Source organism: Microbacterium sp. UCD-TDU, from assembly GCF_000340625.1.
In the GTDB taxonomy this organism is placed as follows: domain Bacteria; phylum Actinomycetota; class Actinomycetes; order Actinomycetales; family Microbacteriaceae; genus Microbacterium; species Microbacterium maritypicum.
In genome coordinates, this window is sequence record NZ_KB454446.1 from 1,314,887 (window position 1) to 1,425,277 (window position 110,391).

115 protein-coding genes, 3 tRNA genes and 3 pseudogenes (1 of these 121 running past the window's edge) are annotated in these 110,391 nt (G+C 67.2%); 58 read left to right on the plus strand and 63 right to left on the minus strand.

Annotated features, from left to right (window positions below):
* The 3 genes from murJ to trxA all read left to right on the plus strand — a co-directional run.
* On the plus strand, positions 1-306 hold the 3' portion of the coding sequence (murJ, locus tag D514_RS29200; RefSeq protein ID WP_017829899.1) for a murein biosynthesis integral membrane protein MurJ. It extends 1,311 nt beyond the left edge of the window; the window shows 306 of its 1,617 coding nt (coding positions 1,312-1,617); the start codon falls outside the window, past its left edge; its stop codon occupies positions 304-306.
* 119 nt (positions 307-425) lie between these two features.
* Positions 426-1,406, plus strand: a complete 981-nt coding sequence (gene trxB / locus D514_RS29205; RefSeq protein ID WP_017829900.1) for a thioredoxin-disulfide reductase — start codon at positions 426-428, stop codon at positions 1,404-1,406.
* Positions 1,407-1,471: 65 nt separating this feature from the next.
* Positions 1,472-1,795, plus strand: coding sequence for a thioredoxin (gene trxA / locus D514_RS29210; protein ID WP_017829901.1), 324 nt, complete (start codon positions 1,472-1,474; stop codon positions 1,793-1,795).
* Between the two features lie 91 nt (positions 1,796-1,886).
* On the opposite strand, the gene D514_RS29215 is transcribed toward trxA, so the two are convergent.
* The 12 genes and pseudogenes from D514_RS29215 to rpmH form a co-directional block, all read right to left on the minus strand.
* Positions 1,887-2,471, minus strand: a complete 585-nt coding sequence (locus D514_RS29215; RefSeq protein ID WP_081603880.1) for a GrpB family protein — start codon at positions 2,469-2,471, stop codon at positions 1,887-1,889.
* Entirely contained in the window at positions 2,419-2,754 is a 336-nt protein-coding gene (locus D514_RS29220; RefSeq protein WP_017829903.1) for a hypothetical protein, read from the minus strand. The genes D514_RS29215 and D514_RS29220 overlap by 53 nt, the downstream gene beginning before the upstream one ends.
* Before the next feature lie 9 nt (positions 2,755-2,763).
* On the minus strand, positions 2,764-4,212 hold the full coding sequence (locus D514_RS29225) for a sugar porter family MFS transporter (RefSeq protein WP_201764749.1): 1,449 nt from the start codon (positions 4,210-4,212) through the stop codon (positions 2,764-2,766).
* Positions 4,213-4,272: 60 nt separating this feature from the next.
* On the minus strand, positions 4,273-5,244 hold the full coding sequence (locus D514_RS29230; RefSeq protein ID WP_017829905.1) for a ParB/RepB/Spo0J family partition protein: 972 nt from the start codon (positions 5,242-5,244) through the stop codon (positions 4,273-4,275).
* Positions 5,244-6,119: a ParA family protein gene (locus tag D514_RS29235; protein WP_236610933.1), complete on the minus strand. Its 876-nt coding sequence runs from the start codon at positions 6,117-6,119 to the stop codon at positions 5,244-5,246. The genes D514_RS29230 and D514_RS29235 overlap by 1 nt, the downstream gene beginning before the upstream one ends.
* Before the next feature lie 932 nt (positions 6,120-7,051).
* The gene (locus D514_RS39410) at positions 7,052-7,177 is read right to left on the minus strand and encodes a hypothetical protein (RefSeq protein ID WP_269078430.1); all 126 of its coding nucleotides are present in this window, start codon (positions 7,175-7,177) and stop codon (positions 7,052-7,054) included.
* A 620-nt stretch (positions 7,178-7,797) separates the two neighbouring features.
* Positions 7,798-8,492: pseudogene (gene rsmG / locus D514_RS29245) on the minus strand (16S rRNA (guanine(527)-N(7))-methyltransferase RsmG).
* Positions 8,458-8,949 (minus strand): R3H domain-containing nucleic acid-binding protein, encoded by a 492-nt coding sequence (locus D514_RS29250; protein ID WP_017829909.1) that lies wholly within the window; start codon positions 8,947-8,949, stop codon positions 8,458-8,460. Before D514_RS29250 ends, rsmG begins: the two are co-directional and overlap by 35 nt.
* Positions 8,946-10,016: a membrane protein insertase YidC gene (gene yidC / locus D514_RS29255; protein ID WP_017829910.1), complete on the minus strand. Its 1,071-nt coding sequence runs from the start codon at positions 10,014-10,016 to the stop codon at positions 8,946-8,948. Before yidC ends, D514_RS29250 begins: the two co-directional genes overlap by 4 nt.
* 3 nt (positions 10,017-10,019) lie before the next feature.
* Positions 10,020-10,370, minus strand: a complete 351-nt coding sequence (gene yidD, locus D514_RS29260; RefSeq protein WP_017829911.1) for a membrane protein insertion efficiency factor YidD — start codon at positions 10,368-10,370, stop codon at positions 10,020-10,022.
* Positions 10,367-10,723 carry a ribonuclease P protein component gene (gene rnpA / locus D514_RS29265; protein ID WP_031205843.1) on the minus strand — a complete coding sequence of 119 codons (357 nt, stop codon included), beginning with the start codon at positions 10,721-10,723 and terminating at the stop codon, positions 10,367-10,369. Before rnpA ends, yidD begins: the two co-directional genes overlap by 4 nt.
* A gap of 6 nt (positions 10,724-10,729) precedes the next feature.
* Positions 10,730-10,867 carry a 50S ribosomal protein L34 gene (gene rpmH / locus D514_RS29270; protein WP_013584598.1) on the minus strand — a complete coding sequence of 46 codons (138 nt, stop codon included), beginning with the start codon at positions 10,865-10,867 and terminating at the stop codon, positions 10,730-10,732.
* A 316-nt stretch (positions 10,868-11,183) separates the two neighbouring features.
* Here rpmH and dnaA point away from each other — a divergent pair, with 316 nt between their 5' ends.
* The 9 genes and pseudogenes from dnaA to D514_RS29310 all read left to right on the plus strand — a co-directional run bounded on the left by dnaA (position 11,184) and on the right by D514_RS29310 (position 22,255).
* Positions 11,184-12,575, plus strand: a complete 1,392-nt coding sequence (gene dnaA / locus D514_RS29275; RefSeq protein WP_017829913.1) for a chromosomal replication initiator protein DnaA — start codon at positions 11,184-11,186, stop codon at positions 12,573-12,575.
* A 496-nt stretch (positions 12,576-13,071) separates the two neighbouring features.
* Positions 13,072-14,436: a DNA polymerase III subunit beta gene (dnaN, locus tag D514_RS29280; RefSeq protein ID WP_017829914.1), complete on the plus strand. Its 1,365-nt coding sequence runs from the start codon at positions 13,072-13,074 to the stop codon at positions 14,434-14,436.
* Positions 14,437-14,550: 114 nt separating this feature from the next.
* Entirely contained in the window at positions 14,551-15,744 is a 1,194-nt protein-coding gene (gene recF / locus D514_RS29285; RefSeq protein ID WP_031205848.1) for a DNA replication/repair protein RecF, read from the plus strand.
* On the plus strand, positions 15,737-16,255 hold the full coding sequence (locus D514_RS29290) for a DUF721 domain-containing protein (RefSeq protein ID WP_017829916.1): 519 nt from the start codon (positions 15,737-15,739) through the stop codon (positions 16,253-16,255). Before recF ends, D514_RS29290 begins: the two co-directional genes overlap by 8 nt.
* A gap of 118 nt (positions 16,256-16,373) precedes the next feature.
* Positions 16,374-18,443 (plus strand): DNA topoisomerase (ATP-hydrolyzing) subunit B, encoded by a 2,070-nt coding sequence (gene gyrB, locus D514_RS29295; RefSeq protein WP_017829917.1) that lies wholly within the window; start codon positions 16,374-16,376, stop codon positions 18,441-18,443.
* A gap of 43 nt (positions 18,444-18,486) precedes the next feature.
* The gene (gyrA, locus tag D514_RS29300; RefSeq protein WP_017829918.1) at positions 18,487-21,042 is read left to right on the plus strand and encodes a DNA gyrase subunit A; all 2,556 of its coding nucleotides are present in this window, start codon (positions 18,487-18,489) and stop codon (positions 21,040-21,042) included.
* Positions 21,039-21,443 carry a DUF3566 domain-containing protein gene (locus tag D514_RS29305; protein WP_017829919.1) on the plus strand — a complete coding sequence of 135 codons (405 nt, stop codon included), beginning with the start codon at positions 21,039-21,041 and terminating at the stop codon, positions 21,441-21,443. Before gyrA ends, D514_RS29305 begins: the two co-directional genes overlap by 4 nt.
* Positions 21,444-21,614: 171 nt before the next feature.
* Positions 21,615-21,737: pseudogene (locus D514_RS38730) on the plus strand (IS481 family transposase); the annotation flags it as partial.
* A 68-nt stretch (positions 21,738-21,805) separates the two neighbouring features.
* Positions 21,806-22,255, plus strand: a complete 450-nt coding sequence (locus tag D514_RS29310; RefSeq protein WP_144052985.1) for a hypothetical protein — start codon at positions 21,806-21,808, stop codon at positions 22,253-22,255.
* Between the two features lie 2,393 nt (positions 22,256-24,648).
* On the opposite strand, the gene D514_RS29320 is transcribed toward D514_RS29310, so the two are convergent.
* From D514_RS29320 to D514_RS29330, 3 genes are all read right to left on the minus strand, one after another.
* Positions 24,649-24,984 carry a hypothetical protein gene (locus tag D514_RS29320; RefSeq protein WP_017829924.1) on the minus strand — a complete coding sequence of 112 codons (336 nt, stop codon included), beginning with the start codon at positions 24,982-24,984 and terminating at the stop codon, positions 24,649-24,651.
* Positions 24,985-25,131: 147 nt separating this feature from the next.
* Positions 25,132-25,368 carry a hypothetical protein gene (locus tag D514_RS29325; RefSeq protein ID WP_186004830.1) on the minus strand — a complete coding sequence of 79 codons (237 nt, stop codon included), beginning with the start codon at positions 25,366-25,368 and terminating at the stop codon, positions 25,132-25,134.
* 130 nt (positions 25,369-25,498) lie between these two features.
* Complete coding sequence (locus D514_RS29330; RefSeq protein ID WP_031205851.1) at positions 25,499-26,209, minus strand: VIT family protein; 711 nt, start codon at positions 26,207-26,209, stop codon at positions 25,499-25,501.
* Between the two features lie 125 nt (positions 26,210-26,334).
* Here D514_RS29330 and D514_RS29335 point away from each other — a divergent pair, with 125 nt between their 5' ends.
* The 5 genes from D514_RS29335 (at position 26,335) to D514_RS29355 (ending at position 29,458) form a co-directional block, all read left to right on the plus strand.
* Positions 26,335-27,603, plus strand: a complete 1,269-nt coding sequence (locus D514_RS29335) for a histidine kinase (RefSeq protein ID WP_017829927.1) — start codon at positions 26,335-26,337, stop codon at positions 27,601-27,603.
* Positions 27,591-28,280: a response regulator transcription factor gene (locus tag D514_RS29340; protein WP_017829928.1), complete on the plus strand. Its 690-nt coding sequence runs from the start codon at positions 27,591-27,593 to the stop codon at positions 28,278-28,280. Before D514_RS29335 ends, D514_RS29340 begins: the two co-directional genes overlap by 13 nt.
* Entirely contained in the window at positions 28,277-29,200 is a 924-nt protein-coding gene (locus D514_RS29345) for a hypothetical protein (protein ID WP_017829929.1), read from the plus strand. The genes D514_RS29340 and D514_RS29345 overlap by 4 nt, the downstream gene beginning before the upstream one ends.
* An 85-nt stretch (positions 29,201-29,285) precedes the next feature.
* Positions 29,286-29,359 (plus strand) — tRNA-Ile (locus D514_RS29350).
* A gap of 26 nt (positions 29,360-29,385) precedes the next feature.
* Positions 29,386-29,458, plus strand: a tRNA-Ala gene (locus D514_RS29355).
* Between the two features lie 53 nt (positions 29,459-29,511).
* Here D514_RS29355 and D514_RS29360 read toward each other — a convergent pair.
* The 4 genes from D514_RS29360 to D514_RS29375 all read right to left on the minus strand — a co-directional run bounded on the left by D514_RS29360 (position 29,512) and on the right by D514_RS29375 (position 32,030).
* Positions 29,512-29,958 carry a GNAT family N-acetyltransferase gene (locus tag D514_RS29360; protein WP_017829930.1) on the minus strand — a complete coding sequence of 149 codons (447 nt, stop codon included), beginning with the start codon at positions 29,956-29,958 and terminating at the stop codon, positions 29,512-29,514.
* Positions 29,959-29,989: 31 nt separating this feature from the next.
* Positions 29,990-30,364: an HNH endonuclease gene (locus D514_RS29365; protein WP_017829931.1), complete on the minus strand. Its 375-nt coding sequence runs from the start codon at positions 30,362-30,364 to the stop codon at positions 29,990-29,992.
* Positions 30,365-30,438: 74 nt separating this feature from the next.
* Positions 30,439-31,563 carry a Xaa-Pro peptidase family protein gene (locus tag D514_RS29370; protein ID WP_017829932.1) on the minus strand — a complete coding sequence of 375 codons (1,125 nt, stop codon included), beginning with the start codon at positions 31,561-31,563 and terminating at the stop codon, positions 30,439-30,441.
* A gap of 20 nt (positions 31,564-31,583) precedes the next feature.
* The gene (locus tag D514_RS29375; protein ID WP_017829933.1) at positions 31,584-32,030 is read right to left on the minus strand and encodes a DUF1801 domain-containing protein; all 447 of its coding nucleotides are present in this window, start codon (positions 32,028-32,030) and stop codon (positions 31,584-31,586) included.
* 120 nt (positions 32,031-32,150) lie between these two features.
* On the opposite strand from D514_RS29375, the gene D514_RS29380 reads away from it, so the two are divergent.
* Both D514_RS29380 and D514_RS29385 read left to right on the plus strand, forming a co-directional pair.
* A complete protein-coding gene (locus D514_RS29380; RefSeq protein ID WP_017829934.1) occupies positions 32,151-33,746 on the plus strand; it encodes an amidohydrolase in 1,596 nt (531 codons plus the stop codon).
* Positions 33,747-33,790: 44 nt separating this feature from the next.
* The gene (locus D514_RS29385; RefSeq protein WP_017829935.1) at positions 33,791-34,213 is read left to right on the plus strand and encodes an NUDIX hydrolase; all 423 of its coding nucleotides are present in this window, start codon (positions 33,791-33,793) and stop codon (positions 34,211-34,213) included.
* 49 nt (positions 34,214-34,262) lie between these two features.
* Here the strand turns inward: D514_RS29385 and D514_RS29390 are convergent, their stop codons facing one another.
* Positions 34,263-34,718: an aminoacyl-tRNA deacylase gene (locus tag D514_RS29390; RefSeq protein ID WP_017829936.1), complete on the minus strand. Its 456-nt coding sequence runs from the start codon at positions 34,716-34,718 to the stop codon at positions 34,263-34,265.
* 56 nt (positions 34,719-34,774) lie between these two features.
* The gene (locus tag D514_RS29395; RefSeq protein ID WP_031205855.1) at positions 34,775-35,275 is read right to left on the minus strand and encodes a hypothetical protein; all 501 of its coding nucleotides are present in this window, start codon (positions 35,273-35,275) and stop codon (positions 34,775-34,777) included.
* Between the two features lie 147 nt (positions 35,276-35,422).
* Here D514_RS29395 and D514_RS29400 point away from each other — a divergent pair, with 147 nt between their 5' ends.
* Both D514_RS29400 and D514_RS29405 read left to right on the plus strand, forming a co-directional pair.
* Positions 35,423-35,980 (plus strand): peptidylprolyl isomerase, encoded by a 558-nt coding sequence (locus D514_RS29400; protein WP_017829938.1) that lies wholly within the window; start codon positions 35,423-35,425, stop codon positions 35,978-35,980.
* A 21-nt stretch (positions 35,981-36,001) separates the two neighbouring features.
* The gene (locus D514_RS29405; RefSeq protein WP_017829939.1) at positions 36,002-36,892 is read left to right on the plus strand and encodes a rhomboid family intramembrane serine protease; all 891 of its coding nucleotides are present in this window, start codon (positions 36,002-36,004) and stop codon (positions 36,890-36,892) included.
* A 154-nt stretch (positions 36,893-37,046) separates the two neighbouring features.
* Here D514_RS29405 and D514_RS29410 read toward each other — a convergent pair whose 3' ends face one another.
* Positions 37,047-37,286 carry a cell division protein CrgA gene (locus D514_RS29410; protein WP_017829940.1) on the minus strand — a complete coding sequence of 80 codons (240 nt, stop codon included), beginning with the start codon at positions 37,284-37,286 and terminating at the stop codon, positions 37,047-37,049.
* Between the two features lie 103 nt (positions 37,287-37,389).
* Between D514_RS29410 and D514_RS29415 the strand changes: the two genes are divergently transcribed.
* The 3 genes from D514_RS29415 to D514_RS29425 are packed head-to-tail and all read left to right on the plus strand — an operon-like array spanning position 37,390 to position 38,997.
* Complete coding sequence (locus D514_RS29415) at positions 37,390-38,184, plus strand: class E sortase (protein WP_017829941.1); 795 nt, start codon at positions 37,390-37,392, stop codon at positions 38,182-38,184.
* Between the two features lie 28 nt (positions 38,185-38,212).
* Positions 38,213-38,368, plus strand: coding sequence for a hypothetical protein (locus D514_RS38965; RefSeq protein WP_017829942.1), 156 nt, complete (start codon positions 38,213-38,215; stop codon positions 38,366-38,368).
* Positions 38,365-38,997: an aminodeoxychorismate/anthranilate synthase component II gene (locus tag D514_RS29425; protein WP_017829943.1), complete on the plus strand. Its 633-nt coding sequence runs from the start codon at positions 38,365-38,367 to the stop codon at positions 38,995-38,997. Before D514_RS38965 ends, D514_RS29425 begins: the two co-directional genes overlap by 4 nt.
* Positions 38,998-39,028: 31 nt before the next feature.
* On the opposite strand, the gene pknB is transcribed toward D514_RS29425, so the two are convergent.
* From pknB to D514_RS29460, 7 genes are read right to left on the minus strand one after another with little or no spacing between them, the layout of a single operon-like run.
* Positions 39,029-40,717 (minus strand): Stk1 family PASTA domain-containing Ser/Thr kinase, encoded by a 1,689-nt coding sequence (pknB, locus tag D514_RS29430; protein ID WP_031205856.1) that lies wholly within the window; start codon positions 40,715-40,717, stop codon positions 39,029-39,031.
* 44 nt (positions 40,718-40,761) lie between these two features.
* Positions 40,762-42,495, minus strand: a complete 1,734-nt coding sequence (locus tag D514_RS29435; protein WP_081603883.1) for a protein kinase — start codon at positions 42,493-42,495, stop codon at positions 40,762-40,764.
* Positions 42,492-43,946, minus strand: a complete 1,455-nt coding sequence (locus D514_RS29440; protein ID WP_017829946.1) for a penicillin-binding protein 2 — start codon at positions 43,944-43,946, stop codon at positions 42,492-42,494. The genes D514_RS29435 and D514_RS29440 overlap by 4 nt, the downstream gene beginning before the upstream one ends.
* 1 nt (position 43,947) lies before the next feature.
* Positions 43,948-45,333 (minus strand): FtsW/RodA/SpoVE family cell cycle protein, encoded by a 1,386-nt coding sequence (locus tag D514_RS29445; protein ID WP_017829947.1) that lies wholly within the window; start codon positions 45,331-45,333, stop codon positions 43,948-43,950.
* Positions 45,330-46,631, minus strand: coding sequence for a PP2C family serine/threonine-protein phosphatase (locus tag D514_RS29450; RefSeq protein WP_017829948.1), 1,302 nt, complete (start codon positions 46,629-46,631; stop codon positions 45,330-45,332). Before D514_RS29450 ends, D514_RS29445 begins: the two co-directional genes overlap by 4 nt.
* Positions 46,632-46,638: 7 nt before the next feature.
* Positions 46,639-47,157 carry an FHA domain-containing protein gene (locus D514_RS29455; RefSeq protein ID WP_017829949.1) on the minus strand — a complete coding sequence of 173 codons (519 nt, stop codon included), beginning with the start codon at positions 47,155-47,157 and terminating at the stop codon, positions 46,639-46,641.
* Positions 47,154-47,879, minus strand: a complete 726-nt coding sequence (locus D514_RS29460) for a DUF3662 and FHA domain-containing protein (protein ID WP_031205859.1) — start codon at positions 47,877-47,879, stop codon at positions 47,154-47,156. The genes D514_RS29455 and D514_RS29460 overlap by 4 nt, the downstream gene beginning before the upstream one ends.
* 144 nt (positions 47,880-48,023) lie before the next feature.
* On the opposite strand from D514_RS29460, the gene D514_RS29465 reads away from it, so the two are divergent.
* A tRNA-Leu gene (locus D514_RS29465) sits at positions 48,024-48,106 on the plus strand.
* Between the two features lie 91 nt (positions 48,107-48,197).
* Here D514_RS29465 and D514_RS29470 read toward each other — a convergent pair.
* Positions 48,198-48,695: a MarR family winged helix-turn-helix transcriptional regulator gene (locus tag D514_RS29470; RefSeq protein WP_017829951.1), complete on the minus strand. Its 498-nt coding sequence runs from the start codon at positions 48,693-48,695 to the stop codon at positions 48,198-48,200.
* A gap of 79 nt (positions 48,696-48,774) precedes the next feature.
* Between D514_RS29470 and D514_RS29475 the strand changes: the two genes are divergently transcribed.
* The 3 genes from D514_RS29475 to D514_RS29485 all read left to right on the plus strand — a co-directional run bounded on the left by D514_RS29475 (position 48,775) and on the right by D514_RS29485 (position 52,482).
* A complete protein-coding gene (locus D514_RS29475) occupies positions 48,775-50,886 on the plus strand; it encodes an MMPL family transporter (RefSeq protein WP_017829952.1) in 2,112 nt (703 codons plus the stop codon).
* A gap of 335 nt (positions 50,887-51,221) precedes the next feature.
* Positions 51,222-51,698 carry a MarR family winged helix-turn-helix transcriptional regulator gene (locus D514_RS29480; RefSeq protein WP_031205865.1) on the plus strand — a complete coding sequence of 159 codons (477 nt, stop codon included), beginning with the start codon at positions 51,222-51,224 and terminating at the stop codon, positions 51,696-51,698.
* On the plus strand, positions 51,691-52,482 hold the full coding sequence (locus tag D514_RS29485) for a HEAT repeat domain-containing protein (protein ID WP_051056565.1): 792 nt from the start codon (positions 51,691-51,693) through the stop codon (positions 52,480-52,482). The genes D514_RS29480 and D514_RS29485 overlap by 8 nt, the downstream gene beginning before the upstream one ends.
* 80 nt (positions 52,483-52,562) lie before the next feature.
* Here the strand turns inward: D514_RS29485 and D514_RS29490 are convergent, their stop codons facing one another.
* Positions 52,563-53,756: an MFS transporter gene (locus D514_RS29490; protein ID WP_017829955.1), complete on the minus strand. Its 1,194-nt coding sequence runs from the start codon at positions 53,754-53,756 to the stop codon at positions 52,563-52,565.
* Positions 53,757-53,834: 78 nt separating this feature from the next.
* Between D514_RS29490 and D514_RS29495 the strand changes: the two genes are divergently transcribed.
* A complete protein-coding gene (locus D514_RS29495) occupies positions 53,835-54,278 on the plus strand; it encodes a helix-turn-helix domain-containing protein (RefSeq protein ID WP_017829956.1) in 444 nt (147 codons plus the stop codon).
* Positions 54,279-54,302: 24 nt separating this feature from the next.
* Here D514_RS29495 and D514_RS29500 read toward each other — a convergent pair whose 3' ends face one another.
* On the minus strand, positions 54,303-55,271 hold the full coding sequence (locus D514_RS29500) for a GNAT family N-acetyltransferase (RefSeq protein WP_017829957.1): 969 nt from the start codon (positions 55,269-55,271) through the stop codon (positions 54,303-54,305).
* A 195-nt stretch (positions 55,272-55,466) separates the two neighbouring features.
* On the opposite strand from D514_RS29500, the gene D514_RS29505 reads away from it, so the two are divergent.
* Positions 55,467-55,796, plus strand: a complete 330-nt coding sequence (locus tag D514_RS29505) for a hypothetical protein (protein WP_144052987.1) — start codon at positions 55,467-55,469, stop codon at positions 55,794-55,796.
* 29 nt (positions 55,797-55,825) lie between these two features.
* On the opposite strand, the gene D514_RS29510 is transcribed toward D514_RS29505, so the two are convergent.
* From D514_RS29510 to D514_RS29525, 4 genes are all read right to left on the minus strand, one after another.
* Positions 55,826-56,086, minus strand: a complete 261-nt coding sequence (locus D514_RS29510) for a hypothetical protein (RefSeq protein WP_017829959.1) — start codon at positions 56,084-56,086, stop codon at positions 55,826-55,828.
* A 301-nt stretch (positions 56,087-56,387) separates the two neighbouring features.
* Positions 56,388-57,191 (minus strand): SDR family oxidoreductase, encoded by an 804-nt coding sequence (locus D514_RS29515; RefSeq protein ID WP_017829960.1) that lies wholly within the window; start codon positions 57,189-57,191, stop codon positions 56,388-56,390.
* Positions 57,188-57,691, minus strand: coding sequence for a MarR family winged helix-turn-helix transcriptional regulator (locus tag D514_RS29520; RefSeq protein WP_017829961.1), 504 nt, complete (start codon positions 57,689-57,691; stop codon positions 57,188-57,190). Before D514_RS29520 ends, D514_RS29515 begins: the two co-directional genes overlap by 4 nt.
* A 54-nt stretch (positions 57,692-57,745) precedes the next feature.
* On the minus strand, positions 57,746-58,897 hold the full coding sequence (locus D514_RS29525; protein ID WP_017829962.1) for a calcium:proton antiporter: 1,152 nt from the start codon (positions 58,895-58,897) through the stop codon (positions 57,746-57,748).
* Between the two features lie 256 nt (positions 58,898-59,153).
* On the opposite strand from D514_RS29525, the gene D514_RS39415 reads away from it, so the two are divergent.
* Positions 59,154-59,288, plus strand: coding sequence for a hypothetical protein (locus tag D514_RS39415; RefSeq protein WP_017829963.1), 135 nt, complete (start codon positions 59,154-59,156; stop codon positions 59,286-59,288).
* Between the two features lie 39 nt (positions 59,289-59,327).
* Positions 59,328-59,390, plus strand: a pseudogene (locus D514_RS39420) (transcriptional regulator); the annotation flags it as partial.
* Positions 59,391-59,444: 54 nt separating this feature from the next.
* Here D514_RS39420 and D514_RS29530 read toward each other — a convergent pair.
* The 3 genes from D514_RS29530 to D514_RS29540 form a co-directional block, all read right to left on the minus strand.
* Positions 59,445-60,425, minus strand: a complete 981-nt coding sequence (locus tag D514_RS29530) for an SRPBCC domain-containing protein (RefSeq protein WP_017829964.1) — start codon at positions 60,423-60,425, stop codon at positions 59,445-59,447.
* Entirely contained in the window at positions 60,422-60,667 is a 246-nt protein-coding gene (locus tag D514_RS29535) for a hypothetical protein (RefSeq protein WP_017829965.1), read from the minus strand. The genes D514_RS29530 and D514_RS29535 overlap by 4 nt, the downstream gene beginning before the upstream one ends.
* Before the next feature lie 88 nt (positions 60,668-60,755).
* A complete protein-coding gene (locus D514_RS29540; protein WP_017829966.1) occupies positions 60,756-61,580 on the minus strand; it encodes a shikimate 5-dehydrogenase in 825 nt (274 codons plus the stop codon).
* 623 nt (positions 61,581-62,203) lie between these two features.
* On the opposite strand from D514_RS29540, the gene D514_RS29545 reads away from it, so the two are divergent.
* Positions 62,204-62,410: a cold-shock protein gene (locus D514_RS29545; RefSeq protein ID WP_017203899.1), complete on the plus strand. Its 207-nt coding sequence runs from the start codon at positions 62,204-62,206 to the stop codon at positions 62,408-62,410.
* 133 nt (positions 62,411-62,543) lie between these two features.
* Here the strand turns inward: D514_RS29545 and D514_RS29550 are convergent, their stop codons facing one another.
* A complete protein-coding gene (locus D514_RS29550) occupies positions 62,544-63,209 on the minus strand; it encodes an HAD hydrolase-like protein (RefSeq protein ID WP_031205867.1) in 666 nt (221 codons plus the stop codon).
* A gap of 144 nt (positions 63,210-63,353) precedes the next feature.
* Between D514_RS29550 and D514_RS29555 the strand changes: the two genes are divergently transcribed.
* On the plus strand, positions 63,354-63,680 hold the full coding sequence (locus D514_RS29555) for a hypothetical protein (protein WP_017829968.1): 327 nt from the start codon (positions 63,354-63,356) through the stop codon (positions 63,678-63,680).
* 11 nt (positions 63,681-63,691) lie between these two features.
* On the opposite strand, the gene nucS is transcribed toward D514_RS29555, so the two are convergent.
* Entirely contained in the window at positions 63,692-64,387 is a 696-nt protein-coding gene (gene nucS, locus D514_RS29560; RefSeq protein WP_017829969.1) for an endonuclease NucS, read from the minus strand.
* A gap of 56 nt (positions 64,388-64,443) precedes the next feature.
* The gene (locus D514_RS29565; protein WP_017829970.1) at positions 64,444-65,319 is read right to left on the minus strand and encodes a GAP family protein; all 876 of its coding nucleotides are present in this window, start codon (positions 65,317-65,319) and stop codon (positions 64,444-64,446) included.
* A 115-nt stretch (positions 65,320-65,434) separates the two neighbouring features.
* Here D514_RS29565 and D514_RS29570 point away from each other — a divergent pair, with 115 nt between their 5' ends.
* Positions 65,435-66,631: a sensor histidine kinase gene (locus tag D514_RS29570; RefSeq protein WP_017829971.1), complete on the plus strand. Its 1,197-nt coding sequence runs from the start codon at positions 65,435-65,437 to the stop codon at positions 66,629-66,631.
* The gene (locus D514_RS29575; protein WP_031205869.1) at positions 66,628-67,275 is read left to right on the plus strand and encodes a response regulator transcription factor; all 648 of its coding nucleotides are present in this window, start codon (positions 66,628-66,630) and stop codon (positions 67,273-67,275) included. Before D514_RS29570 ends, D514_RS29575 begins: the two co-directional genes overlap by 4 nt.
* 3 nt (positions 67,276-67,278) lie before the next feature.
* Here D514_RS29575 and D514_RS29580 read toward each other — a convergent pair whose 3' ends face one another.
* The gene (locus D514_RS29580) at positions 67,279-68,517 is read right to left on the minus strand and encodes an MFS transporter (protein WP_017829973.1); all 1,239 of its coding nucleotides are present in this window, start codon (positions 68,515-68,517) and stop codon (positions 67,279-67,281) included.
* A 60-nt stretch (positions 68,518-68,577) separates the two neighbouring features.
* On the opposite strand from D514_RS29580, the gene D514_RS29585 reads away from it, so the two are divergent.
* The gene (locus D514_RS29585; protein ID WP_017829974.1) at positions 68,578-69,639 is read left to right on the plus strand and encodes a LacI family DNA-binding transcriptional regulator; all 1,062 of its coding nucleotides are present in this window, start codon (positions 68,578-68,580) and stop codon (positions 69,637-69,639) included.
* A 21-nt stretch (positions 69,640-69,660) separates the two neighbouring features.
* On the opposite strand, the gene D514_RS29590 is transcribed toward D514_RS29585, so the two are convergent.
* Positions 69,661-71,160 carry a hypothetical protein gene (locus D514_RS29590; RefSeq protein WP_017829975.1) on the minus strand — a complete coding sequence of 500 codons (1,500 nt, stop codon included), beginning with the start codon at positions 71,158-71,160 and terminating at the stop codon, positions 69,661-69,663.
* A 119-nt stretch (positions 71,161-71,279) separates the two neighbouring features.
* Between D514_RS29590 and D514_RS29595 the strand changes: the two genes are divergently transcribed.
* Genes D514_RS29595 through mnhG form a run of 6 tightly spaced genes read left to right on the plus strand, consistent with a single transcriptional unit; the run spans position 71,280 to position 77,637 of the window.
* Entirely contained in the window at positions 71,280-74,249 is a 2,970-nt protein-coding gene (locus D514_RS29595; protein ID WP_017829976.1) for a Na+/H+ antiporter subunit A, read from the plus strand.
* A complete protein-coding gene (locus tag D514_RS29600; RefSeq protein WP_017829977.1) occupies positions 74,249-74,848 on the plus strand; it encodes a Na(+)/H(+) antiporter subunit C in 600 nt (199 codons plus the stop codon). The genes D514_RS29595 and D514_RS29600 overlap by 1 nt, the downstream gene beginning before the upstream one ends.
* Positions 74,845-76,395, plus strand: coding sequence for a Na+/H+ antiporter subunit D (locus D514_RS29605; RefSeq protein WP_017829978.1), 1,551 nt, complete (start codon positions 74,845-74,847; stop codon positions 76,393-76,395). The genes D514_RS29600 and D514_RS29605 overlap by 4 nt, the downstream gene beginning before the upstream one ends.
* Positions 76,395-76,985, plus strand: coding sequence for a Na+/H+ antiporter subunit E (locus D514_RS29610; protein WP_017829979.1), 591 nt, complete (start codon positions 76,395-76,397; stop codon positions 76,983-76,985). Before D514_RS29605 ends, D514_RS29610 begins: the two co-directional genes overlap by 1 nt.
* Positions 76,982-77,251: a monovalent cation/H+ antiporter complex subunit F gene (locus D514_RS29615; protein ID WP_017829980.1), complete on the plus strand. Its 270-nt coding sequence runs from the start codon at positions 76,982-76,984 to the stop codon at positions 77,249-77,251. Before D514_RS29610 ends, D514_RS29615 begins: the two co-directional genes overlap by 4 nt.
* Complete coding sequence (mnhG, locus tag D514_RS29620; RefSeq protein WP_017829981.1) at positions 77,248-77,637, plus strand: monovalent cation/H(+) antiporter subunit G; 390 nt, start codon at positions 77,248-77,250, stop codon at positions 77,635-77,637. Before D514_RS29615 ends, mnhG begins: the two co-directional genes overlap by 4 nt.
* Before the next feature lie 15 nt (positions 77,638-77,652).
* Here the strand turns inward: mnhG and D514_RS29625 are convergent, their stop codons facing one another.
* Positions 77,653-78,414, minus strand: a complete 762-nt coding sequence (locus tag D514_RS29625) for an alpha/beta fold hydrolase (protein ID WP_141385580.1) — start codon at positions 78,412-78,414, stop codon at positions 77,653-77,655.
* Between the two features lie 60 nt (positions 78,415-78,474).
* Positions 78,475-81,144 carry a penicillin acylase family protein gene (locus D514_RS29630; RefSeq protein WP_031205871.1) on the minus strand — a complete coding sequence of 890 codons (2,670 nt, stop codon included), beginning with the start codon at positions 81,142-81,144 and terminating at the stop codon, positions 78,475-78,477.
* A gap of 300 nt (positions 81,145-81,444) precedes the next feature.
* Between D514_RS29630 and D514_RS29635 the strand changes: the two genes are divergently transcribed.
* Positions 81,445-82,119, plus strand: coding sequence for a GntR family transcriptional regulator (locus tag D514_RS29635; RefSeq protein WP_255164178.1), 675 nt, complete (start codon positions 81,445-81,447; stop codon positions 82,117-82,119).
* 57 nt (positions 82,120-82,176) lie between these two features.
* Here D514_RS29635 and argG read toward each other — a convergent pair whose 3' ends face one another.
* The 3 genes from argG to D514_RS29650 form a co-directional block, all read right to left on the minus strand.
* Positions 82,177-83,622: an argininosuccinate synthase gene (gene argG, locus D514_RS29640; RefSeq protein WP_017829985.1), complete on the minus strand. Its 1,446-nt coding sequence runs from the start codon at positions 83,620-83,622 to the stop codon at positions 82,177-82,179.
* A gap of 62 nt (positions 83,623-83,684) precedes the next feature.
* The gene (locus D514_RS29645; RefSeq protein ID WP_017829986.1) at positions 83,685-84,101 is read right to left on the minus strand and encodes a PIN domain-containing protein; all 417 of its coding nucleotides are present in this window, start codon (positions 84,099-84,101) and stop codon (positions 83,685-83,687) included.
* Positions 84,085-84,315 (minus strand): hypothetical protein, encoded by a 231-nt coding sequence (locus tag D514_RS29650; protein WP_031205873.1) that lies wholly within the window; start codon positions 84,313-84,315, stop codon positions 84,085-84,087. Before D514_RS29650 ends, D514_RS29645 begins: the two co-directional genes overlap by 17 nt.
* 270 nt (positions 84,316-84,585) lie before the next feature.
* On the opposite strand from D514_RS29650, the gene D514_RS29655 reads away from it, so the two are divergent.
* Complete coding sequence (locus D514_RS29655; protein ID WP_017829988.1) at positions 84,586-85,293, plus strand: ZIP family metal transporter; 708 nt, start codon at positions 84,586-84,588, stop codon at positions 85,291-85,293.
* 33 nt (positions 85,294-85,326) lie between these two features.
* Here D514_RS29655 and D514_RS29660 read toward each other — a convergent pair whose 3' ends face one another.
* Entirely contained in the window at positions 85,327-85,734 is a 408-nt protein-coding gene (locus D514_RS29660) for a pyridoxamine 5'-phosphate oxidase family protein (protein ID WP_017829989.1), read from the minus strand.
* Between the two features lie 203 nt (positions 85,735-85,937).
* On the opposite strand from D514_RS29660, the gene D514_RS29665 reads away from it, so the two are divergent.
* Positions 85,938-86,909 (plus strand): alpha/beta hydrolase, encoded by a 972-nt coding sequence (locus D514_RS29665; RefSeq protein ID WP_017829990.1) that lies wholly within the window; start codon positions 85,938-85,940, stop codon positions 86,907-86,909.
* 70 nt (positions 86,910-86,979) lie between these two features.
* Positions 86,980-87,975 (plus strand): hypothetical protein, encoded by a 996-nt coding sequence (locus D514_RS29670; RefSeq protein ID WP_236610935.1) that lies wholly within the window; start codon positions 86,980-86,982, stop codon positions 87,973-87,975.
* A 30-nt stretch (positions 87,976-88,005) separates the two neighbouring features.
* Here D514_RS29670 and D514_RS38970 read toward each other — a convergent pair whose 3' ends face one another.
* The 7 genes from D514_RS38970 to D514_RS29705 are packed head-to-tail and all read right to left on the minus strand — an operon-like array spanning position 88,006 to position 94,202.
* On the minus strand, positions 88,006-89,109 hold the full coding sequence (locus tag D514_RS38970) for a DUF4064 domain-containing protein (protein WP_186004832.1): 1,104 nt from the start codon (positions 89,107-89,109) through the stop codon (positions 88,006-88,008).
* Complete coding sequence (locus D514_RS29680; protein ID WP_236610936.1) at positions 89,106-89,840, minus strand: hypothetical protein; 735 nt, start codon at positions 89,838-89,840, stop codon at positions 89,106-89,108. The genes D514_RS38970 and D514_RS29680 overlap by 4 nt, the downstream gene beginning before the upstream one ends.
* Before the next feature lie 2 nt (positions 89,841-89,842).
* Entirely contained in the window at positions 89,843-90,892 is a 1,050-nt protein-coding gene (locus D514_RS29685; protein WP_017829994.1) for a VWA domain-containing protein, read from the minus strand.
* Positions 90,889-91,875, minus strand: a complete 987-nt coding sequence (locus D514_RS29690; RefSeq protein WP_236610937.1) for a VWA domain-containing protein — start codon at positions 91,873-91,875, stop codon at positions 90,889-90,891. The genes D514_RS29685 and D514_RS29690 overlap by 4 nt, the downstream gene beginning before the upstream one ends.
* Entirely contained in the window at positions 91,866-92,357 is a 492-nt protein-coding gene (locus D514_RS29695; RefSeq protein WP_017829996.1) for a hypothetical protein, read from the minus strand. The genes D514_RS29690 and D514_RS29695 overlap by 10 nt, the downstream gene beginning before the upstream one ends.
* Entirely contained in the window at positions 92,344-93,231 is an 888-nt protein-coding gene (locus D514_RS29700; RefSeq protein ID WP_017829997.1) for a DUF58 domain-containing protein, read from the minus strand. The genes D514_RS29695 and D514_RS29700 overlap by 14 nt, the downstream gene beginning before the upstream one ends.
* 5 nt (positions 93,232-93,236) lie before the next feature.
* Positions 93,237-94,202, minus strand: coding sequence for a MoxR family ATPase (locus D514_RS29705; RefSeq protein WP_144053034.1), 966 nt, complete (start codon positions 94,200-94,202; stop codon positions 93,237-93,239).
* 248 nt (positions 94,203-94,450) lie between these two features.
* Between D514_RS29705 and D514_RS29710 the strand changes: the two genes are divergently transcribed.
* Positions 94,451-95,026, plus strand: coding sequence for an RNA polymerase sigma factor (locus D514_RS29710; RefSeq protein ID WP_017829999.1), 576 nt, complete (start codon positions 94,451-94,453; stop codon positions 95,024-95,026).
* Positions 94,992-96,140: a CU044_5270 family protein gene (locus D514_RS38125; RefSeq protein ID WP_017830000.1), complete on the plus strand. Its 1,149-nt coding sequence runs from the start codon at positions 94,992-94,994 to the stop codon at positions 96,138-96,140. Before D514_RS29710 ends, D514_RS38125 begins: the two co-directional genes overlap by 35 nt.
* A 6-nt stretch (positions 96,141-96,146) precedes the next feature.
* Here the strand turns inward: D514_RS38125 and D514_RS29720 are convergent, their stop codons facing one another.
* On the minus strand, positions 96,147-96,449 hold the full coding sequence (locus D514_RS29720; protein ID WP_236610938.1) for a hypothetical protein: 303 nt from the start codon (positions 96,447-96,449) through the stop codon (positions 96,147-96,149).
* An 82-nt stretch (positions 96,450-96,531) separates the two neighbouring features.
* The gene (locus D514_RS29725) at positions 96,532-96,843 is read right to left on the minus strand and encodes a putative quinol monooxygenase (protein ID WP_017830002.1); all 312 of its coding nucleotides are present in this window, start codon (positions 96,841-96,843) and stop codon (positions 96,532-96,534) included.
* Between the two features lie 117 nt (positions 96,844-96,960).
* Here D514_RS29725 and D514_RS29730 point away from each other — a divergent pair, with 117 nt between their 5' ends.
* The 3 genes from D514_RS29730 (at position 96,961) to D514_RS29740 (ending at position 99,572) form a co-directional block, all read left to right on the plus strand.
* A complete protein-coding gene (locus D514_RS29730) occupies positions 96,961-97,323 on the plus strand; it encodes a helix-turn-helix domain-containing protein (protein ID WP_017830003.1) in 363 nt (120 codons plus the stop codon).
* 77 nt (positions 97,324-97,400) lie between these two features.
* Entirely contained in the window at positions 97,401-97,949 is a 549-nt protein-coding gene (locus D514_RS29735; RefSeq protein WP_017830004.1) for a YbhB/YbcL family Raf kinase inhibitor-like protein, read from the plus strand.
* 198 nt (positions 97,950-98,147) lie between these two features.
* Positions 98,148-99,572 carry an NAD(P)-binding domain-containing protein gene (locus D514_RS29740; RefSeq protein WP_036322945.1) on the plus strand — a complete coding sequence of 475 codons (1,425 nt, stop codon included), beginning with the start codon at positions 98,148-98,150 and terminating at the stop codon, positions 99,570-99,572.
* Positions 99,573-99,636: 64 nt separating this feature from the next.
* Here D514_RS29740 and D514_RS29745 read toward each other — a convergent pair whose 3' ends face one another.
* Together D514_RS29745 and D514_RS29750 are read right to left on the minus strand one after the other, a co-directional pair.
* On the minus strand, positions 99,637-100,344 hold the full coding sequence (locus D514_RS29745; RefSeq protein WP_017830006.1) for a Pr6Pr family membrane protein: 708 nt from the start codon (positions 100,342-100,344) through the stop codon (positions 99,637-99,639).
* Positions 100,345-100,390: 46 nt separating this feature from the next.
* Entirely contained in the window at positions 100,391-101,323 is a 933-nt protein-coding gene (locus tag D514_RS29750; RefSeq protein WP_017830007.1) for a DMT family transporter, read from the minus strand.
* A 203-nt stretch (positions 101,324-101,526) separates the two neighbouring features.
* On the opposite strand from D514_RS29750, the gene D514_RS29755 reads away from it, so the two are divergent.
* Both D514_RS29755 and D514_RS29760 read left to right on the plus strand, forming a co-directional pair.
* Positions 101,527-102,813, plus strand: a complete 1,287-nt coding sequence (locus D514_RS29755) for an adenylosuccinate synthase (protein ID WP_031205880.1) — start codon at positions 101,527-101,529, stop codon at positions 102,811-102,813.
* Between the two features lie 8 nt (positions 102,814-102,821).
* Entirely contained in the window at positions 102,822-103,928 is a 1,107-nt protein-coding gene (locus tag D514_RS29760; protein ID WP_017830009.1) for a beta-propeller fold lactonase family protein, read from the plus strand.
* Between the two features lie 143 nt (positions 103,929-104,071).
* Here the strand turns inward: D514_RS29760 and D514_RS29765 are convergent, their stop codons facing one another.
* Together D514_RS29765 and D514_RS29770 are read right to left on the minus strand one after the other, a co-directional pair.
* Positions 104,072-105,316: a beta-ketoacyl synthase gene (locus tag D514_RS29765; RefSeq protein WP_017830010.1), complete on the minus strand. Its 1,245-nt coding sequence runs from the start codon at positions 105,314-105,316 to the stop codon at positions 104,072-104,074.
* On the minus strand, positions 105,313-106,812 hold the full coding sequence (locus tag D514_RS29770) for a class I adenylate-forming enzyme family protein (protein WP_017830011.1): 1,500 nt from the start codon (positions 106,810-106,812) through the stop codon (positions 105,313-105,315). Before D514_RS29770 ends, D514_RS29765 begins: the two co-directional genes overlap by 4 nt.
* Positions 106,813-106,914: 102 nt before the next feature.
* Between D514_RS29770 and D514_RS29775 the strand changes: the two genes are divergently transcribed.
* The 4 genes from D514_RS29775 to D514_RS29790 all read left to right on the plus strand — a co-directional run bounded on the left by D514_RS29775 (position 106,915) and on the right by D514_RS29790 (position 110,317).
* Complete coding sequence (locus D514_RS29775; protein ID WP_017830012.1) at positions 106,915-107,505, plus strand: biotin transporter BioY; 591 nt, start codon at positions 106,915-106,917, stop codon at positions 107,503-107,505.
* A 123-nt stretch (positions 107,506-107,628) separates the two neighbouring features.
* The gene (locus D514_RS29780) at positions 107,629-109,752 is read left to right on the plus strand and encodes a colicin D domain-containing protein (protein WP_017830013.1); all 2,124 of its coding nucleotides are present in this window, start codon (positions 107,629-107,631) and stop codon (positions 109,750-109,752) included.
* Positions 109,745-109,969 (plus strand): hypothetical protein, encoded by a 225-nt coding sequence (locus D514_RS29785; RefSeq protein ID WP_144052991.1) that lies wholly within the window; start codon positions 109,745-109,747, stop codon positions 109,967-109,969. The genes D514_RS29780 and D514_RS29785 overlap by 8 nt, the downstream gene beginning before the upstream one ends.
* A gap of 60 nt (positions 109,970-110,029) precedes the next feature.
* Complete coding sequence (locus D514_RS29790; protein ID WP_017830015.1) at positions 110,030-110,317, plus strand: hypothetical protein; 288 nt, start codon at positions 110,030-110,032, stop codon at positions 110,315-110,317.
* The last annotated feature ends 74 nt before the right edge of the window (positions 110,318-110,391 follow it).

Sequence of the window (110,391 nt, forward strand, 5' to 3'; positions counted from 1 at the left end):
CAGACGATCGTCGCCACCTGGCTGCTACACAAGAAGATCGGCGGCCTGCACGTCGGCTCCTGGATCACGGCCATCGGTCGCTTCACGATCGCCGCAATCCCGGCCGGATCCGCCGGCTGGGGAACGTTCCAGCTTCTCGGCGGCACCACGGGTTGGGCTACCTCCGGCGTCATCCCCGCCACCCTCGCGACCGCGATGGTCGGCCTCGCCGTCGTGATCGTCTACATCGCGATCCTCGCCATCATGCGTGCCCCCGAGCTCACGGCCGGCCGCGCGCTGGTCCGCCGCTTCCTCCCCGGTCGCTGATCGGCGCCCAGAGCCTTCTCCCAGCCCGGCGGCACACAGTGTGCGGGGAATGCCTCGCGGTTACCATGGGTTGAAGCACTCGAAGGTCATTCGACTGCAGTTTCTAAGACGGAGAGCACATGCGTCAGGTCATCATCATCGGCTCCGGCCCCGCCGGATTCACGGCTGCCATCTACGCCGCCAGGGCGAACCTCAAGCCGCTGCTCATCGCGAGCTCGGTCGAGGTCGGCGGCGAGCTGATGAACACCACTGAGGTGGAGAACTACCCGGGCTTCCCCGAGGGCATCCAGGGACCGGAGCTCATGGCCAAGTTCCAGGAGCAGGCCGAGAAGTTCGGCACCGAGGTCGTCTACGACGACGTCACCGAGCTGCAGCTCGACGGCCCCGTCAAGAAGGTCATCCTCGGCAGCGGTGCGGAGCACGAGACCCAGTCGCTGATCTACGCGACGGGCTCGGCCTACCGCAAGCTCAACATCGACGGTGAGGAGCGCCTCTCCGGCTACGGCGTCTCCTGGTGCGCCACGTGCGACGGCTTCTTCTTCCGCGAGAAGACGATCGCCGTCGTCGGTGGCGGCGACTCCGCGATGGAAGAGGCCACGTTCCTCACGCGCTTCGCCGAGAAGGTCTACGTCATCCACCGCAAGGACACCCTGCGGGCCTCGAAGATCATGCAGGAGCGCGCCTTCGCGAACGAGAAGATCGAGTTCGTGTGGAACAGCGAGGTCGCCGAGGTCCTCGGTGGCGACTCCGTGACGGGTGTGCAGTTGCGCTCCACGGTCGACGGAACGCTCCGCGACCTCCCGCTCGACGGGCTCTTCATCGCGATCGGCAACGACCCGCGCACGCACCTCGTGCACGACAAGCTCGAGCTGACGCCCGAGGGCACCATCTGGGTCGACGGACGCTCGTCGAAGACCTCGGTCCCGGGTGTCTTCGCTGCGGGTGACGTCATCGATCCCACCTACCGTCAGGCCATCACGGCTGCCGGCAGCGGCACGGTCGCCGCGCTCGATGCGGAGCACTTCCTCGCAGACCTTGAGGACGCGTCCGTGGAGGTCCCGGCCGCCGAGGCCGCCGAGATCCTCACCGCCAGGGCATAAGGCCGGGAACACTTTTCCCTCGTCGGCTGTTGTAGCAGGCGAACCTCGAATCAAGGAGAACTCTGATGAGTGCAAAGGCTACGAGCCAGGCGACCTGGGAGCAGGACGTTCTGCAGGCCGAAGGTCCCGTGCTGGTGGACTTCTGGGCCGAGTGGTGCGGTCCGTGTCGCATGGTCGCGCCGGTTCTGGACGAGATCCAGGCCGACAACCCCGACAAGATCACGATCCTCAAGCTCAACGTCGACGAGAACCCCGAGCTGGCGATGAAGTACCAGATCACGTCGATCCCGGCGATGAAGGTGTTCCACGGTGGTGAGGTCAAGACGACCATCATCGGCGCCAAGCCCAAGTTCGCTCTCGAGAAGGACCTCGCCGCTTTCATCGGCTGATCCTGCGATTCGAAAGGGCCGTAGCTCCCCCGGGGAGGTGCGGCCCTTTCTTCGTCTCCGTGCCCCGTGTCGTGCGCGATGCGCCTCTCCGTCAGTCTTTGTCGTACACCGGGACTGGTGACAGTCCACGAGCAGCACGGGCTCGATCGACGAGGAGCTGGATCACTGCGGTCTTGCCCGCGTTGTACGACTCCTCCCCCGTGCGCAAGGCATCGACAGCAGCGTGCTTCGCGCGTTCGTAGAGCTCGGCATCTTCCGGGTTCTGCAGCAGCCAGTCCCGAAGGATCCTCTGGTTCACCTCATCCCACCCTGACGCCTCGAAGAAGTGGGCGATTCGAGTGCGCACGCCATCCTCCTCGAAGATCATCACCCGGTGGCTTCGCACTCCGCTCCCGAGCGTCCACCCGACGGTCTCAAGGCCGGGTAGATGCCGGTCGAGGTCCTCCTCGTCGGCGATCCGCACGGCGACATCGATGATCGGCTTGGCACTCATCCCGGGGATGCTGGTCGAACCGATGTGCTCGACGATCCAGTTCGGGTTCCCCTGCGTCCGCAGTTCTGCCGCAACCCTCCGGAAGGCGTCCGGCCAGGCCGGATCGTACGGAACGAGGACGGCCCCCACGTCAGGAGGCGTCGGCGACGGACGGATCCCATCGGCGGTGGCGCTGCTTCTCATCCAACAGGCCCCAGACGGCGGAGGTCAGCTCCGGGTACTCCAGCGCGATCTGCCTCAGCACTCGATAGTGTCGGGCCGCATTGGGACGCACGCCGTCGTTCGCATTGATGTTGTCGGCGCGAAGAAGGTAGACGACGAGCTCGTCGACGCTCGGGAGCTCCTCCATGAACTCCCACGGATCCTCGCCTCCGAGCAGGCGCTCCTGGATGAGGACGGCGAGTTCGTCGGCCGCTTCGGCCCGCAGCACTTCCAGGCTGGCGCGACGCTGTACGGACTCGGTCATGCTTCAAGCCTACGTCGGCTGGGGACCCCTCCGGCGCTGAACCTTCATGTTCTCCGTCATGTCCTCGAGCTCTTTCCCCTTGGTCTCGGGCACCTTGAAGAAGACGAAGAAGAACGACAGAAGCGCGAAGAACGCGTAGAAGCCGTAGGCGAAGGTGAGTCCGATCTCCGCGAAGGCCGGGAACGTCGTGGAGATGAAGAAGTTCGCGACCCACTGCGCCGCAGCAGCCACCGCGAGGGCGCCGGCTCTGATCGAGTTCGGGAAGATCTCGCCGAGCAGAACCCACACGAGAGGGCCCCAGCTCGCGCCGAAGAACACGACGAATCCGTTCGCGCAGACCAGCGCGATAGTGGCCCAGGGGTCGGGGAGAGTCGCCGTCCCTTGCGCGTCCAGTGTGCCGAACGAGAAAGCCACAGCCATGAGGCCGAGGGTCACGGTCATCCCCACCGAGCCCACCAGCAGCATGATCCGTCGACCGATCTTGTCGACGAGAAGGATGGCCACGATCGTCACGACGATGTTCGTGACGGAGGTGATCACGGAGGTGAGCAATGCGCTGGACTCGTCGAAGCCCACCGACTGCCAGAGCGTGGTCGAGTAGTAGAAGATGACGTTGATGCCCACGAACTGCTGGAAGACCGACAGCAGGATGCCGATCCAGACGATCGGCTTCAGTCCCAGACGGTTGCCGCGCAGGTCGCGCAGAGACTCGGAGCGTTCGGTGTCGATGGTTCCGGTGATCTCGTCGATCTTCCCCTGGACGTCGACGGTACCGGTGACGGTCTCGAGAACCTCAGCGGCCCTTTTCAGTTCTCCCTTGCGCACCAGGTACCGCGGAGACTCCGGGAGCCGAAGAGACATCAGTCCGTAGACCAACGCGGGGATGGCCGCGACCATGAACATCCACCGCCAGGCCGTGAGACCCCACAACGGCTGATCCGCGGCACCGGCGAGACCGGCGAGCAGCGCGTCTGAGAGCAGCGCAGCGAAGATACCGGTCACGATGGCGAGCTGCTGCAGGGATCCGAGGCGACCCCGCACGGCCGCCGGCGACACTTCAGCGATGTATGCCGGCGCGATGACCGAGGCCGCGCCGACACCGAGTCCACCGACCACTCGCCAGATGATGAGGTCGACGACGCTGAAGGCGAGACCAGAGCCGATAGCGGAGATGAAGAACATCGCCGCTGCGACGACCATCACCGGAATGCGACCGTATTTGTTGGAGACCGGTCCTGCGAACCAGGCACCCACCGCACAGCCGATGAGAGCGGAGGAGACGGCGAAGCCCTTCAGGGCGGTGCCGAGATCGAACCCGGAGACGTCACCGGCGAGGGCATCCACGGCACCGTTGATCACGGCCGTATCGAATCCGAAGAGGAAACCACCCAACGCGGCCGCGATGCTCACCGCGATCACACGGCGCTTGATGGCTACTGGACCGGCTGTACTCGACATGACATCCCCCTCGTCGTCACGATGACGCGAGTCTAGGCTAGCGCTGCCGTCGCCGGGGCCTCACTTCGACGAGCCGTAACCGCTCTCTCCGATCTCCTCCAGGATGCGATTGAGATCCTGAATGGAAGCGAAATCGATCGTGACCTGGCCTTTCCGTGCACCAAGAGCGATCTTCACTCGGGTGTTGAGTCGATCTCCGAGCTTGCCGGCCACCTCGTCGAGGTATGCCCGGCGCGCACCGGGGGTCGGCTTCACGGACTTGCCGGCGTTGGGCTGCGACTTGGCGGCCTCCTCGGTGGCACGCACCGAGAGGTCCTCGTTCACGACCTTGTCCGCGAGGCGCTGCATCGACTCCGGAGTCTCGAGACTGAGGATGGCTCGCGCGTGCCCCGCGGTCAGCACCCCGGCCGCGACCCGCTGCTGCACGGGTACAGGGAGCTTCAGGAGCCGGATCGTGTTGCTGATCTGCGGACGCGAGCGACCGATGCGTGTGGCCAGCTCCTCCTGAGTGATTCCGAAGTCCTCGAGGAGCTGCTGGTACGCCGAGGCCTCTTCCAACGGGTTCAGCTCAGAACGGTGGAGGTTCTCCAACAGCGCGTCACGGAGGAGATCCTCGTCGGCGGTCTCGCGAACGATCGCGGGGATCACCTCGAGCCCCGCCTCACGAGCAGCACGGGTACGTCGCTCCCCCATGATGAGCTCGTACTGGCCCTCGCTGTTCTTGCGGACGACGACGGGCTGGAGCACACCGAACTCACGAACGCTGTGGACGAGCTCAGCGAGATCTTCGGGGTTGAAGTGCGTTCGCGGCTGACGGGGGTTGGCGACGATCGTGTTCGGATCGACCTGGATCAGGTGGATGCCGGGGACGACCTCGAGTTCGGCGGCATCGGCTTCGACCTCGGGTACTGCCTCCGCATTCGCCTGTCGCAGGCTCGCGCCAGGGAAGAAGACGTCGACAGGACGCTCCGACTGATCAGCCGTGGGGATGAGGGCGCCGATACCCCGACCCAGCCCAGTGCGCTTCGCCATCATTTCTCCTTGCTCTGCGTCGCTGTGCGCGATGCGATCTCAACGGCGGCCTCACGATAGGCGATCGCGCCGGCGGATTGACCGTCGTATGCGATCACGGTCTGCCCGAAGCTCGGGGCCTCCGATACCCGGACCGAGCGCGGGATGACCGTCTCCAGCACCTGTTCCGGGAAGTGTGTGCGGACCTCTTCCGCGACCTGCTGCGCGAGGCGTGTACGCCCGTCGAACATCGTCAGCAGGATCGTGGAGAGATGAAGGACGGGGTTCAGGTGCTTCTGGATCATCTGGATGCTCCCTAGCAGCTGACTCAGTCCCTCGAGTGCGTAGTACTCGCACTGGATGGGGATGAAGACCTCCGTCGCCGCCGTGAAGGCGTTGATCGTGAGCAGCCCTAGTGATGGAGGGCAGTCGATGATGACGAAGTCCATCGGGTGGTCGGCGAGATACACCTCGAGGGCGCGACGCAGGCGATGCTCTCGAGCAACCTGCGCTACCAGCTCGATCTCTGCACCCGCGAGGTGGATTGTGCTCGGCGCACAGAAGAGGTTCGAGTCCTCCGGGCTCTCCTGGACGATGTCCGCGAGTGGGAACTCATCGATCAATACGTCGTAGACGCTGGGGACCTCGGCGCTGTGCGGCACACCCAATGCGGTGGAGGCGTTGCCCTGCGGATCCAGATCGATGACCAGGACCTTCGCGCCCATTCCTGCCAGGGCGGAGGCGATGTTCACGGCGGTGGTTGTCTTACCCACGCCGCCCTTCTGGTTCGACACCGTCAGCACACGGGTTTCCCCGGTGAACTCCACGGTGGCGGCCTCGAGTGCGCGCCTTCGGGCGGAGAGGTCAGCGAGTTCCCGCGCGAGCGGCGTATCCATCCCGAACGTTCCGTTCGATGACGTCTTCTCGGATTGTTTCACGTGAAACATCCACTCCTTTCGGGGCCGCGTTCCACTCTAATCGCTGGGAGCGACGTTTGATGACGGAGGGGCGCACGGTGGGCCCGCTCCTGGACGGACAGGGTGCGGAAAGCCACCGGAACGCGCGTTCGATGGACGGTCGTTTCGGGCATGACGTTCGATGTTTCACGTGAAACAGTGACGATTCGCGGCCGTCTGCCCTCGCAAGCAGACGGCGCCCATGCAGCAAACCACTCGTGGGACACCTATTCGCGCATGACCACTCATGGCACTGCCCGCGGCGTGACTCGTACGGTGGGCCGCTTCGGGGCTGGACCTTCCTTCCCACATCACCCTCTCCTGGATTGCACTCGCGGATGCGCATACGCGCCTGCCGCTTGGACCGTCACATTCGTAGAGAGATGCGCGCTTCGAACCGGCTGACAACCGAAGGGATACTGACCGCAGCGAGAAGACGTGGAGACGCCCCTGGCGCCATCGACGCCGTTTCACGTGAAACATGCGTTGAGTAGCGGTATACGTCGCAAGGGTATCTCTAAGGGCCACCGACATGATTTCTGAATGGTGCCCACCTCGCTTCGACCGCCAAGCTCTCATGAGATCTGCGCGAGCCCGGGGCTCTGGCGCCGCACGATCATGGGGACAGGGCAGGCGCCCCTCCCCCACCTTCCCGGCACCCCTGCACCGCCCTCCGCGCTCTTGTATGCGACGCCTTTGCGTAGAACGGGGTGATCTCAGCCAGAGGGACGGTAAGCAGATGGGTATGTTTCACGTGAAACATGTATCCCTTGATGGTCGAACGCAGTGGTGAGCAGGGGTAGCCCCGTACATGCGGGTCTGCAGCCACAGAAGTCCCTGAAGTATCGATGTCCCTGACGTAACGCCAGACGTCACCGCACACCATGCAGGTACGTCAGGTACGTCTGGTACGTCAGGTACGTCAGGTACGTCAGGTACGTCAGGTACGTCAGGTACGTCAGGTACGTCAGGTACGTCAGCGTTTCATGTGAAACCAAACATGACAGGCGCCCATCTCGCAAGGACCTCCGATCACAGAGCTCGCTAAGACGCACCAATCGGGCAAACCGCGTACGTCCGACCAGCAACCTCCCCCGCAGCAGCAGCGTCTGGAGGAGCAGCAACCCATCAGCAACGTCTGCGCCAGCGCTATGAGCTGCACCGGCTCCAGTTGTTCAGACACGCATGCCGTCGACACTCGCTCCTGACGGAATCCCACCCTGGCGACGGCATCGGCCTCGCGCCCGCTTCGATCGACCGGTCATGCACCTCTACACCCAGGCTCACGACGCGAAGCACACTGATCCCCTTGTTTCACGTGGAACATGGGAACGCCATCGATCTCCGAATGAGGCAACGCCAACGAACCTGCCTGTCATCAAGGCCATCGAAGCGATCCTGGACCACAAGAGTGCCTGATCTGGAACCGATGACGATCGACTCCGCCGGGCGAGGTCGCACAGGCGCGGGTGAATGACGCTAGACGAAGGATCCAGCGTCCGAGGAAAGTCAGGTCGACACCTGTCATCAACGCCGTGTGATGCCGTGGTACCCATCCCCCGGACACAGAAAGCGGGGTGTTTCACGTGAAACACCCCGCTTACCCGTCACAACGTAGCTAGCGTACGCGGGCGCGCACCACCCGGGTCGTCTCGGGAAGGACACCCTCCCCGAGCACTTCGACCCTCACGTCTGACAGTCGGAACTTCTTGATCTGCTTCTGAGCCGCATCGATCTCGTTCGGTGCGTTCATCCCCTTGAGGAGCGTGAGCTCGCCGCCGTCTCGTACCAGAGGAGCAGTCAGCGGGATCAGGGTACGCAGCGCGCTGACGGCTCGAGCAGTCACGACGTCGAAGCCATCCCCGCGGTGTACGTCCTCCGCACGAGAGCGAAGAACAGTGACGTTGGCGAGTTCCAGAGCATCGACCTGCTCGTTGAGCCAGGTGATCCGCCGCTCCATCGGTTCGACGAGCGTCCACTGCACATCCGGGCGGGCGATCGCGAGCACCAGGCCAGGAAGTCCGGCGCCGGAACCGATATCAGCGACGGACCCGCGGAAGAGAGGAGCAGCGATCACACTGTTGAGGATGTGCCGCGTCCAGAGCCGAGGGAGCTCGAGCGGACCGATGAGTCCTCGCTCTTCACCCTCGCGAGCGAGAGCCGCAGTGAACGATCGCGCCACATCGATGCGGTCTCCGAAGAGATCTGCGGCGACAGAAGGTTCAGGCTCCAGCTCACTCATACGTGGCTCCGATCGACAGATGTTTCACGTGAAACATCAACGACGGCGAAGAACCGTGTGACGGTCAGCACCCTCACCGTAGGACTCGGAGACCAGACCACGTTCGGCCGCGATATCGTGCACCAGCTTGCGCTCGTAGCTCGACATCGAAGGCAGGGATGCCTGGGACGAGCCCTCATCGAGCTTCGCTGCAGCAGCGTCGACCAGCGTCTCCAGCTGACGGCGACGAGTGTCGCGAGAGCCGGCGATGTCGAGGATCAGTCGCGAGAACGAGCCGGTCTTGCTCTGCACGGCGAGGCGCGTCAGCTCCTGCAGCGCCTGCACCGTCTCCGGAGCGGAGAGCACCGACAGTGCATCACCTTCCGCCTCGACTGACACATAGGCACGTCCCTGACGAACATCCAGGTTGAGGTCACCGTCGATGTCGGCGATGTCGAGGAGCTCCTCGAGGTAGTCCGCGGCGACGTCGCCTTCGTTCTCGAGCTGAGCCACGGTGGGCTCGGCGTTGTCGGTCATGGTCTCGCTCATGAACCGCTCCCCTTCTTCTTCGCGCGCTTCTTGCCCACCGGCTGCTGGCGCTTCGGTGCTTCTGCCTTCGCCTTCTCCGCCTCTTCGAGCAGACGCTGCTGCTCTGCCTCGTAGGCGGCCATCGGGACGACCTTGCCCGAGGAGTCGATCGCCTTGCCCTTGCGGGCCAGACGCTCTTCGCGAGCCTTGGCGGCTTCAGAACCGGGCGTCGGCATCTCCCGGATGACGAGGAACTGCTGGCCCATGGTCCACAGGTTGGAGATGAACCAGTACACGACGACACCGAGCGGGAAGAACACACCCGAGAAGATGAAGCCCAGCGGCAGCACGTAGAGCATGATCTTCTGCATCTGATACGCCTGGCCGGTCTTGGCCTCCGGCGACAGGTTCTTCGAGATGATCTGCAGCTGCGTGAAGAACTGCGACGCGATCATGAGCACGACGAGCGTGACGAGGATGATGATCGCCGTGGTGTTCTGAGCGTCGACCGCGTTACCCAGGGTCTCATGCAGAGAGGCGACACCGAAGAGCTTGGCGTCGTAGAACTCCTTCGTCAGCTCCGGGCTCAGCAGCCCGACACCGCCGATCTGGTCCTTCGCATGCTTGCTGACGTCGCTGAGCACGCTGTAGAGCGAGAAGAAGATAGGCATCTGCACCAGGAGGGGCAGGCAGCTCGACATCGGCGTCGTGCCGTGCTTCTTGTACAGCGCCATGGTCTCGCGGCTCATGGCCTCGCGAGACAGCTGATCCTTCTTGCCTCGGTACTTTTCCTGAACTTTTCGCAGCTCAGGAGCGATTTCCATCATCTTTCGCTGGCTCTTGATCTGCTTCACGAAGAGCGGGATCAGGGCGGCACGGACGACGATCACGAGTCCGACGATCGACAGCACCCAGGTGATGCCGGACGCCGCGGGGAGACCGACAGCGGTGAGAAGCCAGTGCCAGGCGACGAGGATGAGCTCGACGACCCACTTGAGCGGCCACAGGATGGTGCCGATCAGATCGAACCCACCCCCCGCGGGTTCGGGGCTGGGAGTCGCGCTGGCGAACAGAAGGTCAAGACCCACCGATCAGTCCTTTCGGGAAGGGACGACGAAACCGTGTGCGGTCAGGTCGTAACGGAAGTGGTCGTGCGGACGGACGTCATCGACGCCGCCGGTGGTCCAGGGGTTGCAGCGGAGGATGCGCCATGCCGAGAGCGCCGCTCCCTTCACTGCGCCGTGCTGCTGCACCGCACCTACAGCGTAGGCGGAACAGCTGGGGTAGTACGCACAGACATCTCCATACATCGGGGAGATCACCTTGCGATACGCGGTCAGAAATCCCAGGACCAGATTGCGGGGGATCACGGGGATGCTGCGCACCAGGTCCTGCGAGCGAAGATGCGCAGTCCCGACCGACGAAGCCGGAAGGGCGGTCATGCCGACACCGCGTCGGATGCCGGCGTCAACCTGCTCAGACAGCGATCGACATCGGCTCGAAGCTCGGCGAACGATGCCGTGGCAGACGCAGGAAGGGCACGGATGACGACATCCGTGCCCTCGGGAACTCGCGGGAGCGCCTCCGCGCACACGGCCTTGAGCCGACGACGCACGGTGTTGCGCACCACAGCGGTGCCCACCTGCTTGCTGATGATGAATCCGAACCTCGCGGCTCTGCTTTCGCCCGTCGTCAACATCGAGGTGATGACGCGCGCCCCGCCACAACGGGAACCACGACGAACGACCAGACGATAGTCGCTCCCGCGGGTCAGCCGATACGGGCGGGCGAGCACAGCAGACTACGCAGAGAGCTCGGTGCGGCCCTTCGCGCGGCGGGCAGCGAGGATGCCGCGGCCTGCACGCGTACGCATGCGGGCACGGAAGCCGTGCTTCTTGGCGCGACGACGGTTGTTGGGCTGGAAGGTGCGCTTGCTCATGGAATCACTCCGGGAATGCTGCCACCGGGTTCACTGCGACCGGAGACATGGGGTACTGCCAAAAATGGCATAAGTCAACCAAGTAAGGGTACGTCTTACCGACGCACAGAGCAAATCTGCGCGCTCACGTGGTGGTCTCCCGGTACGAACCGCACAGCCATTATCCACAACCGGACCACGCCCGGCAGGTGCAACACGCGCGCGTATTTTCAAGGGCAGGTTGCCGTTCACAGCCGGGATGACTACCGTGGCATCCTAAGTTATCCACAGGGGGCACGGCACGTCGACCCCGCCTCGATCACTCGTCCGGAGCGTCATGTCATCACCTGCCCAGCCCGACGTCCCCATCTGGACCACGGTGCAGGAGCTTCTGGTCGACGACGATCGAGTCACCCCGCAACTGCAGGGCTTCCTGAGCTTGGCCGTCCCGGCCGGGGTCATGTCCGCCACCCTCTACCTCGAGGTGCCGAACGACCTCACCGCCGCGCAGATCAACAAGCGACTGCGCCTGCCGATCATGGAGGCCCTCTCCCACATCGGTGAAGAGGTCACCTCCTACCGCGTCGTCGTGAATCACGAGCTGGCCGAGCAGCAGACGGCACCGATCGCCGTCGGCGACTTCGGCCGGCACGAGCAGGTGCGCGTCGAGTCCCCGATGGAGCAGCCGACGCAGCTTCGCCATGAGTCCCGCCTGAACCCGAAGTACACCTTCGACAACTTCGTCATCGGCCAGTCCAACCGCTTCGCTCATGCCGCGGCGGTCGCTGTCGCCGAAGCGCCGGCCAAGGCGTACAACCCTCTGTTCATCTACGGCGACTCGGGCCTCGGCAAGACGCACCTCCTCCACGCGATCGGCGACTATGCACAGTCCCTCTATGCAGGAGTGAAGGTGCGGTACGTCTCGAGCGAGGAGTTCACGAACGACTTCATCAACTCGATCGCGAACAACCGAGGTGCCGCGTTCCAGGCGCGATACCGCGACGTCGACATCCTCCTGATCGACGACATCCAGTTCCTCCAGGGACGAGCCGAGACCCAAGAGGCCTTCTTCCACACGTTCAACACGCTGCACGACCACAACAAGCAGGTCGTCATCACCAGCGATGTCGCCCCGAAGCACCTGACCGGGTTCGAAGACCGGATGCGCAGCCGCTTCGAGTGGGGGCTCATCACCGATGTGCAGGCGCCCGATCTCGAGACGCGTATCGCGATCCTTCGGAAGAAGGCCCAGAGCGAGGCGCTCCACATCCCCGACGAGGTCCTCGAGTACATCGCGACCGTGGTGTCGTCGAACATCCGCGAGCTCGAGGGCGCACTCATCCGTGTGTCGGCATTCGCCAGCCTGAACCGCTCCGCGCTCGACATCTCCCTCGCGCAGACCGTGCTCCGAGACATCATCGACACGGCCGAGGACAACATCATCTCGCCGACCGACATCATCACGGCCACCGCGCAGTACTTCAAGCTCACCGTCGACGACCTGTACGGCTCCAGCCGTTCGCAGCAGATCGCCACCGCCCGACAGATCGCGATGTACCTGTGCCGTGAGCGCACCAGCCTCTCCCTGCCCAAGATCGGGCAGCTCTTCGGCAACCGCGATCACACGACGGTCATGTACGCCTACAAGAAGATCAGCGAGCTCATGAAGGAGCGCCGCTCCATCTACAACCAGGTCACAGAGATCACCACGCAGCTCGGCCGACGCTGACACGCCGCGTCTCCGAGAAATGGGGAGGACAGCACCTGATCGGGTGCTGTCCTCCCCATTTTTGTGACACGGACAGGGGTTCTGATCCTCGGATAGATGCCTCTATGCACATGTGGATAACTTGTGGATGAACGTGGATTCGGTCGGGACGAATGTGGGTTGATCACCCAAACCTGTGGATAACTCTGGGAGGACGCTTCTCGGGCCACAAGCCCTCAACCCGCGGATTCCTCAGGGTTTCCACAACTGACAACTGTGTAGTTCCCTACTCGCTCTTGCTATCCACCGAGTTATCCACAATATCCACAGCTGTTAACACCGTTAAGGAGTTAAGTCATTCAAGGCGCGATCCGATCACCAGACGGTGGGGAGAACCGGCGGACGAACGACAAGAACCTCGGCGTAGGGATCCGCCGGAGTGTGGGGCTAGCATGGGAAGCCCTGCACCGGCAGGGCAGACGACAACGCGTCACAGTTCGACGACAAGGGAGCACCCGTGAGGTTTCAGGTCAACCGCGATGTCTTCAGCGAGGCTGTCTCGTTCGTCGTCAAGCTTCTGCCGCAGCGCAACCCCCAGCCGATCCTGGCCGGAGTCCTGATCGAAGCCGATGGTTCCGGTCTGACGCTCTCCGCGTTCGACTACGAGGCATCCGCACGGACGACGATCGAAGCCACGGTGGAGACACCCGGCACGATCCTCGTCCACGGCCGGCTGCTCTCCGACATCGCCAGCCGCCTCCCGAACGCTCCGATCGAGATCGCGGTCGAGGAAGACGGCGGCATCGCCGTCACCTGCGGCTCCGCACGCTTCACGCTCGCTGCCATGCCGGTCGAGGAATACCCGTCGATCCCCGAGGTGACGGGTTCTTCCGGTGTCGTTCCTGCCGACGACTTCGGCACCGCGATCTCCCAGGTCGGATTCGCCGCGTCGCGTGACGACGTGACCCCCGTGCTCACCGGTGTGCAGCTCGAAGTCTCCGGACACAACCTGAGCCTCGTCGCGACCGACCGCTACCGCGTCTCGCTACGGGATGTGCCGTGGGACGGCGAAGCCGTCGAGGCCACCGCACTGGTTCCTGCGCGCACGCTCCTCGAAGTGGGTAAGACCTTCGGTCACGCCGGTACGATCCAGGTGGCTTTCTCCGGAGCAGGCGACCGAGAGATCATCGCCTTCACCGCCGGAAACAAGACCGTCACTTCTCTCCTGATCAAGGGCAATTTCCCGCCCGTCCGCCGACTCTTCCCGGAGCAGACGGATCACTACGCCGTCGTCAACACGGCCGACCTGGTCGAGGCTGTCCGCCGCGTTTCGCTCGTTCTGGATCGCGCTGCCCCGCTGCGTTTCACGTTCTCCAGCGACAGCGTCACCATGGACGCCTCGGGAGGAGACCACGCACGCGCCTCCGAGTCCGTCGATGCGATCCTCTCCGGTGGCGACGAGGTCACGCTCGGCCTGAACCCGCAGTACCTCATCGAGGCCCTCGGCGCCGTGAAGAGCGAGTTCGTCCGCGTGACGTTCACCTCGAGCGACAACGCCNTTCTGGATCGCGCTGCCCCGCTGCGTTTCACGTTCTCCAGCGACAGCGTCACCATGGACGCCTCGGGAGGAGACCACGCACGCGCCTCCGAGTCCGTCGATGCGATCCTCTCCGGTGGCGACGAGGTCACGCTCGGCCTGAACCCGCAGTACCTCATCGAGGCCCTCGGCGCCGTGAAGAGCGAGTTCGTCCGCGTGACGTTCACCTCGAGCGACAACGCCAACAAGCTCAGCCCGGTGCTGATCACGAGTCAGACCTCCGTGGACCAGGCCGGCCTCGACTCGTTCAAGTACCTGCTTCAGCCCAACCTGCTCCTGCGCTGATCCTCTCCGCTACCTCCCTGCCCGAAACGTTCCCGGATCCGTCCTCCAACCGATCAACGGGTCTGTGGCGGGTGACGATGCTCCTGTGTCAGACCCCGAAGGTAGGCTGACTCCGTGATTGTGGAGCACCTGAGTCTGGTCGATTTCCGCAATTACGCGACCGCCGAACTCACCCTGCATCGCGGACCGAACGTCCTCGTCGGGCGCAACGGTCAGGGAAAGACGAATCTCGCCGAGGCCATCGTGTTCCTCGCGACGCTCGGATCGCACCGTGTCTCCTCGGATGCGCCGATGGTCCGTGACGGGCAGGAGTTCGCGGTGATCCGCGCGCGACTCTCGCACGGCGAGCGTCGCGTGCTCGCCGAGGTCCAGGTGAACAGGCAGGGATCGAACAAGGCTCGCATCAACGGGTCGCCCTCGAAGCCGAACGAACTCCCCCGCTACGCACATGTGGTGCTGTTCGCTCCGGAAGATCTGCAGATCGTGCGCGGCGACCCCTCGGCCCGCCGCCGCTTCACCGATCAGCTCCTCATCCAGCGCACTCCGAGGCTCGCGGCCGTCCTCGCCGACTACGACCGTGTGCTCAAACAGCGCAATGCGCTGCTGAAGTCCGCCCGAGCTCGCGGTGTCCGCGGCGAAGGGTTGAGCACGCTGGACGTGTGGGACGACAAGCTCGTCTCGCTCGGGTCCGAGATCATCACGGCACGTCAGCGTCTGGCAGCGGATCTGCAGCAGCCGGTCGCCGACGCTTACGAGGCGATCGCCGGTGCCGATCATCGTCCGGAACTGGAGTGGGCGCTCTCCGTCGGCGGCGGCGACCCCGAAGAGGGAGAAGACGGTGGCGAAGGCGTCGACGGCGCATCGGCCATCGAGCGACTCAGCGATCCGCACCGTATCGCCGATCTCTTCCGCGCGTCGCTCGCAGCGAAGCGGTCGAACGAGCTCGATCGCGGACTGACCCTCACCGGGCCGCACCGGGACGACCTGGTTCTGCGTGTTCGCGATCTCCCCGTGAAGGGGTATGCCTCTCACGGCGAGTCCTGGTCGGTCGCCCTCGCCCTCCGGCTGGCCTCGGCCGAGCTGCTGCGCAGCGAATCCCCCGCCGGCGACCCGGTGCTCATCCTCGACGACGTCTTCGCCGAGCTCGACGCCGATCGGCGTCAGCGACTCGCGGCCCTCACGGCCGGCTACGAGCAGGTGGTGGTGACGGCGGCGGTGGAGGAGGATATCCCCGAGGTGCTGCATGCCCACGTGGTGCGCATCAGCGCCGGAACGATCAGCGACGAACGGGAGGCGGCAGATGACTGACGCGGCTTCGACTCCCGCAGCTTCGACTCCCGCGGCCGAGGTTCCCGAGACGATCGGCACGTACCTGCGCCTTCGCGGCCTGCAGCCGAGCTCCAAGAGCTGGAAGCGCAAGCGGCGCATCGCCAACGACGATGACAACGCTCCCTTCACTCCTGGGCGCGATCCCGGTGCTCTCGGCGCGGTGCTCGACAAGCTGAGCCGTGACTCCGGCTGGCAGATCACCCTCGCTCGGGAGGATCTCGTCCGTCAGTGGGCCGATCTCGCCGGGGCCGACACGGCGAAGCACTCCGAACCCGTCTCCCTGGAGCGCGGCCTGCTCACCGTGAAGTGCGACTCGACCGCGTGGGCGAAGAACCTGCAGTTCATGCGGGCCACGATTCTCACAGAGATCGGCCGACGGTATCCCGACGCGGGGGTCGAGAATCTTCGCTTCATCGGACCGGACGTTCCCTCGTGGAAATGGGGTCCCAGAGCCGTTCCAGGACGGGGCCCGCGCGATACCTACGGGTAGGGCACCACGCAAGGGGGTCGAAACGCTCACAGGCCCACACACGGCCGTTGAGCGGCATTTCCCGACGAAACTCCGCTAGAATGGGAGTTCGTGATATCGATGTGGAGAATGCCCTCTGATGACGCCTGAATCCCCTGCTGACGAGACGGAATCGAACACCGGGGGAACCCCCGCAACCGAGGGCACCATTGCACCCAAGGCGAAGCAGCCTGGTGAGTACGGTGCGGATTCGATCCAGATCCTCGAAGGCCTCGAGGCTGTGCGCAAGCGCCCCGGTATGTACATCGGGTCCACCGGGCCCCGAGGACTCCACCACCTGGTCTACGAGATCGTCGACAACTCGGTCGATGAGGCTCTGGCCGGCTACGCCGACACGATCTTCGTCACGATGCTCGCCGATGGCGGTGTGCGCGTCGTCGACAACGGTCGCGGCATCCCGGTCGATCCGCACTCCTCCGACCCGAACAAGTCGACGGTCGAGGTCGTGCTCACGATCCTGCACGCCGGCGGAAAGTTCGGTGGCGGCGCCTACGCCGTCTCCGGTGGTCTGCACGGCGTCGGATCCTCCGTGGTGAACGCGCTGTCGACGCGCTTCGACGTCGAGGTGAAGCAGAAGGGATTCGTCTGGCGGCACAGCTTCGCCGATGGCGGCATCCCGCAGCAGAAGCTCGAGAAGGGCGAGGCGACGGACGAGACCGGAACGAGCATCACGTTCTGGCCGGACGCCTCGATCTTCACCGAGACCATCGAGTTCGACTACGACACCCTGCGCACGCGGTTCCAGCAGATGGCGTTCCTCAACAAGGGCCTCCGCATCGAGCTGCGTGATGAGCGCGAGTCTTCCGCCTACGAGATCGAGGAAGACGGCTCGACCGTCACCAAGCAGCCGGGAGACGTGTTCTTCTACGAGCGCGGCCTGGTCGACTACGTCGAGTACCTGAACAAGGTGCGCCACGCCGAGGTCGTCAACGACGAGATCATCGCCTTCGAGTCCGAAGACACCGAGCGCAAGATCTCGCTCGAGGTCGCGATGCAGTGGACCACGTCCTACACCGAGAACGTGTTCACCTACGCCAACACGATCAACACCCACGAGGGTGGAACCCACGAAGAGGGCTTCCGCGCGGCACTGACCACCCTGGTCAACAAGTACGCCCGCGCGAACAACCTCCTCAAGGAGAAGGACGACAACCTCTCCGGCGACGACGTGCGTGAGGGACTGACGGCGGTCATCTCGATCAAGCTCGGGGAACCGCAGTTCGAGGGCCAGACGAAGACCAAGCTCGGCAACACCGAAGCCAAGGCGTTCGTGCAGAAGGTCGTCGGCGATCAGCTCGGCGACTGGTTCGAGCGCAACCCGAACCAGGCGAAGAACGTCATCCGCAAGGCGATCGATGCCGCGACCGCCCGTCTCGCCGCGCGGAAGGCGCGAGAGACCGCCCGTCGCAAGAGCGTGTTCGAGTCGGCGGCGATGCCCGACAAGCTCAAGGACTGCACGAGCAAGGACCCGTCGATCAGCGAGATCTTCCTGGTGGAGGGTGACTCGGCCGGTGGTTCCGCGGTGCAGGGTCGCGACCCGCACACGCAGGCGATCCTGGCGCTGCGAGGGAAGATCCTCAACGTCGAGCGCGCGCGTCTGGACAAGGCCCTGGGTAACAAGGAAGTCCAGGCGATGATCCAGGCCTTCGGCACGGGCATCGGTGAAGAGTTCGACATCGAGAAGGCGCGGTATCACAAGATCGTGCTGATGGCCGATGCCGACGTCGACGGCCAGCACATCACCACGCTGCTGCTCACGCTGCTCTTCCGCTACATGCGCGGACTCATCGAGGCCGGTTTCGTGTACCTCGCGATGCCGCCGCTGTACCGGCTGAAGTGGTCGAACTCCGCGCACGAGTACGTGTTCAGCGACGCCGAGCGCGACGCCCTGCTCAAGCACGGCATCGAGAACGGCAAGCGCATCCCGAAGGATGCCGGCATCCAGCGCTACAAGGGTCTCGGTGAGATGAACCCGAAGGAGCTGTGGGAGACGACGATGGATCACACCACGCGCACCCTGCAGCAGATCACCATCGAGGACGCCGCCGCGGCCGACGAGATCTTCAGCGTGCTGATGGGCGAGGACGTCGAGTCCCGACGCAGCTTCATCCAGCGCAACGCCAAGGACGTCCGCTTCCTCGACATCTGATGCCCACGGGGTCAGACCAGATGTGTGACAGAGAGATTGATTCATGACTGACGAAGAACGCACCGAACCGGAACACGATCACGGCAAGATCGATCAGGTCGACCTGCAGTCGGAGATGCAGCGCAGCTACCTCGACTACGCGATGGCCGTCATCGTGGGGCGCGCGCTCCCCGATGTGCGCGATGGGCTCAAGCCTGTGCACCGCCGTGTGATCTACGGCATGTACGACGGCGGGTTCCGCCCCGACAAGTCGTTCTCGAAGTGCGCCCGTGTGGTGGGCGAGGTCATGGGCCAGTACCACCCGCACGGCGACTCGGCGATCTACGATGCCCTCGTCCGACTGGTGCAGCCGTGGTCGCTGCGGTATCCGCTTGCCCTCGGCCAGGGCAACTTCGGCTCGCCCGGCAACATGGGTGCCGCGGCCCCGCGGTACACCGAGACCAAGATGGCCCCGCTCGCGCTCGAGATGGTGCGCGACATCGAAGAAGACACCGTCGACTTCACCGACAACTACGACGGCCAGACGCAGGAGCCGACGGTCCTGCCGGCCCGGTTCCCGAACCTGCTCGTCAACGGCTCGGTCGGCATCGCGGTCGGCATGGCCACCAACATCCCGCCTCACAACCTGCGCGAAGTGGCCGACGCCGCCCTCTGGGCCCTCGACAACCCCGGCATCTCCCGTGAGGAGCTGCTCGAAGGTCTGATCCAGCGTGTTCCCGGACCGGACTTCCCGACCGGCGCGCAGATTCTCGGGAACAAGGGCATCCACGAGGCGTACCGCACCGGTCGCGGCTCGATCACGATGCGCGCGGTCGTCAACGTGGAAGAGATCCAGGGTCGTACCTGCCTGGTCATCACCGAGCTGCCGTACCAGGTGAACCCCGACAACGTGGCGGTGAAAATCGGCGACCTCGCCCGCGACGGCAAGATCACCGGAATCGCCGACATCCGTGACGAGTCCTCCGACCGCACGGGACAGCGCCTGGTCGTCGTGCTCAAGCGCGACGCCGTCGCGAAGGTCGTGCTGAACAACCTGTACAAGCACACCCAGCTGCAGGAGAACTTCGGCGCGAACATGCTCGCGATCGTCGACGGTGTGCCGCGCACCCTCGCGATCGACGGCTTCATCACGCACTGGATCTCGCACCAGATCGATGTGATCGTCCGCCGCACGGAGTTCCGTCTGCGCGAGGCCGAGAAGCGCATGCACATCCTGCGTGGTTACCTCAAGGCGCTCGACGCGCTCGACGAGGTCATCGCGCTGATCCGTCGTTCGCAGACCACCGCGGATGCGAACGAGGGACTGCAGAAGCTCCTCGACATCGACGAGATCCAGGCCGACGCGATCCTGCAGATGCAGCTGCGCCGCCTCGCCGCTCTCGAGCGTCAGAAGATCATCGACCAGGCCAACGAGCTCGAGGCCCAGATCACCGACTACAAGTCGATCCTGGCCGACGAGGGTCGTCAGCGCACGATCATCCGCGAAGAGCTGACCGGCATCGTCGACCGCTTCGGTGACGAGCGTCGCACGCACATCCTGCACGGCTTCGACGGTGATGTCTCGATGGAAGACCTCATCGCCGAGGAAGAGATGGTCGTCACCGTCACGCGCGAGGGCTACATCAAGCGCACGCGCAGCGACAACTACCGCTCGCAGCACCGTGGCGGCAAGGGCGTCAAGGGTGCGCAGCTGCGCGCGAACGACATCGTCGAGCACTTCTTCGTGACGACCACGCACCACTGGCTGCTGTTCTTCACCGACAAGGGTCGCGTCTACCGTGCGAAGACCTACGAGGTGCCCGAAGCCGGGCGCGATGCGAAGGGCATGCACGTCGCGAACCTGCTCGCCCTGCAGCCGGACGAGAACATCGCACAGGTGCTCGACATCCGCGACTACCAGGTGGCGGATTACCTGGTGCTGGCGACGCGCGAGGGTCTGGTCAAGAAGACGCGACTCGACGCGTACGACACCAACCGCCAGGGCGGCGTCATCGCGATCCGCCTGAACGAGGAGGACGAACTCGTCAGCGCACTCCTGGTGAATGCCGAGGACGACATCCTCCTCATCAGCCGTCGCGGCATGTCGGTGCGCTTCGAGGCAACCGACGAGGCACTGCGTCCGATGGGTCGTGCCACGGCCGGTGTCCGGGGCATGAAGTTCAAGATCGACGAGGACTGCCTGCTCTCGGCTTCCGTCGCAGCGCCCGGTAAATTCGTCTTCGTCGTCACCGACGGCGGGTACGCCAAGCGCACCGCGGTGGAGGAATACCGCGTGCAGGGACGCGGCGGAACGGGCATCAAGGTCGCCAAGCTCAACGACGATCGGGGCACTCTCGCGGGTGGTCTGATCGTCTCCGAGGACGACGAGGTCTTGGTGGTTCTCTCCAGCGGCAAGGTGGTACGCTCTGCCGTGGCCGAGGTCCCCGCCAAGGGTCGAGACACCATGGGAGTGGTGTTCGCCCGTACGACGGAGGCCGACCGCATCCTCGCCATCGCCCGTAACGGCGAGCGTGGCCTCGCCGAAGACGAGGCGGAAGCGGAGGATGCCGAGCCCCAGGCCCCCGAGACGACACAGACCCCCGAGGATACAGACGCATGAGCACAGTGGCCGACAAGCTGGCGAAGAAGTCGACCCGCAAGACCAGTGGCAAGCAGGTACGCCTCCGACTGGTCTACGTGGACTTCTGGTCGGCCGTGAAGCTCTCGTTCCTCGGAGCGGTCGCCCTCGCGGTCGTCACGATGGTGTCGTTCTTCCTCATCTTCCTGGTGTTCCAGGCGACGGGGATCATGACGACGGCGGAGAGCTTCCTGCTCGGCATCACCGACAACACCTTCGTTCTCTCCGAGGTCGTCGGTCTTCCCCAGGTGATGGCCTTCGCGGCTGTGGTCGCCATCCTGAACCTGATCGTCTTCACGGTGCTCGGCGCCGTGGTGGCCGGAATCTACAACCTCGCGGTGAAGGTGACGGGCGGACTGCTCGTCGGCTTCATGTCGAACTGATCCTCGGAACGGATCAAACCAAGGGCGGATGCTACGGCATCCGCCCTTCGTCGTTCCACGTCGCGGTGGTCGCTAGTTGTTCTTCCCCGACAGGTTGAAGCTGCTGAGGTGGGCGAAGACCTCCGGGACGATGTGGCCACCACCCTCACATCGGAGTCCACGGAGGTCTTTGTGACTCACGTGAACGCGCCTTTGACGCCGGAAGGGCGTCGCCGGCTGGCCTCTCCGATCGCCGACGACGGTGGTCGGGTACGCCGGGCTGACGGACGGTTCCAAGTTTCGCAAGCGACCGCGCCCAGCCACTGTGCTGCCCGTTCGCAAGACCGAGCAAGACCGCGAATCACACGTATACAATCCCAGTCATGTCTTTCAACGTCACTCTGGGGTTCCTTCCGAACACAGCACCCTCGGAGGTAGGGGCATCGTCCTCCGCCGGCATCTCCTTCGAGGACGCCAGCAGCATTATGACGGACCGTCCATCCGCGGCTGCCGTCGGACCCCACACGCTGCTGGTCGATCCGACCATGCTGATGGTCGAAACACTGCCGTTCGTCCCCAGCCCCGGCACGGCTGTCGTCACGCTCTCGGGAGTCGCTGACGTCTACATGATCCAGATCTACGGCGACAGCCCCAGGTCCCGCGTCTTCTCCGAGTACGAAGTCGCGGAGGAAGAGGGCACGCCGGTAGCCGCCGAGTCCGTGTTCGAAGAGCTCGAAGACCCGGAGGATGCGCATATCGAATTCTTCTGTCGAGTGGCGGGTATCACGATGAACGACTTGTGGAATCTCGAATGGACACCGCTTGCACCATAGGTGCCACCGCATGTGATTGCGGCATAACTGTGAGGAGCTCGCTGTTCTTCCCCGACAGGTTGACGCCGGAAGGAGTACGTCAAGTCGCAAATGCGGTGGATAACCATCCATGACACTCCCCACTCTTCCTCGCTCACCATCGATTGAACCCCGCACCGAAGAGGATGTCACAGCCAGCTTGATCCAGTGGGCTTAGGTGCTGGCGCCGTGATCTGAAGGGGGCCGCAGTTCTCACCGATGGGACCGAATGGGTCCGGGGACGTTCAGCTCGAGGGTGAACGACCTGGTGGGAATCAGCTCCGTGGTAGCGCACTTTGGCCACTACCGCGACGTCCCCCGGTCGAAGGAATGGGCCATCGCACACGAGGTGACTATGTCAACTTGAAGTGGGCCAAGGGGGTCGGTCGGGTCTGCACATCCGGACGAAGCGGACTAGCTCGGCTCAGGAGCGGACCGTTGACGCGCGAGGGAGGATGCGACGGCAACTCGAGCATCACGTCATGCGAAGCGAGCGTATTGCCGGTCATCCTCAGATTCTGGCGGCGAAGAGTCCCAAGCGATAGGTGCGACAATCAGCGCCAGCTCACCGCCTTGGTTTATGACCATTAACCGACAATAGATCTCATGTCAGATTAGCCAGCGGCCACGGGTTCGCGACATGATCACGCGCGTCGCTGACTGCTCGCATCGACACCGTGATCGCGGACTCACTCCAGTCGGACGCTGCGGGGTCGGACGAAGTCAGTGTGGCGAGTGCATCAGGCTGGCTTCGATCGATTGACGGAGCAGCCCAGAGATCTTAGTCGGTTGGCAGGGCTTTGTCTGTCGGCCGAACGTCCTACAGACATGGAGCTTGCGGGTCGGCGAAGCTATAGCTTCCAGTTACCCAGGGAGATAGCTCATGACGAAGAACTTCTTGACAGCATCGTCACGCGGGGCGAAGGCGCTGATAGCCGAGGACGGTCACCAGGTCGAAAGTGATACATTTCATTTATGATGGTGTGGATCGTGTACTTGGAGGAAACTCCTGGTTTCATCGGCGTTTTTGACGTCGAAAGCGACGCGTACGAATTCCAGGAAAAGTATGCGGCTGATAGCGGACTCTCAGTTCTGCTTACCCCCGTCTCTGTGCCTTATCGGGTCGCAGGAACAGATGGGGCTCTTTATTCGCAGTAGACGCTACGACTCTCCTAGCGCGCGTCAAGCGGCTCGAGTGTCTAGCGGAAGTTTTAGTTGACTAGAAATAAGGGTATTCAAAGATGAGACACCGTCACCACCGTAAGTTCGGTTTTATTATCGCTGGATCATTGATCCTCGGGATCGTAGCAGCCGGCGGCAGCCCGGCTTACGCGGCATCATCAGGGAGCGACGCGCCCGACCTCCCGCCACTCACAGCGGTGAGCTCGGCGGACGTTCCCGACGACTACCTCGTCTACCCGGATGGAACACCACTTCCTGCTGATGCGGTGGTGATGACTGACGCGGAGATGGATGCACTTGGGTCGGACACGAGCATCGGCGCTCCTGAATCGACGCCAGGTGCGACCACGAGAGCGACGGTAGTAGGAAATTGCAATTTTGCGGTGGGACAAATGTGGAAGAGATCATCCGGACAGGGTTTCCCCTCCGGTTCAGTGGGCGCGAAGCCAGCAATCTCTAATTGTTGGGGAGCCGTCACCAACACGTACATCAGGTCCATCGTTTTCATGCATAACGGGTGGCTCTGGGTTCCCGTTACTGACGCCTTCGAGAGTTTTGGCACGTGGAACATGGTGCAAAAAAGTGTCCAGTACAAATGCAATGGGACCGGGCAGCACACGTTCCGCGTTGTCTCGTATTTCAAAGCCTCTGGGGCCAAGGATGTCACCGCTGCGTCAGCTCAGCTCAGCTCAGGCGATTACAAGCTCCAGTGCGGCTAAACAACTGTCTGATCTCATGACGCGGTGAGCAATCGCTGCACAGAACCGCGAGCTGGCACGTCACCCTCGAACCCGTCACCGTCATCTCGGACTACGAACGACGACTGCTCTCGAACAAGACGCTCGTCCACGCACTCGAGTCCGCATCAGCGGAAGTCGAGCGAGGCAAGATCGTCCCGGCTGAACGTCGACACGTCGCCGCTGACCAGCAATACGAAGAAGGCCCACGTTCGCACGTGGGCCTTCTTCGTATTGCAGCGCGATCCAACGCTACGAACAGGCGAGATCGGCGAAATCTTAGTGAATGAAGATTAACCGATAATAGATGTTATGTCTTTTCGTTTTCTCCACCCAGTCCCCGCGGCCGTCGTTTTGACCCCTACGTGTCAACGATCGCGGCCGTTGTGGAACACGCACATGTGCCCGTGGCGATCGCGACGGGCACATAGAGCTTGCAGGGGTCAGAATCGGTGACTACCCGACGTTCAGCGCGCCGTTCATCACGAGATTCGTAACGAGTAGGGCGATCAGCGTGATCGTGATGCCGGCCGCCGGGAGGAGCCAGGCCAAACGGAGTCGAGATCTTGTGAAGAAGTATGCGCCTGTGGTGACGATGAAGATGATCAAGGCGGACATCCAGAATCCGCGGGTTACGGTCTCCAACGTCGGGTAATCGCATTGGTCGGAGCAGCCGGCGATCTCAAGGGTCCGGGCCAGAATGACCAACGCAGACACCGTCGCGACGAAGAGACTCACCCACGCCAGGTTGTCACCGAGCTGCGATCGTGCGCTGCGCTGGTCGTTCATCATGCTCCTAGGGCCTAGATTGGGTCCGTCAACTCGTAGGTGATCCAGCCGGCGACCGAGTTCGCGTATTGCGCGTACGAGTTGTGGACAGCATCAGCCATGACGGGCTGATGCGCATTGCACACGGGTATGCGCCCAGTCCGCTGGTGCTCAGGCGTGCCGCGGCTGACGCGCTCCGCGGATGCCCCAGAAGATCGCGGCAACCGCGATGATGATGGCGGCTACGCCAAGCGCGTTGATCAAAGAAGGGCCTTCGGTCCCCACCTGAGGGAGCGCCCAGTTCTCTACTTCAGGTCGATTGGCGAAGGCTCGCCTGTTCGCTTCCGTGAGTACCTGCACGGACAGGAGGTAGGTGGCAAGTGCCGCCGCGGCCGCAGCTGCGGTCACCCAGAAGATCCCAGTCGCAAGACGAGTCTTTACCTTGCCCACGAACCTAATCTACGACACTGCGTCGCCGGCTGGCTTCTCTGATCGTCGACGATAGCTGGTCGGGTCCGCACCTCACAGGGAACAACAGCTAGACGACGCCCGTGGTACCGAGAAGGGTGCCGATGAGCCAGGTCGCGGCCAGAGCGAGCCCGCCACCGATGACCAGTCGGATCGATGCGCGCACCGGCGCCGAACCTCCGATCTTCGCGGACAGCGTGCCCGTCACGGCCAGAGCCAGGAGGACGGCCACGAAGGTGACGGGGACCCGCCACTCCGGGGGCGGAAGCAGGATGGCCAGCAAAGGCAGCAGCGCGCCGAGAGTGAAGGCGATCGCCGAAGACATCGCCGCGTGCCAGGGATTCACCAGGTCGTCCTGGTCGATGCCGAGCTCGACCTCCAGGTGCGCAGCCAGGGCGTCATGCGCCGTGAGCTCCTCGGCGACCCGACGCGCCGTCTCGTCGGAGAGTCCACGGTCGCGGTAGAGCTGAGTGAGCTCGTCGAGCTCCGCTGCGGGCATCGTGCGCAGCTCTTCGCTCTCCTTCGCGATGAGGGCACGCTCACTGTCGCGCTGGCTGCTCACCGAGACGTACTCCCCGAGCGCCATCGAGATGGCTCCACCCACGAGGCCGGCGATTCCCGCGGTGAGGAGTGCGGCGTTGTCGGTCGTCGCGCCGGCGACTCCGACCACGAGCGAGGCGACCGAGACGATGCCGTCGTTCGCGCCCAGCACCCCCGCGCGCAACCAGTTCAGTCGTTGACCGAGCCCCGCGCCGTGCGGCTCCCCTTCGTGTGTCGTCATGCCCCCAGTGAAGCAGATCGGAGCGGGCGAGGCGGGAACCACTCGAGACGCCTTACGGAAAACCCGAATCGGAGTGTCCGGTTGACTCGGTGTCGTGCCCACCCGGCCCGCCGTACCTTGGAATCATGACCACTCAGACTGCGACCCCGGCTCCCGCAACGGCGGTGAAGCCGCCGTTGCGCATCTTCCTCACGATCCTGCACCTGGCAGGCGTCGGCATCCTCGGCGGTGCCATCTTCAGCATGCTCGGCGGGCTTCTCGGCACCGGCCTCGGCCTCCTCTTCGCCGCGGGCATCGGCCTCGTCCTGCTGGTGGGATTGGTCTACGCGTTGTACGGACTCGGCTGGTTCGAGGTCGCGCGCGTCGGCACGCTGTACCGCACGCCGATCGCTCCGCTGCGCCTGCAGCCGCGCGACCGCCCCGGATTCGTCGGCTGGTTGCGTGCTCTCGGACGTCAGGCGATCGATGGGCGCATGTGGCGGGCGATCGCCAACTTCGCCATCTCCGCGTTGCTCGGCTGGGTCGTCCTCCGTCTGTTCTGGGGCCTGGTGTGGTCGATCATCATCTCCTTCGCTCCCCTCACCGCGGCAGACTCCGTCATGGGTCCGTTCGGCGGCGGAGGCATCCCCGTCGCCTGGGCTCCCCTGGTCGGCATCCTCGGCATCGCAGCCTGCGTCGTCGGCATGATCGGGCTGGCCCTGCTGCATCGCACACTGTCGCTCGCGATCGTGATCCGCAGCAAGGAGACCGAGCTCACCGAACGGGTGCGCACCTCCACGGCGCAGCGGGAAGGCGCCGTGCGGGCCGCCGACGTGGAACGCACCCGCATCGAGCGCGATCTGCATGACGGCGTTCAGCCCCGACTGGTCTCGGTCGGCATGACCCTCGGACTCGCGCAGCAGAAGATCGACAGCGATCCCGATGCGGCGAAGGAACTGATCAACGAGGCCCACACCTCCACCAAGGCAGCCATCACCGAGCTGCGTCAGCTGGCCCGCGGCATCCACGCCTCGGTGCTCGACGACCGCGGTCTCGACGCCGCTCTGTCGGCACTCGCCGGACGCTCGCACATCCCCGTGCACCTCGATGTGCGCATGGAAGGTCGCTGCAGTCGCGAGGCCGAGGCCGCCGTGTACTTCTCCATCGCCGAATCCCTGACCAATGCGGCGAAGCACTCGCGGGCCAGTGAAGCGCGGGTGATCGTGCGGCTCCGCGAGGGCAACACCCTCTGGGCGCGCGTCGAGGACAACGGCATCGGTGGCGCGCAGGTGCAGCCGGGAGGCGGACTCGACGGGATCGCCAACCGCATCCTGGCCGCCGGAGGAACATTCCGCCTCGACAGTCCGCAGGGCGGACCGACCAGCCTGGAGGTGAACGTCCCATGCGCATCCTGATCTGCGAAGACTCGGTCCTGCTTCGAGAGGGTCTGGTCCGTCTTCTCGAAGACGCCGGCCACGACGTGGTCTCAGCGCTCCCCGACATCGAGGGTCTCGACCAGGCCGTCGCCACCACGGCGCCCGACCTATGCATCCTGGACGTGCGCCTTCCGCCGACGTTCACCGACGAGGGCATCCGTGCCGCGCTCGGCCTGCGCTCGACGCATCCGTCGCTCGCGATCCTCGTGCTCTCGCAGTACGTCGAGGAGCGGTACGCCTCGGATCTGATCGCAGCGCAGGGGGGTCCGCTGGGCTACCTGCTCAAGGACCGCGTCGCCGATGTCTCCGAGTTCCTCGCCTCCGTGCAGCGGATCTCCGAGGGCGCCACCGTGCTGGACCCCGAGGTCGTCGCGCAGTTGCTGACCCGTCGCAACCGTGACGACCGGATGCTGCGGCTCACCGAGCGCGAACGCACCGTGCTCGCTCTGATCGCGGAGGGGAAGTCGAACCAGGCGATCGCCGGGATCCTGTTCCTCTCGGAGGCCAGTGTCGAAAAGCACATCACCTCCATCTTCCAGAAGCTGGGCTTCGAGCAGGACGAGTCGGGAAACCGTCGCGTGCTCGCCGCCCTCGCCCACATCGAGAACACCGGTGGCCCGACGCCGCCGACCGGCCAGACAGGAGTGGCACGATGACCACCGACAACAACGGCGCCCAGGGCGAGCACGCCCCGCTCACCCCTCCGCCCGCAGCCTCTCCCCATGCACCCGCATCGCCGTCCGTTCCGACGCCTCCTCCTTCCGGTGGTGGACGATCGTCGGGCGCCACCGCGGTCATGGTCGTGACCGCGGTCGTCGGCGGGCTCGCCCTGCTCGGGGCCGGGGGAACGGCAGCAGCCGCGGCGGCCGGGACCATCGTCTCCTCGAGCCGTCCTGATTCCGTGCAGAGCGTGGAGGTCGACGGACTCGAGAGCGTCGATGTCTCCGCCGACGCCAGCAGCATGCGGGTCGAGTTCGGTGATGTCGACGAGGCGACGCTCGCCATCACGAACGGCCGCGGTACGCCGTGGACGTTCGAACGCGACGGCGATGAGCTGGTCGTGCGGAGCCCCCAGGGGGTGTTCGGCTGGTGGATCGGCGGCTGGTTCGGCGACGAGGAGATCGCGGTGCTCACCCTCCCCGAGAGCCTGCGTGGCGCGCGACTCGATGCCGACCTGAACCTCGATGCGGGTAGCCTCGACGTGGTCGGCGACTTCGGAGTGCTCGATGTGAGCGTGAGCGCCGGTGCGCTCGACGTCGAGGGAGCCGCGAAGGAACTCGACGTGCAGATGAGTGCGGGTCGCGCCGACATCCTCCTGGACGGCGTCACCATGGCCGATCTGGGCGTCTCCGCGGGGGATCTCACGGTGGAGCTGACGGGGACCCCTCCGACGCAGACGGCAGTCGACGTGAGCGCCGGGACCCTGGATCTGACCGTTCCCGACGTCGAGTACGCGATCACCCAGGACATCAGTGCCGGCACATTGAACGCCGAGATCGAGGAGGCATCGAGCTCGCGCAGGAGCATCGACGTCTCGCTCTCGGCGGGTACCGCGACCATCAGACCGGGCCGCTGAACACGGTCGAGGGGGAAGACACTCCCGGGTGCTCCCCCTCGATTCGGATTTTCCGTGTTTCTCCGGTAAAGTCTTGGAGGTTGACGGGGCTATAGCTCAGGCGGTTAGAGCGCTTCACTGATAATGAAGAGGTCCCAGGTTCAAGTCCTGGTAGCCCCACTCCTTAACTCAAGAAAATCCCTCACGGGGCCTTAGCTCAGTTGGTAGAGCGCCTGCTTTGCAAGCAGGATGTCAGGAGTTCGAATCTCCTAGGCTCCACAGGATCGAGAAGCCCCCGGCACCTGCCGGGGGCTTCTTCTTTTCCTGCGCTGTCAGTCGAGATCGGTCTCGTAGTGGATCATCCCCGACCGGGAGGCGACGCGATCGTAGAGGCCGCGGGCGGTGGTGTTCGATTCCGCCGTGAGCCAGTAGAGCTTCGCCGAGCCGTGCTGCTCGGCCCAGGCGCGTACGTGCGCGATCAATGCCCGGCCCACTCCGCCACCACGAACCCCGGGAGCGACGAAGAGGTCCTCGAGGTAGCAGTAGTCCGTCGTCGTCCACGTTCCCTGGTGGGTGAGCCAGTGCACGATGCCGACCGCGGCGCCGCGGTCATCGCGCGCGATCGCTCCGCGGATGCCGGACCCGGGGTCGACGATCCTTCGGAAGGTCGCCGCGGTGGTCGCGTCATCCAGGTCGGTCTCGTAGAACGCCAGGTATCCCCTCCACAGGGCGTCCCACTCGGCGCGGTCGTCGGCAGTGATCGGCGCGATCGTCGTCATGAGTCGAGAGTAGCGAGTGTGGGCGGAGAGGTCATTCGACAGGACGCAGTGCCTGCAGGATCGTGGCGTGCCGCATGAGGAAGGTCCGCTCATCGAGCTTCTTGCGACGCAGCCAACCGGTGACCTCGTCATTGTGCTTGCTCGCATTGCAGGAGGCGCACGCCGGGACCACGTTCTGGAGCGTGTAGCGGCCGCCGCGCGACACGGGCTGGATGCAGTCGCGCTGCAGAGCGGCGCCTTCGCCACCGCAGTAGGCGCATCCGCCCCAGGCCTCCATGAGGTCGTACCACTGCTCGTCGGTGAGGTCGTTGTCGACGCGGGAGAGCCGATTCTGTCGGCGCTTGGCGTAGCGTGCACGGGTCGCCGGCGACACGTTGGCGGAAGAGACCTTGCGGCGGCGGCGCATGGCCCGATGCTATCGCGGTAGGGAGCGGCGGTCAGCGCGTTCCGCCTCCCCCACCGCCCCGAACATGCGGGGCGTCAGCCGAGGCCGACCGAGGTGAGCTCGTGCGGCGCGAGGTTCAACCGCTCTCCCCCGTCGGCTGTGACCACGACGATGTCCTCGATGCGGGCACCCCATTCGCCGGCGAAGTAGATGCCGGGCTCGATGCTGAACGCCATGCCCTCGCGCAGCACCAGATCGTTGCCCGGGGCGATGTAGGGCTCCTCATGCACCGAGACGCCGATGCCGTGCCCCGTGCGGTGCAGGAAGGCCTCACCCAGGCCTGCCTCGGCGAGCATGCTTCGCGCTGCGGCATCGACCTCGGCGGCGGTGATTCCTGGACGCACGGCATCCACGGCCGCCTGCTGCGCCCGCACGAGAACCGCGATGCGCTCAGCCGCTACGGGGTCGGGGGCGCCGACGGCGTAGGTCCTGGTGCTGTCGGAGTTGTAGCCGCTCGGCACCGCGCCGCCGATGTCGACCACGACCACATCGCCGTTCTCGATCACCCGGTCCGAGACCTCATGATGCGGGTCGGCGCCGTTCGGACCCGACCCGACGATCACGAACTCGACCGTGCGGTGGCCCTCGGCGACGATGGCTTCGGCGATGTCGGCGGCCACCTCGCGCTCGGTGCGTCCCGCCCGCAGCCACTCGTGCACGCGGCGGTGCACCGCGTCGATGGCGTCGGCTGCTCGACGCAGTTCCGTGATCTCTTCGGCGTCCTTGATCATCCGCCCCTCCCGCAGCACTGGAGTCGCGAGCTCGAGGCGCACGCCCAGTCGTTCACCGATCGGGATGACGTGCAGGGCGGGAAGGGCGTCGGAGACACCCACGCGCGATGCGGTGCCCACGGCTGCGGTGACCAATGCATACGGGTCTTCACCGTCGACCCAGTCGGCGACGGCGAGTCCGAGCTCGCCCACCGCGGTGGTGCGCACCTTCGCCAGCTCCATCCTCGGCACCACGACCGTCGGGGTGACGCCGGGTCCGAGCACCAGAGCGGTGAGTCGCTCGATCGTGTCGCCCTCGACGCCGACCAGATACTGCAGATCGGGGCCCGGTCCCACGATGATGGCGTCGAGCCCGGCCTCGGCGGCGAGGGAGGCGGCACGGGCGAGGCGGGCGGCGTAGACGGCGGCGGGGAAGGGCAGTGTGCTCACGCGCTCCACGCTACTGCGCGTCAGCTGATCGCGACACGGATGCGCTCGGCCAGGAACGCCAGGTCTGCCTCCGTGAGATCGGTCACCGCATACGCGGTCGGCCAGACGGTGCCGTCGTCGAGGTTCGAGATCGGCTCGAAGCCGAAGGTGCCATAGCGCACCTTGAACTTGCTCGCCGGCTGGAAGAAGCAGAGCACCTTCCCGTCACGACCCCACGCTGGCATCCCGTAGTACGTGCGAGGGACGAGTTCGGGAGCGACCTCGGAGACGAGAGCGTGCAGCTTGTTCGACAGAGCCTGGTCTTCGGGAGCGAGCTTCTCGATGGCCTCCTTGAGGTCGGCCTCCCCCGCTGCCCGCAGCTCTTCCGGTGACTTCTTCGCCCGGGAACGCCGTGTGCGGGCCTCCTTCGCGGCAGCCTGCATGGCCTCGCGTTCCTCGGCGCTGAAGTTCTTCTCGTTCTCGGCCATGATCGGTCCTCTCGATGTGCTGCCGGTGTGGTGCTCACACTACGGAGGATGAACACGGATGCGCTTCTCGATTCCTGATCGATCCCTCGCTGCGCCGCACCCGAGTGCCAGACTGACGCCATGACGACTGTCTTCACCGGCCGCATCCGCCCGTTCGCGCCGAGCACCGACATCGAAGTCGAAGCCATGGCGGTCGAGGACGCCACGATCGTGGCCGTGGGTTCGGCGGAGGAGATTCGCCGCACCTACCCCGACGCCGAGACGGTCGCACTCGACGGATGGGTCATGCCCGGGCTGATCGAGCCGCACGGGCATCCCGGGTTCGCCGCGATCCTGCTGTCCGACCTGGTCGTCGATCTCCGCCCCGTGGTCGTGCCCCGGGCCGAGGACGTCCTCGCAGCTCTGCGCACGGCGGTCGCGGAGGCCGACGGGGAACCCGTCTTCGCGAACGGATGGGACTCGCTGCTGCAGCGCGGACTCCCCGATCCCGACATCCGCTTCCTCGACGAGCTCGCCGGCCGTGCTCCTCTCGTCGTGATCCACAACTCCGGGCACTCGGTCTACTTCAACACCGCCGCCGCGCTCGCTGCGGGCATCGACCGCACCACGCCCGATCCGGTCGGCGCCTCGTTCGGTCGTGATGTCGAGGGGGAGCTCACCGGCGTCGCGCTCGAGGCCGCTGCGGTCGAGATGGTCGTCGCCCCGATGCTCGCCACGGCGCAGGAGCATCTCCCCCGCATCCTTCCTGCGCACCTGCGCGATCTGGCCGCGCGCGGCATCACCACCGTGTCCGACCTGTCGTGGAATCGAGGACTCGATCCGCTCATCGACGCCCTGCGCGCGAAGGGTGCGATGCCGGTGCGCCTGCGGTGGTACGAGATGTCCCGTCCGGGTGGGATGCCCTCCGCACGAGGCGGCGGCGATGCGTTCTTCCGCCAGACCGGCGTGAAGACCTGGTCGGACGGCTCTCCCTGGGTCGGCAACATCGCCACGTCCTTCCCGTACCTCGACACCCCGGCGACTCGTGCGCTCGGACTCGAGCCCCACCACATCGGGCGGGCGAACTACACCTCGGACGAGCTCTCGGCCATCGCCGAGCCCTATGCCGCCGCGGGCTGGCAGCTGGCCTGTCACGCGCACGGGGACCGCGCGATCGATGCGACCCTCGACGTCTACGCGCAGATCATCGCGCGGCACGGACTCACCGATCATCGGTTCCGGCTGGAGCACTGCGGCGCCATGACGCCGGCGCAGTTCGAGCGCGCGGCGTCTCTGGGAGTCACGGTCAGCCTGTTCGTGGACCACATCACGTACTGGGGCGAGGTGCTCGTCGATGACCTCTTCGGTCCGGAACACGGGGGCGCGTGGGCGGATGCCGGCGCCGCGGTCGCAGCCGGGCACCGCGTGACGTTCCACAACGACGGGTGGGTCACCCCCGACGAGCCCTTCCGCAACATGGCAGTCGCCGAGACCCGCACCACCCGCAACGGGTATCGCATGCCCGGAGGCTCACCGGTCACCAGGGATCAGGCGCTCCTCGCGCACACGGTGAACGCGGCCTGGCAGCTGTTCAGCGAGCACGAGGTGGGTGCCCTCGCCCCCGGCCTCTTCGCGGACTTCATCGTGGTGGATCGCGACCCGGTGACGGTGTCCTCCGAAGACCTCGCCGCGACGCAGGTGACGTCCACGTACGTGGCCGGTGTGCGAGTGGTCTGACGCGCTGTCATCGACCACCGTCGTCGACGGATAGTGTGTGATCCATGGACCTGCGTGTCGCGGCGTACGCGGTCGTCACCGATGACGACGGGCGGTTGCTGCTGGCGCGCTGGACCGAGGGCCGCCGCGTGGCGTGGACGATGCCGGGCGGTGGGCTGGAGGCCGGCGAGTCGCCGGAGGACACGGTGCGCCGCGAGCTTCGCGAGGAGACCGGCTACACGGTCAAGGTCGGCGAACTGCTCGGCATCCATTCCCGGGTGATCCCCGCCGGTCGTCGCGTGCAGAAGGCGGCGGATCCGCTGCATACCCTGCGCATCGTGTATCGCGCCGAGGTGACGGGTGGCAAGCTCCGGTTCGAGACCGGCGGTTCGACCGACATGGCGGAGTGGTTCCCGCTGAGGGCGGTTGCGGAGCTGCAGCGCGTCAAACTGGTCGACATCGCGCTGAGGATGGCCGGCATCCTCTGACCGGCCCTGCCGATGTGGGGCGCTCGTGCCGCGAACGCGGCGACGAGGATCAGCGCTCTTCGGGCACCGAGATGTCGGCGACGATGGCGCCGTACGCGGCGATCAGGTCGTCCGCCTCGACGAACAGGCTGTACCCATGGGCACCCGCGCCCATGGCGATGCGCTCGCCGACGATCGACTCGTCGGCGTAGATCGGCCAATCCGTGGTGCTGCCGATCGGGACGATGGTTCCCCGTTCGTAGCCGGTCGCCGCGAGCGCCAACTCGGGCTCGGGCAGGCGCAGCTTGTTCACACCGACCAGAGCACGCAGCTTGGGCCACGAGATCGATCGACCACCCGGCACGAGCGCGAACAGGAACGTGTCATCCGACCGCTTCACGACGAGGGTCTTCACGATGCCCGACGCCGGGATGCCGAGCAGTTCTGCTGCCTCGAAGAGGCTGCCGGCGGCGGGTCGTTCGCGGATCTCGATCTCCAGTCCCCGGGCCGCGGCCGCCTCCCTCACCCGGGCATGGTGATCGCCTCCGTCACCAGGGGCGACGGAGGCGGGGTCAGACGGCTTCACGCGTCGGGTGCGGCGAGCGGGTCGTCCGCGACCCAGAGCTCATCGTCCGCGCGCAGCGTCTGCCATGCGGCGTAGAGCACACCGACCGCCGCGGCAGCACCGAGGATGATCGCGATGATGGAGCCCAGGCCGGGGCCCGACTTCTGCGGCGCGGTCGCCTTGCGCACCTTCACGGCAACGCCGTGGCGCTTGGCGTTGGCGACGTCCCACGCGGTGAGAGCAGTTCCGACCACTCCGCCCACGATCGGGACGAACTTGTCGTCGACGACGTGCTTGCCGATCTTCACGCCGCGGTCGACGACCGGGGCGACACGGCGGTTGTACGTGTCCTGGATGACCGGCACGACCTGCTCACGATTGAGGCTGCCGAGCTGGCGTCCGGCTTCCCGGGCGACATCGGCGGCGTGACCGACGAGCACCTGCTGGTTCTCCCAGAGCTGGTTCGCGTCTTTCTGAAGACGACGCAGTTCCTTCTTCCGCTTGCGGCTGAGGCTCACGATGCTCTCCTGTCCATTGGAGTACGGGTTCCCCATCTTGCCACGAGAGGCTGGAAGCCGGGCGGGAATCGCCCGCCCCTTGCTTCTTCGTCCGAACAGGGGTAGTCACCACGGCCAACTCACCGGAAGCTCTGCGAGAATGTTGACATGGCTCACGCTTCTCATGTCGCAACCCTGCACACCAACCACGGTGACATCGTCATCAACCTCTTCGGTGACCACGCCCCGAAGACGGTCAAGAACTTCGTCGGCCTGGCCGACGGCTCCCAGGAGTGGATCGATCCCGCTACCGGCAAGCCCGGCGACGGACCTCTCTACAAGGACGTCATCTTCCACCGCATCATCCCGAACTTCATGATCCAGGGCGGCGACCCGCTCGGACAGGGCGTCGGCGGCCCCGGCTACAACTTCGACGACGAGATCAACATGGAGCTCAACTTCAACGAGCCCTACATCCTCGCGATGGCCAACGCGGGCCTGCGTCGCAACGCCATCACGGGCAAGCCCGAGGGCACCAACGGGTCGCAGTTCTTCATCACCACCGACCCGACCCCGTGGCTGCAGGGCAAGCACACGATCTTCGGCGAGGTCGCCGATGACGCCTCCAAGGCCGTCGTCGACGCGATCGGGGCGGTGCAGACCGGCCCGGGCGACCGTCCGGTCGAGCCGGTCGTGCTGCAGTCGATCGACATCGTCGCGGCCTGACGACAGCTGCGGCCGATCCGGATGACCACGCCTGAGTTCACGAGCAATCGCGACAACTTCTGCTACCGGCATCCGGATCGGCAGAGCTTCGTGCTCTGCCAGCGGTGCATGCGCACCATCTGCCCCGAGTGCCAGACTCAGGCGCCCGTGGGCGTCATCTGCCCGGAGTGCATGAACGCCGATCGCAAGAACCGCACTCCCGCGCAGAAGAAGGCGGCACGACGCTGGCGCGGCGGCGGCGCCACCATGGCGATGACTCGCGGCGGAAAGCCGGTCGTCACCTACGCGCTGCTCGCGGTCACGTCCTTCATCGGCCTGGTTCAGTTGATCCCGGGGTTCAAGGAACCGATCATTCAGGCTCTGGGGTTCTTCGCCCCATTCCTGTACCCGAATCTCTTCGCCGTGCCCTTCGAGCCCTGGCGTCTTCTCACCGTGCTGCTCGTGCACGGCAGCTTCATCCACCTGGCGCTCAACATGCTCGCCCTGTGGATGCTGGGCCAGAGCCTCGAGCCCATGCTCGGCCGCACCCGGTACCTCGCCCTGTATCTGATCAGCGGTCTCGGGGGATCGGTGATGGTCGCCATCCTCGCGCCGGGTTCGTGGACCGTGGGAGCCTCCGGGGCGATCTTCGGGCTCCTTGCTTCTCTGCTGATCATCGGCCGCCACATCGGCGCGAACGTGACCGGGATCCTCGTCATCCTCGGCATCAACTTGGCCTTCGGCTTCTTCGTCGGGGGCATCTCATGGCAGGCCCACCTGGGCGGAGCCCTCGTCGGAGCCCTCGTCGCCCTCATCCTCGTCAAGACGAAGCGCCGAGAACAGCGCACCCTGCAGATCGTGCTGCTGTCTGCGGTGGTCGTCCTGTTGATCGTCGTCGTGGCGTTCGTGCCGCCGCTCATCCTTTTGTCCTGATCCCGAGTTGTTAACAGGGTTGTTAACCCCTGTGAATAACACCGGTGTAATTCTCCCCAGGCTGTGGATGGACCTGTGGATAACTTTCGCTCCAGGTATGAGAAAGGCCCTCTCGCGATGCGAGAGGGCCTTTCTGGAAGAAGGGGGGGGAGGGTCAGCGCCAGCGGGTGGTCATGAGGAAGCCGATCAGCGCGATGCCGAGGCCGATGGCCAGGTTCCAGTTCGACAGACCCGGGATCGGGTACTGCATGCCGGAGATGTAGAAGACCAGGATCCACACGAGGCCCAGCAGCATGAAGCCGATCATCACCGGCTTGAACCACACGGCGTTGGGAGCGGCCTCGCCTTCGGCGCGCTCGACGGCGGGTTCTTCAGTCTTGCGGTCACGTGCCATTCCGTCATTGTACCCATCAGAGCTGTCCTCCGCCGAGGCACATATGCCCGCACAGACGGGGAGGCCTCGGCGTCCGCCCAGCGTTCCCGGATATGATCACCGCATGACTGCATCCGTCGTGCCTGGGGGGCGACGTCCGCGGCGGCAGCGACCACGCTCTCGCGCGACGTTCGCGAGTGTACTCGGCGAGCTCCTCCTCACCGCCGGCGTGGTGGTCCTTCTCTTCGTAGCCTGGCAGATGTGGATCGGCGACATCATCATCAGCGCCCAGAAGAACGAGGAGGGAGCCGCTGTCTCGCAGGCCCTCGCACAGGCCGAGGCACCAGAGCTCCCGCCGGTCGTCGAGGGTGAAGACGGTGTCACCACATACGTCCCGCCGGTCCCCGCAGCTCCGGCCGACGCCCAGTGGTTCGGACAGATGCACATCCCGCGATTCGGCGCGGACTACAACTTCGGGATCTTCGGGGGCACGAGCCGGGCACGCACCCTGGATCAGCAGGGCATCGGCGTCTACACCAACTCGAAGATGCCCGGCGAGGTCGGCAACTTCTCCCTCGCCGGACACCGCACCACCTGGGGCAAGCCGTTCAACCAGCTCGACAAGCTGCAGCTCGGCGACGCCATCGTCGTGGAGACGCCCGACGGGTGGTACACCTACCGCTTCCGCACCCTCGAATACGTGAAGCCCACGCAGACGGACGTGCTCGCCGATGTGCCGCAGATGCCGGAGCAGCAGACCGGAGAGCAGTACATCACCCTCACCGCCTGCTCCCCGCTCTACTCCCTCGCCGAGCGCATCGTCGCCTACGGGGTCTTCGAGAGCTTCCAGCCGCGCGCTGAGGGCCCGCCGACCGCTCTGACCGACCCGCCGCCCCCGCCGGCCGCACCATCGGTGTGATCGTGGACGTCGACAAGGGAGAAGACTGATGTACGCCGCAATCTGGCGCCTGCTGCCTGGTCCGTGGTGGCTGCGTGTGCTCATCCTCGTGGTCGTCATCGCCGCCGTGCTCTACGGACTGTTCTGGTACGTCTTCCCCTGGGTGAGCCCGATCATCGCTCCGGGCGAGGTCGACGTCGAATGACGCGAGTGCTCGTGGTCGACAACCACGACAGCTTCGTGCACACCCTGGTCGGATACCTGAGCGAGCTCGGCGCCGAGACCGTGATGATCGAGTCCGACGCCACCGATGCCGAACAGCTCGAGCACATGCTCCCCGAATATGACGCGGTGATGCTCTCGCCCGGGCCGGGCACCCCCGCCGGTGCCGGCGCCTCGCTCGACGCGGTGCGCATCGCCGCCCGGCTGCGCATACCGACACTCGGTGTGTGCCTCGGGCATCAGACGATCGGTGAGGCCTTCGGTGCACCGGTGATCGCCGCACCGGAGCTCATGCACGGCATGGTGTCGGCGGTCACGCACGACGGCTCCCCGCTGTTCGACGGCATCCCCTCGCCGTTCGACGCGGGTCGCTATCACTCGCTGGCTCTCGCGGCGTCTGACCTGCCCCCCGATGTCATCGTGACCGCCTGGACCGAGAACGGCACGGTGATGGCCCTGGCGCACCGTGACCTGCCGCTGTGGGGCGTGCAGTTCCATCCGGAGAGCGTGCTCACCGAGGGAGGGTACCGGCTCCTGGCGAACTGGCTGGAGCTGTGCGGTGACGAGAACGCCGTGGCGCGCGCAGAGGACCTGCACCCGCTGTCGAGGTGACGGGCGGGGTCGGCTCTCCGATCTGCGACCGCTATCCGGTGCAGAAGAAGATCTGCACCGATGAGCCGACGGGAACATCACCCGGAGCCACCGACATCGAGTGGACTGTCGCCGGCTGTGTGGCCGGGCACTCCGCCGTCTCGGCCGGCACGGCGACCAGACCGAGATCGCCGAGGTTGGTCGTGGCGGCATCGACGGTCCAGCCGACGAGGTCGGTCAGCGTCACCTTGCCGCTGGCCACGACCAGGTTGATGACGGTTCCCGGATCCAGTTCGGTCTCGGCCTTCTCACTGGCGGAGATGACGGTGTTCGCCGCCAGAGCCTTGTCGTTGCGTTGGATGACCGTGCCGAGCTCGAGCCCCGCCGCCTTCAGCGCGTTCGTGGCGTCGCCGAGCGCCATGCCCTCGATCTTGGGCATGACCACGGTCTCTTCACCCGCGGAGACGTACAACGTGACCGTGGATCCCTCCTCCACCGAGACGCCCGCTTCGGGGTCGGTGCGGATCACGTTGCCTTCAGCGACCTCGGAGCTCGTCTCGATCACGATCTTCGACGAGAGGTCGAGCCCTGCGAGGTCGTCCTGCGCGCGTTCCGACGAGACGTTGACGAGATTCGGGATGATCCGTGAGCTGCTCGACACCTCGGGAGGCCGCATGCTGATCGTGACGACCCAGAACAGCACGGAGGCCAGCAGCACGGCGAGCAGAGCCACGCCCGCCCAGATCCACGCGACCGGCGGACCGGACTGGGTTCTGGTCATGGTCGTGTCGGTGCTGAGCTGACGCAGTGACCGCGCGGTCTCCTGCGCCTGCCGCGGGCTCGCGCCGTAGAGCTCGCTGGTCAGCGCTCCGAGTTCCTTGCGGGTCGGAGCGTTTCCCGTCATGGCGGAATCCAAGGCCGCGCGGAAGTGCGCGGCATCCGGGTAGCGCTGGTACGGGTCCTTCGCCAGCGCGCGGAGCACGATCGGGTCGAGGGTGCGGGGAGCTTCCTCGTTCACCTCGGTCGGAGGGACGGGGGTCTCGCTGACGTGCTGGTAGGCGACGGCCACCGGTGACTCGCCCCGGAAGGGCTGGCGGCCCGTCAGCAACTCGTACAGGACGACGCCGGTGGAGTAGAGGTCGGCGCGAGCGTCGACGGGCTCGCCCTTCGCCTGCTCCGGCGAGAAGTAGGCGGCGGTCCCGATGATCTGGGTGGTCTCCGCCACGGTCGACGACGAGTCGGAGACGGCTCGGGCGATCCCGAAGTCCATCACCTTGACCTGACCCTTGTCGGTCACCATCACGTTGCCCGGCTTGATGTCGCGGTGCACGACACCGGCGCGATGCGAGTAGTCGAGCGCCTCGAGGATGCCGTCGACGTAGCGCACGGCGTCGGCCACCGGCACGGGGCCGGCGGAGATGATGTCCTTGAGCAGGGTGCCCTTGACGAGCTCCATGACGATGTACGGAGGCTCGTCGGAGCCGATCTCACTCGTCGACGGGTCGCCGGCGTCGAAGACGCGGACGATCGACGGATGCGACATGCGCGAGGCCGCCTGCGCCTCGAGTCGGAATCGGTTGCGGAAGGCGGTGTCACGCGCCAGTTCGGGGTCGAGGACCTTGATCGCGACCTCGCGCCCGAGAGTCAGGTCGTACCCGCGGTACACCTTCGCCATTCCGCCATGCCCGATGAGCTCGTCGACGCGGTACCGGCCCGCGATGACTCGTGGCTCTGTGGACACGGATGACCCCCCTGGAAACTACTCTTGCTGAACTGAACTACAGGTTACCCGTCGGTGCCGGTGTCCCCATCGCCGGGATTCGCTGCCGCGGTGATCGTGACCGAGAGCGGCGGAGAGGCGGCCGAGGTGCGCTGGTCGCCGCCGGAGCACATGCCCTGGTAGGTGACGATGAGCTGCTGGCCCTCGGCGTCGGCGATCTTCACCTGCGTGTTGCGCTGGGTCGGCTGGAAGTTCGGCCCGCCCGACACGAAGGAGCCGTTCTGCACCGAGACGACGTAGCCGGAGAGGGTCGTGCCGCTGGGGCAGGTGAAGCCGGTGCCCCAGGAGATCGTCACGGTGGAGCCGGCGACGGGATCGCCGGTGATGGTCGGGGCATCGCTCGGCGTCGGCAGACCGGCGCGAGCGGCGTAGACCGTGAGGGTGATCGGCTGGGTGGTCTCGACGTTGCCGGAGGGCGCGACGCGGTACACCGTGCCGACCTCGGCATCGGTGGGTGCCGGGTCGCCGTCGACGCAGGTGATCTCGCTGTTGAAGCCGGCCTCGGTCAGCGTTGCGGTGGCCGCCCCGCAGTCCTTGCCGTTCAGGTTCAGCGCGGTCACATCGACACGGGTCACCTCGGGTGTCGGAGTGGGCTTCGGCGTCGGTGTGCGGGACGCCGAAGTGCTCGGTGAGGCCGAGGGCTTGTCGTCGCCGTTGCCCTGATTCGCCAGCATCGCCCACACCGTGCCGCCGAGCACGATGACCAGCAACGCGATCAGGGCGATCAGCGGCCAGGTCCACGGGCTGCGCTTCTTCTTCTTCTCCTCTTCCGCAGCGTCCTCGGTGGGCAGCTGAGCGGTGGTGGGGAGGATGCGCGTGGTGCCGTCGTCGCCGGAAGCGTTCAGAAGCCTGGTCGCGTCGTCGCCGCCGGCGATGCCGCCGGTCGCGATGGCGGGAACGGCGATGGCCGCCGAGTTCAGATCTCCGCGACGCAGGGCCTGGGCCGCGCGTGCCACCGTCGCCGATGACGACGGACGGTCACTGGGCTTCTTGGCGATCATCGCCATGACCAGGTTCTGCACCGGGATCGGAACGGTGGGGGGCAGAGGCGGCGGCTGCTCGTTGATCTGCGCCATCGCGATCGCCACCTGCGACTCGCCGGTGAACGGACGCTTGCCTGCCAGGCACTCGTACGCGACGATGCCCAGGGAATAGGTGTCGGTCGCGGGCGATGCCGGGTGTCCTGACGCCTGTTCGGGCGACAGGTACTGCACGGTGCCCATGACCTGACCGGTCGCGGTGAGCGGTACCTGGTCGGCGATGCGGGCGATACCGAAGTCGGTGATCTTGACGCGGCCGTCTGGCGTGATCAGCAGGTTGCCCGGCTTGATGTCGCGGTGCACGAGGCCGGCGGCGTGGGCCGCCTGCAGAGCGGAAGCCGTCTGGGCCACGATGTCGAGCGTCTTGTCGGCGCTCAGCGCGCCGTCGCGCTCGAGCACGGTCGAGAGCGCCTCGCCGGGCACCAGCTCCATCACGAGGTAGGCGCTGCCGTTCTCCTCGCCGTAGTCGAACACGCTGGCGATGCCCTCATGGTTGACGAGAGCGGCGTGACGGGCCTCGGCCCGGAAACGCTCGAGGAACCCGGGGTCCCCCATGTACTCGTCCTTGAGGATCTTGATGGCGACGGTACGTCCGATGACGTGATCCGTCGCTTCCCACACCTCGCCCATGCCACCGATCGCGATACGCGACTGCAGCTCGTAACGACCACCGAACGACACACCTTGCGTCGGCCTCATCTGCCCAGCACCGCCTCTATGACCTTCTTCGCAATCGGAGCGGCGATAGTGTCGCCGCTACCTGATTGTCCCTGTCCGCCGCCGTCTTCGACGACGACCGCTACTGCGACCGCGGGGTCGTTCGCCGGCGCGAAGCCGGTGAACCACAACGTATGCGGCCTGTTTCCGTTCTCTGCGGTGCCCGTCTTACCGGCCACGTCGATCCCGTCTATTCTTGCACCCTGGGCCGCGCCCGTAGCGACGCTCGCGACCATGGCCGCAGTCACGTTGTCCGCCACGTCGGCCTCCATCGCCCGTCCGAACTCGCTGTCCTGGAACGCCTTGATGACGGAGAGGTCGTTTCCGATCACGGCGTCGACCATGCGCGGGTTCATCACGACGCCGTCGTTCGCGAGTCCGGCAGAGACCATGGCCATCTGCAGCGGGGTCGCGGTGACCTTGCCCTGGCCGAATCCGGTCAGCGCGGTCTGGGCGTCATCGAGGGCGCGCGGGTAGCTCGAGGCCGTCGAGGTCAACGGCGTGTCGAACGACTGGTTGAACCCGAGCTTGTCCGCCATCTCGCGAATGGTGTCGTCACCGAGCTCCACGGCGAGCTCGGCCATCGGGATGTTGCAGCTGAGCCTGATCGCCTCGGCGATCGTGACCGTCTCGCCGGGGCCGCAGGTGCCGCCCCAGGCGTTGGAGACGCGGTTGGTCGAACCGGGCAGGGTGTAGGAGATCGGGTTGGGCAGCGTCGAGTCGGGAGTCCAGTTGCCTGTCGCGTAGGCAGCGGCCGCGACGACGACCTTGAACGTCGAGCCGGGAGGGTTCAGATCTCCCGCGATCGCCCGGTTGGACAGCGGCTTGTTCGTATCGGCGACCAGCTGGTCGTACGTCGCGTTCGCCGCATCCGCGTCGTGCGTCGCCATCAGGTTGGCGTCGAAACCCGGGGTCGAGACCATCGCAAGGATGCGTCCCGTCTTCGGGTCCATCGCGACGACGGCGCCCTTGAGCCCGTCGAGGGCCTCGTAGGCAGCCCGCTGCGCAGCGGTGTTCAGGGAGAGCTCCACGCTGTAGCCGCGCTGCGGCTGGCCGGAGAGGATGCGCTCGACCTCGCCGAGGAACGCGTTCGAGCCGGTGCCGGAGAGCTCGGCGTTCATGGCCTTCTCGATGCCGGTGCTCGAGCCCAGAGCTGGGTTGAAATACCCGGTCACCGGCTCCCACATCGGGGCGTCGGTGTAGACGCGCTGGAACTGGTACCGGTCGTCGCTGGGCACCGAGCTGGCGATCGCGACACCGTCGACGATGATCGACCCGCGCTGGATCTCGTAGCTGTCGAGCCGGGTGCGCTTGTTGTTGCTGTTCTGGGCCAGCGCGTCCGCCTCGACGACCTGGATCCAGCTGGTCGCGGCGAAGAGGGCGATGAACATGAACAGCATGATGATGCTGAGACGGCGGAGTTCCTTGGTCATGTCAGCCGATCACCACCCTGGGCTGACGGCGCACCCCGTCGGAGATGCGCAGCAGCAGCGCCACGATGAGCCAGTTGGCCACGAGGGAGGAGCCGCCCGCCGCGAGGAACGGTGTGGTCAGACCGGTCAGCGGGATGAGGCGCGTGACACCACCGACCATGATGAACACCTGCAGCGCGATCGTGAACGAGAGCCCGGTGGCCAGCAGCTTGCCGAAGTCGTCCTGTCCCGCGAGGCCGATGCGCATGCCGCGGCTGACGAAGACCATGTACAGGCAGAGGATCGCGAACAGTCCGATCAGTCCGAGCTCTTCGCCGAGGCTGGTGATGATGTAGTCGCTGTGCGCCAGAGGCGTGACCTCCGGGCGGCCCTGGCCCCAGCCGGTGCCCATGAGTCCACCGCGTGCAAGCCCGAAGAGCCCCTGCATGGGCTGGTAACCGGCGCCGTCGGGGTCGACCTGATCGGCATCGAACAGGAACAGCCAGTTGATGAAGCGGCCCTGCACATAGCTGAGGATCTGCGTCGCGAGGGCGACACCGGCGACCACGAGGGCGAGGCCGATGAGCACCCAGCTGGTCTTGCCCGTCGCGACGTAGAGCATCGCGACGAACATGCCGAAGATCAGTGTTCCCGTGCCGAGGTCGCGCTGGAACACGATGATCCCCAGCGAGATCAGCCAGACGACGAGCACGGGGCCGAGCTCGCGCATGCGGGGCCAGGTGATGCCCATCACGCGCTTGCCGACGGAGGTCAGGCTCTCGCGGGTGCGCACCAGATAGCCGGCGAAGAAGATGGCGAGGCAGATCTTGGCGAGCTCACCCGGCTGGAAGGCGAACGCACCGCCGAGCGACACCCAGACCGCCGCGTTCGCGTCCGGGATGCGCAGGCCGGGCACGAACGGCAGCAGCAGGAGCAGGATTCCGGCGAGGCCGAAGATGTAGGTGTACCGGAACAGGATGCGGTAGTTGCGCAGCAGGATGACCACCGCGATCGCACCCGCGAGCGAGATCGCGGTCCACGCGAGCTGCTTGGTCGAGTAGGCGTTCCAGCCGGTGTTCTTGAAGGCGATGTCGATCCGATAGATCATCGCGATGCCGAGGCCGGTGAGCAGGGTCGCGATGGGCACGACGAACGGGTCGGCGTCGGACGCGACGAAGCGCAGCACGATGTGCAGGGCGAAGGCGAGAGCGGCGAGGCCGCCACCGATCGCCAGGATCATCGGGTCGATCACGCCGAGTGCGCCCAGCTGCACGAGCGTCAGCGCGGCGCCGCTGATCGCGCACGCGAACAGCAGCAGCCAGAACTCGCGGTTGCGCTGGTTCTGCGGCATCCGGATGCGCTTGAGGGCCTTGATGACACTGGTGTCGGCCGCGACGTCGGTGCTCATCCCTCACCGCCTTCGGGGGTGTCGACAGGTGTCGGCATGGGCGTGGGCAGCGGGGTCTCGATCGTGTTCGCGTCGGCACCCGCTTTGAGCCGGTCCACGATCGCCATCGCGTCGGAGAGTGAGCGCGCGGTGATGGTGCGCTCGACCGATGCCCGCTGGTACGGCGGCAGGTTCGCGAGGAGGATGTCGGTGTCCTGGATCGGGGTCGACAGCGTGATCGGTCCGATGTTCTGCTGCACGCCCTGGAAGATCACCACGCTGTCCTCGTCGGCGCCGATGAAGTAGCGCGTCTGGGTCCAGCTGTACGCGGCGAAGGCGGTCACGCCCAGCATCGCGATCACCACGAGAGCACCGGCGATCCAACCGAGTCGACGACGCTTGGCACGACGACGATCCTCTTCGATGAGCTCCTCGAGGTACTCGGGGGCGGGCTCGAAGTGGCTCGGCTCGTTCGCGGCCTGGCGCACCGGGTGCAGCCAGTTGCCGCGGGGAGGGCGCACCGGGGGTACGTACACGCCGTCGGGGTTCGAGGCCGAGCCCACGATCGTGGGCGTGCCCGAGTGGATCGGGTGCTGACCGCCGACGTCGACCAGGACGATCGTGACGTTGTCGGGTGCTCCGCCGTCGAGCGCCTGCTTGAGGAGGTTGTCGGCGGTGCGTCCCGGAGCGAGGCCGAGCTGCATGGCCTTGAGGATGTGGGGCTCGTCGACCACGCCGGAGAGCCCGTCGGAGCACAGCAGCCAGCGGTCGCCGGGTTGCGTGTGCATGACGAACATGTCGAGCTCGGGGTCGGAGTCCATGTCGCTGAGCACGCGCATGAGCACGGAGCGGCGGGGGTGGTAGCGCGCCTCTTCCGGGGTGATGCGGCCCGAGTCGACCAGGCGCTGCACGAAGGTGTGGTCGGCGGTGATCTGCGTCAGGGCGTCGTCGCGGTAGAGGTAGATGCGCGAGTCGCCGATGTGGCCGATGACCGCGTACTCGTCGACCATGATGATCGCGCTGACGGTGGTTCCGAGACCGGCGAGCTCCGGTCGATCCTTCGCGGCACGGATGAGGTCGCCTGCTGCCGTGGTGGCCGCGGCCTGCAGTGAGGCCTGCGCGTCTTCCGTCGACGCATACGGCTGGTCGAGGGGCTCCAGACGCTGGATCGCGATGCTCGAGGCGACGTCACCACCGGCGTGGCCGCCCATGCCGTCGGCGACGACGAAGAGGTTCGCTCCGGAGTATCCGGAATCCTGGTTGTTGGAGCGGACCTTCCCGGTGTGGGAGATCGCGACGCTCGAGCCTTCGAAGACCATGCCGGCGTCAGGCTCGCAGCTCGAAGGTCGTGGCGCCCACCTTGATAGGCGTGCCGAGCGAGAGGGCGACGGGCGAGCCGGAGACGCGCTGGCCCGCGACGAAGGTGCCGTTGGTGGAGTCGAGGTCCTGGATCGCCCAGCTGTCGCCGCGCAGCATCAGGCGCGCGTGGTGACTGGACGTGTAGTCGTCGCGGATCACGAGAGCGGACTCACTGGAGCGGCCGATCGTGAGGGAGTCGCCGCTGAGCGGCAGCTCGAGGCCGGCCTTGGGGCCTGAGGTGATCACGAGGCGCTTGGCGGTCGCGACCGTCGCCGGTCCGGTCGACGGGCGGGCGGATGCCGGCTTCGAAACGGGGGTCGCGGGTGCACCCGCCGCCGCAGGTGCCCCTGCCGTCGCCTCGACGGGGAGCTTGCGCACCCGCACACCGAAGAGGTCGGCGCGCAGCGAGTACACGACACCGAACACGAAGAACCACATCAGGAGGAGGAACCCGATGCGCAGGAGAAGAAGGATCAGTTCACTCAACCGAGGGCTCCGAACGCTCGGGTGGCGTCATCGCCCCTGGCCGCAGGACGCGAGGGTGCGGCCACGGGGACGATGCGGAACACCAGGTCGGTGCGTCCGATCGTGATCGTCGTGTCTGTCGGGAGGGCGGCTTCGCGCAGCTTCTGCCCGTTGACTTTCGTGCCGTTGGTGGAACCGAGGTCGCGCATCATGGCGCGCTCGCCGTCCCACAGGATCTCGACGTGCTTGCGGCTCGATCCGGCGTCAGCGATCGTGATGTCGGCATCCGAGCCTCGACCGATCACGGTGCGGGCGCGGGAGATGGAGTGGCGACGACCGTCGACGTCGACCACGGCCTGCCAGCTGACGCGGCCCTCGACGGTGCCCGAGCTCACGCGCACCGTGCCGGTGGCGACCTTCTCGTCGGCTTCGAGGCTGATCGAGAGCGGTCCCGCGAAGCTGTAGCCCTGCGATGTGGCGTGCGCGGTGAGAAGAGCGTGCAGCTCGTCCGTGAGAGCGCCGCCGAGCCCGCGCATCCGCTCCGCATCGTCGGCGCTCAGACGCACCACGAAGCTGTTGGGCGCGATGATGCGGTCGCGGCTCACGACCGCGGCTTTCGTGTCGGCTTCACGCCGCAGCGCCGAAGCGATCTCCACAGGCTGGATGCCGCTACGGAAGGTCTTGGCGAACGCGCTGTTAACTGCGCGTTCGAGACCCTTCTCAAAGCTGTCAAGTAGTCCCACTGGGCTCCTCTGGCATGCCGACTGGTAGACACATCGTAGCCAGGTGTCCTGGGGGAACGCCGCCGATGGCCCTCCAGGCATGTGCAACGAGGCCGAAAACGCATGATATCTTTGGGAAGTTGAGTTCTTCGGAACGAGACACTCGCGCGAGTGGCGGAATGGTAGACGCGCTGGCTTCAGGTGCCAGTGTCCGTAAGGACGTGGGGGTTCAAGTCCCCCCTCGCGCACAGCGAGATGAAGGGCCCGGTCCATGGATCGGGCCCTTCGCTTTTCCGGAAACGCCGATCGATCGGGGTCACCCTGCGGCTTCGGTGCCCTTCATTCGGAGTCCGATGATCCCGAATGGGCATGCCGCCGCAGAGACTCGCTGACCTGCCGCAGGTAGCGGGTGATCACGTCTTGTTCGGCAGGTGTGAAGGCGTCCAGTTCGGCGTCGATCCCCATGATCATGGGGATCAGGCGACCCATCGCCTTGTCACGCGACGCGCGCCGCGGAGCTACGAGGATTCCTCGGCGGTCGTTCGGGTGGGGTTCTCGGGAGACGTGGTCGAGCGCGACGAGGCGGTCGATGGAGGTGGTGGTCGCGCCCGCAGAGAGCCCCACTCGCCGCGCGAGCTCAGTCGGCGCCAGAGGACCGCTCATGAGCAGGTGCTCCATCACCTGCAGATCGGTGGGGTTGACCCCGAGTTCGTCCGCGAGGGAGGACTCGAAGACTTCGCTGAGTTCGATGAAGTCCCGAAGCAGGGCCGTCGCCGGTCGGGCAGGGATGAAGTCCGCCCCGTCGGCGTCGAAAGGTGGCACCCCGCTCGATTGCATGACTTCCACGATATCGCTACTATCTTTCGATAGTCATATAGTTTGACAATCAAACTACTATCCAGGGTTGGGACTTTTCATGGGCGCACTCACACGGTTCCTGACGTCGGCGAAGACATCGTGGATCATGCTCGTGATCACAGCGGTCGCCGCAACCGCGCTGTTCGCCCTCGCCGGCAGCGAGGAGTCCGAGACGGCCCCGTCCGTGGGGCTGCCCTCTTCCGCCGAATCCGTCAAGGTCGATCAGTTGCTCGAAGAATTCCCCAGCGCCGACGCGACCTCGGCGCTGCTTGTCTTCGCCTCCGAAGACGGAGTGCTCGACGAGGACACGCTCTCCCTCATCGATCAAAAGGCATTCGGCGATCTCGCCGCGCTCGCCCTTGACGGCGCCGTACCGCCCGCTCAGGTCTCCGACGACGGAACGGTCGCCCTCGTGGTGGTGCCTCTCGAACCGGAGCCCGACGTCGCGGAGCAGACTGCGCGCGCGCAGGAGATCCGCGACATCGCCGCAGCGGATCTGGAGGGAGTTCGCGTCTATCTCACGGGCGCTGAAGGCTTCGAGGTCGACATCGCCGCCGTGTTCGACGGCGCAGACTTCACCCTTCTTCTCACCACCGTCATCGTCGTCGCCGTTCTGCTGCTCATCACCTACCGCAGCCCATGGCTGTGGATCGTCCCCCTCGTCGTCATCGGCCTGGCCGACGCACTCGCGGGGATCGTCGCCCGACAGGTCGCCAGCGCCGTCGGCATCCAGCTCGATGCGTCGATCACGGGCATTCTCTCCGTGCTCGTCTTCGGCGCGGGGACGAACTATGCGCTCCTCCTGATCGCCCGCTACCGCGACGAACTGCGTCTGCATGAGAGTCGCAGAGAGGCGATGCAGCGGGCCCTTCGCGGAGCCGGTCCCGCCATCATCGCCAGCGGCTCGACGGTCGCGCTGGCCCTGCTCACCCTGCTCCTCGCCGAGATCGCGGGCAACCGTGCGCTGGGGCTGGCCTGCGCCGTCGGCATCGTCGTCGCGATGTTCTTCGCGCTCTTCGTGCTGCCCGCCGCTCTCGTGCTCTTCGGCCGCGGCCTGTTCTGGCCCTACATCCCGCGGTTCCAGTCGCCCGACGCGATCTCCCGCAGCGTCTGGGGGAAGCTCGGTCGCGGAGTGTCGAAGCGTCCGGTCGTGGTGGCGACGGTCGGGTTCGTCGTTCTCGGCGCGATGGCCAGCGGGTTGTTGTTCGTGCAGACCGGACTCTCCCAGAACGATCGCTTCCTGCAGAAGCCCGAAGCGGTGCAGGGCCAGGAGGTCCTCGCCGAGGCGTTTTCCGCTGGAACCACCTCGCCGGCCATCGTCGTCGTTCCTCTCGAGGACGCCGAGGCGGCGACCACCGCTCTCGCGGATCTCGACGGTGTCGACGCGGCGAGGCCGGGAGAGACGACGGATGAGTTCGCGCGGATCGATGTCACCCTCGACGCCAGCGCCGAGACCGACGCGGCTTTCGCCACCGTCGAACGCATGCGCGAAGCGCTCGACGACGTCGGATCGGGCGAAGGGCTCGTCGGAGGGCTCGACTCGCAGGCGCTCGATGTCGCCGAAGCCCAGGCCCGGGATCAGGCTCTCCTCATCCCCCTCATCCTCGCGTTGGTCTTCGTCGTGCTCGTGCTCCTTCTTCGGGCCTTCGTCGCCCCGCTGCTGCTCCTGATCGCCGTCGTCGCCAGCTTCTTCTCGGCGATCGGGGTGAGCTGGTGGTTGTTCCAGTCGCCACTCTTCGGATTCCCCGCCATCGATACGAACGTGCTGCTGTTCAGCTTCCTGTTCCTCGTCGCGCTCGGTGTCGACTACAGCATCTTCCTCGTCACCCGTGCGAAAGAGGAGGCCGCCCGACTCGGCACCAGCCAGGGCATGATTCGTGCTCTCGCCGCGACGGGCGCCGTCATCACCAGCGCCGGCATCCTCCTCGCCGCGGTGTTCGCCGTCCTGGGTGTTCTCCCCCTCATCACGCTGACGCAGATCGGCGTCATCGTCTGCATCGGCGTGCTCATCGACACACTCCTCGTGCGGACGGTCATCGTCCCCGCGCTCGCGTTCATCACTCGGGACAGGTTCTGGTGGCCCCGTCGGCCCGCTCTGACCGATGCCGAGGCGGCCCGACAGGGCGCCGACGCACTCGCGCCCGAACAGCCCCACGCGCTCTCGCGATGACGAACGACACCGATGCGCGGTGGTGGAACATCCGCCTGCGGTACGACGACGCCCCTCCCTCAGGCCGATGCGTCGAGCAGTCGGCTCGGCGACGATGGGAGTGTCCCCTCCCCTAGAGAAGGCGTCCCGTGACCTCACGCACCCCAGCCCTCGATTCGCTCGCGCTCGCCGCCGTCGGTCTTAGCACCTCGGCGCTCGCGCTCGCCGCCTGTGCTTCCCCCGCCCCTTCCGAAACGTCCCCCACGGGTGTCGGATCGCGAGATGCCGAGACCGTCGGGAACTCGCCGGAAGAGGCGCGGTCCGAGATTTCGTAAGCCGCCTAGTAATCTGGGGGGATGACGGATGCAGTGGGGACCAAGCAGGCGCTTCTGCTGTCGCGACTCGGCGACGACGAGGCTGCGCGCTTGGTGATGACGGTGCTCACGACCGCGCGGCGGATCGATGCGGCCTGCGCGGAGCTGCTCGCTCGACACGATCTGTCGGAGGGGCGGATGGCGGCCCTCCTCGCGGTCTCCGCCGAGGAGGGGATCACACCACGGCTGCTGGCGAGCCGACTCGCCGTGACCTCGGCGACCGTCACGGGACTTCTGGATCGACTCGACCGCGACGGGTTGATCGAGCGACACCCGCACCCGACAGACGGGCGCACGCACACGCTCGCGACGACCCTCGCCGGCGAGCGGCTCGTCGCCGAGCTGGTGCCGGTCTACGCCGAATGGCTCCGTCAGCTCGGGGCCGGGATCAGCGCCACCGATCGCGACCGTGCTGCCCTCGTCTTGGCTGCGATGCAGCGGAACCTCGGCGATGACTAGACAGGTGGGAGGAGGGGCGGCCCGCACATCGCCCGCCGTCGACGCGGAGCACCTGAGCGCACTCGACGCGGGCCTGGCAGCGTCGAGGACGCTGTCCGACGCTCTCGCAATCGATCACACGATTCTGTTCCGCAACGTCTTCCCCGACGCCGACGCTGCCCTGCGCGCCGAAGTCGCCGAGGCACAGCAGCTGGGCATCCTCAAGCGGATGACCCGCATCGGTGCCGCCCTCGCGACCCGCTGTGATTCCGGCGAGATCGAAGACATGGCCGTGCACCCGTCCGACACCGTGCGCGGGTGGGCGTGCTTCCTCATCGCTGCGCAGCCGTCCGCCACTCCCGTCGTGGTGCTCGATCGACTCCGACGGTTCGCCGACGATGAGCACTTCGCGGTCCGCGAGTGGGTGTGGATGGCAGCGCGCCCGGTGCTCGTCACCGACCTCGACGCCAGCATCGACTTGCTCGCCGCGTGGACCGGCGACCCTTCCGAGCGCGTTCGCCGATTCGCCAGCGAAGCGCTGCGTCCGCGAGGCGTGTGGGCCGCCCACATCCCTGCGCTCAAGAAGCAGCCGGAGCGCGGAGAGCCGATCCTGCATCCTCTGCGCGACGATCCATCCCGCTACGTCCAGGATTCCGTCGCCAACTGGATCAACGACGCGGCGAAGACCCGTCCGGACTGGGCCGTCGAACTCTGCGACCGCTGGGGCGCCGCGAGCGACGATGCCGCCACCGCTCGCATCATCACGCGCGCGCTGCGCTCTCTCGCTCGTTCTTCCGCGGGGTGAACGGCGAGGGCCCTCTTCGAATCCGACCGATTCGTTGCGTGCCGCTCCCCGCTGTGGCCGGAGTCGTGCACGAAACGCGATCAGCGCGATGCCCGAGCCGACTCGGACTCACCCCGTCGAGTGCCGTGCACAGAGAGGGTGCCGAGAGCCCAGGCGGCGAGGCCTGCGATCGCGAAGGCCGCGCCGAGAACCACGGAACCCGTCCACCCCGATGTGCTGAAGGCCAAGGTGGTCGTGGCCGCGCCGACGGCTGATCCCAGGGAGTAGAAGACCATGTACCCGCCGATGGCCGTCGAAACGCGGTCGGGGTGCAGCACGGTCAAGATGTGTTGGTTGCTCACATGGGCCGCCTGCACGGCGAAATCGAGTACGACGATGCCGACGATCACCATGGTCAACGACCAGGGGAGCTGCCCGATCAGCGCCCAGGATGCGAGCAGGGCGATGAGCGCGAGACCGGTGACCCGATTGGCCTTACCGGCGTCTGCCCAGTGGCCCGCGCGTACGGCACCCAGGGCGCCCGTCAGGCCGGCGAGTCCGAAGAGCCCGATCTGGGTCTCGGTGAGATGCCAGGGCGCAGATGTCAACGGAAGCGCCATCCCGCTCCACAGTGTTCCGAACGACGCGAAGAGGAAGAACGCGATCGCGCCGCGACTGACGAAGACAGGGTCGCTGAGGAGGCGACCGAGACCGCTGACGAGCTCTGTGTACGCACGGGCGGGCCGGCGCGCATCACTCGGAAGGGCGAGGAGGGCCATGGTTCCCAGAATCACGGCCAGCAGCGCCAGAGAGATGTATACGCTGCGCCATCCCCAGATGTCGGTCAGTACCCCGGCGATCAGTCGCGAGCCGAGAATGCCGACCACGACCCCCGATGTCACGAATCCCAGGTTGCGCCCTCGTTCCGCGGGGTCGGAGACCGCCGCGGCATAGGCCACGGTCGTCTGGACCACGACCGCGAAGAGTCCGGAGAACGCCAGCCCGGCGTAGGCCGCCCATGCCATCGGGGCGGCGGCGACCACGATCATGCCGATCCCCACCAGGCCGAGATGGAATGCGATCAGTCGTCGTCGGTCGAGTCGGTCGCCGAGTGGGACGAGCACGACGAGTCCGACGAGATAACCCAGCTGACCGACGGAGACGAGCCAGCCCAGCGCGTCGGGCGCAACGCCGAGATCTCGCCCGATCTCGGTGAGGATGGGCTGCGCGGCGTACACGCTCGCGACGGCGACGGCACAGATCGCGGCCAGCAGAATCTTGGTCTTGAGGTACACAGGTGTCCTTTGGTTGCATATTGCTACCGAATGAACCGTAGGTGATAATGGTTTCAAATCGCAACTCTTGGAGATGTCATGGGTGAATCCGCCGGAATTCCGCAGTGGACCGATCCGAACTGCCCGGTCGCTCGCGCGACCGACCTGGTCGGCGACCGATGGAGCATGCTGATCATCCGGGATGCGATGGACGGAGCCCGCACGTTCACCGACTTCCAGCAGCGCACGGGTATCGCGCGCAACATGCTCGCCGATCGCCTCCGCAGACTCACCGGGTACGGGATCATGACTCGCGTCGAGGCCCCGGCCGGCAAGCGGAAGCACTACGAGCTGACCGCTGCCGGAGAGGAGCTCTTCCCTGTCATCCTCGCCCTGCGACACTGGGGAGAGGGGCATGCTTTCGCCGAAGGAGAGGGGCACTCGGTCCTGGTCGATGCCGCCGGTGCGACTGTGGCTGCGACTGAGCCGGTCGGTACAGACGGCAGCCCGCTGACGAGCCGGAACACCCGCGTCGTGAGGTGAGTGCGTCCTGAACCGGCGAGATCGTCAGCCCAGCGGACCCTCGAGGATGGTGAGCACATCGACCTCTTCGAATCCGACCGATCTGTTGAGGGCGAGCATCGGTGCGTTCGTCAGGGCCGTGTAGGTCTGCAGGAACCGCGAGTCCGAGCTCTCCGGGAGGCTCATGAGACGACGGAGGTTGGCAACCTTCAACGCGCGGCCGATCCCACGACCACGAACCCGTTGCGTCACGAAGGTGTCGTCCTGAAGGACGATCTTCGGATCCGGCCGCGACAGCAGGATCTCGGTGTAGCCCACGGCCTCCCCGTCCGCGCGCGCCACGCTCCGCACCAGGGCATACCCCTGTTCGGACATGCGCTCCTCGTTCCGGCGAACGGCCGCGACGTCGGCGGGCGCGGCGGTCCGTGTCAGGTCGCCCAGCGGCACGTCCTCCGACATGTGAGCGCGAAGCCTCGCCCAGTCGTCGAGCAGGTCATCCGGACACGCGCCCACCCAGGAGACGATGTCGACGTCTGCGAGTGCAGTCGGGAGCCGGTCGATTGTCTTCGTGGAGACCGGGAGATCGACCACCTGGCGACTCTCGCGCACGCCCACCCGGAGCCCTTCGGAGCGTGCGAACGAGACCCCGGCATCGCAGTACGTCTCGGTGCGCATCATCGTGGCGGTGCCGCGCAGCGCCTTGCGGACGGCGTGGAGCAGTGCACGGGCGATACCGCGGTGGCGGAAGGCGTCGAGAACCGCGATCTCGACGTCGGCGGGTTCGCCAGCATGCACGTGCGCTTCGGCCGCCCCGGCCGGCACCTCGTCGATCTCGGCGAGCAGCAGCACTGAGCGGCGAGTCGGATGCGGGTTCTGGAACTGCAGGCGCGTCGCCTCGTCGCTGCGGGACCACACCTTCTGCCGCCCGGCCGCGTAGCCGTCGCGGAGGATGCCGTTCCATCGCAGAAGCTCAGCGACGTCGCGAGGATCGACATCCCTGATCCGGATGTTCATCAAAGGCCACGACGCTCTCGGTGTTCGTAGACGGGAAGGTTCACGATCCGGGTTGCCACACCGCCGAGCCCTTCTCCCCTCTCGTGCGGCCTCGGGGTATCTGCGCGCCGCGATGACACTCTTCGACTCTCCAGAGGGGGGATCGCGTCGTTGTTCCTCCTCGCGGTCTGGCTCCCTGTGGGGCCGCCACTTCTGATGGTCTCGTTCGACTTCACCTCGGCGGTGCCGGTCTACGTGAACGCCCTTGTGAGGTTGGGGCTGTGCGGTGCGATCGTCGCCGGGGTGCTCCGCAGTCCGCTGGAGAAGCCGTGGCGGTTCATCCCCGCGATCGCGCTCGCCGCCGTGGTGCTGGGGTCGTTGATGGAGGTCGCGATGATGTCGGGCAGTGTCTCCGACCAGAACGCGATGATCCTCGTCTCCAATGTGCTGATCCTGACGTGCATCCTCGCCACCGGGGCGCTGGGTGCCGTTGCGCTCAGGGCTGCACGCGCACGGGCGGGCTCGGTGGCCGTGTTCGGAGGATGACCGTCCTCACGGCGCCCGCTCGCAACCGCTCAGGGCAAGGTTCGCACACCCAGCTCGCTGGTGTCGCGGAGCCCGTGTGCGTCGAGATAGGCGCGGATGGTGTCGTGGACGATGCGGATCTGTGCTTCGTTCCCCATCGCGGCCCGCATGGCGTCCATCGTGGGGGCCGGCTTGCCGTTCACCCGGTCCAGCGCCTCCCAGACGATGTCCTCGCGGGAGCCGCGGCCCATTGCACGCGGCATCGAGCTGAACACCGGGTTGGGCTTCCAGTCGTTTCGGTTCTCCTCCATCAGTGCTTCCTCTCCTGTCGCCGGGCGCCCCTGAATGCGGGCGCACTCGGTCCTGTGCGCGGGCACGCCGAACACACCCGGGGTGGCGATGCTGCCCCCGATGGACGACGCGCTGTCCGGCGGCCAGACCCTTCCCCAGTGAGGCCGGATGCCGGTGGGAAGAAGGGGACGTGGTCGTCCGGTCCTCTTCGAGAGTACACCTTATTTTGAGTCGCTAAAAATAAGGGAGAGGGCGGGGCGAGAGCAGACGTTGAAAAGGCCCGATCCGCAGCGGGATCGGGCCTTCTCGTGGCGTGGCGGGTCAGTCGCGCGGGGCGTCGTTCCAGGACCAGATGTCGTCACCGCGCAGCACCGCGTCGGCGCCGCCGTCGCAGTAGATGGTCTGGCCGGCCATGTGGGTGTTGGCCGGGCTCGTCAGCCACACCAGCAACTCGGCGATCGAGGATGCCGGCTGGTGGTAGTTCAGCGGCATCGGCACGGCGGCGTCGACCTGCGCCAGACCTTCCGGGCTGGACAGCAAGCCGGCGGTCATCGCCGTGGTGACGGTGCCGGGGGCGACGGCGTTGAGGGGGATCCCGGCGCCGGCCCAGGCTTCGGAGATGGATTCGCGGCGGACCCAGCGCGACAGGGCGCGCTTGCTGGAGGAGTAGTTGAGGAACCCGCCCTCGGCCGTGACGGCGAGCTGATCGCCGATCTCGAGCGCTCGGCTCTCGTCGCCGCGCAGGGCCGCGTCGACGAGGTCTGCCGACACCGGCTGCAGCGATGCCATCGATGAGACCACGGCGGCGCGCGGCTGGTCTGCCAGGCTCAGCTTCGGCAGCAGCGCGGTGAGGAACTCTGTCACGCCGAAGTAGTTGATGGCCATGGTCTTGGCGATCGGCGCGGCGATTCCGGCGCAGGCGATGATCGCATCGATGCCGCCGTCGGCGGCGGCGAGCACGGCGTCCGCCGCAGCGGTCCGACCGACGGGTGTCGAAAGATCACCCGTGACCTCCACGCCGCCCAGGTCGACCCCGATCACGGTGTGTCCCTGTGCGCGAAGCAGTTCGGCGGTTGCGGCACCGATGCCGGATGCGGCGCCGGTGATGACGTAGGTGCGGGTCATGTTTCCTCCTGAGGTGATGGGACGTGGTCGGATGAGGACGGGGATGCGGTGGCCCTGGATGTCGCTTCGGGAAGGGCGGCGACGAAGCGGCTGAGGTGGGCCTGGAACTGGGTGATCTCGTCCGGTGACCAGCCGGTGAGCGCACCGCCGACCATCTGCTGCCCGGAGGCGACGAGGCGGGAATAGGCGTCTCGGCCCGCTTCCGTCAAGTGCACCTCGACCGTCCGCCCCGTTCGCACGCGATCGAAGAGCCCCCACGCCGACATGCGCGACACCAGCTTCGACGTCGTCGGGCGTGACATCGCCGCTCGGTCGGCCAGTCGACTGAACCCAAGGGAGCCGCCGTGCATGCCGACCACGTACAACGCTCGTACCTCGACCACGTCGAGGGATCCTCCGACGCTCGCGGCCACCTGTGTCTGCAGCTCGCCCTGCGTCCACTCGGCGACCACGCGAACCAGCGCTTCGCGGATGTCTTCGATCTCGTCATCGACCGCCATGACACAAAGGATATCAGCTTAGTTGCGCGGGGCAACTGTCTGGATGGGCCGCGCTCAGCTGAAGAGCACCACCAGGTAGACCGCGAATGTCACGAGGTGTGCAGCGCCGTGCATCGCGGTCACGCGCTTCGCGGCGAAGGTCGTCACCGACAGCAGCAGCGTGACGCCGAGCATCAGCAGATTCGCCGGCGATTCCGCGAGCACGACGCTCTGACCGGTGAACATGCCGATGATCAGCACCGCCGGGATGGTCAGGCCCACGGTCGACACCAGCGCGCCATGGCAGAGGTTGCTCACGCGCTGGGCTTCACCGCCGAGCGCGGCGCGCACCGCCGTGATCGACTCCGGAAGGAACACGATGCCCGCGATGAGCACACCGGCGAGGGCGACCGGGGCGCCGAGGCGGCCCAGCCCGTCGTCGAGAAGCGCCGCCATGTCGTGCGACAGCAGCACGATGGGGATCACGGTGACCACCAGCAGCGTGAGGCGCACGACGATCTCCGTGCGGTGCGCGGACAGCACCTGGCGGATTCCTCCCCTGGCCACGCCCTTCTCCTGATCCTTCACGGTCTGGAGAAGGCGCGGATCGACCTCGGTGAAGTCGCTCGCCTGCGCACCCATCTGCCGGTAGAGGAAGAAGGCGTAGAGCACGAGGGTGAGCACGATGATCGGGATCTCCTGCGCCGTCGTGTACGAGCCGTCCGTACCGATCAGAGCGGGGAGGCCGAACGCGAGCGCGACCAGTACCACCAGCATCGACAGATACGCCGACGTGCCGGTGCGGTTGTGCGCCATGCCGCGGTGGCGGAGCCCGCCGAAGAGGAGTGCGAGCCCGATGACGAGGTTGAGGATGATCATCGCGACGGCCATGACCGAGTCGCGAGCGATGGTGGCGTGCTCACCGGGACCGAGCATGACCGCGGAGATGAGGATGACCTCGATCAACACGATCGACAGAGTCAGCACGAGCGAGCCGTATGGGTCGCCGAGCCTGTGGGCGAGGGCCTCGGCCTGCTTGACGACACCGAACGCGCAGACGAGGATCACGGCGATGATCGCCCCGAGCGCGATCACGAGTACCGGCACGGGCACAGGGGGCTCCAGAACCGGGTGGAAGAGGAGGAGGGCCGCGAAAGCTCCCCATCCCAATGCGACGCGGACGATATCGGTGGCGCCGATCAACTGCTTAAGCTCCGTGCGTGACATCGCCGGACTCCTTCGAGGTGGGGCCGTCCCCGATCTGCCTCACCGTCGGAGGTCGTCCTCCGTCGTCGCTTCCCGCCTCACGGTAGCAAACCGCGTCGGCTCTGTGGTGTTGCGGAGGGAACATTCCGAGAACGGCATGAAAGCAGCGAGCGCAGAGAAGTGTGTGTTTTTTCCCGGTCAAAAGGAAATTTGACTTCCCCTGGTTCCGGGCTATGGTCGGAGGTTACGCCAGCCACCGAAGGGGAAGCGAGTAATCATGTCCGGAAAGTCCATCCAGGGTCGCGACAGCAAGAAGGCACCGCAGCTCTCGCTCAAGGAGAAGCGAGCTGCGAAGCGGGAGAAGAACGCCCCGGCCGAGTTCATCAAGCCCCGCAAGGGCGCGAAGGGCTGATCGGGTTCGGTCCGGCTTTTCGAAGAGATTTTTCGCGCGATCCTCGAAGAGCTGCGCCATGACGCGCGGGCATCCATGACGGCGATCGCGGACGCGGTGCACATCTCCCGCGCCGGCGCCCNCTTGGTCTTCGCAAAATCCATTCGAAAAGGATGGTCAACGGAAGACGCGGGTGATCCCACTCTCCATCTGGGTGAGCTGGATGTAGACGAGGAGACGGTGGAGCGGCTTCAGGACGGCGCGCACCAGGCGGCGGCCACCACGGCCTCGCGCGGTCTCCCACGTGAGGGTCGCGCGGATCTGCGTTCCGCCAGCGGCATGTTCGAGTTCGAAGTCGACGAGCCTCGGATTCGATCGGACGGCGTCCGGGTACGAGAAGCGCCACCGGATGAGGGCGGGTTCCTCGCACGCCGCCAGCTCGACGCGCTGGCGGCGGAACTCCTCCTTCACGCGCACGGACCTGCCGTCCGGGGCCTCAGTCGTGGACTCCGCCTCCCACGGCCCGGTCGTATCGTGGTCGGCATGGATGGTGCCCACAGCCGGATCCCATTCGGGGATCCGGCCGGCGGAGGACAGCAGAGCCCAGACATCGTCCCGCGAAGCAGGGGCGAAGAGGGAGCGCGTGCCGGACAGCGTGTGCGTGTCGCGCGCCTGCTGCGGCGCCAGGCGAAGTCGCTGCACATCATCCAGCCGAGCGCTGAGAACCCCCGGGTCGACATCGATTCGTCGCAGGATCTCCTCGATGAGACCGCTCGGTTCGTCGATGAGAGTGCGCAGCACCGCGGCGGAGTCGCCGCGCCGCTCCCCGCTTGATGCTTCCTTCAGGACAGTGAGCGCCCGTTCCGTCCACTCGTATCCTGAGGTCTCGTGGAAGACGATGCGACCGAGACCGTCGGTGTCTGAGGCGATGCCCACGAGCTCGAGTTGAGCTGCATGCTGTGCCGCGACCGCCGCGCGGGCCGCATCGAGACCGGCGCCCATGCCGCGCAGGATCTGCCCTCCCGTGTCGGGGTCGATGGTCAGGGCGAGGAGCAGGTGATCGATGTCGGCGTCGCGCACTCCGAAGCGTGAGGCCTCCTCCATGGCGGCCAGCGACAGGGTGTGCATCGTGGCGGCGGCGTGGGTGAATCTGCTCATGAGCTCCTCCGGGGAACGGCGATGGTCGGATCGATCCGCTTCGCGTGCTTCTTGTGCACTGCCTGGCGGGTGACGCCCAGAGCATCGGCGATCGCCTGCCAGCTCATGCCGGACCGCAGTGCGGCTTCGACCTGGCGCAATTCGAGTGCGTCCGCGAGCGTGCGCAGCGATGCCACCGCCCGCAGGCCTGCACGCGGTTCGGTCGTGTCCGCGGCGATCTGTGCGACATCGAGGGATTCCATGTCGTCAACCTACGTTGCTAACGAGGCGCTGTCAACTTGCGTTGCTACGAGTGCGGCAGACGAGGTCTCCGCGATCAGAACGCTCCGCTCACGCGTTCCCGGCGCGCATGAACTCCTCGGCCTCGCGCACCTGCTCCGCCGACGGCCGGATGCCGGTGTACAGCACGAACTGCTCCAGCGCCTGCAGCGTCGCCACCTCGGCCCCCGTGATCACGGGGGTGTCTGCGGAGCGCGCGGCGGCGATCAATGGCGTCTCCGCGGGAAGAGCCACGACATCGAACACCACGGATGCCGCGGCGATCGCCTCTTCCGAGAACGCGAGCGTGTGCTCCTCCGCGCCACCGGCCATGCCGATCGGGGTGACGTTGACGAGGATGTCTGCGGTGGCGTCTCCGACCTCGGCCGCCCAGGAGAAGCCGTAGAGGTCGGCGAGCGTGCGGCCGTTCTGCTCGTTCCTGGCGACGATCGTCACGCGCGTGAACCCGGCGTCGCGGAACGCGGCGGCGGTGGCCTTCGCCATCCCTCCCGACCCGCGCAGCAGCACCGAGGCCGCGGAATCGAGGCGATCACGTGCGATGAGCTGCGCGATCGCGGAGTAGTCGGTGTTGTGTGCGGTGAGCACGCCGTCATCGTTGACGATGGTGTTGACGGAGTCGATCGCGCTCGCCGAGGGGTCCATCCGGTCGACGAGGGCGATGACGTCTTCCTTGTAAGGCATCGAGATCGCGCATCCGCGGATGCCGAGTCCACGCACGCCTGCGATCGCCTGGGAGAGGTCGGTGGGGGCGAAGGCCTTGTAGATCCAGTTCAGCCCGAGCGCCTCGTAGAGGTGGTTGTGGAAACGAGTGCCGTTGTTGCTCGGCCGTGCCGAAAGCGAGATGCACAGCGTCATGTCCTTGTTGAGCAGAGTCACCGGATCAGGCTACTCGCGAGCCGGTCGTCGCGCGCGATGACGCCGACGTGACCATCCGTGACGTGCCTGGACGAGAACCGCCGACCCCGCAGGGTCAGGCTCCGACCGCGCCGGTCTCGCCCGGGTGAGACTCCGTGGCGGGAAGGCGCGTCCTCCCCTATGGTGAAGGTGCATGCACGAGGGGATTGATCGTCTACGTCTCTCCCCACGAGGCGGCGGCCCACCCCAGGGGCAGGCGATCTGTGCGTGCGATTGGGCCCTCTCGAGTAGTTCAGTCCCCAATGGGCTACTCGAGGGGGCCGCTATCGTTCGCTCTCGCGACGAAGTTCAGATTTGTCCCCCAAAAGGGGGACAAGGGCGTCGAAAAGGAGCTAAGCTGTTTCTGACGCACCCTCCGGTCGTCTTCGGCCCTCATCGCTCCCCCCGCGGTGAGGGCCACACCATTTTCTGGGCTCCTCCTGGGCAGCGCGTCTCCGAACTCGCCGGATGACGGCCGCGTGCCGCTCGTGCAACATTTGGATTACCTTCTTGCAGGTGCTATTCCCCTCGGGGCCTCCTCCACTAGCGTTAGCGGTGTCGGGGCATCCCTGCGTCGGCTTCTTCACCAGCAGAACAGGCAGTACATGAGCACCCAGGGCACGGTTAAGTGGTTCAACTCGGAGAAGGGCTTCGGCTTCATCTCCCCCGACGACGGAGGCGCTGACGTCTTCGCGCACTACTCCGCCATCCAGTCATCCGGCTACCGGTCTCTCGAAGAGAACCAGCGAGTCGAGTTCGATGTGGCGCAGGGCCCGAAGGGCCTGCAGGCAGAGAACATTCGCCCCGTCTGAGACGGGCGAGACACAGAACTCCCCACCGGATCGCGTCCCCGATGCGTCATCCGGCGGGGAGTTCTGTGCTTTCCGGGTCCGATTCGGCTCTTGTTCGCGTGTGGTCTGCGGGTCGCGCACCAGCGCGCGCCGGTCAGGTCAACAGCAGGGCGCGGAGTTCGGACACGGAGGCCACCCGGAATGCGGCCTCGTCACCCTCGTGGGCGTCGCTGAAGCCCCACTCGACGAAGATCACCGGGACGTCGTTGGCGTTGCCACCCTCGACATCGTGGTGCCGATCGCCGATGAGGACGGGGCGTGAGGTGTCGGCGCCGAGCTCGCGCAGTCGACGAAGAGCTTCGGCGACGATGTCGGTCTTCGAGGCGAGGGTCGACTCGTCGGGCGTCGCCCCGACGGTCGTCAGGAATGCGGGCCGGAGTCCGAAGTGGTCGACCAATGCGTCGACCTGGTTCTCGGGCTTCGAGCTGGCTGTCGCCTGCGGCACTCCCGAAGCGTGCAGTTCATTGATGAGGTCCACCACGCCGGGGTAGGTCGCGGCGTCGGTCGTGTAGCCGTCGGCCTTGCCGAGCGTGCGGTAGAACGCGACCGCCTCGGCGGACTGCTCCGGCGTCATGCCCGCCTGGTCCTGGAAGGACTGGAACATGGGCGGGCCGATCCAGTGCACCAGTTCCTCGCGTGTCGGTGCCGGACGCCCGAAGTGGGTGAGCGCGACATTCAGCCGGCGAAGGATGCCGACGGACGCGTCGACGATGGTGCCGTCGACGTCCCACAGCACGCAGGAGTAAGGGGAGTGAGGCATCTCTCCAGCCTATGGGCCGGAACGGCGATGACCGCTCTTCCTGCACAGGTGTGCAACAGAGTCACTTCTGCACACCTCATGTGAATGCCTGATGTCTACATATAAGGTCGTGACAACGGCGGACTCGCGGGCGAGAATGGGGGCATGTACGTGTCGGTGGAAGTCATCACGATGCTGGCGACAGCAGTGACGCTACTGGTGGCGATCATCAGCGGTTTCGGTTGGATGATCAACCGGATGGACGCGCGATTCGCGGAGGTGGTGGCGAGGTTCGATGCGCGGTTCGAAGCGCAGGACGCGAAGCTCGGTGCGCGGTTTGAAGCGCAGGACGCGAGGTTCGGTGCGCGGTTCGAAGCGCAGGACGCGAAGTTCGGTGCGCGGTTCGACCGTATCGAGCAAGAGATCGTCGAGGTGAAGATCGCGATCGCGCGCCTTGAGGGTCCGGCACCCCGGCTCATCGCCGCACGCTGACGGGCGACGCCTCAGAAAAGGCGGGGGATGCCCGACTCGATGCCCTTCATGTCGTCGTAGTCGAGCACCAGGCAGCGGATTCCGCGGTCCTCGGCGAGCACGCGTGCCTGGGGCTTGATCTCCTGCGCGGCGAACACGCCCCGCACGGGGGAGAGGTGCGGGTCGCGACCCAGAAGTTCGAGATAGCGGGTCAGCTGCTCCACGCCGTCGATGTCGCCGCGTCGCTTGATCTCGACCGCGATCGCGGCGCCGTCTGCATCGCGCACCAGAAGGTCGACGGGGCCGATGGCCGTCGGGTATTCGCGACGAACGAGCGTCGCGCCCTCGGAGATGCGCTCGACCTGCTCGGCGAGAAGTCGCTGCAGGTCGGCCTCCACGCCGTCTTTCTGGAGCCCGGGGTCGATGCCCAACTCATGGGACGTGTCGTGGATGATCTCGTAGATCTGCACACGCAGCGCATCGCCGGTCTTCTTGTGCGTCACGCGCCAGACTTCGACCACGCCGGCGCTCGCCTCTTCTTCGCCGGGGGTCTCGCTCGAGAGCGAGCACGGCGGGCTCATCCAGTTGAGCGGCTTGTAGCTGCCGCCGTCGGAGTGCACGAGCAGACTCCCGTCTCCCTTGTGCACGAGCAGACGCGTGGCGAGCGGGAGATGGGCATTGAGCCGACCGGTGTAGTCGACCGAGCAGCGGGCGATGACGAGACGCACCCGTCGAGCCTACTTCGTCAGGGGTGTGCCGCGGTCGCACTCGGCGGGCGCGGCGGTCACCGGTCGAGGAAGGACCCGATCGCCTGGAAGAGCCCGAGCTCGGTGGCGGCGGAGCGGGCGATGAGGAATCCGATGATGCCGATGATCCATGCCGTGTTCTCGGCGCCGGTGCGCTCCATCCAAGCGGCGAATCGTTCGAGCGGCCGTTGCACCAGCGGGGCGGCGACCAGGCGGAGGACGAGCAGCACGACAGCGGGCAGGATCATCAGCGCGCAGTAGCCGACGAGCGACAGCACGCGCAGCGGGGTGTCGATTCCGGCATCCGCGAGCATCGTCATCGCGACGATGTAGGGAAGCATGGTGGCGACCTCGACCAGTCCTGCCGCGACAGCCACCGCCATCACCGCGGTGCCGCGCGTGCGGGGATCGAGCAGTCGCTCCCGCCACCGGGTGATGCGACCGGCGCGCGCCCGAGGCTCCGTCACTGCGGCTGTCGCGGGAGGCGGGGTCATCATCGACGATCCGCCCGCCTCGTGTGCGGTCGGCAGGTCCGTTCCCGGCAGGACCGACGCGGAGGCGGGCAGCGAGGCGGACGGGGAAGCCGCTGCGGCACTCTTGTCACCGGTCGGCATCACGAAGGCGGTGATGAGGAGCGCTCCGCCCACGAGGAGGCGGATGGTCAGTCCGGCGGGCGAGGCCAGGAAATCGGACGCCACGTCGACGAGGTTCACCAACCCCCAGAGGAACAGAAGGCCGACGAGCAGGTAGAACGCGGCGATCGTCACCAGATACAGCAGGATGCGTCCGGCGCGCACCCGTCCCGGATGCAGGAGCAGGAAGACGGGGATGAGGAGGGTGCCGACGCTCAGCCCGTCGATCAGCGCCAGGAGAGCGAGAGAGAAGGGGAGCGGCAGACCGCCGAAGAGTTCCATGTCTCCACGCTCGCGGAGCCGGGGCCGCGACGGATCGGGCGAAAGTATCGTTCCCTCCGACCTCCTCATCCCTTCGTCGGATGCGCGGCGGCGCGCACCGTGATTGCATGAGGGCATGCACGAGCAGGTCGAAGGCGGATTCGGCGCCTGGTACCGTCGGCACCGCTGGTGGGCGGACCCGTTGGGGATGGCGCTCCTGTCGGTCGTCATGGCCTGGTTCGGGTTCCGCGGGATCTGGGGCCCGTTCTCGATCCTCCAGGAACCGGTCTCCCCGTGGTGGTCGCTGGCTCTCGCCCTGCCCGCCTGCGCCCTCGCCCTCGTCAAGAGGCGTCTGCCCGTGACGGTTCTCGTGCTCGTCACGCTCCTGTTCGTTGTCGATCTGGTCACGGTCGGGGGCATCGGCACCCTGGTGGTGCTGCTGGATGTGCTGTGGACGGCGTCGTTCCTCGCGGGGCCGCAGGGGCGACGGGTGCTGCTCATCGTGCTGGGCCTGTCGACGGTCGTGCTGTTCCTCGCCGCCTGGCTCTTCACCGATGTGTCGCTCGCCGTGGCCTTTCTCATCGGGGTCCAGTTCGGTGCGATCTTCGGCACCGACTACTGGTGGGCGGTGGCCGTCTCCCAGGCGCACGAGCTCGCCGAGCTGCACCGCCAGCGTGCGGAGGCCGCGGCTGCCGTCGCCGAGCGTGACCGCGCCGAGGCCGTGGAGCGGGAGCGCGAGACGATGGCGCGGGAGTTGCACGACGTGGTCGCAGGTCACGTGATGGCGATGGCGATCCGGGCCGAGGCCGCACTGTCGACCGCGCCCGACCGCACGGCGGACCGAGAAGCCCTGCAGGCCGTGCGCGACGCGGGGCTCGATGCCCATGGGGCGCTGCGATCCATGATCTCGGTGCTTCGGCGAGGCGATGGCACCCTCGCCCCCACGCCGCCGTGGGCGGATCTCGGGGCAATCGTGCAGGAGGCGGAACGTGGAGGGCTGGTGGTGCGCCTGGTCGTCGATGACGTCGACGATCTCGGAGCGGCACGCGAACAAGCCGTCATCCGCATCGTGCGGGAGGCGCTGAACAACTGCGTCCGCCATGCGAGCGGCGCCGACGTCGAGGTCGGGATCCGTGGGAGCAGCGCCGAGGTGCGGGTGGAGGTGCGCTCGCGTGGCGGCGTCGCCAGTCGTGCAGCCGCCCACGGCGACGAGGGCTGGGGGCTGCAGATGCTGCGGGAACGTGTCGGCGCACTGGGTGGTGCCTTCGCTGCGGGTCCGGTCGCCGGCGGATGGTCGGTTCACGCCCGGATCCCGAGGGAGGTGACGGCATGAGGGCTCCGTCTGTGCTGCTGGCGGATGATCACGGCGCGATCAGGGCGGGGCTGCGCATCATGCTCGAGGCGCAGGGCATCACCGTGGTCGGGGAGGCCGCCGACGGCGACGTCGCTGTGCGCAATGCCGCGGCGCTGCGTCCCGACGTCGTCCTCATGGACCTGCGGATGCCGGGGCGGGACGGGATCTCGGCGACCAGGGAGATCGTCGAGCGAGGTCTCGGCGATGTCCTGGTGCTGACGAGCTTCGACGAGGACGACCTCGTGTTCGGAGCGATCCGTGCCGGCGCGGTGGGCTTCCTGCTCAAGACGGTCGACGCTCCCGCTCTCGCAGAGGCCGTGCGCGCGGTCGCGGCGGGGGAGGGTGCGCTGGATCCGCGGGTGACCCGACGTGCGCTCGCCGCGGTCGCCCAGAGCGCGATGCCATCGGTGCCCGTCTCGCGTCAGGGGGAGTTCTCCGACCTGACGGCGAGGGAGCAGGAGGTGCTCGACGGGATCCTGCAGGGGTGGTCCAATGCCCAACTCGCCGCGAGGCTGCGCATCTCGGTGCCCACGGTCAAGACGCATGTCTCGAACGTGCTCACCAAACTCGGAGCGCGCAGCCGCTCGCACGCCGCAGCCCTCGCGCGGGGGCGCGAGGGCTGAACGTCAGTCCTGCGCCGCCGTCGTGACCGGGAACTTCTCGTCTTCGCGCAGCGGACGCGCTGCACCCGAGAACAGACCGGACATCACGACCAGCGCGACCAGAATGAACAGGGTGTTCAGCAGGCCGATGTGCTCGCTGATGATTCCGAGCACGGGCGGTCCGCCGAGGAACGCGATGTAGCCGATCGTGGCCGCCGCGCTCACACGAGCCGCCGCCTTCGCGGGATCGTCCGCCGCGGCGGACATGCCCAGCGGGAAGCCGAGCGATGCGCCGATGCCCCACAGTGCCGCCCCGACGAGCACGAGCGGGAAGGTGGGAGCGAGGATGAACAGCAGGATGCCCGAGGCCGCCGCCATTGCGAGGACGCGCAGCACCAGGACACGTCCGAACCGGTCGACGAGGGGTCCGCCGAACAGGCGCACGACGGTCATGCCGATCGAGAACACGGCGAGCGAGACGGCGCCGGTGCCCTCGGCGAAGCCGTGACCCTGCTCTGTGCCCAGCGCGATCCAGTCGTTGGCGCCGCCCTCGGCGAACGACATGCCGAGCATGACCACGCCGATCAGGTAGGTGCGAGGTTCGCGCCAGGCCTCGAGCGCGGTGTGCATGCGTGCGCGGAACGCCGGCTTCTCATGCGGCGCCGGGTCGAGGGCGGCCTCGCGCACGGGGACCTGGAAGAAGCAGACGACGGCGATCACGGCGATCAGTGCGCCCATGATCGACGCGTGGGTGGCGACGTCGATCGTGAGCTGTGCCGCGAGGGCGCCGATCCCCGCGCCGATGACCGTGCCGAAGCTGAAGAACGCATGGAAGACCGGGAGGATCGTCCGGCCCATCTGCTGTTCGATCGCGGTCGCCTCGACGTTCATCATGACGTCGACCGATCCGTTGCCGAAGCCGAAGAGCACCATGCCGATGAGCACGACGGGGACCGAACCGAAGACGTTGGCGCCCAGACCCACGAGCACGATGCCGAGCGCGAATGTCAGCATCGTCAGCAGCATCCCGCGTCGAGCGCCCAGGCGTGCCATCACGGCCGGGCCCGTCGAGATGCCGACGATCGACGACACGCCCATGCCGAGAAGGATGAGACCGACCTGTGCGTTGTCCAGACCCAGCGCCTCTTTGATCCCGGGGACGCGTGACGCCCAGGTCGCGATCGAGAGGCCGCTCGCGAGGAAGATGGCGAAGATCGCGGTGCGCCAGCGCACGAACTGCGAACGGGAGAGGGCTGTTTCCATGTCGGACAGCCTATCGAATCGATTCGACACGAGGGAAGCGAAGGGAGCTATCCTCGAAGTATGAGCAGTCAGGAGACGCCGCGTCGGCCCACGATCGCCGACGTCGCACGCGAGGCGGGCGTGGCGACATCCACCGCCTCGGTCGTCTTCAGCGGCAAGGCGAACGTGGCGGCTGCCACGCGGGAGCGTGTGCTCGCCGCCGCTGCCGACCTCGGTTACGCCGGTCCGGATCCTCGCGCGGCATCCCTGCGCCGCGGACGCAGCGGCATCGTCGCCGTCGTTCTCGAAGGGCATCTGCGCGCGGCATTCCTCGATCCGGTGACGACGGCCATGATGGATGGGCTCACCGACGGGCTCGCCGACCTCAGCGCCGGCATCCTTCTGATGCGGGACGAGCCGGGGGAGGAGGGTGCGGCGATCACGCACGCCCCCGTCGATGCCTTCGTGCTGATCGGCTGCTCCGGGCGGACGAAGGCCTCGCTCGAGGTGGTCGTCGGCCGTGGTCTGCCCGTCGTCGTGATCGAAGGCGATGCCGGAGGGGAGATCCCGCGCATCACCCTGGACAACGTCGCCGCTTCCGCCGACGTCGCGCGACACGTTCACGATCTCGGCCACCGCGATGTCGCCTTGGTCACGCTCCCGCTCGACAGCGAGCGCGAGCGCGCCGCGGTGACCCCGGAGCGGATCGCGAACGCCACCGTCGACGTCACCGTGCATCGACTCGAGGGGATGCGTCAGGTGTTCCCGGACGCGCCGGCGATCTCGGCATCCGGCAGTCTCATCGACGAGGGCGTGCTGGTCGGCAGGATGCTCCTGACGGACCCTGCCACTCGACCGACGGCTGTGCTCGCACAGAGCGACCTGCTCGCCGTGGGGGTGATCCGCGCGGCGGAGGAGCTGGGACTGCGCGTGCCCGAAGACCTCTCCGTGGCCGGCTTCGACGGCATCGAGGTCGACGGACTCGGCGGTCTCACCCTCACCACCAGCGTGCAGCCGGCCGTCGAGAAGGGCCGCGCCGCCGGGGAGCAGGTCGCCCGCATGCTCGGCGGTGAGCCCGGGATGACGCAGCACCTGACGTGTGTGTTCCGCGCCGGCACGACGACCGGCCCCGTCCCCCGCTGAGCGGCTGCGACGGCCGTCGCCTCAGCTGTGCTGCGGGCCGAGCGGCACAGTGGCGTCGCCGAAGTCGATGATGCGATATCGACCGCAGTCGATCACCTCGTCGGGGATCTCCGATGGGGGAAGACGCCACTCGACGGTCTGCGCATCCTCCACGAGGAACGACACCTCGAGGGCCCCGAAGTCCCCTCGGTTCACGAGCCATGCATAGCCGTTGAGCTGGTGATCGACCTGCACCAGACGGGCGGGATCCTCCACGTGCAGCTTGGGCAGGCGCACCGTCCAGAACTGGCCGGCACCGGTGCGACCCGAGGCGTTCACCCAATCGGTCACGCACCTCAGATCGGGATCGGGGTTCGCGCTCGCACCGGCCAGTCGGGGAACGCTGAGCACGCCGCCCATCAAGAGAACCGCTGACACTGCGGCCGCGACGACGGACTGCACCCGGAACGGCGCTCGCCAGGAACGCGGCGCCGCCACCAGGGCGAGCACCGGTGCGAACGCGAGGGGCTGCAGGTAGCGGGCAGCGTGCGTGCCCAGGCCGATCGCGCCGATGATCACGAGGACGGGCATGACCCACGCGACGGTGGAGACGAACCGTGACCCGGTGTCTTCCGCCCGTGCGGTGCCCACGACCGCGAGCACGATGAGCGCGATCACGATCAGAATGCCGATCACCCCGGCTGGCGTCCCCGCGCGCGTGGTGAGGAGGGCTCCGTAATACCCCACCGACTCCATCCACTGCTCGGGCTGGATGTAGTCGGCTCCGGTGTTGCTGATCCATGCCCGAAGCGGAATGCGACCCAGGAAGCCGAGGGCCGTGCCGGTGAGGAGCGCGACGAGGATCATCGTGGGGCGGATGCGGTGGGGCGCGCGAGGGAGCATCAGAGCGAGGATCACGGTGATCGGAACCGTCGCCCAGACGGCGTAGAGCGGGTTCGAGAGCGTGGCGACCGCGGCCGTCGTGCCCAGGGCGACCAAGAGTGCTCCACCGCCGCGGTCCCGGTCGACGAGCCGCCGCACCAGGCCGACCGACAGCACGACGGCGATGACGGTCGAGGAGTAGTAGGTGGTCGTCAGCAGGAGGGATGCGAGCTCCAGCGCGTCCCTCGATCCCGACACGTCGGTCATGGCCAGGACGCCGAAGGCCAGCAGTCCCACGAGAGCCCACGCGACCGGAGCCGTGCCTTTCCGCCGCGGACCAGCGACCAGCCGGAGGGCACCGTAGAGCGCGAGCATGTTGATGACGGCATTGACGGCGAGCAATCCGTTCACGTCGAGCGGAAGCAGTGTGTCGAGGCCGGCGAACACCGCGGACTCGGGCAGGAACAGCACGCTCGACATCGCCCAGTCGAGGGGGACACCTGAGAGGACAGACCTCGCGAAAAGGGCCACGATCAGGGAATCCCCATCACGGAACAGCAGCTCCGACCGAGCGGACGAAGCGACCTGTGCCGCCGTGACCAGGGCGATGGCCAGCGCCCCCGACCAGCCCGCGAGCTCTCGAATCCAGACCCGCCGCATGGGCCTACTCTCGCACGATCGTGCAACGGTGGACCTCAGCAACCTCTCGCGCCGGTAAACTGTCTGTACACCCGCCCGCCTGAGCCAAACGGCCGACGAGCCCTGAGGGAGCCGCGTATATGCTGATGCTCCTCGCTGTGTTCCTCCTCGGGTCGCTGTTGATGCCCGTTCTGGTGCGCTGGCTCGGAGCTCAGGCCTTCGCGATCGCCGCCCTCGTTCCGACCGCCGCCTTCGTGCACGCGCTCGTCATGACGCCCCAGGTGCTCGACGGGCCGGTGCCGTTCGAATCGGTCGAGTGGATCCCCCAACTGGGTCTGAACCTCTCCATGAACATGGACGTGCTCGGGTGGGTGCTCACCCTGATCGTCACGGGCGTCGGCGCACTGGTTCTCCTCTACTGCCGCTGGTACTTCTACGAGGACTCGGCGGGCGTCGGGCAGTTCGCCGGCGTGCTGCTGGGCTTCGCGGGCGCCATGTACGGACTCGTCCTGACCGACGACCTGGTGATCCTCGTGATGTTCTGGGAAGTCACGAGCATCCTCTCCTACCTCCTCATCGGTCACTACCGCCGCCGCGCGGCCAGCCGTCGTGCGGCGCTGCAGGCCCTGCTCGTGACCACGCTCGGCGGCCTCGTGATGTTCGTGGGTGTCGTGCTGCTCGTGGTCGACACCGGAACCTCGAGCATCCGCGAGATCCTCACGATCGCGCCCAGCGGGCCCCTCGTGGATGCCGCGATCGTGATGCTCCTGATCGGAGCGATCAGCAAGTCGGCGCTGTTCCCCTTCCACTTCTGGCTCCCCGGCGCCATGGCCGCTCCCACACCGGTGAGCGCCTATCTGCACGCGGCCGCGATGGTCAAGGCCGGCATCTACCTCATCGCCCGCTTCGCACCGATCTTCGCTTTCAGCACGACGTGGCGCCCGATCGTCATCACCCTCGGCATCGTGACGATGCTGCTCGGCGGCATCCAGGCACTGCGCGAGACCGACCTCAAGCGCATCCTCGCGTTCGGCACGGTCAGCCAGCTCGGCTTCTTCGCCATCGTGGTCGGCTACGGCACGCAGGCGACCGCGCTCGCGGGTCTCGCCCTGGTCATCGGGCACGCGCTGTTCAAGTCGGCGCTGTTCCTCATCGTCGGCGTCATCGACCGTCAGTTGTCGACGCGTGACATCAACGAGCTCTCCGGCGTCGGGCGGCAGGCGCCGGTCATGGCGACAGCGGCATTCATCTCGGTCGCCTCGATGGCCGGCATCGCCCCCACCATCGGGTTCGTCGCCAAAGAGTCCACCCTCACGGCCCTCCTCGACGACGCGCAGGGCGGTTCTCCCTGGGGCCTCGTCGCCCTGATCGGGATCATCCTCGGATCCATGCTCACTGCGGCATATGGCGTGCGCTTCCTCTGGGGGGCGTTCTGGAAGAAGCGCGACGAACAGGGCGCTCAGCTGCCGGACACGGCGTGGCCCGACCCGCCCGTCGGCTTCCTGTCCGCACCGATCATCCTCGCCGGCGTCACCCTCGCCGCCGGTATCGGCGCCCCCGCACTCGACACGGCTCTGCAGGGATACGCCCTCACCGCGACACCCGGGCTCGACCACGCCGGTGAGGCCGTCGAGGGCCCCGGCCACCTCGCGCTCTGGCACGGATTCGAACCCGCACTGGGCATCTCGATCCTGTCGATCGTCCTCGGCATCGGGCTCTTCCTGCTCACCCGGAAGACCGGCTGGGACCGCAAGGCGCGGTTCCTGCGCTTCACCGCAGCCGACGTCTACTACTTCGTCATGCGCGGGGTCGACCGGCTCTCGGTGCTCAGCACCACGCTCACGCAGCGCGGTTCGCTGCCGGTCTACGTCGGGACGATCTTCGTCGTGTTCGTCGCCGCCGAGGTCACGGCGCTGATCGCGAGCGATATCGATCGGTACCACCTGTCGGCCTGGCACACTCCGGCGCAGATCGTGGTCGCGCCGATCATGGCGATCGCCGGCGTCTTCGCCGTCCGCGCACAGAAGCGCTACACCGGGGTGGTGCTGGTCTCGGTCACAGGCCTCGGCATGGTGGTGCTGTTCGCGACGAGCGGCGCCCCCGACCTCGCGCTCACGCAGATCCTCGTCGAGACGGTGACGATGGTCACCTTCGCTCTCGTGCTCCGTCGCCTCCCCGCACGCATGGGTGAGCACAACGCCTCGGTCGGACGCATCCCCCGGGCGCTGCTGGCCATCGGGGTGGGGGTCACGATGGCGTTCGTCGCAGTCGTCGCCACCCAGTCCCGTGTGGCGACCCCGATCTCGGAGGCCTTCCCGAAGCTCGCGTACGAGATCGGCCACGGCAAGAACGTCGTCAACGTGGCACTGGTCGACCTGCGTGGCTGGGACACCATGGGCGAGCTCTCGGTGCTGGTGCTCGCCGCGACCGGTGTGGCCTCCCTCGTGTTCGTCACGCACCGCGCCGACCTGCTCGCCGCCACCAAGAACCTCCCGCGCGCCACGCGCAAGGCCGCGCGCAGCCGTCCGCTCGTCGAGACCACCGAGGGCATCCGCTTCCAGACCTCCGAGAACGAGAGCAGCCCCCGGGCCTGGCTCGTCGGCGGGCAGAAGATGAAGCCCGAGAACAGGTCGATCCTGCTCGAGGTGATCGTCCGCATCCTGTTCCACACCATCATCGTGGTGTCGATCTTCCTGCTGTTCGCCGGCCACAACCTGCCCGGCGGCGGCTTCGCGGGCGGTCTCGTCGCCGGCATGGCACTGGTGATGCGCTACATCGCCGGCGGTCGCTGGGAGTTGGGCGCCGCGGCTCCCACCGATGCGGGTCGGCTGCTCGGCACCGGCCTCATCCTGGCCGTCGGCACCGCCGTCGTCCCGCTGTTCTTCGGCTTGGCGCCGCTGACCAGCACCTTCTGGGAGTGGGAGATCCCCGGCATCGGGCACATGGAGTTCGTCACCTCGACCATCTTCGACGTGGGCGTGTATCTCGTCGTGATCGGACTCGTGCTCGATGTGCTGCGCAGTCTCGGTGCCGAGGTCGACCGTCAGGCGGCACTTCGCACCACGCCGGGTCCTGAAGGATTCCTCTCCCGGGGCGGGAGGAGCAGCTGATGGACGTCTCCCTCACTCTCATCGTCATCATGGCCATCCTCTTCGCGTGCGGCGTGTACGCGATGCTGGAGCGCAGCCTGACCCGCGTGCTGATCGGCTTCCTGCTGCTCGGCAACGCCACGAACCTGCTGCTGCTGATCGTGATGGGCGTCCCCGGCAATGCCCCGTTCTTCGGGACGGAGGGCGAGATGAGCGATCCGCTTCCGCAGGCGCTCACCCTCACCGCCATCGTGATCACGTTCGCGGTCTCGGCATTCCTCCTCGCCCTGATCTACCGCTCCTGGCAGCTGGGCCAGGCCGACACGGTCGAGGACGACGAGGCCGACATCGCGCTCCGCGAGCGCACCGACGCCGACGAAGACCTCATGGACGACGAGTCCGAGACCGACGACGACGAGGCGACGACGGACTTCGTCGGCGTGCAGACCGCGCCGATCACGGTTCTGCACATGCGCGACCACCCGTCGATCCACGACGATGCTCCCTTCGACGCCCCGACCGGATGGGGGAGCGAACCCGCTGCGCGCTCAGACGAGGGCCGTGAACCGAGCCCCGACGAACCCCATGACCGCGACGAGAACGAGGAGGGCACGCCATGACCGCCCTCGTCCCGCTCCTGGTCGCACTGCCTCTGCTCGGGGCCGCCGTCACGCTCGTGTTCGGTCGGAACCCGCGCCTGCAGGTCGTCGTTACGGTCGCGACCCTCGCTGCCGTCTCGGTGATCGCCGCCGTGCTCCTGGTCGTGGTCGACTCCGGTGCGCCGCTGGCGGTGTCGGTCGGCGGCTGGCCCGTGCCCTTCGGCATCGTGCTCTACGTCGACAGGCTCGCCGCGCTCCTGGTGCTCATCTCCAGCATCGTGCTGCTCGCGGTGCTGCTCTTCTCCATCGGCCAGGGCGCCGCGGACGGCACCGACGAGACCCCGATCTCGATCTTCAACCCCTCGTACCTGATCCTCGCGGCCGGCATCTTCAACGCCTTCATCGCGGGCGACCTCTTCAATCTCTACGTCGGCTTCGAGATCCTGCTCGTCGCCTCGTATGTGCTGATCACTCTCGGCAGCACCGAATCCCGCATCCGCACCGGCGCCGTCTACATCGTCGTCTCGCTGGTCTCGTCGATCCTGTTCCTCGCGTCGATCGCGATGATCTACGGGGCTCTCGGCACGGTCAACATGGCCCAGATCGCCGAGCGGATGTCGGAACTCCCGCAGGAGACGCAGCTGGTGCTGCACCTCATGCTCGTGGTGGCGTTCGGCATCAAGGCGGCCATCTTCCCGGTGTCGTTCTGGCTGCCGGACTCGTACCCGACCGCACCGGCTCCGGTCACGGCGGTGTTCGCCGGCTTGCTGACGAAGGTCGGCGTGTACGCGCTGATCCGCACGGAGACGCAGCTGTTCGCCTCGAACAGCATCGACACCGTGCTGCTGATCATCGCCCTCGCGACCATGATCGTCGGTGTGCTCGGCGCCGTGGCCCAGGCCGAGCTCAAACGAATCCTGTCGTTCACGCTCGTGAGCCACGTCGGCTACATGATCTTCGGTCTCGCGATCGCGACGCCCGCCGCGATCGGCGCCACGGTGTACTACATCGTTCACCACATCGTGGTGCAGACGACCCTGTTCCTCGCCGTGGGGCTCGTGGAACGTCGAGCGGGAAGCACGTCGATCCTGCGCGTCAAGGGACTGCTGAAGGTCGCGCCCCTGATCGCCATCCTCTACTTCGTGCCCGCGATCAACCTCGGCGGCCTGCCGCCCTTCTCGGGGTTCATCGGCAAGTTCGCGCTGTTCGAGGCGGCGGCTTCGGTCGGCACTCCGATCATGATCGTGCTGATCTTCGGCGGCATCGTCACGTCGCTGCTGACCCTGTACGCCCTGATGCGCGCCTGGAACCTCGCCTTCTGGCGCGAGGAGGAGGACTCCACCGAGACCGAGGGACGCATCTCGTACCTCGGCAACGCACCGGCCGCCGATGAGCAGCAGGAGCGTCGCCGCATCCCGAAGATCATGACCCTGGCGACCGGCGGCATGGTCGCGGTCACACTGGCCCTGACGATCTTCGCCGGCCCTCTCTACGCACTGTGCGATCGCATCGGCGCCTCGTTGCTGCAGCCCGTGAGCCTCGTACAGCTGGAACAGGAGGTGGGCTGATGGCGCGTGACACCCGACGTCACCTCTGGCGCGACATCCGCGTGCAGCTGCCGTTCCTCGCGTGGCTCGTCGTGCTCTGGATGCTGCTGTGGGCGCAGTTCACCGTGCTGTCGTTCCTCACCGGACTCGTCGTCGCGATCTTCGTCACCCGCGTCTTCCGCCTGCCGACCGTCGCGCTCTCGGGCCGGATCAACCTCTGGTACGCCGCGCTGTTCGTGGTGCAGTTCCTGTTCGCCGTGCTGAGGGGCGCCCTCTCGGTCACCGTGCAGGTGTTCGACTTCCGTCGTCAGCCGGGCACGGCCATCATCGCGGTGCCGTTGCGCTACGCCGACGACCTGGTGATGACGCACGTCGCTGTCGTGTCTTCGCTGATCCCCGGATCCCTGGTCGTCGACACCGATCGCGACCGGCAGATCCTCTACCTGCACGTGATCGGCGTGCGCGACCTCGACGACGTCGAGAAGCAGCGCGCCGGGGTGCTCCGCTGGGAGCGACGCGTCGTGCGAGCCCTCGGCGACCCCGCTCAGTACCGCGCCCTCAAGGCGGACGAGCGTGCGGGCGTCGGAGCGACGAAGGGCGGTGCCCGATGAACATCCTGCTGCTGCTGATCATGGTGGTGTTCGGCCTCGCCGCCGTCCTCGCCCTGATCCGCATCGTGCGCGGGCCGTCGATCCTCGATCGCGCCGTCGCCTCCGACGTGCTCCTCACCGAGGTGATGTGCGTGATCGGTGCCGAGATGGCCATCAACGGTCACACCCGCAACATCCCCGTGCTCCTGATCATCGCGGCCGTCGGAGTGTTCGGGTCGATCGCCGTCGCCCGGTTCGTCGCGAGAAGGGACAACACGACACCATGAACGTGTTCGGTCTCATGATCCCCGATGCCGTCATCGATATGGCGGTGCTGGTGCTCATCCTGCTCGGCGCCGTGCTGTGCCTGTCGGCGGCCGTAGGGCTGCTGCACTTCCGCGATGTGCCGTCCCGTCTGCACGCGGCGACCAAGCCCCAGGTGCTCGGGCTGCTGCTCATCTGCATCGCGATCGCGCTGTCGCAGCGTTCGATCGGCGGCATCCTGCTCGGCTTCGTGCTCGTCGCGCCGGTCGTGCTCATGCAGTTCGCGACCGCCCCGCTCTCAGCGCACATGGTCGGGCGGCAGGCCTACCGCAACGGCACCATCGAGCAGCGGGGCCTCGTCGTGGACGAGCTCGCCGAGTCGAAGCAGACCCCGCCCGCCGCGGGCTGATCCGCGGCCACCGTCTCAGAGGCGGGCGGTGAACTCGTGGATCAGCCGCGCCGCCGGCTCGGAATCGCTGATGAGTGTGCCGTGACCGTGGTCGGGGATGACCTCGAGGTCGGCACCGGGGATGGCGTCGATGATCTCGCGGCACCAGCTCATCGGGGCGAGCGGGTCGCTCTCTCCCCGCAGCACGAGCACGGGGCACTCGATGCGCACGAAGGCGTCTTCGGGCTCATGCACGATGGTGGCGCGCATCTTGCGGAAGAGGTGGGGGCCGCCGCGGAGGTACTCCCTGGCTCCGCGCCAGAGGACGAGTGGTCGTTCGCCGACGAGGTCGGTCAGCAGATACCGCGCCTGCGCGCCGATGTTGCGTGCCGCCTTGTTGACGGTCGGGCCCGCGAGCACCACCGCCTCGACGAGGGACGGATGCCGCGCGGCGAGTTCGGCCGCGATCTGGCTGCCCATCGAGTGACCGATCACCACGACGGGGCCCGAGTCCACGTGTCGGAGGTAGGCGGCGACGAGGTCGGCATGCCGTTCCATCGTGAGGGTCCGCGTGGGCTCGGGCGCTTCGCCGAAGCCGGGCAGATCGACCGCGATCACCCGCCCCTCCAGGCGCTGCACGACGTCGAGGTAGACGCTGCGGCCCATGCCGATGCCGTGCAGGAGAAGGTACGTGTGCGGTCCGTCGCCGAACGTCTCGGCGATGAGCGTCGCACCTCCGTGCTCGAACTCCAGGAGCGTGACGGAGGTGCCCTTGGGGGCGAGATAGCTGGATGGCACCCACCAACGGTAGCCGAGCATCCTGAGGCACCGCTCGGGACGCCGTCGCGCGCCCTTCGCTCAGCCGGCCGGAATCAGCACCAGGGTGTCGACGGCAGCCGCCTTCACCGCCTTCGCCGAGTACGCCCACGGCTTCTGGATGCCCGCTGCCCAGTCCGCCGTCTGATCCGTGTAGTGCTCGTTGTACGCATGGCCGGAGGCGCCGGTGAGGTGGTTCCACGTCGACGCGTCGAGATCCGACAGATCGATCACCATGCGCATCGACGGCACGGTGGTGGTCGCATACGAGACGCCGAGCTCCCATCCGGTCGCATTCACCACCGACGCACCTCCGCTCACAGGGAACGGCCCTCGGTTGAAGAGCGCTTCGATCGGCGCGATGCCCGACGAGCCGAGCGTGTCGCTGGTGAGGGTGATCGCGTGCAGGTCGCCCCAGTTCCAGCGTGAGACGGTGGTTCCCTGCAGCGCTGCGAGCTCGTCGTAGGCCTCTTGCGCCGACAGTGCCAGCATCTGCTCCATCCCGTCGACGTCGATCTGCTCGTTGACCCAGAGCGGGTCGGAGGGATCGTCCAGCATCGCGGAGACGACCGTGAAGAGGCGGGCCTGACCGTCGATGGGGAGGGGCTGCGCGCGCTCGCCGAAGATGTTCTGCACCAGGTTCGACCACAACACGTTCGCATAGGCCGCGGCAGGGGACGATGCCGTGTTCTGGGCGTCCCATCCCTGCAGCAGTTCGACGGCCTCGGTCGGACCGGCGCCGGATACGTCGACGTCTCCCATGACGCTCGCCAGCTGCGTGCCGATCCACATCTCGTTGTCCATCTGGATCTCGCGCATGTCTTCCGCGGTCAGGGGCGCGACGGCCGCCCGCCGTTCGATGAGGTGGGCGATCCGTGCCGCTCGGTAGCCGTAGTCCCAGTCCCGGGAGAGGAAGTACTCGTAGTCGTCGGTCACGATCGCGTTGTTCGCGGTCACGATGTACCCGGAGTTCGGGTTGTACGACACCGGCAGCTCCTCGAACGGGATGAAGCCCGTCCAGTCGTAACTGCTGTCCCACCCGGGCTGAGGCATCCACCCGTCGCCGGCGCCGCGGATGGGGAGGCGACCGGGCGTCTGGTACCCGATGTTGCCCTCGGTGTCGGCGTAGATGAGGTTCTGGGCCGGCACGTCGAAGAGCGAGGCGGCGTAGCGGAAGTCCTCGAAGTCCTGCGCGGTGGAGAGCGCGAAGATCGCGGTCGCCGCGGTGCCGGGGTCCAGGGCCGTCCACCGGAGGCTCACGGCGTACTCGGCGTCGTCCGCGGAGCCGGGGGCCGGGGCGGTCGGGGCGGCGGTCTCAGCCTCGAGCGCGGGTTCGGGGTCGCCGGCGATCGCGGTGAAGTCGTCGGTGAGGCCCGAGATGAGGGGCCCGTGCACGGTCGAGCGGATGGTGAGCTCGATGTCGTCGCCGCCCGCGACCTTGATCGTCTCGGTGCTCTCTTCGAGGGGTACCAGTGCCCCGTCGCGCCAGTACTGGTCGCCTTCGACGCGCTCGATGTAGAGGTCGGTGACGTCGGTGGTGAGGTTCGTGAACCCCCAGGCGACCTTCTGGTTGTGGCCGATCACGATGCCGGGGAGGCCCGAGAACGAGAAGCCTCCGACGTCGAACGGGCACGCCTCGTCCACCGTCGAGCACTTCAACTGCACCTGGTACCAGACGGAGGGGAGGGATGCTCCGAGGTGCGGGTCGTTCGCGAGCAGGGGCATCCCGGTCTCGGTGAGGGTGCCGGAGACGACCCAGGAGTTCGAGCCGATGCCCTCGCCGACGTCGCCAACCAGAACGCTCGCTGCCTCGATGACGCTCGACGTCTCCTCCCATTCGATGGTCGTGGAGGCCTGCTGGACTTCTCCCTCGGTCTCGGTGGGGGTGAACGCCGCCGGCTCCGCGTCGGTGCCGAGCGTCGGAACGGTCGAGATCTTCGGGACGATCACGGGGTTCTCGTCGAACGGGTAGTCGGGGTAGAGCTTGGCGAGAGTGTCTTCGGTCGCGGTGGGATCCGTGCCCTCCCCATCCGTGCCGCCGCTCAGCTCGGCTGCCAGGAGCGATCGTTCGGTCTCGTCCTCGATGTTGCCGCGGAGGTCCCAGGCCATGGCCTTGAGCCAGGCCACGGAATCCGCGGGCTCCCACGGCTCGGGCGCGTAGTCGGGATTCTGCAGGCCGATCACGGCGTACTCGAGCGAAAGATCGGCGCCCGACCGCGAGGCCAGGTAGGCGTTCACACCATCCGCATACGCCTCGTAGTAGCTGCGGGTGGTGTCGTCCATCGCCTCGACCTCGGCCTCGGCGACCTTGCGCCAGCCGAGGGTGCGCAGGAAGGCGTCGGTCCCCGCCTGCGACTCCCCGAACATCTCGGCGACGCGGCCGGCGGTGACATGGCGACGGAAGTCCATCTCGAAGAAGCGGTCCTGCGCGTGCACGAAGCCCTGAGCGTAGAACAGGTCGTCGGTCGAGTCGGCGGTGATGGTCGGGATGCCGCGGTCGTCGCGCTGCACCGTGACCTCGGCCGTGAGTCCGTCGAGCTCGACGGATCCGTCGGTCTGCGGGAACGAGCGCTGGATCGTCCACGTGACGAAGAACGCCGCAGCCACGGCGATCACGATGATTCCGGCGACCACGAGGAACGCGATGCGTCCGATGCGAACGCCCAGCGAGGGGCGAGAAGGTACGGCGGATTCCTGCGAATCGGTCATCATCGTCGAGAACTCTTTCGGGTAGACAGGTGGAACTCAGTCCCACCGAGCCCCAGTGCGCGTTTCAGGGTCGCGCCTTCGCATCATATCCGCACCGGCGCTCGCCGCGAGGCGTTCGGCGACGGTGCCCCCAGCCGCCCTCCGTCCCCGTCGTGTTATGTTACGCGTTGCGCGCTGGGGCGCGATGGGGGGATGGCGCCGGTCCCGGACGCGAGAGCGTGTGGTTCGCGAGTGTCGACCGTTTCGAGTGGTGGGGGAACCGCGGTGGTCGAAAGAGAGTGTGTCGTGGCAGGCATCGATGTCGTGCGAGAACGCAGAACGAGGAGTGAAGAGGTCTATCTCAGGCTGCGAGAAGCGATCGTGGGCGGAGAGCTGCCTCCGGGTGCACACCTTCGCGACTCCGACCTCGCGGAGGATCTGGGGACATCCCGGACGCTCGTCGGGGATGCGCTGGCACGTCTCGCTGCACAGGGGCTGGTCGAGATGCGACGGAACCGCTCCACCCGCGTGGCACCGCTCGATCTAGATCTCGATCCGATCCGCGACGCGGTGGCCCTCCTCGGCGACATCTGGATCGGATCGGCGGGGCGCGCGATGCTGTATGTCCAGCACGACGACGTCACCTCTCTCGTGGATCTGACGGACGATCTGCTCGCCGCGGGGAGCGAGGGTGACGTCCTGACCTACGGCATGGCCCTGCGTGCCATCGCGATCGGCTTCGCGCGGCTCGAGGGCAATGACGTGCGGGAGTGCGAGATCGAGCGGCTCGGACCGCAGATCCGACGCTTCGCGCAGCACGCGGCCGGCTCGTTCGATCGGGTGGCGAGCGAGGAGTCCACTCTCCAGCTCCGCGAGGCCATCGTGCGCAGAGATGCGACCCAGGTGCGTACCGCGCTCCTGTTCCTGTTCGACGACGTACTCCCGGGCATCATCGATCGCGCTGCGACGCGGATCGCCGAGGCGAGCAGAGTGGCCTGACGCACGAATGCGCCGACACCCTCAGGGCGTCGGCGCATCCGTCGTTCGTTCGTCGGGTCAGTCGGTGCCGGAGTCGAAGGCCGCGCCCTCGGATGCGGAGTCGACGGCGCCGGCCAGAGTCTCGTCGGCTTCGGAGATCGAACCGGGAACCGAGTCGGTGATCTCGCTCGACTCGCCCGCCGTCACGCGGCCGACGAGCTCACCGGTTGCACCTCCGACGAGACCGAGGCCCGCGTACTGCTCGAGTCGTGCGCGCGAGTCGGCGATGTCGAGGTTGCGCATCGTGAGCTGGCCGATGCGGTCGACCGGTCCGAAGGCGGCGTCGCCGACGCGCTCCATCGACAGCTTCTCGGGGCCGTACGAGAGGTTCGGCGAGACGGTGTCGAGGATGGTCCAGTCGTCGCCGCGGCGCAGACGGATCGTGACGGTGCCCGAGATCGTGAGGCCGACCCAGCGCTGGATCGACTCGCGCAGCATGAGCGACTGCGGCTCGAGCCAGCGTCCCTCGTACATGAGGCGACCGAGGCGGCGACCCTGCTCGTGGTACGTCGCGAGGGTGTCTTCGTTCAGGATGCCGTTGACCAGGCGCTCGTAGGCGATGAACAGCAGCGACATGGCCGGGGCCTCGTAGATGCCGCGGGACTTCGCCTCGATGATGCGGTTCTCGATCTGGTCGCTCATGCCGAGGCCGTGGCGTCCGCCGATCGTGTTGGCCTCCATGACCAGAGCCACCGGGTCGGAGTACTCGACGCCGTTGATGGCAACGGGGCGGCCGGCCTCGAACGTGACGGTGACGTCTTCGGTCTCGATCGCCACGGATGGGTCCCAGAACTTCACGCCCATGATGGGGTCGACGGTCTCGAGCGACACGTTCAGGTGCTCGAGCGTCTTGGCCTCGTGCGTCGCACCCCAGATGTTGGCGTCGGTCGAGTACGCCTTCTCGGCGGAGTCGCGGTAGGGGAAGTCGCGGGCGACGAGCCAGTCGCTCATCTCCTTGCGGCCGCCGAGCTCGGTGACGAAGTCGGCGTCGAGCCACGGCTTGTAGATGCGCAGACGCGGGTTGGCGAGCAGGCCGTAGCGGTAGAACCGCTCGATGTCGTTGCCCTTGTAGGTGGAGCCGTCGCCCCAGATGTCGACGCCGTCCTCCTTCATGGCGCGCACCAGCATGGTGCCGGTGACCGCGCGCCCGAGGGGCGTCGTGTTGAAGTAGGTCTTGCCGCCGGAGCGGATGTGGAAGGCTCCGCAGGAGAGGGCGACGAAGCCCTCTTCGACCAGGGCGGTCTTGCAGTCGATCAGCCGCGAGGCCTCGGCGCCGTACTCCAGCGCGCGACCCGGGATCGAGGCGATGTCGTCTTCGTCGTACTGACCGAGGTCGCCGGTGTATGTGAAGGGCACGGCGCCCTTCTCGCGCATCCAGGCGACGGCGACGGAGGTGTCGAGTCCTCCGGAGAAGGCGATGCCGACGCGCTCGCCGACGGGCAGGGACTGGAGGACCTTGGACATGGCTCCCAGTCTATCCGCGGGCGGCGTGTCGCCCTGTCTCGCATGACAGTGGCGAAAGCCCGTCAGGCGAGGAGGACCTCCACCCGCAACGCGGCATAGGTGCCCATGGCGCGGCGGTCGCACGTGAGAAGCGGGACCGCGGCGTCACGTGCGGCGAGGCCGACGAGTCCGTCGTACACCGATCCTCCGGCGATTCCCGCGTCGGCGAAGGTGGCGATCGCGGCCTCTGCCGACGTCGGCGAGAGCGGTGCGGAAGCGGGGAACGACCGCTCGATGATCTCCTGCGCGCGACCGGGGCTGACGCGCGCGGCGCCCGGCATCCGCGTCAGTACCGAGTACATCTCGACGGAGGCGTGCCCGGCGAGGCCGATGACGCGACCGTGGGTGAGTTGGAGTAGGCGTTCGTGTGCCGGATTCTGGTCGTGGACCAGCGCGACCGCGGCGCTGGTGTCGAGGAGGAGATCAGCGCTGATCGGCAAGCCGGAGCTCCCGGATCTCATCCACGGTGAGTGTCGGTCCTCCTGTGATGACCAGACGGCCATCCTTCTCGACGACGTTGTCCGGGGTATCGATCTCGATGCGAATGCCGTTGCCGTCGAGGATGAGATCTACCGGACCGGGGATCAATCCGACGCGCTCGCGCAGCGCGGCCGGAATCACGATCCGACCTGCCTTGTCCATGGTTGCTCTCATGCCATGACGGTACCATTCTGATGGTGGAGACGGAGTGCTTTATATCGGCGGCATACGCGCAGGACGGCCTCACGCTCAACGAAGACGGCGCGGTCGAGGTGTGGGGAATGATGCACGGTGAGGAGGAGCGGAAGCTCGCGTCTTCGCGGTGCGCCGTGCGCAACGGGGAAGGAACTCCCCTCGCGGTCACGGGACACGTCGCCGTCCTCGGCGACGCCAGGGCGGCAGAGCGCCGCAGAAGTGGGAGAGTAGGGCGCACGGAGGTCGGACATGGGTGGAGCGATCCTGTGGGGTCTGGTCGCGGCGGCGCCGCTGTTCGTCGGTGCGGTGCTCGCGCTGCTGCGCACATGGCCGCCGCGCTGGCTCGGCATCGTGCTGGGTTTCGGCGCCGGCGCGCTGATGGCCTCGATCGCCTTCGAACTCTGGGAGGAGGGACTCGACCTCGCCGGTCCCATCCCTCTCGTGATCGGCGTCGCGGCGGGAGCGATCAGCTACTACATCGCCGACCGCATCCTCGACGCCCGAGCCGCGAAGGCTAAGGAGAAGGCGGGCGGAGGCCAGCTCGCCGTGGGGGCTCTGCTCGACGGCATCCCGGAGCAGCTGGTGCTCGGCATCGGGCTCGCCTCCGGGGAGCCCGTCAGCATCGCGCTCGTGGTCGCCATCCTGGTCTCGAACCTGCCGGAGTCGATCGGTTCGGCCGCCGACCTGCTCGAAGGCGGCATGGCGAAGTCGCGGGTGCTGCTGCTCTGGGCGGGCGTGGCCGTGATCTGCGCTGTCGCGACGGTTGCGGGATTCGGTCTCGCGAGTGTCACCGGCGACGAGTTCCGTGCGGTGGCGAGCGGCTTCGCTGCCGGGGCGCTGCTGGTGATGCTGGTGGACTCGATGGTCCCCGAGGCGCAGTCCAAGGCCAAGGAGTCGACAGGACTCGCGACTGTGCTGGGCTTCGCGCTCGCCGCGGGGTTGGCCCTCGCGTCGTGAGAGCAGATCCGTGAGCCGAGATCCGTACCCGGGTCAGTCCTTGCCGCGGAACTGGTCCCGTTTCACACTGCGACCCGTGATGGTGTCGATGTGCAGGCTCAGCGGAAGGCTCCGGTCGTCGCCCGCCCACGGGTGCACGCGAGCGGCGTCGCCGGCGGCCTCGTCGTCCGGCACCCGCGTGAGCGAGCCGTGCATCAGCACACTCCAGGCCGTGCTGCCGAGGGGGTCGTGGTAGTCGACCTCGAACGCGACCTCCAGCGGCTCGCTGCTCAGGGCTCCCAGCACCCCGTCGGGCGCGGTGCGAAGGAGCAGATCGTGCCCGGAGACGGCGAAGTTCACGGGAAGGATCTGCACTCGTCCCTCATGGACGAAACCGACGCGGCCGATGGTGGTGGTGGTCAGCAACTCATACGACTGCTGCTCGTCGAGCACTCGGATCATTTCGCGCGCTCCTTCCCTCTGGCGCCAGGCTATCCAGCGCGGCACACGCCCTCAAGGGGTTCTCCTTGCAGGACACTCTGGCCCCGCCATCCGGCGGACTCCGGGCCCCGGATCGGCCCCGGCTGGCGGGTTAGCCTCGAGTGCGGCGTGCGCGAGGCTGGCGGAACGCCGCCGCGATGGCGGCCGAGGACAAAGGAGTTCTGATGACTGACACCACGCTGAGACGACCGCCCTTCGATCCCGAGCTCGAGGCCGCCCTCGCCCTCGTCGGCGACCAGCTGCCGTCGACCCTGACGCCCGAGATGATCCCGCTGATGCGCCAGTCGCCGGTGAGCGGTGAGGAGGAGATCTTCGCCGTGCTCGCGGAGAGGGGCTTCACCCGGCGCGATGTCACGATCGCCGGACACGGTGGCGACGAGATCGTCGTATCGGTGGTCGAGAAGGAGGGGCGTACGGGCACGGGCCCCGGCTTCTTCCACACTCACGGCGGGGGCATGATCATCGGCAACCGCTGGCTGGGTGTGGCCGGGTTCCTCGAGTGGGCAGAGCGTTTCAACGGAGTGATCGTCACGGTCGAGTACCGGCTCGCCCCCGAATTCCCCGATCCGTATCCCGTGGAGGACTGCTACGCGGCCCTGCTGTGGACGGCCGAGCACGCCGAGGAACTCGGCATCGACCTCTCGCGGCTGATGATCGGCGGCGGCAGCGCGGGCGGTGGTCTGGCCGCGGGCACGGCCCTGCTCGCTCGTGACCGCAAGGGGCCTGAGCTGATCGGTCAGCTGCTCATCTACCCGATGCTCGACGATCGCGACGAGTCGGTGTCCACCCGTCAGATCGACGGGATCGGGGTCTGGGACCGCGGGTCGAACGTGACAGGGTGGACGGCGTTGCTCGGCGACCGCAAGGGCACCGACGACGTCTCGATCTACGCCGCCCCCGCACGCGCGACCGACCTGAGCGGGCTGCCGCCCGCGTTCATCGACTGCGGCAGCGCCGAGGTGTTCCGCGACGAGGACGTCGCCTACGCCACGAAGCTCTGGGAGGCCGGAGTGCAGGCCGAGCTGCACGTGTGGGCAGGCGGCTTCCACGGCTTCGACATGTTCGCCCCGCACGCCGCGGTCGCCCAGGCCATGCTCGCCGCGCGCGACAACTGGGTGAACCGCCTGCTCTCCTGAGTCCGGCCTCCGCTCTACGGGGCCGTGCGCCGACCCCGTAGGGTGGAATCCCTGCGCGATGGAGCCTGACATGCAAGATCTGCTGGGGCGTCTCACCGCCCTCGACCCGGATGCCAGCGAGACGCTCAAGGTCGTCACGTACTTCGACGCCCTCGTCGCCCGTTCCGTAGGCGTCGAGAGCATGGTGCGAGGCGCGGCGGTGCTCAGCGGCGCGACGGTCGGACAGCGCGACGGTCGACAGATCGTGCGCGTGCGCCCCGATGGGGTGCGGGTGGATCCGCTCGAGCCGTCCCCTGCCTGGCCGGTCAGGGAGAGCGGACCGGATGCCGTCGCCTGGATCGAGCGCGAGGGCGATGCGCACACGAACGACGCGATGATCCTGGAACGATTGAGCCTCGCGCTCGGCATCATCCGCGCGCGCCGCTCGGTCGGACCCGAGAGCGCTGTCGAACTCGCCATCAGCTCCTACGCCGGCGCGGAGGAGAGGGCCGCCGCACTGCCGAGGCTCCGACTCGCCGGGAGGTCGCTGCGGCTGGTCGCCTCTCCTCCCGACCCTGCGCCGTTGCCGACGCATCCTTCTGCTGTGGTCGCCACCCGGCACGGCCTCACGCGCGCGACGATCCTCGACACCGCGACCGACGCGCCGGATGCCTGGCCACAGGGCGTGGACCTGCGCCTGGGTCTCGGCATCCCGGGTCCGGGGGATCGGCTTCCCGCGTCGTGGGCATCGGCGCTCGTGGCCGTGCGGCTGACGAGCCCGGGGGAGCCGGTGGTCGATGCCGCCGACCTCGGGGCGCTGCTGCTCGTCGCCGAGGCGGCCGAGTCAGGCCCCCTCCACCCCGACGCCGCAGCGCTCGCGGCCCTCGACCAGCGCAGTCGCGAGCTTCTGGATGCCGTCACCGAGCAGCAGAGCGTGCGCGCGGCTGCCGCGCGGCTCGGGAGGCACCACTCCAGCGTGCAGGAGCGTATGACCGCGCTCGTGGAGACCCTGGGGTACGACCCGCGCACATCCCGAGGACATGCTCGCTACGTGCTGGCCCGGATGCTGTTGACGCTCGGCTCCTGAACCGTGCCTGATCCGGGTCGCTGACGCCGGTCACTCGAAGCCGGGGTATTCCTGCAGCCTCGTCTGGAACTCCTCGCGATCGGCTTCGCTGAGCACCCCGCTCGCGATCACGGTCAGCTGCAGGCCCTCGAGGGGCTCGCCTGTGCGGGCGTTCTGCGCCTCGCGCGCGGCCCGGAATCCGCCGTCCCGATCGTTCGAGAGGTCGTTGATGGTGGCGTAGAAGCGCAGGGGGTCGGGGAAGTTCTCGGTGTAGTACTCCCACGTCGTCTGCGCGCGGGGGTCGTCGCTGCCGTACAGCTTCGCGATCATTCCGGGGTCGATGCCCGACATCATCGGATCGTTGAAGGAGTACAGGTCCCACAGGCCGTGGTCGACGACGACCTCGCTGATCACGGCCATCACCTCGAGCTTGCGGTCGTAGTCCTGGATGGGTTCGTTGGTCGCCCAGGATGCGGAGGTGTACTCGACGAGCATCGACTCACCGCCGTAGCCGTTGCGCTCCGGTCGCAGGTCTTCATCGCCCACCGGCGTCCAGGAGTAGCCGAACTCCTCGGTGAGCCGCGCGCGGACGTCGGCGAACATCGCATCCGCCTGTGCGCGCACCTCTTCGAGCGACTGCTGCGAGAGAGTCTGTTGCGGATCGGTGCCCTTGATCGCGGGATAGGCCTCTGCGTGCTTCTGCGCGGCTGTCTTCGTGCCCTCGTAGTTGCCGGAGGCCGAGGTCTGCAGGGCGCTCATGCCGCCGACGGTGGCGACGTTGAACAGGACCGTCACGACCAGGGCGATCGCCCCGAGCGTCCGCCCCCGTGCCGAGAAGAGTGCGGCCACGATGACGGCGACCACCACGAGCTGCAGCGTGAGCATCGTGACGCCGTAGAGGATGTCGGTGCCGCCGGCCAGGAGCGTGCCGAGCAGGATCAGGGCGAACAGGATCGACACGGTGAGGGCGATCCACCCCAGCGCGTTCGCCGGCTTCTTCGGTTCCTCGGGCGGCGCGGTGCTCACGACCGTCGGGCTCGGCGTCGATCCGAACGCCTCGCGTCGCGCGCCGCGGTAGCCCCCGGGCGGTGGAACGGGAGGAGCCCCCTCCGTGCCCGCGATGTACCGCGCTCGCTGCCTTTCGTGATCGCTCACCACGGCTTCTCCGTTCCCGAACCGCCCTGGTCGTCGCCTTGTTGCTGATCGCGTTCCTGCGTGCCCTGTTCGAGCTTGTCCTGCAGCCCCTTCAGCTTGTCCTCGGAGGGCTGCTCCTTCTCTCCGGGCTGAGGCTGGGGTTGTTGTTGCTGCTCCTCCTCCTGCTGCTTCTGCTTCAACCGGTCTGCGGTGCCGTCGAGGGAGTCCGCCATGTCACGCTGCGGGTCGGGCGACTGCAGCTGGGCTTGCTTGCTGCGGCACGCCTCGGGGGTCTCGATCGTGATCGTGAGCGCCTCGCCGTAGAGCTCGGCCGCGCCCGCGCCGTCGCCGTCTGCGCGGGCGGCATCACCCATGCGCTCGACGACGAGGGCGAGGTTGATCCGCACCCCGCAGACCTCCAGTCCGGTCGCGAGGTCGAGTGCCTCTTCGAGCTGGGTCCGTGCTTCCGGCAGCTGCTCCGCCCCGCCGAGCGCCGTGCCGACGTTGAACGGCGCCTTGTACGGCTCGAACCAGTTCAAGAACTCCTGTCCGCGCGCGGAGGCCTCCGATCCGGCGAAGTCGTCCACCACATAGGCGGTGATGGACTGATGTGCGAAGGCGTACATGCTCAGCAGCTTGCCCACGAAGAGCAGCGCCGCGAGGGTGAGCGGGATGGTGCCGATCGCGACCCAGCGGCGGATGCGTCGGCGACGGCGATTCGACCGGAGAAGGGCGGCTGCTTCATTCGACATCGTCATGAGGTTCCTCCCCGCCCTGAGCGCTGCCGTGGCGCGCGCAGCCGCCGGAGTCGTGCGATCAGCACCGTGGCGCGCGTGAGTTCCACGCCGAGGATGCCGAGGATGACGAGTGCCGCGATCCAGTACAGCTCGGTGACGTTGCCGACCTCGCCCGATTCGGCGTAGTCGGTGGTGGTCGAGGGGGCCTCGGGGAGCGCGGGCGCGGCATCCGCCGTCCGGTGCGCGTACTCGACGCCGAGCTCGCCGGCGATCGCTTCGAGGTTCGACTCGTCGAGCACCGAGAGCGCGTCGGCGCCCTGGTACTGGATGTAGCCGCCACCCTGATCCGAGACGCCGCCCGTGGTGATGCGCATCGGTCCGCCCTCGGCCGTGCCGTACCCGAACACCGCTCCCGCATCGGTGTACTTCTCACTCGAGCGGAAGGACTCGGGTGGTGTGTCGACCGTCTGCTCCCCGTCGCCGAAGTAGAAGACCATGCGCGAGCGGTCGGGAGAGGATTCTGCCGCCGATGCGAGGGTCTCCGACAGCAGGGGTGCCGCGATGCCGATGGAGCTCCCTCGGGACTGGCTGGTGACCTCGGGGCGCAGCACTTCGAGCGAGCCGATGAGCGCTGTGGTGTCGGTGGTGAGCGGCATGCGCAGCTGGGCCGCCGCATCCGAGGTGATGAGGGCGAAGCGCGCACCCGGATACTGCTCGACGAGCGCCTGCACGTCGTCGCGGATGCCGTCGAGCCGAGGTTCGCCGTCGCCCCAGTCCTCGGCCACGATGCTCGCGGTGGTGTCGACGACGAGCACGATGTCGGTGTCCGTCGCGAGGGTCTGGGTGGTACCGCCGGGGATGCCCGGGCGCAGCAGCATCGCGAAGCAGGCGAGCACGAGCAGCAGGCGCATGGCCCACAGGCCACGATGCTCGGCGAGCGCTCGACGATCGGTGATCGCCGCTCCGGCCGACTTCGGCGGGCGCACCAGCACCCAGACGGCGAGGACGGCGACGGGCACGCACAGCAGGGCGATCAGCAGCGGGGCGAGCACGGGTTGGAAGATCACAGTCGCACCCTCCACAGCACCACGACGAAGCCGAGCAGGCAGATCGAGAGCACCACGATCCACAGGTTCGGGGTGTCTGTCCAGAGCACCTGCGCCTTTCCGCGCAGCTCGGTCGCCTCCTGCTCCTGCACCTGGGTCACGATGTCGGAGACGGTCGTCGTGTCGCGCAGGCCGAATGCGGCGCCGCCGGTCGCCTCGGCCGCAGCGCTCAACTCGGCGCTGACATCGGCATCCTTGCCCTGCACCGGGTTCAGCGCGAAGACCCGCACATCCTTCGAGGCGGCGTAGGCGGCCGCCTCTTCGAGTGTCACGATCGAGGCGCCGTTGACCTCGTTGTCCGTGGCGAAGATCACCGAGCGCGAGCGGTCGTCGTCCGGGTTGTCGAAGCCCATCGTGCAGGCGGCCAGACCGTCTCCGATCAGCGAGGCGCCATCGCCGTTGAGCGTGCCGATCCAGTGCTCCGGAACCCCGGTTCCGCGATCGAAGCTCTGGATCATGCTCTCGACGTGCTCGCGGACGAAGTCGTAGTCGTCGGTCAGGGGGAAGATCTGCACGGGCGAGCTGTTGAAGATCGTCAGCCCGATCCGCTCGCCCTCGAAGTCGTCCAGCAGCTCGTGGAAAACGGTCAGCACCTCGACATCGACCTCGGTCATGGAGCCGGAGACGTCGAGGCACAGCATGATGTCGCGGCTCGTGTCGACGGGTTGGATGGTCTGCACCGACATCGGTCGCGCCGCCACCACGCCCGCCACGATCGAGGCCGTCGCACCGAGGGCGAGGATGCCGGAGAGGGCGAGCGCCCGTCGCGTCAACGCACGGCGGAAGGACGTCAGCGTGCGCAGGCGCTCGGCGCGGGCGATGCGGGCGGCGTCGCCACCCCGGGCGCGTCTGCTCCGCCGGAGTCCGACGACGAGACCGATCGTCAGCGCGATCAGTACGACGGCGGTCGCGGCCCACAGCATCCAGGTGTTGGCTAGTGCCACGTGCGCACCACCGTCCTGGCGGCATCAGCGCCGGCCACCGGGTCGATCACCGGTCCCTGACGGAAGATGCTCGGGTAGTAGTGCCTGCCCAGTGCGTCGATCAGAGCGGGATGCACGCCGCGCGCCACGAGATCGTCGAGCGCGAGCACTGGAGCCTCCAGGCCGCTGTACTCGTTCACGAAGGCACGGACGACCCGGCTCAGCTCGAGGTTCGCCTGTCGGGCGGAGATGCGGCGTTCGAGGTACTCGGTCTCGATCTGCTGGATGCGCGCCTGATACTCGGTGCGCAGCTGCGAGAGCACGTCGATGACCAGCGGAGACTGCCCGGCATTCGCGTCGGCGGTCGTCAGCGTGCGGCGCGGGCGGGTGAGCACGATCAGCAGCCAGGCGCCCAGCACCAGCAGAGCCAGGATGCCGATCGCCAGCAGCATCCAGCCCCAGCCGTACTGCGCCGGCGGGTAGAGCTCGTCAGACCCGGGCATTCGACCTCCGGTTCAGCAGCGTCAGCAGCTGCGCGACGGCGTCGTCCTGCCCGTCCAGCGTGGAGTGGCTGATCTCCATGCGAGTGAGGAGCTCAGCGAGGTGCGCGGCATCGGCCTCGCGTTGCGCGGTCAGCTCCTGCACGATCTCGCGGTCGCCCTGCACGAAACCCGGCACCTGCCAGCGGCTGTCGACATCCGAGCGGATGCGTCCGGTGGCGTGGTCCAGCACGGGTTCGGCGTCGCGCAGCGTCAGCCACAGCACGTCGTGCTGCACGCGCAGTCGGCGCAGCATCCGATCCGTCTCGCTTGTGACCGGGGCCTCGTCGGTGATCACCACCACGATCATGCGGCGGGCGATCGTGCGCGTGACGAACGACAGCAGTGCGTCACGGTCGCTCGGAGCGCTGCTGTCGTCGATGGCCCTGTCGATCGTGCGCAGCGCGTGTTCGAGCGCACCCTCGCTGCGGCCTGGCGCGAGCCGGCGCACTTTCGCGGAGTCGCCGTAGACCGTGGTGAAGTCGTCGCCGTGGCGCAGGGTCAGCACCCCGAGCACTCCGGTCGCGAGGATCGCCAGCTCCTTCTTCGACCGCTCGTCGGCGGCGAGGGCCGACATCGAGCGCCCGGTGTCGACCACGAACAGGACGGTGTGCATGCGCGTCGCGCGCGAGCGCTTGACCAGGGGCGTTCCCAGCCGCGCGGTCGCCCGCCAGTCGATGTCGCGCACCTGATCGCCGTACTCGTACTTGCGCAGGTCTTCGAAGTCGAGGCTCCGCCCGCGCAGCAACGACGCGTAGGCGCCATCGAGCGCGTGCAGCGACTTGCGCGTCGAGTGGATGAAGAGCTTGCTCTTCACCTGCGTGATCAGGCTGGACATGGGGATCAGGGTGTGGGGACCGACGCGAAGATCTGGTCGATGATCTCCTCGCTGCGGATGCCCTCGGCGTCGGCCTCGAACGTCAGCAGCACGCGGTGGCGGAGGACCAGGTGCCGCAGCTCCCGGATGTCCTCGGGCAGCACGTGCGAGCGCCCCTTGAGCAGTGCCAGCGCTCGCGAAGCCTGCAGGAACGCGATGCTCGCACGTGGGCTCGCGCCGTACTTGATGAAGCGGGCCCGCTCCTCGCCGATGTACGGCGCCGGGTTCCGGGTGACGTAGGCGATCGACACGATGTAGTTGCGGATCGCGGGGTCGACGTAGATGCGGCTGGCCACATCCTGCAGCAGGTGCACGTCATCGAGGCTGACCGCGCTCGCCACGTGCCGGTCGGGGTCGAGCACTCCCGAGTCGATGCGGCTGAGCACCTCGAGTTCTTCGGCGGGGCTCGGATACTCGACGATCTCCTTGAGCAGGAAGCGGTCCATCTGCGCCTCGGGCAGCTCGTAGGTGCCCTCCTGCTCGATGGGGTTCTGTGTCGCGATCACGAGGAACGGCTTCGGCAGGTGGTGGATCTCCCCGCCGATCGTGGTCTGATGCTCCTGCATCGCCTCGAGCATGGCGCTCTGGGTCTTGGCGCTGGAGCGGTTGATCTCGTCGAGCAGCACGAAGTTCGCGTGCACGGAGCCGAGCACGGTGCGGAAGGAGCCGGTCGCCGCGTCATAGATCTGGTTGCCCGTGATGTCGCTGGGCAGCAGGTCGGGCGTGCACTGGATGCGCTTGAACTGCGCCTTCACCGTGTCGGCGAGGGTGCTGGCGGCGGTGGTCTTCGCCAGCCCCGGCACGCTCTCGAGCAGGATGTGGCCGCCGGCGATGAGCGAGACGAGCAGGCTCGTGCGCAACCGGTCCTGGCCGACCATCTTCGCGGAGTACGAGGTGGAGATGATCCGCAGCACCTCGGAGGCCCTGGCCATCTCGGCGTCGGTCGGAGCGCCGTTCGTCGCGGCGCGCGGGGCAGCCGGCGCTGGGGCGGGCGGAGGCGGCGGTGCCGCGGGCTGCGGGGCTGCGGCGTTCAGATCGTGCATGCTCTCTCCTCCTGGGGAGCACGGTGCTTCTCCCCCCAGGCCAGGGTAGTCGCCGCATCCGGGAGGACACTCCGCCAGAATTGCCGTGAACCTGATCGAAGGAATCGAGCAATACGGATGTGAGCCCCGATAACGAGGTGATTGAGCGCTCGATCCGCGAACCGGCGGTGTTCGAGTCGCTCTACAGTCGTCATGCGACGTCCGTGTACCGCTACGCGGCGCAGCGCCTCGGCGACCATGCCGCCGAGGACGTGATGGCGGAGACGTTCCTGGTGGCCTTCGAGCGACGTTCGGCGTACGACGTCACGGTGCAGAACGCCCGGCCGTGGCTGCTGGGCATCGCGACGCGGCTCATGCGCAAGCACGTGCGCCTGGAGGCCACCGCGTGGAAAGGGGTGTCCGCAGACCTGGCGGCCCAGATCGTCCCGGACTTCATCGAGCAGGCGGGCGCGCGTATCGATGCCCAGCGGCTGGCTCGACGGCTGAAGAAGGCGCTTCGCCGGCTCTCGAAAGCTGACCGCGACACTCTGCTGCTCTACGCCTGGGGCGACCTCGATTACGCATCGATCGCCCTCGCGATGCAGGTACCGATCGGCACGGTGCGCTCACGGCTCAACAGGGCACGGCGGCATCTGCGCCGTGCCGCCGGAATCCCCGCCAACGAACAGGAGAAGGATCATGGACGAGTTGACACTGCTCCGCAGCACACGTGATCTGACCCGCGAGCCGAGCCGCGAGGCGCTGATGCGCGGGCGTGCCGCGCTCATCTCCCAGATCGACGGTGAGCTTCCGGTCGCGCTCTTCGCAGAGGTGGGCGAGCAGACCGCGTTCACTCCTCTGAAGACCCGTCGCCGTCGTCGTACCGTCGCCTGGGCGGGGTTCTCCGTGCTCGGTGCGGCGAGCGTGGTCGTCGCCCTCGTGGCCACCAATGTGCTGGGTGTCGCCGGCTGGAACGGCGGCGCCGAGCCCGCGGCCGCGAGTGCGCTTCGTTCCGCCGCGGCCGCCGCGATCCAGGTCAGCGACCCCGTCGTGGGCCCTGGGCAGTATCTGTTCGTCCGAACCGACGGCGTGTACGCCGGTGTGGGGACCCTCGAAGAGGACGCGGACCGGATCAGAGCAGAGGGCGGTGATGTTCAGCCCTCCGACGAAGTGGCCATCCTGGCCTCCACCCGCGGCGAGCTCTACGTGCCCGCCGATCGCAGCGACGCGTGGGTGTGGATCACGTGCACGTCGCAGCCCTCGCAGACCTTCGGACCGCGATCGGAACGGTACGCGCAGGAATATGCCGACGCCATGAACGCCTACGACCTCGACGTCATCCGCCGATTCCCCGGGGGCATCACGCCGGGTGGCGGCAGCTTCGGAGGCTACGCCGAGGGGACGACGACGAGCATCGACTATGACGCTCTCCCTCGAGAGCCGCGCCCGCTTCTCGACAAGATCTACGAGCTGAACGGAAACTCGGGGCAGTCGCGCGATGGTCAGGCGCTCGAGTGGATCATCAGCACGCTTCAGTGGGGCATCGTGCCGGCCGAGTTCCGCGCGGCCCTCTACAAAGCCGCAGCGGAGATCCCGGGCGTGGAGATCACGGACGATCAGGCCACGCTCGACGGCTCCACGGGCATCGCGATCGGCCGCCTCGAGACGGCCTCCAACACGCGCCAGGAGTTCATCATCGACCCCGAGACGGGGCAGTACATCGGCGAACGACGAGTGACCCTCGACGGGTACGCCGGCATCCCTCCGGGGACGGTCACCGGCTGGACGGCCGTGACCACCAGCGTCGTCGCGTCCGCACCGGCGGATGCCGCGTCGTGCGACGGCTAGGTGTCGTCACTGGCCGAACATCGCCGAGGTGGCCGCGATCCAGCCGAACGTGAGGGCGAGGAGCGTCAGGATGATCCAGATGCTCATGGCGATCGCGTTGAGCGTGATCCCCCACACCGCCTGCGTGCGTGCACGGGGCTCTCCTCGCAGTGACACGATCCCGAGGATGAGCCCGACGGCGGGCGCGAAGAAGGTCCAGCCGGCGAACACGGAGCAGATTCCGAGCACGAGGCTGGCGGTGCCCTTCGCGGTCGACATCGCTGGATCGGACGGCACGGCTGTGGCTGACGCGGAAACGGTGGTTGACATGACATCCACGCTATGGCGGGGGCCTGTCGACGGGCATCCGTCGGAAGTACCCGGCTCGTACTCCCAGCGGATGATTGTGCGACTACTCCGACCGTCGGTCGAGGAACAGCAGTTCGAGCGGTGAGGCGAGCAGCGCATCGACCCCCTTCGCGAACGCCTGGAAGTGCGGTGTGGCGAAGTGGGTGTCGAGCGCGGCCTGGTCGTCGAACGCCTCGCGCATGTAGAACGTCCCGGGCTCGCTACGCGATTCGAACAGCACATAGTCCTGGTTGCCGGGCTCCGCCCTGGTCGGCTCGATCAGCCCCTGCAGGGCCGCGAGCAGTTCGTCTCGGCGGTCGGGAAGCGCGCGCAGGATCGCGAGGCTGTACAGCGGGTCTGACGAGCGTGAGGCCATGGTGGGGTCCTTCTTTCGGGGATGTCGAGTGCGACGGGACCGCCGCGCTCCCATTACTACTCGAAGGGGAGCAGTTACCCGCAAGGAGTGCTGGTAACTTTCGGATACCATGAGGGGATGACCACCCTCAGCACCTGCGCCGCCGGCAGGCCCCACGATGTCTACGACGCTCAGTGCCCGTGCCGCGGGATCCTCGATCTGCTCGCCGACAAGTGGAGCGCACTCATCCTCGGCGCGCTCGAGGACGGACCGATGAGGTTCGGTGAGCTCAAGCGCAAGCTCGAGGGGATCAGCCCGAAGGTCCTGACCTCGTGCCTTCGACGGCTGGAAGACCGCGACCTCGTCGCCCGCGAGATCTTCGCCGAGGTGCCGGCCCGCGTCGAGTACTCCCTGACCGGCCTCGGCGCCGATGCGGCGAAGCCGCTGCAGAGCCTTCGCGACTGGGTCGAGTCGAACATCCAGCGCTTCCCCGACATCTGAGAGCGCGCCACGGTGGTCACCTGAGGGTGACCTGCACCCCTTGCGGGAAACCACGTGCCCGTCGGTACCGTCCTCGCATGACAGATCAGACACAGGCGAACAACGATCCCTACTACGCACTGCCGGAGGTGCCGGGCTTCGAGCTGCGCAGCTCCACCGTCGCCGACAGAACCCCCTTCGCGCCGGCACAGTACTCCGGGGTGTTCGGCGTCCCCGGCGGGCAGGACATCTCTCCCGAACTCACCTGGTCGGGTTTCCCTGATGAGACCCGGAGCTTCATCGTCACGGTCTTCGACCCGGACGCCCCCACCGGATCGGGGTTCTGGCATTGGGCCGTCGGGAACATCCCCGTGAGCACGACCCATCTCGTCGAGAACGCCGGATCCGAGACGCAGGAGCTGCTGCCTGCGGGTGCCGTCGCGTTCCCGAACGATGCCGGGCTCGCACGCTACATCGGTGCCGCGCCGCCCGCCGGATCGGGCGTGCACCGGTACTACATCACCGTGAGTGCGCTGGATGTCGCGCGGCTCGAGCTGGATGCGGATGCATCCCCGGCGTTCCTGGGCTTCAACGCCGGCCCGCACACGATCGCGCGGGCCACGCTCGTCGCCTACGCGGGGGAGTAGACGCCGGGTGCGGAGTGCGGACCCCCGGTCGGGTCCGCACTCCGAGTCCTCGCCTCCGGTCCCGGTCGCCGACCCTGCTAACGTCGAAGAGCAGCCGCTTTCCGGGCAGGTCGAGCATTCCGCTCCCACCGGGACAGAACTGTTCCTCGCTCGGATGCGGCCGTGCCGATACATGACTGAAGAGTATGAGGACAATACGTGACGAGCAGAGAACGAGTAGCGATCATCGGCGCCGGCCCCTCGGGCATGGCGCAATTGCGGGCCTTCGAGTCCGCGGCCCGCGCGGGGGCGGAGATCCCCGAGCTGGTCTGCTTCGAGAAGCAGGCCGACTGGGGCGGACAGTGGAACTTCACCTGGCGCACCGGGCTGGACGAATTCGGTGAGCCGGTGCACTCCAGCATGTACCGCAACCTCTGGTCGAACGGTCCGAAGGAGGCGCTGGAGTTCGCGGACTACAGCTTCGACGAGCACTTCGGGCGTCCCATCTCGTCCTACCCGCCGCGCCCCGTGCTGTGGGACTACATCGCCGGCCGCCTGGAGAAGAGCGATGTGCGGGAGCTGATCCGCTTCCAGACCGTGGTGCGCTGGGTCGAGTTCGACAGCGAGCGCGAGGTCTTCACCCTCACCAGCGAAGACCTGCCGACGGGCCAGTCGACCGTGGAGGAGTTCGACCGCGTCATCATCGCCAGCGGGCACTTCTCGTTCCCGAACGTGCCGGACTTCCCCGGAATCGAGACGTTCCCCGGCTACATCAGCCACGCCCACGACTTCCGGGGCGCCGAGGCCTTCGAAGACAAGGATGTGCTCGTGATCGGCGCGAGCTACTCCGCGGAGGACATCGGCAGCCAGGCGTTCAAGATGGGCGCCCGCTCGGTGACGGCGAGTTTCCGGTCGGCGCCGATGGGGTACGACTGGCCTGACGGCATCGAGGAGCGCCCGGTCGTCGAGCGCTTCGAGGGCAGCACCGCGTTCTTCGCCGACGGCACCTCGAAGCACATCGACGCCGTCATCCTGTGCACCGGGTACCTGCACAAGTACCCGTTCCTCCCCGACGACCTCGCCCTCTCCTCGCCGAACAACGTGTACCCCGACGGTCTGTACCGCGGTGTGGTCTGGCAGGGCAATCCGCGCCTGACCTACCTCGGCGCGCAGGACCAGTGGTTCACGTTCAACATGTTCGACGCGCAGGCCTGGTACGTGCGCGACCTGATCCTCGGTCGCCTCGCTCTGCCCGCCGAGCAGGAGCGCGCGGCATCCATCGCCGAGTGGCGCGCCCGCTTCGGCCGGATCGACTCGGCCGCGGCGGAGATCCGCTTCCAGGCCGACTACATCCGTGACCTGCTCGAGCTCACCGACTATCCGGAGTTCGACATCGACCGGGTCGTCGAGATCTTCCTCGCGTGGAAGCGCGACAAGAAGGACGACATCATGGGCTACCGCGACCGCACCTACGAGTCGGTCATGACCGGGACCATCGCCGTGGTTCACCACACGCCGTGGCTCGAAGAGCTCGACGATTCCCTCGAGCGCTACCTCGACGTCGATCCGGATGCCACCGAGACGGCGCGCATGATCGCGGGTCGGCCGCATGACGACGACCGTGAGGCGCTCGCGACCGCCTGAGCATCGTGTGAATCGACGACGCCCCTCCGCCCGTTCCCGGGTGCGAGGGGCGTCGTCGTGCAGATCAGGAGAGGACGGGGCGCGGCACGGCCCCGCGGCGGCGCCCGATCCAGACGACGAGTGCGGCTACGCCCACGATCGCGATCGCGATGCCGACGATGTACCCCGAGACGCCGAGGTAGCCCCCGGGAACGCTGTAGGGATTCAGGAACGGATACGGGTACCAGTAGGGTTCACCGGTCGCCGGAGCGATGATGAGGTTCGCGCGGAGCAGCGTGTACACCGCCCAGACCAGCGGGAAGATCGCCGTCACCGCGATCGTGCTCCAGCCCAGTGCCCGGCGGCGCGGGGCGAGCAGCACGTCGGCCAGCAGGAACAAGGGGATGACGACGTGCAGCACCTCGTTCGACCAGGGGACGGTGACGCCTTGGGGGAGCTCGACGTTTCGCAGCAGCGTGTTGTAGACGATGCCGGTCACGATCATGTACGTGCTGACGCACACCAGCAGCACCGCGAGCCAGCGCGGTTCGGCGTCGGTGGTGCGGCGGTGGCGCAGTGCCCAGATCGCGGCGACGAGCAGGACGATCGCAGCGAGGATGTTCGACTCGATCGTGAAGAAGCTGAGGAAGTTGGCCGCCACTGTCGGCAGATGCCCGCCCCACTCGGTCGTCGCATCGAGGGCGTTCTGCACCGAGCGGTTCAGCTGCGCGATGACAGCCGCGAGCGCGAGCAGGGCTGCGGCGATGCGCAGATAGGGCCACCAGGTCGTCATTTCGCCTCCGGTCGCAACTGTAGTCACCTCCGGATGCGCGCGAGCGTCAGGCGCGTCTGCGCCACCGCAGGCGCGTGATGAGCACGCCCAGAAGACACAGCGCTCCGCCGAGGAACATCAGCGGTGTCGGCACCTCGCCGAGGATCGCCCAGGACATGAGGATCGCGATCGCCGGCACGACGTAGGTGGTGGCCGACGTCTGCCCTGCGGTGCTGCGCTGCAGCACGTAGGCCCAGGTCGTGAAGGCGATCGCGGTGGGGAAGATGCCGAGGTAGACGACCCACAGCGTGGCATCCAGCGGAGCCGTCTGGAGGGAGCCGATGAGGTTGCCGATCCACGGCAGCAGCGCGATGGTGCCGACGCCCGCGCCGAGCCAGGTCAGGGTGGTCGGGTCGACCCCCGAGGTGAGCAGGCGCTTCTGCACGAGGGTGCACCCGGCGTACATGACCGCGGCGAGGAGGGCAAGCAGCAGGCCCGTGATGTCGGGGCCGGCGCTGGTGGAGGAGTTCATGCCGATCAGCACGACGCCGAGGAACGCGATGGGTGCGCCGATGACGAGCGGCTTCGGGAATCCCTCCCGCAGGAACAGTCCGCTGAAGACGACCACCATGAGGGGCGCGAGGTTCACCACCATCGCGGCCGTGCCGGCGTCGAGTGTGAGCTCGGCGCTGTTGAGCGCGAGGTTGTAGACGCAGAACCAGCCGACGCCCCACACCGCGATGAGGAGCCAGTGGCGACGGGCCGGGATGCGGATGCCGTGCCGCAGCGCGATGAACGTCAACACGACGGTGCCGACCGCCATGCGCAGCAGTGCCAGAGCGCCAGGGTCGTAGTGCGGGCCCGCGCCGCGGATGCCGATGAAGGCCGAAGCCCACAGCACCACGGTGACCAGCGCGGCGGCGAGCACGAGTGCGCCCTGCTTCTTCGGCGCTCCGGTATCGGTGCGGATCCCGGGGTCGCCGGATGCGGCTGCTGACATCCTTCGATCCTGGCAGTGGCGTCCGACATCGGGCGAGCTGCCGCAGCGCCATCCACCGTCGCTTTCCCGCCGACTCCTCCGGTCTGCGCCCGCTGCGCCCACCTCACGGGAGGGCGCTGCGAATCGCTTCGATAGGATGGGACCGCCCGAAGAGGGCCAGCTCATCGGCCGGTGCAAACCCGGCGAAAGCCAGGGGGTTACCCATGCCAGGAATCGTTATCGTCGGCGTGCAGTGGGGCGACGAAGGAAAGGGCAAGGCCACCGATCTTCTCGGTGAGCGCACCGACTGGGTGGTGAAGTTCAACGGCGGCAACAACGCCGGGCACACCGTCGTCGTCGGCGACGAGAAGTACGCGCTGCACCTGCTGCCCTCCGGCATCCTGTCTCCGGGCGTGACGCCCGTGATCGGCAACGGCGTCGTGGTCGACCTCGAGGTGCTCTTCTTCGAGCTGGAGGCGCTCGCCGCCCGCGGCATCGACGTCTCGCGCCTCAAGGTCAGCGCCAACGCGCACATCATCACGCAGTACCACCGCACGCTCGACAAGGTCACCGAGCGCTTCCTCGGCAAGCGCATGATCGGCACGACCGGTCGCGGCATCGGCCCGGCATACGCCGACAAGATCAACCGCGTGGGCATCCGCGTGCAGGACCTGTTCGACGAGAACATCCTGCGCCAGAAGGTCGAGGGTGCTCTCGATCAGAAGAACCACCTGCTGGTGAAGATCTTCAACCGTCGTGCGATCACCGCCGACGAGGTCGTCGAAGACCTGCTCTCGTACGCCGAGCGTCTGCGGCCGATGGTCGCCGACACCGGCTACCTGATCGCGCAGGCTCTGGACCGCGGCGAGGTCGTCGTGTTCGAGGGTGGCCAGGCCACGATGCTCGACATCGACCACGGCACCTACCCGTTCGTCACCTCTTCGTCGGCGACCGCCGGCGGCGCGGCGACGGGCGCGGGAGTGGGCCCCGGTGCGCTCGACCGCATCGTCGGCATCGTCAAGGCGTACACGACCCGCGTCGGCTCCGGTCCGTTCCCGACCGAGCTCTTCGACGAACAGGGCGAGTGGCTGCGCAAGCAGGGCTTCGAGTTCGGCACCACCACCGGTCGTCCGCGCCGTGTGGGCTGGTACGACGCGCCCATCACGCGCTACGCCACGCGTATCAACGGCATCACCGACCTGGTGCTCACCAAGCTCGACATCCTCACGGGCCTCGAGCAGATCCCGGTGTGCGTCGCCTACGACGTCGACGGCGAGCGGTTCGACGAGGTGCCGGTCAACCAGACCGACTTCCACCACGCGAAGCCGATCCTGGAGTACTTCCCTGGTTGGAGCGAAGACATCTCCGTCGCGCGCACCTTCGAGGATCTGCCGCAGAACGCGCAGGACTACGTGCTGGCGCTCGAGAAGATGAGCAACACGCGCATCTCGGTGATCGGCGTCGGGCCCGAGCGCGACCAGGTCGTCGTCCGTCACGACCTGCTCGACTGACCCGCGTCGTGACGCGCTTCTGGCTGGGCGGCTACGGGGCCGCGATGGACGGCTCGGCCGAGGGCATCGGCCTGCTCGCGGGGGATGAAGGGCGCGAGGCCTCCACGCTCGCCTACCGCGGCTCCGTGGTCGAGACGCCCTCACCCTCGTGGCTCGCGCAGCACCCGACCCTCGACGTCGTCTATGCGGCACTCGAAGGCGACTCCGCGGTGCAGGCGTTCTCCCGCGCGGGCGAAGCCGCTCTCACGCCTCTGGGGCCGCCCGCCGCGGTCGGCCAGTACGTCTGTCATGTCGCGGTCGCCCCGAACGGTTCGGCCCTGATCGCCAGCTGTTACGGCGATGGCCGCGTGGTGCGGTTCGATCTGGATGCGGACGGTCGCATCGTCGCCCCGAAGCCGGATGCCGCGGCGGCGCTTCGCGCGGCCCTGTTCGGTGACGCCGACCCCGATGCTCCGGCCGCGACTCCTCCCGGAGACGGCGTCGCGGCGGTCGATCCGTACGGGGTCGGCGGTGACCGCGTCTCGCACGCGCACGCGGCGACGTTCCTCCCCGACGGCCGTGTCGCGACCACCGACCTCGGGTTCGACCTCGTGCGGTTCTGGCGGCAGAGCGGCAGCGGGCTCACCCTCGACCACGAGGTGGTGCTCCCGCTCGGCACCGGTCCGCGGCACATGGTGCTGCACCCCAGCGGGCACCTGCACGTGGTCACCGAGTACTCGTGCGAAGTGTTCACGCTCGCGCCGGCGGCGGATGGCACCTGGAGCGTCGTGTCGGTGACGCTGACGAGCCCGATCGCCGAGGTGGGCACGGACTTCCCCGCCGAGCTCGCACGCACGCGCGACGGACAGTTCCTGTACACGGCCCTGCGCGGCAGCAACACGATCGCGGCGCTGCGGGTACGCGGCGGCGGCGAGTCTCTGGAGTCCGTGGCGCTCGCCGATGCGGGGGTCGACTGGCCGCGGCACCACCTCGTCCACGAGGGCAAGATGCTCGTCGCGGGGCAACGCTCCGACACCATCACGCTGATCGACCTCGATGAGCGCACGGGCGCGCCCCTCGGTATCCGCCACGAGGCGCAGGTTCCGACCCCCACGCACTTCCTTCCGGTGCGCTGACCGCGGCTCGTGCGGCCGGGTCGGCCGTGCCTGCCCGGGACACTTGTCGGGAGTGGGAGCGGATGTCGGGCGACACGCCGCATCCCGCTCCGATATCCGGCCGTTCTCCCGACGCCTGGCGCGGGTACGGGCGCCGGTCGGGCTCACTCGCACGCCGTGAGCAGCAGCGCCGCGTTGTGACCTCCGAATCCGAACGAGGTCGACAGCACTGTGCGGACCGGATGCGGTCGCTCCCGGTCGCGGACGAAGTCCCACCCGTCCGCGCACGGATGCGACAGGTTGATGGTCGGAGGCAGCACCTGATCGCGAAGAGTCATCGCGGCGATGACGGCTTCGGTGACGCCCGCTGCGCCGAGCAGATGCCCGGTGGTCGACTTCGTGGCGGTGAGCGGAACGGATGGCGCCCCCGCTCCCAGCGCCTGTGCGAGCGCGACGAGCTCGGCTTCGTCGCCGAGAACCGTGCCCGTGCCGTGGGTGTTCACATGGTCGATCTGCGCGGCGCGGATGTCGGCGTCGGCGAGGCATGCATCGATCGCCCTGGTCGCCCCGGCGGCGGCCGGGTCCGGTGCCGTGGCGTGATGCGCGTCGCTGGTCGCACCGAATCCGGCGATGGTCGCGAGGGGTCGAGCGCCGCGCTCGTGTGCGAGGTCCGCGGCCTCCAGCAGCACGGCGGACGCGCCCTGTGCCATCACGAAGCCCGTACGTGCGCGGTCGAAAGGGCGCGAGGCCGCCGAGGGGTCGTCGCCGAAGCCCGTGGCGAGCGAGCGGAGGTTGGTGTGCGCCGCCAGGTGCAGCGGGCCGAGGCAATCCTCCATCCCGACGACCAGCACTGCGTCGGCGTAGCCGTGACGGATCCTCCGGAGACCTTCTCCGATCGCGACCGCGCCACTCGCGCAGGCTGCGGCGATCGCGTGGGTCTGGCCGAGGAATCCGTATCGTCTGCTGAGCACTGTCGCGATCGCATCCGCGGTTCCGTAGACGGTGAGCCCTGGCGGTACCCGGCGGGGTCCGCGATCTCGCAGCGCGCCTGCCGCCTGCACCGTCGCATCCACCGGGCCCGACCCTGTCGCGATGATCACCTGCGCGACGTCCGCGATCCCCGATGGCGTGCCCAGGTCCGCATCGGCAAGTGCTTCATCGGTCGCGGCGATCGCCCACTGCTGCATCGGCGTGAGGTGACGCGCGAGAGATGTCGACACGTCGGAGGCGCCGCTGAATCCACGCACCAGTCCGCCGACCTGCACCGGCCCTGACCCGGCGATCTCCCGGGGAATCCGCGTGATGCCGCTGCGTCCCGCGCGCACAGACGTCCACAGTTCCGGTGCCGTGAGGCCGCTGGGGGTGACCGCCCCGACGCCGGTGACGACCACGGAGCGCCCGGCGCTCACGATCGTCCCCGTCCGACAGCCACGAGATCCGCGACCGCGGCGCGGTGGATCTTCCCGCCCGCGGTTCGGGGGAGCTCCGCCACCGTGTGCCAGCGACGGGGCCGGGCGGCCGGAGCGAGACGCTCGCGCGCCCATCGGCGCAGCTCTGCGGCCGGCGGCGCATCACCCTCGGTGACCAGCACGATCCGCAGACCCAGGCGATCATCTCTCTCGGCGATGGCGCACCACGCGCTGAGGCCCGGCATGCCGTCGAAGGCGCGCTCCACCTCGTCGAGCGCGACGGTGTGCCCGCCGGTGGTGACGACGTCGCCTTCCCTGCCGACGAACGTGAAGTCCCGGCCGCGCAGCCGCCCCTGATCGTGCACGCTCGCCCAGCCGTCGCCGTCCGTCAACGGCGCCGAGGCCGTGCCCGCCAGGTAGGCGGCCGAGCATGAGGGGGAGCGCACCCAGAGGCTGCCGAGTGCGCCCGGTGCCAGGTCGCTGCCGTCGTCGCCGCGCACCCGCGCCTCGACCTGCGGGTAGAGCCGGATGCTGTCGTGGCCGGCGCGGTCGTCACCGATGAAGCCGAGTTCGCCGGTGCCGAAGTAGCTGATCGTCCGGGCGTGGGGGAGGGCGTCGGCGACGGCCGTGCGCGCCGATGCCGGGAACCTCGCGCCCCCGGTGACGATCAGATCGATGCCGTCGTACCGCGCCGGGTGGCGCCGCGCCGCGTCGGTGAGAGCCGTCACCGCCGCAGGAACCGCGACCAGGCGTGCGATGTGCTCGTCGTGCACCCGCGAGCTGAGCCAGAGCTCGTCCAGGCGGTCGGCGACGTGCATCCGACCGCCCGTGGCGAGCACCTCGAACAGCGTGTACAGGGTCAGGCTGTACGACATCGGGCCCGGGGCGAAGGTCGCCACCCGGTCTCGCGCGCCCAGGTGGTCGCGGGAGACGTCGATGTTCGCCGCGTATTGCCTGCGCGTCTTGAGGAAGGCCTTCGGCGGGCCCGTCGTCCCCGAAGAGGTGAGCATCAGGAACGGCGCATCGTCGGCCGCTGCGTTTGCGTCTGCGTCTGTGTCTGCATGGGCGGAGGCGGGGGAGGTGGTTCGTGCGAGATCGTCGAGCCCGACGACGAGTCCCGACCAGCCGGCCGAATTCAGAGCGGCCCGGATCGTCGGAACATCCGTGATGACGGCGGCCGCTCCGGTCGCGACGATCAGCTGCATCTGGAGTGCGACGGGCCAGTGCGCGTCGACGACGGTGAGGATGCGCGCGCCCGCCTCCACCGCGACGACGGCGCGCGCGGTGTCGAACGCGGTGGACATGCAGATGGCGACGACCGGCGGCAGCGGTGGGTGAGCTGCTGAAGTCGCCGTCGCGCAGGCGTCCGTGAGGGCGTGCGCCAGGGCCGCGGAGATCCGGCGCGAATCGGTGTGGAGCTCGCCATAGGTCATCTGGGCGTCGCGGCCGACGATCGCCGGCCGGACGGGGTCTTCGGCGGCGATGCGACGCAGCATCGGGGAGAGGGACGTGAGGACTCCTGGGACGGGTTTGCATGGGGACAAGGGCATCCCTATTCTAATGAACACCGTTCAGGTGAACGGTGTTCAGGAGGAAACATGACCACGTCCCGCACCACCGAAACCAGCGCCGCACTCGGCCGCATCGCGGTCTTCGCCGCACTGATCGTCGTGCTCGGCACCGTGATCGTGCCCCTGCCCAGCGGCGTCCCGATCACCGCGCAGACCCTGGGAGTCATGCTCGCCGGTCTCGTGCTGGGACCGCGCCTCGCACCGCTCGCCGTCGTGCTGGTGCTGGCGCTCGCCGCGGTGGGGCTTCCGGTGCTCGCGGGTGGCCGCGGAGGGCTCGGTGTGTTCGTCGGCCCCAGCGCCGGTTACCTCCTCGGCTGGATCACCGGTGTCGTGGTGATCGGCCTCCTCATGCGCACCGGGCGCTTCACGTGGTGGCGTTCCGCTGGCGCCGCGCTCATCGGCGGAGTGTTCGTGGTCTACGCGTTCGGCATCCCCGTGCAGGCCCTCGTGACGGCGGTGCCGCTCGGGCCGACGGCGCTGTCGAGCCTGGCTTTCCTCCCGGGGGATCTGATCAAGGTGACAGCAGCGACGCTGGTCGTGGTCGCGCTCCGTCGCGCCTACCCTCGTGCCTTCGCCGACAACCGGCGGGTGCGGGAGGCCGCGGTGGCGGCGGCGTAGGTATCACGTTCGAGTTCTGACCGCCCGTCCACGGCGACGGCGAAGACCACGAGCACGTACTACGGCGACCTCGAGAACGCGCCGGCGGTGTGTGGTATCCCCTCGGGCACGAAGCAGTACGGCATGGCGAAGTCGACCACGGGGCCGACTCCGGCTTCGGGTGGGGCCATCACGACCGAGTACGCGTATGACGCGTGGGGCCGTGCAGTGGCGACGAAGTCGACCGGTGACACGGACTGGTCGTGCACGGGTTACGACGCCCGCGGCAAGGTCGTGTCGTCGAAGATTGTCGGAGGGTCGGGGGTCGCGACGATCTCCAGCTCGACGACCGAGACGACGCGGGTCACCGGCGGCGGGTACACGTCTGTCACGAGTGGTGTGTCGGTCGCGGGTTCGCCGAACGACTCGACGATCACAACGGTCAGCGACCTGCTCGGGCGCACCGTGAGCTACACGGATGTGTGGGGCACGGTGACCACGCCCACGTACGATCCGGCTTCGGGTCGTGTGACGCAGATCTCGACGGCTCCGGCCGGTGGTGCCGCATCGGTGACGGCGTACACGTACGACGCCGATGGCAAGGTGAAGACGGTCACGGTCGATGGGCAGCAGCTCGCTTCGGTGACGTTTGACGCGTTGCAGCGGTTGACGCAGATCGCGTATCCGGATGGTTCGGCGTTGAACAGCGTCAGCCGTGATGCGGCGGAGCGGGTGATCGGCCAGGAGTGGCTGGTCGGCGGTCAGGTCGTGTCGGATGCTGTGGTGCGGTCGCAGTCGGGCCGTGTGGTGAAGCAGCAGTCGTCGATGGGGTCGACGTCGTATTCGTCGACGTATGGGTATGACACGGCGGGGCGGTTGGTCTCGGCGACCATCCCGGGGCATGAGTTCACGTATGGGTTCGGCTCGTCGGGTGGGTGTGGTCCGAATGCGGCGGCGGGCATGTCCGGGAACCGGACGGGTTCGACGGATGTGTGGACGGCGCCGGGACAAGCGGCCGTCACCACCACGACCACATCCTGTTACGACTGGGCGGACAGGTTGTTGTCGTCGACCGTCACGGGCGCGGTCCCGGGTGCGACGACGGTCGCGGATGGTCTGGCGGCGTCGGAGATCGTGTATGACGTGCGGGGGAACACGGTTCGCCTGGGCGATATGCAGTTCTCGTATGACGCCGCGAACCGGCACATCGGGACGACGTATGACGATGGCACGGCGGTGCGGATCGTGCGGGATGCGACCGGACGCATCGCCACACGCACCATCGACCCGACCGGCGATGCCCCCGCGGCCACCACCAACTATCTGTATGCGGCGGGTGGTGATGCCGCGTGGGGTCAAAAGTCGGGTGCGGAGCTGACCCGGAGTGTCGGGTTGCCGGGTGGGGTGTCGTGGACGAACCAGGCCGGGGTGGTGACGTGGTCGTTCCCCGGTTTGGGTGGACACGGCTTGGTGACCCGCACCGGCACCACGGCGAGTGCGTTGTTGTTGTGGGATCCGTTCGGTCAGCCCGTGGACCCTGTGTCATTCGCGGTCGGGACGGTGGCGTCGGATGACACGGGTCAGGTGGCAGGGAACACGCTGTGGCATCAGGGGGCGTTGAAGCCGGCGGAGTCGGCAGGGTCGGCGTTGGTGGTGGAGATGGGGGTGCGGTTGTATGTCCCCGCCCTCGGGAGGTTCCTGCAGGTCGACCCCATCGAAGGGGGCGGAGCGAACGACTACGCCTGGCCCACCGACCCCATCAACGGACACGACCTCAGCGGGAAGAAGTGGTGGAACCCTTGGGCTGGCGGTTCACAGGGCGGCAACTATGTGACTTCGCGGGGGATGCCTTCGAATATGCGCGGGTACACCACACCGATGGGGATCTACACATGGCGGCGGATGACTCCGGTCGTCGCGCCACGGGCGAACGTGCAAGCCCAGAACCCGATGACTGTCCACCGGTCGGTGACCGTCAGAACAGTGCAGGCGCAAAAGAAGTTCAAGCATGCGAATGACTTTGGAGTTGCTGGGAACTACAGCCCCACCAACGCGCAGAGCTTCGCATCTGCAATCGTCGCGCACGTCCGATCACCGAACACAATTAGCATCACCGGGGAGTACCGCGGTGCTTCCGTGACTCACTACTACAACCCGCAGTCAGGCATCAACGTTATTCTCCAAGGAGATGACTTCCTATCGGGGTGGAAGTTGAGTTCAACGCAAGTCGAGAACTTGCTGACGACTGGGAGGTTGGGTGGTGGGTAACAACGTCACCGTGGTTCTGAGCGAGGAAGAGGCGCTTGTCCTATTCGAGTGGCTCGGAGCAATAAACGAGACAGAAGCGGCTGTCGCTGATCCCGCACAGCGGAGAGTGCTGTGGGACCTGGAAGCCAAACTCGAATCACTTTTGCCGATGGTCTTCGACTCGCACTATGCCGAGCGCGTAGCGGCTGCCAAGAAGGCGGTGAGTAGCGGTCAATGAGCGAGGAGCCGCTTGTTTCTGGGCGACGTGGCAGCGACTCCTCCTTAGCCTGGTGCAGATATGCCGGTGGGAATTCGCTTGCCTGATATTCAGGCAGGAACGGTCCTGCCCAACCTTATTGTCGGTCTATTCGCCGTGGCTCTCGGGATACTCATCATCCGCTATCGCCGCCCGCTCAATGAGGCCGTCTTCAAAACGCAGAGATCGATGTTCGGTGAGCGAATCGCTCAGGCATCCGCAGGCCGCCAGAAGCCGTTCATGATGGGCGTCGTCGGCGTATTCGGCGTGCTCATCGGGCTGCTCATGCTGACCGGCGCGACGATAGGAATAGTTCAGCACTTCACCTAGATCCGCGTCTCCACACCTCCCCCGCGCCACGCCGCAGGGAACAACTCACCCGTGACTCGACGTTGCTCATGAGC

Excerpts from the sequence above, each read along its gene's own strand:
- D514_RS29480 (WP_031205865.1), top strand. The coding sequence starts at position 51,222 with ATGACGGATGCAGTGGGGACCAAGCAGGCGCTTCTGCTGTCGCGACTC.
- D514_RS29755 (WP_031205880.1), top strand. The coding sequence starts at position 101,527 with ATGCCAGGAATCGTTATCGTCGGCGTGCAGTGGGGCGACGAAGGAAAG.
- gyrA (WP_017829918.1), top strand. The coding sequence starts at position 18,487 with ATGACTGACGAAGAACGCACCGAACCGGAACACGATCACGGCAAGATC.
- D514_RS29605 (WP_017829978.1), top strand. The coding sequence starts at position 74,845 with ATGACCGCCCTCGTCCCGCTCCTGGTCGCACTGCCTCTGCTCGGGGCC.
- D514_RS29470 (WP_017829951.1), bottom strand. The coding sequence starts at position 48,695 with ATGCAATCGAGCGGGGTGCCACCTTTCGACGCCGACGGGGCGGACTTC.
- D514_RS39415 (WP_017829963.1), top strand. The coding sequence starts at position 59,154 with ATGTCCGGAAAGTCCATCCAGGGTCGCGACAGCAAGAAGGCACCGCAG.
- D514_RS29735 (WP_017830004.1), top strand. The coding sequence starts at position 97,401 with ATGACAGATCAGACACAGGCGAACAACGATCCCTACTACGCACTGCCG.
- D514_RS29680 (WP_236610936.1), bottom strand. The coding sequence starts at position 89,840 with ATGTCGAATGAAGCAGCCGCCCTTCTCCGGTCGAATCGCCGTCGCCGA.
- D514_RS29630 (WP_031205871.1), bottom strand. The coding sequence starts at position 81,144 with ATGATGACCGATTCGCAGGAATCCGCCGTACCTTCTCGCCCCTCGCTG.
- D514_RS29340 (WP_017829928.1), top strand. The coding sequence starts at position 27,591 with ATGCGCATCCTGATCTGCGAAGACTCGGTCCTGCTTCGAGAGGGTCTG.
- D514_RS29415 (WP_017829941.1), top strand. The coding sequence starts at position 37,390 with ATGACTGCATCCGTCGTGCCTGGGGGGCGACGTCCGCGGCGGCAGCGA.
- D514_RS29570 (WP_017829971.1), top strand. The coding sequence starts at position 65,435 with ATGCACGAGCAGGTCGAAGGCGGATTCGGCGCCTGGTACCGTCGGCAC.
- D514_RS29655 (WP_017829988.1), top strand. The coding sequence starts at position 84,586 with ATGGGTGGAGCGATCCTGTGGGGTCTGGTCGCGGCGGCGCCGCTGTTC.
- D514_RS29770 (WP_017830011.1), bottom strand. The coding sequence starts at position 106,812 with ATGCTGCGTCGCATCGCCGCCGAAGACCCCGTCCGGCCGGCGATCGTC.
- D514_RS29650 (WP_031205873.1), bottom strand. The coding sequence starts at position 84,315 with ATGAGAGCAACCATGGACAAGGCAGGTCGGATCGTGATTCCGGCCGCG.
- D514_RS29520 (WP_017829961.1), bottom strand. The coding sequence starts at position 57,691 with ATGGCGGTCGATGACGAGATCGAAGACATCCGCGAAGCGCTGGTTCGC.
- D514_RS29525 (WP_017829962.1), bottom strand. The coding sequence starts at position 58,897 with ATGTCACGCACGGAGCTTAAGCAGTTGATCGGCGCCACCGATATCGTC.
- rpmH (WP_013584598.1), bottom strand. The coding sequence starts at position 10,867 with ATGAGCAAGCGCACCTTCCAGCCCAACAACCGTCGTCGCGCCAAGAAG.
- D514_RS29615 (WP_017829980.1), top strand. The coding sequence starts at position 76,982 with ATGAACATCCTGCTGCTGCTGATCATGGTGGTGTTCGGCCTCGCCGCC.
- D514_RS29610 (WP_017829979.1), top strand. The coding sequence starts at position 76,395 with ATGGCGCGTGACACCCGACGTCACCTCTGGCGCGACATCCGCGTGCAG.
- D514_RS29705 (WP_144053034.1), bottom strand. The coding sequence starts at position 94,202 with ATGGCCAGGGCCTCCGAGGTGCTGCGGATCATCTCCACCTCGTACTCC.
- D514_RS29500 (WP_017829957.1), bottom strand. The coding sequence starts at position 55,271 with ATGAACATCCGGATCAGGGATGTCGATCCTCGCGACGTCGCTGAGCTT.
- D514_RS29310 (WP_144052985.1), top strand. The coding sequence starts at position 21,806 with ATGTCTTTCAACGTCACTCTGGGGTTCCTTCCGAACACAGCACCCTCG.
- D514_RS29320 (WP_017829924.1), bottom strand. The coding sequence starts at position 24,984 with ATGATGAACGACCAGCGCAGCGCACGATCGCAGCTCGGTGACAACCTG.
- D514_RS29660 (WP_017829989.1), bottom strand. The coding sequence starts at position 85,734 with ATGATCCGAGTGCTCGACGAGCAGCAGTCGTATGAGTTGCTGACCACC.
- D514_RS29485 (WP_051056565.1), top strand. The coding sequence starts at position 51,691 with ATGACTAGACAGGTGGGAGGAGGGGCGGCCCGCACATCGCCCGCCGTC.
- gyrB (WP_017829917.1), top strand. The coding sequence starts at position 16,374 with ATGACGCCTGAATCCCCTGCTGACGAGACGGAATCGAACACCGGGGGA.
- D514_RS29235 (WP_236610933.1), bottom strand. The coding sequence starts at position 6,119 with ATGGATACGCCGCTCGCGCGGGAACTCGCTGACCTCTCCGCCCGAAGG.
- D514_RS29365 (WP_017829931.1), bottom strand. The coding sequence starts at position 30,364 with ATGCGCCGCCGCCGCAAGGTCTCTTCCGCCAACGTGTCGCCGGCGACC.
- D514_RS29215 (WP_081603880.1), bottom strand. The coding sequence starts at position 2,471 with ATGAGAAGCAGCGCCACCGCCGATGGGATCCGTCCGTCGCCGACGCCT.
- D514_RS29405 (WP_017829939.1), top strand. The coding sequence starts at position 36,002 with ATGACCACGCCTGAGTTCACGAGCAATCGCGACAACTTCTGCTACCGG.
- D514_RS29375 (WP_017829933.1), bottom strand. The coding sequence starts at position 32,030 with ATGGCCGAGAACGAGAAGAACTTCAGCGCCGAGGAACGCGAGGCCATG.
- D514_RS29495 (WP_017829956.1), top strand. The coding sequence starts at position 53,835 with ATGGGTGAATCCGCCGGAATTCCGCAGTGGACCGATCCGAACTGCCCG.
- D514_RS29670 (WP_236610935.1), top strand. The coding sequence starts at position 86,980 with ATGCAAGATCTGCTGGGGCGTCTCACCGCCCTCGACCCGGATGCCAGC.
- D514_RS29435 (WP_081603883.1), bottom strand. The coding sequence starts at position 42,495 with ATGAGGCCGACGCAAGGTGTGTCGTTCGGTGGTCGTTACGAGCTGCAG.
- D514_RS29345 (WP_017829929.1), top strand. The coding sequence starts at position 28,277 with ATGACCACCGACAACAACGGCGCCCAGGGCGAGCACGCCCCGCTCACC.
- D514_RS29330 (WP_031205851.1), bottom strand. The coding sequence starts at position 26,209 with ATGACGACACACGAAGGGGAGCCGCACGGCGCGGGGCTCGGTCAACGA.
- D514_RS29790 (WP_017830015.1), top strand. The coding sequence starts at position 110,030 with ATGCCGGTGGGAATTCGCTTGCCTGATATTCAGGCAGGAACGGTCCTG.
- D514_RS29385 (WP_017829935.1), top strand. The coding sequence starts at position 33,791 with ATGGACCTGCGTGTCGCGGCGTACGCGGTCGTCACCGATGACGACGGG.
- D514_RS29515 (WP_017829960.1), bottom strand. The coding sequence starts at position 57,191 with ATGACCCGCACCTACGTCATCACCGGCGCCGCATCCGGCATCGGTGCC.
- D514_RS29590 (WP_017829975.1), bottom strand. The coding sequence starts at position 71,160 with ATGCGGCGGGTCTGGATTCGAGAGCTCGCGGGCTGGTCGGGGGCGCTG.
- D514_RS29550 (WP_031205867.1), bottom strand. The coding sequence starts at position 63,209 with ATGCCTCACTCCCCTTACTCCTGCGTGCTGTGGGACGTCGACGGCACC.
- D514_RS29580 (WP_017829973.1), bottom strand. The coding sequence starts at position 68,517 with ATGGAAACAGCCCTCTCCCGTTCGCAGTTCGTGCGCTGGCGCACCGCG.
- D514_RS29530 (WP_017829964.1), bottom strand. The coding sequence starts at position 60,425 with ATGAGCAGATTCACCCACGCCGCCGCCACGATGCACACCCTGTCGCTG.
- D514_RS29335 (WP_017829927.1), top strand. The coding sequence starts at position 26,335 with ATGACCACTCAGACTGCGACCCCGGCTCCCGCAACGGCGGTGAAGCCG.
- D514_RS29695 (WP_017829996.1), bottom strand. The coding sequence starts at position 92,357 with ATGCCCGGGTCTGACGAGCTCTACCCGCCGGCGCAGTACGGCTGGGGC.
- D514_RS29250 (WP_017829909.1), bottom strand. The coding sequence starts at position 8,949 with ATGAGCGAGACCATGACCGACAACGCCGAGCCCACCGTGGCTCAGCTC.
- trxA (WP_017829901.1), top strand. The coding sequence starts at position 1,472 with ATGAGTGCAAAGGCTACGAGCCAGGCGACCTGGGAGCAGGACGTTCTG.
- D514_RS29750 (WP_017830007.1), bottom strand. The coding sequence starts at position 101,323 with ATGTCAGCAGCCGCATCCGGCGACCCCGGGATCCGCACCGATACCGGA.
- D514_RS29700 (WP_017829997.1), bottom strand. The coding sequence starts at position 93,231 with ATGTCCAGCCTGATCACGCAGGTGAAGAGCAAGCTCTTCATCCACTCG.
- D514_RS29425 (WP_017829943.1), top strand. The coding sequence starts at position 38,365 with ATGACGCGAGTGCTCGTGGTCGACAACCACGACAGCTTCGTGCACACC.
- argG (WP_017829985.1), bottom strand. The coding sequence starts at position 83,622 with ATGTCCAAGGTCCTCCAGTCCCTGCCCGTCGGCGAGCGCGTCGGCATC.
- D514_RS29290 (WP_017829916.1), top strand. The coding sequence starts at position 15,737 with ATGACTGACGCGGCTTCGACTCCCGCAGCTTCGACTCCCGCGGCCGAG.
- D514_RS29440 (WP_017829946.1), bottom strand. The coding sequence starts at position 43,946 with ATGACCAAGGAACTCCGCCGTCTCAGCATCATCATGCTGTTCATGTTC.
- D514_RS29360 (WP_017829930.1), bottom strand. The coding sequence starts at position 29,958 with ATGACGACGATCGCGCCGATCACTGCCGACGACCGCGCCGAGTGGGAC.
- D514_RS29720 (WP_236610938.1), bottom strand. The coding sequence starts at position 96,449 with ATGTCAACCACCGTTTCCGCGTCAGCCACAGCCGTGCCGTCCGATCCA.
- D514_RS29450 (WP_017829948.1), bottom strand. The coding sequence starts at position 46,631 with ATGGTCTTCGAAGGCTCGAGCGTCGCGATCTCCCACACCGGGAAGGTC.
- D514_RS29505 (WP_144052987.1), top strand. The coding sequence starts at position 55,467 with ATGGTCTCGTTCGACTTCACCTCGGCGGTGCCGGTCTACGTGAACGCC.
- D514_RS29585 (WP_017829974.1), top strand. The coding sequence starts at position 68,578 with ATGAGCAGTCAGGAGACGCCGCGTCGGCCCACGATCGCCGACGTCGCA.
- trxB (WP_017829900.1), top strand. The coding sequence starts at position 426 with ATGCGTCAGGTCATCATCATCGGCTCCGGCCCCGCCGGATTCACGGCT.
- D514_RS29445 (WP_017829947.1), bottom strand. The coding sequence starts at position 45,333 with ATGAGCACCGACGTCGCGGCCGACACCAGTGTCATCAAGGCCCTCAAG.
- D514_RS29380 (WP_017829934.1), top strand. The coding sequence starts at position 32,151 with ATGACGACTGTCTTCACCGGCCGCATCCGCCCGTTCGCGCCGAGCACC.
- D514_RS29220 (WP_017829903.1), bottom strand. The coding sequence starts at position 2,754 with ATGACCGAGTCCGTACAGCGTCGCGCCAGCCTGGAAGTGCTGCGGGCC.
- D514_RS29545 (WP_017203899.1), top strand. The coding sequence starts at position 62,204 with ATGAGCACCCAGGGCACGGTTAAGTGGTTCAACTCGGAGAAGGGCTTC.
- D514_RS29595 (WP_017829976.1), top strand. The coding sequence starts at position 71,280 with ATGCTGATGCTCCTCGCTGTGTTCCTCCTCGGGTCGCTGTTGATGCCC.
- D514_RS29225 (WP_201764749.1), bottom strand. The coding sequence starts at position 4,212 with ATGTCGAGTACAGCCGGTCCAGTAGCCATCAAGCGCCGTGTGATCGCG.
- D514_RS29745 (WP_017830006.1), bottom strand. The coding sequence starts at position 100,344 with ATGACGACCTGGTGGCCCTATCTGCGCATCGCCGCAGCCCTGCTCGCG.
- D514_RS29575 (WP_031205869.1), top strand. The coding sequence starts at position 66,628 with ATGAGGGCTCCGTCTGTGCTGCTGGCGGATGATCACGGCGCGATCAGG.
- D514_RS29475 (WP_017829952.1), top strand. The coding sequence starts at position 48,775 with ATGGGCGCACTCACACGGTTCCTGACGTCGGCGAAGACATCGTGGATC.
- D514_RS29730 (WP_017830003.1), top strand. The coding sequence starts at position 96,961 with ATGACCACCCTCAGCACCTGCGCCGCCGGCAGGCCCCACGATGTCTAC.
- D514_RS38125 (WP_017830000.1), top strand. The coding sequence starts at position 94,992 with ATGGACGAGTTGACACTGCTCCGCAGCACACGTGATCTGACCCGCGAG.
- mnhG (WP_017829981.1), top strand. The coding sequence starts at position 77,248 with ATGAACGTGTTCGGTCTCATGATCCCCGATGCCGTCATCGATATGGCG.
- D514_RS29410 (WP_017829940.1), bottom strand. The coding sequence starts at position 37,286 with ATGGCACGTGACCGCAAGACTGAAGAACCCGCCGTCGAGCGCGCCGAA.
- D514_RS29780 (WP_017830013.1), top strand. The coding sequence starts at position 107,629 with ATGGCGAAGTCGACCACGGGGCCGACTCCGGCTTCGGGTGGGGCCATC.
- yidD (WP_017829911.1), bottom strand. The coding sequence starts at position 10,370 with ATGACCGCCCTTCCGGCTTCGTCGGTCGGGACTGCGCATCTTCGCTCG.
- D514_RS29555 (WP_017829968.1), top strand. The coding sequence starts at position 63,354 with ATGTACGTGTCGGTGGAAGTCATCACGATGCTGGCGACAGCAGTGACG.
- D514_RS29725 (WP_017830002.1), bottom strand. The coding sequence starts at position 96,843 with ATGGCCTCACGCTCGTCAGACCCGCTGTACAGCCTCGCGATCCTGCGC.
- D514_RS29510 (WP_017829959.1), bottom strand. The coding sequence starts at position 56,086 with ATGGAGGAGAACCGAAACGACTGGAAGCCCAACCCGGTGTTCAGCTCG.
- D514_RS29400 (WP_017829938.1), top strand. The coding sequence starts at position 35,423 with ATGGCTCACGCTTCTCATGTCGCAACCCTGCACACCAACCACGGTGAC.
- D514_RS29600 (WP_017829977.1), top strand. The coding sequence starts at position 74,249 with ATGGACGTCTCCCTCACTCTCATCGTCATCATGGCCATCCTCTTCGCG.
- D514_RS29305 (WP_017829919.1), top strand. The coding sequence starts at position 21,039 with ATGAGCACAGTGGCCGACAAGCTGGCGAAGAAGTCGACCCGCAAGACC.
- D514_RS29230 (WP_017829905.1), bottom strand. The coding sequence starts at position 5,244 with ATGGCGAAGCGCACTGGGCTGGGTCGGGGTATCGGCGCCCTCATCCCC.
- D514_RS29565 (WP_017829970.1), bottom strand. The coding sequence starts at position 65,319 with ATGGAACTCTTCGGCGGTCTGCCGCTCCCCTTCTCTCTCGCTCTCCTG.
- D514_RS29535 (WP_017829965.1), bottom strand. The coding sequence starts at position 60,667 with ATGGAATCCCTCGATGTCGCACAGATCGCCGCGGACACGACCGAACCG.
- D514_RS29665 (WP_017829990.1), top strand. The coding sequence starts at position 85,938 with ATGACTGACACCACGCTGAGACGACCGCCCTTCGATCCCGAGCTCGAG.
- dnaA (WP_017829913.1), top strand. The coding sequence starts at position 11,184 with ATGTCATCACCTGCCCAGCCCGACGTCCCCATCTGGACCACGGTGCAG.
- D514_RS38965 (WP_017829942.1), top strand. The coding sequence starts at position 38,213 with ATGTACGCCGCAATCTGGCGCCTGCTGCCTGGTCCGTGGTGGCTGCGT.
- D514_RS29775 (WP_017830012.1), top strand. The coding sequence starts at position 106,915 with ATGACCACGTCCCGCACCACCGAAACCAGCGCCGCACTCGGCCGCATC.